This window comes from Pseudovibrio sp. JE062 (assembly GCF_000156235.1).
Lineage (GTDB): Bacteria > Pseudomonadota > Alphaproteobacteria > Rhizobiales > Stappiaceae > Pseudovibrio.
In genome coordinates this window covers 465,519-561,250 of sequence record NZ_DS996807.1, presented here as the reverse complement: position 1 = coordinate 561,250, position 95,732 = coordinate 465,519, and the positions used below count along the sequence as shown (strand labels likewise).

Below are 95,732 nucleotides of genomic sequence, written 5' to 3'. Positions count from 1 at the left end.
TTTCAACAAGCGCTGTTGCGGCTCTTCTTATTATGAGACGCTCCCCAGCCATCTCCATCGGTACGGTCGCTAAAGAAGTTCGTTTGAGCCATTCCGCTACCGTTCGCCTGATCGACCGCCTTGAAAAGGATTGGTTGGTCCGACGTCTGCGCCGCAGAGGTCGTGAAGTGATGGTAGAACTGACCGTTCGCGGTAAACGTAAAGCCGTAGAAGTGGCTGAAGCCCGTCGCAAAGCAGCTCATGCGCTGCTCGGTGACATTGATGAAAGCCAATTGGACAACCTCTCTTCCGTTCTCAAGTTCATCCTAAACGACGTGGAAAGCTCTGCTTGCACTCGCTTCTGCTATGATGACCCGATGGAAGATGAAAAGGTTGAAGAGAACGAACCAGCCTAAGACAACTATTTCACGTACTTAGCGATTTATATTTTTCATTTTATTTTCAACGCGGCAACACCGAAGCGTATGCTTTGGTGTTGTTTGCTTTTTTGCCCCCTCACCTACGCGCCATTAAGCTTCTCTTAAGCATAAATCTAATACAAATTACAACTAAGATTTGAATGGAATGATTTACGCAATTCATTCTGGAGAGCGTTTTCGTTTTTGAGGTGATTACTGGGCGATTTCGCTCTTTCCTGCGTGTTTCTCTTTTCATTCAGTCAAGCAGTTTCCAGGCGGATTACTCTTGGCCTGCTGCTTGCGGTTGTGCGTGTTCCTTTGTGATTCCAGAGACTTACAAAGTCAGAGCGCGTGATAGTAATTGGGTAGATGTATTTGGGTGCGCTTTGCATCAATACTATTAAGGGAAGACCTGAAATGAGTGCTGCAGTCGGATTTGAAGAAGAGGTAGGCCAATCTGACATGGGTTCAACCAGTTGGCCAATTGCTCTGGGCTGGGTTCTTGCTCTCCTGAGCTTTGGGATGAGCTGGGCCGGTGACACCGGCACCATGAGCATTCTTTCAGGAGTTGCTTTCCTGCTTGCGGCTATTCCAACCGCGCTATGGCTGAAAGATAAGTCCTCTGGCACTTCAGAACTCGCATCCGGCGTTTGCCTTGCTGTTCTGGCTGGCCTTGCAAGTTCTGCTGCTGCGGTTGGCGGATATGCTGAGGGCTGGCAAGTGGACTTCAACATTCTGTTCTTCGCACCGCTCGTCGTTCTGGGCTCTTCCCGCAATGGTGGAGCCCTTGGTGGTTTCCTTGCAGTTTCCGCGATTTATCTGCTCGGCAGCCTGTTCATTATGCCAGAGTTTCTGATGAGTGAGCAGAGCACTTTTTCCGGCAACATGATCATTCTGGTTCTGCTTGCTGGCGTGACCATGGCGTTTCTTGGCACGCAGGGTGAAGCGCCTGCTGAAAGCATGGGCGCGAGTGAAGCTGCTGCGACCGTCAGCACGCCAGCTGCCGAAATCGCAGAGAATGAGCAGAAGATTGCAGAGCAGTCCGAGCGTATTGCTTTCTTTGAGAAGCATGTTTCCGATCTGCGTGATGCAGTTGACGGGCAGCTGAAGAGCCTTTCTCAGAACACGCACAGCATTGTTTCCGCTTCCAAAGGCCTGGAGAACGCAACGCATAAATGCTCCAGCCATACAACTGAGGTGGTTACTTCCTCAGATGCGGCTTCCGGCAATGTGCAGACAGTTTCAGCTGCTTCTGAAGAGCTGTCCTCCTCCATTTCCGAGATCGCGCGCCAGATTGCACAGGCCAATGAGATGGTGGAAGCTGCGACACGTGGTGCGCAGGAAACCAATGACACCATTGGCAGCCTTGCAGAAGCTGCAAGCCGCATTGGTGAAGTTGTGACACTCATTCAGGCAATTGCGGAGCAAACCAACCTGCTGGCTCTGAACGCAACCATTGAAGCGGCACGTGCCGGTGAAGCTGGTAAAGGCTTTGCGGTTGTGGCGGCTGAAGTTAAGGAGCTGGCGAACCAGACCTCCAAAGCGACGGAAGAGATTGCCTCTCAGTTTCCGCTATTCAGGGCAGAACCCGTGAAGCGGTGGAAGCGATTGGCTCGATCTCCCACACCATGGATGAAGTGAACTCTCACACTGGTGCGATTGCAGAAGCGATCACCCAGCAAGGTGATGCGACCAACGAGATTTCAGCCAATATTCTGGCAGCCTCTGACGGCACCATGGCTGTTTCCCAAGGCATCGCGAGCCTTAGCGAAGCCATGAATGAGGCAACCGGTTCTGTTTTCGAAGTGACAGAGAAAGCAAGCAAGGTGGATGGTGATCTTAATGAAGTTCACGATACGCTGGAGCGTTTCTTCCACGACGTTGCTTAATTAGCACCTCAATTTTTGAGTTTGACGGGTCGCCAGTGGTGGCCCGTTTTGCATTTTGGGTGCTTATCTTGCTTCATCATTTTTGCCGCTTCCGGCTTCATTTTGCGGAATTTGAGAGAAAATCGATCACAATTTACGCAAAACTACTCAACAAACGGACTTGGAGACAATTTTATGATTGCCTTGGTCTGGCGGGCTGGTATTGAGCATTCTTAATAAGGGTAACCCAAATAAGAATGGACAGGCATGGCGCAGTTTGCGTTTGGAACGGTACTTCTTGTCGACAGGCTAAGTCATGAGCCTGCGCGTCTCTTCCAAGCCCCTCAGCGCGTGTTAACCTGCCAAACTCTTTCCGAAGTCCCTCAGTTTCTTCAGCAGCTGGAGCAAGAACGCAAAGCAGGTCACCATCTGGCAGGCTTCTTCTCCTATGAGTTCGGCTTTGCTTTTGAGGAGAAACTGAAGCAGCGCTTTTCCGGCTCTGGCAACATGCCACTTGCCTGGTTTGGCGTTTATGATGCACCGGAGCTTTTGTCTCGGGCGCAAGAAGCGCAGTGGCTGAAGGAAGCGGCGGGCAACGAGGCCTCCCCCTCCATTCACATCAACCAGTTTGACATGAGCAAAAGCGACTATGACGCTGCTTTTGCAAATACGCAACAGCATCTGGCACAGGGCGATATCTACCAAATCAACCTGACGATGCGCGCGATGCTTGAACAGACTGGAAGTGCGGCGGCACTCTTTGATAATTTGCTGTTTCAGCAGCCCGTCGGATATGCGGCGCTTCTGCATCTGGGAGATCAGAAAGTTCTCTCTATTTCGCCAGAGTTGTTCCTGGAGCGCAAAGGCAAGCAGCTGACAACACGCCCTATGAAAGGCACTGCTCAACGCGGACGGACAACGGATGAAGATGCGCGTGTTCAGGAATGGCTGCAAAGTGATGAGAAATCGCGCGCCGAGAACACGATGATCCTCGATCTGATGCGCAACGATCTGTCCCGCATCACAAAAGCAGGCAGTGTTTGTGTTCCCTCGCACTGCGAGGTTGAGCAATACCGCAGCTTATTCCAGATGACCTCCACCACGACGGGTGAGCTGGTGGATGGGGCTGAACTGCCTGAAATCATCGAGGAGCTGTTTCCGTGCGGGTCTATCACCGGAGCACCGAAGCTATGGGCCATGGAGATCATTGACGATCTGGAGAAGAGCCCACGTGGGATCTACACCGGCTCTATCGGCATGATTGAGCCGAACGGTGATTTCACCTTCAACGTGGCGATCCGCACCCTTGTGATTGATGAGGATGGTGCTGCAGAGATGGGAACGGGCTCCGGTGTGGTGTTCGATTCAGGCGCTTCTCCTGAGTATGACGAATGCTTGTTGAAGCTGAACTTCCTGAAGGCCTCTGACGAACGGTTCACCCTGTTTGAAACTATGGGCTGGACGTCTGAGGATGGCTATACACTGCTGGAACGGCATATGCAGCGGATGGCGGATAGCGCATCTTACTTCGGCTTCAACTGGAATCCAGAGCAAGCTTTGCGCGTGCTTGCGGACCATGCTGCAGGTTTTGAGCGCTCCATGCGGGTGCGGCTTGATCTGGCGGAAAATGGCGAGCTGTCGGTGACCGCGCAGGAGATGCCAGCTGCGAGCGGTGATGATTGGCGTGTTTGCATTGCAGAAGAACGCGTGCATTCGCAGGACCGCTTCCTGTTTCACAAAACCAGCCGTCGTGGGTTTTATGATAAGACACGGGCCCATTATGCCGCCCAATATGGGTGCTCTGAGGTCATCTTCCTCAACGAAGCTGGGTATCTGACGGAAGGCAGTTTCACCACTCTGTTCATTCGCAGGGACGGCAAGTTGCTGACACCAGCACTGAAGCACGGCTTGCTTCCCGGTGTGTTCCGCGCTGGTTTGCTGGAGCATGGGTATGCGGAAGAAGCTGATCTGACACTTTCAGATCTGCAGGGGGCTGATGCGGTTTACATCGGCAACTCTCTGCGCGGGTTGATGAGGGCCAGCCTTGTTTCCCTTGATGCTGACGTAAGTTAGGTCACTTTTTCCAATGTCTGCCAACGGGCATTCTCCTTTTATCTTCAAGCTCCTCAACGCAACTGGCCAATGCTATAGCAGAATCTGGCCCTAAGGCTCTTCTCCACCTCACGCTAGGTTTGATTGCATATCAGAATGTGCAGATCACAGCCGAGCCTGTGACGTGATGGGGAGGATTCGTGCGATGAAGATGACTACCGAAGAGGCCTTTGTAAAAGTGCTGCAAATGCACGGGATTGATAACGCCTTTGGCATTATCGGTTCAGCCATGATGCCGGTTTCGGATCTCTTTCCCGCCGCAGGTATCAAGTTCTGGGATTGTGCCCATGAATGTAACGCGGGCATGAGTGCGGACGGGTACTCCCGCGCCACTGGCAAGATGAGCATGGCGATTGCTCAGAACGGCCCGGGCATCACCAACTTCGTGACGCCTATCAAAACAGCTTACTGGAACCATACGCCTTTGCTGCTTGTTACCCCGCAGGCTGCCAACAAGACCATCGGACAAGGTGGCTTTCAGGAGATTGAGCAGATGGCTCTCTTCGAGGATATGGTTTGCTATCAGGAAGAGGTTCGTGATCCTTCCCGTATTGCGGAAGTGCTGAACCGCGTGATCGAGAAGGCTTGGCGCGGATGTGCACCAGCGCAGATCAACGTGCCACGCGATTTCTGGACACAGGTGATCGATATCGAGCTGCCGCAGATCGTGCGTATGGAAAAGCCGCGTGGTGGTGTGCAATCCATCAAGAAGGCGGCTGAGTTACTTTCGGATGCCAAGTTCCCCGTGATCCTGAACGGTGCGGGTGTGGTGTTGAGCGGCGCTATTCAGGCCTCTGCCTCTCTGGCGGAGAAGTTGAGCGCACCGGTGTGCTGTGGCTATCAGCATAATGATGCGTTCCCCGGCAATCATCCGCTCTCCGTTGGTCCGCTTGGGTACAATGGCTCGAAAGCGGCGATGGAGATGATTTCCAAGGCGGATGTGGTGCTGGCCCTTGGCACACGCCTCAATCCATTCTCCACTCTGCCCTGCTATGACATGGATTACTGGCCGAAGGAGGCCAAGGTCATTCAGGTGGACATCAACTCTGACCGGATTGGCCTGACCAAGAAAGTCACTGTCGGCATTCAGGGTGATGCCCGCGCGGTGGCAGAGCAGATCATGGAAGAGCTGGCTGATCATGCTGGCAATGATGGCCGTGAGGAGCGTGAGGCTCTCGTGCACCACGCAAAATCAGCCTGGTTGCAGGAGCTGTCCTCCATGGATCACGAGGATGATGATCCGGGTACCACTTGGAACGAGCGCGCTCGCACCCGTGAGCCTGAGAAGATGTCTCCTCGTATGGCATGGCGTGCTATTCAGGCCGCACTGCCGAAGGAAGCGATCATCTCTTCTGACATCGGCAACAACTGTGCGATTGGTAACGCTTATCCGAGCTTTGATGAGGGGCGTAAGTACCTTGCTCCGGGTCTGTTCGGCCCATGCGGTTATGGTCTTCCGGCTATTCTGGGCGCGAAGATTGGGTGCCCTGATACGCCGGTGGTCGGCTTTGCCGGGGATGGTGCCTTTGGTATCTCCATGAACGAGATGACGGCGTGTGGCCGTGATGACTGGCCTCCGATTACCATGGTGATCTTCCGCAACTATCAGTGGGGTGCGGAGAAGCGCAACACCACGCTATGGTACGACGATAACTTCGTTGGCACCGAGCTAAATCTGGAAGTGCAGTACGCCAAGATTGCGGAGGCCTGCGGCCTCAAGGGCGTTCAGGTGTTCAGCATGGATGAGCTGAGCAAGACTCTGGATGATGCCATTGAAGGCCAGATGGAGCGCAATGAGACCACATTCATTGAGGTGATCCTCAATCAGGAACTTGGAGAGCCTTTCCGCAGAGACGCCATGAAAGCACCTGTTGCTGTCGCAGGCATCAATGCGGAAGATATGCGCGAGCAAGAACTCGCGTAAGTCCCCCAGCAGTGCCCTTCTCGCCTCCTCTGAGAAGGGCATCAATCTTAAAGCCCGCGCAGTGTAAAGCTGCCCGGGCTTTTCTTTTTGCGCATCAGTTGAACAACAACACTTTGCGGCACGAACATCAGATTAAGACAACACCTCGCGCATGGTACGAGGTGTTGCTTTTAGATTATGCGTCTTCCAGTTCTTTCAGGCCGCGCATGCGTAGGCTTTTAGGGTCGTACATTGGCTTGAAGGATGCTTCGGCATCGCAAAGAGTGCCTTCCACGTCGATTTGGTAGGTGGACGCGAGCATGTCTTTGATTGTTTCACCCTTACACGGCACGTAGCCGAGGCCAACTGCGCCGCCGAGTGTGTGGCCGTAGTTTCCGGAGGTGAGATAACCGACGATTTCTCCATCCCGCAGAACAGGTTCGTTGTGATGCAGGAGCGGTTCTGCGTCTTTCAGCTTGAACTGCAGCATGCGGGATGAGAGGCCCTCTTCCTTCTTGCGTAGAACAGCATCTCTGCCGATGAAGGATGGCTTCTTGGTGCTGACCGCAAAACCAAGGCCTGCTTCAAGAACGTGATCTTCCTCAGTTATGTCATGACCGAAGTGACGGAAGCCTTTTTCGATGCGCAGGGAATCCATTGCATGGAGACCGCAGAGTTTCAGATCTAAGTCAGCGCCTGCTTCTATCAGCGTTTCATAGGCATGGGCGGCCATGTCCGTTGAGACGTATAGCTCCCAGCCCAGCTCCCCCACATAAGAGACACGGTGCGCACGCGCGAGGCCCATGCCGAGTTCAATCTCCTGCATGGTGCCGAAGGGGTGGTTTTCGTTGGACCAGTCGTGGTTAGAAACCTTGGAGAGTAGTTCTCTTGAGTTTGGACCCATCACCACCAGCGTTGCTTCGCCCGCTGTAATGTCAGTGATCACCACATTGGCACCCGCTTTGTGCTTGTTGAGCCAGCTGAGTTCGCGGACCACAGTAGCCGCTGGGGTTACGAGCAAATAAGCAGTTTCGGAGAGGCGCGTAACGGTGAGATCAGCTTCAATGCCTCCACGTTCATTGAGGAACTGCGTGTAGACAATCTTGCCGACTGGTACCGACATGTCACCACCGCACATATGATTGAGCAGACTTTCCGCATCCGGACCTTCAACACGGATTTTGCCGAAGGAGGACATGTCATAGAGGCCGACATTGTTGCGGATGGCGAGATGTTCTTGTTTAGAGTTCTCAAACCAGTTCTGGCGTTTCCAAGAGTATTCGTAGGTCGACTCCTGTCCCTGGTCTGCGAACCAGTTGGCTCGTTCCCACCCAGCCGTCTCACCAAATGCTGCACCTGCTTGCTTGAGATGCTCATGGAGCGGTGATCGGCGCACACCACGGGCGGTTGCCTTTTGGCGGAATGGGAAATGATCTGCGTAGAGCAGGCCAAGCGTTTCTTTGGAGCGCTCATAGAGGAAGGTTTTGTTGCCCATGAACGGCTGCATGCGGCGGATATCAACATCGGAGAGATCAAATGGCGGATAGCCGTGCTCCATCCAATGCGCCAGTGCCATGCCTGCGCCACCGGCGGACTGGATGCCGATGGAGTTGAAGCCTGCACAGACGAAGAAGTTTTTGAGCTCAGGTGCTTCTCCCAGATGATAGGCGTCATCGGGTGTGAAGCTTTCCGGGCCATTGAAGAACGTATGGATGCCTGTTACGGCCAGCTCGGGGAAGCGGTTGATGGCTTGCGCCAGGATTGGCTCGAAGTGCTCGATGTCTTCTGGCAACTGGTCGAAGCAGAAGTCCTCTGAAATGCCCTGCATACCCCAAGGCTTGGCGATTGGTTCAAAGGCACCCAGAAGGATTTTTCCAGCATCTTCTTTGTAATAGGCGCATTCGTCGGGAACGCGCAGGGTCGGGAGTTGCGGGAGCCCTGCGATGTTATCAGTGACCATGTAGAAGTGCTCACAAGCATGGAGCGGCACGTTGACTCCGGCCATGCGACCTAACTCATGCGCCCACATGCCAGCGCAGTTGACCACATAGTCAGCAGCGATATGGCCTTGCTCATCACTGCCATCACGCTGCCATGAGACACCAGCGACAGCGCCATTGCGCTTTTCAATGCTGGTGACTTTGACACCTTCAAAGACTTGGGCTCCCCGTTGGCGTGCACCCTTGGCAAGAGCAAGAGCGATATTGCCTGGGTCGCCCTGCCCGTCCTTTGGCAGATAGACAGCCGCAGTGACATCCTCAGCATTTACATAGGGGTAGCGGTCCAGCAGTTCTGATGTGGAGATTTCTTCGACTTCCACCCCAAAGGCGCGGGCCATGGCGGCGGAGCGCAGGATCTCGCTGCGACGCTCTTCGGTGAGAGCCACCGTGATTGAGCCATTGCGGCGGAAGCCTGTTGCGATTTCTGTTTCGGCTTCCAGGTCGCCGTAAAGCTCCTGCGAGTATTTCGCCAGGCGCGTCATGTTTTTGGATGCGCGCAGCTGCGCGATCAAGCCCGCAGCATGCCATGTCGTGCCGCATGTGAGCTGTTTGCGCTCCAGCAGCACGATATCTTTCCAACCCAATTTGGCCAGATGATACGCAACAGAACACCCGGCGATACCGCCACCGATGATAACCACACGAGCATTTTGTGGAATAGGCTTCGTCATTGATTGCCTCCCCTCAACCAACTAGGAAAACAAAAGAAGAGCACAAATGTGCTCTTCTCAAAACAATACTTTCTTCGATCTATTCGGCCATGAGCGTTTTTCTCATTGCATCCACGATCTCATCAACATGACTTCGCTCTGCAATGAACGCCGGGGCCAGAATGGCTGTGTCCCCCGTCCACTTGGCGTGGCACCCGTTCCAGAACAGCTTTTTCTGCATCTCGTTGCCGCGGATGCCGGGCTTACCGGGAAGTGGGTGAACCTCTACACCACCCATGAGGCCGTACCCTCGGATATCCTTCACGATCGGAATATCCTGCAGAGACCAGATCGCATCGAGGAAGTAGTCGCTCAATTCTGCAGCCCGCTCAAACAGGCCTTCATCCTCGTAGATCTTCAGCGTTGCCAGGCCAGCTGCACAGGCTGCCGGATGGGCTGAATAGGTGTAGCCGTGGAAGAACTCGATGGCGTTTTCCGGAGCAGCTTCGGTGATGGTCTCATAGACCTGATCGGACGCTGCAACAGCCCCCATTGGAATCGCGCCGTTGGTGAGTGCCTTTGCCAGGGTGATAATGTCTGGCATCACGTTGAACGCATCAACTGCGAATGGTTTGCCAAGGCGACCAAAGCCGGTGATCACTTCATCAAACACCAGCAGAATGCCGTGTTCATCACAGATTTGCCGGACGCGCTCCAGATAGCCCTTTGGCGGGACAAGCGTTCCGGTAGAACCCGCGACAGGTTCAATAAACACAGCTGCGATTGTGGAACCGCCGTAGGTTTCACAGAAACGCTGCAGGTCATTTGCCAGTTCGGCACCTGTTTCCGGCTGTCCTTTTGTGAAGGCGTTTTCCTCGTTCCAGGTATGACGCATCATAACAATGTTTGGCATGACAACCGGGAAGGTTTCGCGGTTTTTCACCATGCCGGACAATGAGACACCGCCCATGTTCACACCATGGTAGGCCCGCTCTCGGGAGACAAAGCGGGTGCGCTGTGCTTCACCATTGGCACGGTGGTAGGCCATGACCATTTTGAGCGCTGTATCGATGGCCTCTGAGCCAGAGTTCACGAAGAACACATGGTTGAATGGCTCTGACATGATCTGGGTAAGTTTGGCCGCAAACTCAAAGGATGTTGGCTGACCCAGCTGGAATGGCGCTGTGTATCCGTTCTGCATCATTTGAGCGTGGACAGCATCCGCAATGGATTTGCGGGCATGGCCTGCCGGAACGTTGAACAAACCGGAAGATCCATCAACCAGACGATCACCCTGCTGATTCCAAAGGTACATTCCCTCTGAACGGGTGATCAGGCGTGGAGCATTCTTGAAATCCCGGTTTGAGGAAAACGGCATCCAGTGTTGCTCAAGAGAATTAGTTTTGACTTGTTCAATCGGCTCTGCAAGGACACTCATCTCGATCTTTCTCCTAGAACACTGAGTTATTCACCAACAGTTCCCCAGAGGTACTGTGAGAAATATCTTGTCGTCGAAATATTAGGTCAGATAGGTCCAGTTGTTCTTGACCATAGAGCCAGATGAACTCATGCTGATACTTCGCTCGTGATTTGGAGGGAGGGGCCAGCCATGAGATACAGCTTGTTTTCCGTTGATCGGGATGACAGCACAACACTGCAAAGTCAGATCCGCGAGATGCTCGTCTCTGCCATTCTTTCCGGCCAACTTGCTGAAAACACACCAGTTCCTTCAACGCGCGCATTGGCGAAACGGCTGAGTGTTTCTCGCAACACTGTGATGCTGGCGTATCAGGCATTGGCCGCAGATGGCTATCTGATTACCCGAGAGCGATCAGGTTTTTACGTCTCACCGGAGGTTATTGAGAATCTCGGACAGCTGCCAGATCCGGTCAGGCCCAAAGAGCAAGTGCCCGGAGATCGGGTGGATTGGTCCTCAAAATTGCGGCTTACGCCCTCTACTCAGTTCAACATTCTGAAGACTGAAAACTGGCACAGCTACCCTTATCCGTTCATCTATGGACAGGTGGATCCGACACTGTTTCCGATCAGCGCCTGGCGGGATTGTGTGCGTCAGACCATGAGCATCAAATGGCTGGATGCGTGGACTGATGATCGCTTTACCGCTGACGATCCTATGCTGATTGAGCAGATTCAACGGCGTATTCTGATCCGCCGTGGAGTTATTGCCGAGTCTGACGAGATACTGGTAACGATGGGGGCTCAGAATGCGCTGTTTCTCATCGCACATCTGTTTGTAAGGCCGGATACGCCTGTTGCGTTGGAAGACCCGGGTTATCCTGATGTGCGCAACATCATGCAGCTGCGAAGCTCAGACATTCGGGCGATTCCCGTTGATGAGGAAGGCATTCGCGCGGATATGCTGGGGGATGCAAAGCTGGTCTATGTGACGCCCAGCCACCAGTTCCCCACCAACACCACGATGACCATGAAGCGCCGGCGCGAAGTACTGGAATGGGCGGCGCAATCTGATGCGCTGATCATTGAAGATGATTATGAGTATGAGACCAACTATCGTGGGCAGCCGACTGCCGCGCTTCGGTCTGTAGATGCATCAGGACGCGTGCTTTACGTGGGCAGTCTTTCCAAGTCGATCATGCCGGGGTTGCGGATTGGGTTTATTGTGGCGCCGAAGCCGGTGATCAAAGAAATCCGCGCCATGCGTCGCCTAATGTTGCGCCACCCACCCGGCAACAACCAGCGCAGCGTTGCTCTGTTTCTGGCGCAAGGCTCGCAGGATGCACTGATCAGCAAGCTGCACCACGCGTACTCCAACCGCTGGAATGCGCTGAGTGAAGCCATGGAGACGCACTTCCCCGGTTGGGCACAGGTCTCTGCGTTTGGAGGATCCTCTTTCTGGGTGAGCGGGCCGCCTGAACTGGATGCGACTGTGCTTGCGCAGGAGGCGTTGAAGAAAGGCGTTCTGATTGAACCGGGCAATGTGTTCTTTGCGGATCCAAGCCAAGGTAAAAACTATTTCCGCCTCGGCTTTTCTTCAATTCATGCTGACAAAATACCGAAGGGAATAGAAATACTCTCAGAGACAGCAGATAAATTGCTGCATCGCAGCACAAATAAACGAGAGAGCCCCCTCATAAGCGCATGAACACTGATCTCTTCGTTTATTTATACAATTCTAAAATAGAAGAACGTGAGACACAGGAGCATCTTCCGCAGAGATTTGGGAATTAATATTGCAATAGCGGATATTTATATCTGCATCTCTCTTTGGAAATACTCTCTGGTTCTATCGGGATTCACAAACTGGCACTACCGAGTGATACGGTTTCATAGTGTCCTGAATCCTGAACATAATTCAAATTAACAAGTTTCCAGCGACAAGGAACAGCAAAAAATAAAGAAGGAATAAGCACTTAGCAACGCACTGGAGGGGGAATTGATATGGCATTGAAGAAGCTTGCGGGTAAACTGGCTCTTGCAGCAGGCCTGGTGGCGAGCCTTGGAATGAGCACAGCTCATGCGCTTGATAAAATCACCGTCGCCTACTTTCTGGAATGGCCTACCGCGAACCAGGCAGCACAGATCGACAAGACCTATGACGAAGCACTTGGTCTGGAAGTTGAATGGCGCGCCTTCGGTAACGGGAACGAGATGGTTCAAGCCATGGTTTCCGGCGATGTGCAGATTGCTTACAGTAACGGCTTTGTTCCCTTCGTTGTTGGTGTTTCCTCTGGTGCTCCGATTAAACTTGTAGGTGTGGCAGTCACTTACGCTGAAAATGACCTCTGCATTGTGCGCAATGATTCCGGCATTACCAAAGCAAATGCGAAGGAGCTGGAAGGGAAGAAAGTTGCGACACCGATCGGCAACGTAACCCACTACAAGCTCATTCGTACGCTGGATCACCTCGGCGTAGACATCAACAAAGTGAACCTTGTGCAGATGAACCCTGCTGATGCGGCGGTTGCTGTTGTGCGCGGTGATGTTGTGATGGGCTGTGCTTTTGGCGGTGCGTTGGACCGTATGAAAACCGTTGGTACACCGTTGATGACTGGTGCTGAACAGGAAGCTGTCGGCATCAACACGTTTGATGTGGTGAATGTAACCAACGACTTTGCAGCTGAGCATCCTGATCTGGTGAAGAAGTTCATGGAGGTCACCAATCAGGCCAACACCACTTACAACAGTAATCCGGATGCGGTTTACGACAAGATCGCTCTTGCTGCGGGTATGGATCTTGAACCTGCCAAGAAGATGATCGCGAACTTCGGCTTCCCTACCAGCGAAGAGCAGCTTCAGGAAAACTGGCTTGGCGGTGGCATTCAGGCAGCAGCTAAAGGTGTGGCGGATGTGATGGTTTCAGCTGGCGGTCTAGATGAAGCACTGGATGACTACTCCCAGTTCGTCGACGCAAGCTACCTCAAATAAAAATAATCAGAAAATGGCGGGCTTTGTCCCGCCATTCTTCCAAGAACAAGACCGGGCGAACCAGGCATTTTCCAAAGAACCGGGAGAAGCGCTTTGAGTGGAATAGTTGCCGACAATATCTCTATGGTTTTCACCCTTCCCAATGGTGATCAAGTCCATGCTCTCAACAACGTCAATCTGAATGTAAAGGATGGTGAGATCATCTCCGTTCTTGGTCCATCCGGATGCGGTAAAACAACTCTTCTCAACATCATTGCAGGCTTTCTTCGTCCGACCTCCGGCAAAATTGTCCGCGAGAATGTGGATGTGACTGGCCCCGGCCCAGACCGCGGAATGGTGTTTCAACAAGGTGCGTTGTTTGAATGGATGACCGTTGAGAAGAACATCGCGTTTGGTCCAAAGATGGCTGGACGTCCCGCAGCTGAAACCAAGCGCAAGGTGGATGAGCTGCTGCAGATTGTTGGCCTGCAGGACTTTGGCAAAAAGCCGGTTTATCAGCTTTCCGGCGGTATGCAGCAACGCGTGGCTCTGGCCCGCTGTCTTGCCAACGATCCAGAAGTGATCCTGATGGATGAGCCACTTGGCGCACTGGATGCTCTGACCCGCGAGAAAATGCAGAGCCTTGTGCTGAAGCTTTGGAAAGAGACACGCAAAACCATCATTCTCATCACGCACTCCGTTGAAGAGGCGCTGTTCCTTGGCGAACGACTGATTGTGATGGCACCACGTCCTGGCCGAATCCTGCGTGAATACGAGCTTCCGTTTGCTGATCTCGGGTTGGTGGAAAGTCCTCGCCAGATCAAGGCTTCACCGGAGTTTGTGAAAACGCGCGAGGAAATCCTGTCTCTCATCTGGGGCATGGAAGAAGAGATTATGGGCAATGACCAAGAGCTGGAACCAGCATAGGAGGCCAATATGAGCAAGCATCACACGCCGCCCTCCGGCCTATCTGTTTGGCTTGGGCTTAAAGACAATGTTTTCACGCAGCAAAAGACCGTTCGTTTTGGCGACGCCAGCGCCGTCAACTCTGGCCGGTTCTACTCCATCCTGACCGTTGTTGTGCTGCTGGCCGCATGGGGCATCGCAAGCGCCTTGGGCATGCTGGAAAGCTTCTACTGGCCATCGGTGGATGCGACGATCACGAGAATGAGCAAGCTGCTTTCCGCTGGTTTCAGAAACGTGGCGTTCTGGGATCACATCGGCATTTCAGTATTCCGCGTTCTTGCAGGCGTTCTGCTGGGAGCTCTTGTCGGCATCCCTCTCGGCCTGGCCATGGGGCTTTCTTCCGTTGCTCGCGGTTTGTTTGATCCCATCGTGGAGTTTATGCGCCCGATCCCTCCGCTGGCTTTGATCCCGCTGATTATCCTATGGTTTGGCATTGATGAGACAGCCAAGATCTTCCTGCTGTTCCTTGCCTCTCTGTTCATCATGACGATTGCAGCACGCTCTGGCGTGAACAGCGTCAAGATCACCAAGGTGCACGCAGCTTACTCACTTGGTGCCTCGCGTACGCAGATCCTGTTTCATGTAATCCTACCAAATGCACTGCCAGAGATCTTCACTGGTCTGCGTACAGCCATGGGCGTTTGCTGGGGCACAGTTGTGGCGGCGGAACTGGTGGCGGCTGATAAGGGTGTCGGCTCCATGATCATGATTGCAAAGAACTTTTTGCAGACGGATACGGTGGTTATCGGCATCTTTGTGATCGGCCTTATCGGTTATACGATTGAGCTGGGCATGCGGTATCTGGAGCGCTGGCTTATTCCGTGGCAAGGCAAAGGCTAAGAGCCAACAAAGGGCCACTCATTTACGAGAGGGGAGAGCTGAAAGGCTCTTCCCTTTTTTCGTTGGGTCCCGTGCAATCACTTTCGTCTATGCACAATTACCGGTTGATTTTAGCTGCCAAAGCTCCCATTTTTTGAGAGTAGGATTGAGGGCATTAGAGGTGTATTTCTGCCTGATCTCATCCTTGCATAAAAAGCAAACCTTGCTTCGATCAAGCGTATGCCGTCCGGCCTCTGCTCCTTGGTTGAGTAAGCACCCAAAAGGTAATTGGCGCCTTTTCATTTTCCCCGGCTGCCGACCTTTTGCGGCACCTAATATTTGAGGGAATTGCCATGAAGAGTGTCGTTATTGCAGGCGCAACTGGTTATCTGGGCTCCTATCTTGTTTCCTACTACAGAAAACAGGGCTGGCATGTTCGTGCGCTTGTCCGCAATGAGCAGTCTGCTCGTGCAAAGGGCCTTGAAGCCAATGAGTTTTTTGAGGGAGAAGCGACTAAACCCAACAGTCTGCATGGGTTGATGGATAATGCTGATCTGGTCATTTCAGCGCTCGGCATCACGCGCCAGAAAGACGGCTTGAGTTACAACGACGTTGATTATCAGGCCAATAAGAACCTGTTGGATCTGGCGGTTGAGAACAGTGTCCCTCAGTTTGCTTACATTCATGTTCTGAACGCAACCAAACTGCTGGATGTTCAGCTGGTGCGTGCGAAGCAGCATTTTGTGGAGGTTCTTCAGGCTGCCCCAATCAAAAGCACCGTGATTTCACCCAGTGGCTACTTCTCTGATCTGGAGGAGTTTTTTGGAATGGCAAAGTCCGGACGGGTCTACATGTTTGGCTCGGGTGATTATCGGATCAACCCTATCCATGGCGCTGATCTGGCTGCAGCTTGCTTTGAGATTATCAAGGACGGTCAGGCCTATGCCGAAGTGGGTGGGCCTGTGAAGTATACCCACAACGAGCTAGCCGAGATTGCCTTCAAAAGTCTGCATAAGAAAGCTAAGATTACGCATCTGCCCAACTGGATTAGCGTTGCTTTGCAGCGGCTGCTAGAGACTTTTACCTCAGCGAAGACATACGGCCCAATCCAGTTTTTCCTGAGCGCGATGCGGATGGATATGATCGGCAAATGCTATGGCAAAATTCGGCTGGAAGATCACTTCGCTCAGTTGGTGCAAAAAGAGAAGCAGAAGACTAGCTGAAGATCGGCTCATCCGAGCTACGCGTTGCCATGTGGTAACGGCTGCCGGGGTGTACTAGCCGCACGTAAGTGATGCCCTGCCCTGAAATCCAAGTACGGCGCTCGATAGTGAACACGGGCTCGCAGTCTTCCAGCTGGAGCAGTCGTTGCTCTTCAGCTGTGGCTTTGTCCGCACGGAAGACGTGTTCAATGCTTGGATGAGGGACACGCTGCAGTAGCCACTCGTTGGGGCCAATATCTGCAAAGCTTTCCTCAGTAGCTTCTGGCAATGCAGAGAGGTTGATCCAGCGGACATCCAACTGCTGAGGGATGCCATCCCCATAATGCAGGCTTTTCAGGAAGAGAGCCTTTTCATTCTGGTTCAGTCCAAGCTGGATGCGGGCATCTTCCGGTGGCAAAGCTTCCAGACGCTCCAAAAGCAGATACTTGTAGGCTTGACCTTTGTTCTCGATCTCCTGCCGGATGACCGGAATGGTGATGGTTGCAGGGTGAGACTTGGGCTGGACAACACGGGTTCCGGCCTTGCGACGGCGTTCAACCAGCCCTGCATCAGCAAGCTCCCGCATAGCGCGGTTGACGGTTGCGCGGGTGCAGCCAAACTCCTCTGAGAGCGCTTGCTCGCTTGGCAGCAGATCACCCGGCTGCCATTGCTGGCTGGTGATCCTCTCCTGCAAGATACCTCTGATTTCCTTATAGGATCGCAAGCGCTCTTCCTGTCGTTTTCAAGAAAATGAATTTGGGCGTTGTTAGGCTGCTTCCAGCAAAACTGCAAGCTGTTCTCTGTATTTAGCGGTGATAGCTGCGCGGTGGATGTGCTGCCCATCCTTCACCATGTGTCGTCCGGCGGACCAGACATCAGTTACGACACGGTCATCACCTGCAAAAATCCAATAATCCAGATATTGGTCAGGCCTCAGGCCTGTAAACTCTACCCGTGCTGTATCAATCGCGACGACATCTGCAAGGCTGCCTTCTTTGAGCTCCCCAGTGTTGCGACCCAGAGCCTGAGCTCCGCCTTTGGCTGCGGCCTGATACATAGCCATACCGACAGATCCTTCGCCGTTTAACATAACGTTCCGGGACTGATCACGCAGGCGCTGGCTGTATTCCAGCACGCGCAGTTCCTCAGAAAGTGAGATGCGCAGGTTGCTGTCAGAACCAACACCATAGACACCACCTGCTTCGATGAAGGTCGGCCCGTTGAATATGCCATCGCCAAGGTTTGCTTCGGTGATTGGGCACAGGCCCGCTACGGCACCAGCTTTTGCCATAGCCACAGTTTCTTCGGTGGTCATGTGGGTGGCGTGTACGAAACACCAGTTGTTGCGGACATCAACGTTGTTCAGCAGCCATTCGATTGGGCGTGCCCCAAGCCATTCCTGAACAGCTTCGACTTCCTTCATCTGCTCTGAGATGTGGATGTGCACGGGCTTACCAGCAAAGGCGGATGCAATCTCGCGCAACTGTTCCGGATTGGTCGCGCGCAGAGAATGCGGTGCGATGCCGATCTGGCAGTCGGCCGGCAGAGATGTCGTCAAGGATTTCGACGCTTCTTCAATGAGTTGCAGGTGGCGTTCCAGATCATTGCCGAACCGTAGTTGCCCGCCGCTTAAGAGCTGCTCGCCAGCACCACCGTAGGAGTAAAGAACCGGCAAATGAGTGAGGCCGATGCCTGTTTGATTGGCAGCGGCAAATATGCGGAGGCTCATTTCTGCGAGGTTGTCGTAGGGCGTTCCATCTGGCTGGTGATGAAGGTAGTGGAACTCGCCAACACTGGCGTACCCAGCCTCTAACATCTCCATGTAAACCAGCGCAGCGATTGCCTCGACTTGCTCAGGCCGCAGTTGCCCCAGAAAGCGATACATCAGCTCGCGCCATGTCCAGAAACTATCCTTCCCCTTCTGGCGAACTTCGGTCATGCCTGCCATTGCCCGTTGGAAGGCGTGCGAGTGCAGATTGGCAGGGGCCGGACAGATCACCCTGTTTTTGCCAGAAACCTCTTCACCTTCAGGCGTCACGCCGATCTCAACGGTTTTTATGGTGCCGTCAGCGTTCAGGTGCAAACGCACATTCTCGGTAAGACCAGTGGGGAGTAAAGCCTGCCCTGCGAAGATGGTTTTCATTGCTCACTCAATAGTTTGATGTGAAACGTCGATCAATTCAGATCATTTTTGCAATAATAAGCATATACATAAATGCATCTCACACAACCATCCTCTTTTTCTAAGATATCACCAAGCAAAGGTTAAAATGGCTGAATTTAGCTATTTATTTAATTGATACTGCTGGGTTAGCCCGAAAATTACTCACACTGCATATTTTTTATGTATAGACATTAAGCGATTTCCATGTAGATTTTTACTGAAGTGAATTCACGTGGAATCTCGGGAGGGTCCATGACAAGCGGGAGAACCGTACTCACCAACCTGACAGCTGCAACTCTGTCTGCACAGGCAGATGGCTATGGTCTGATCCACGATGCTGCCATTGCAATTGAGGCAGATTCCATCAGCTGGATTGGCCCTGCAAAAGAGCTGCCAGAGGAATGGAAAGACGCACCTCAGACAGATCTGAACGGACGCCTTGCCACTCCATCTCTCATCGATTGCCACACGCATATCGTCTACGGCGGTTCCCGCGCTCGTGAGTTTGAGATGCGGTTGAATGGTGCGACCTATGAAGAGATCGCTCGTGCAGGTGGAGGCATCCGTTCTACCGTATCCGCAACACGTGCCGCCAGTGAAGAAGAGCTTCTGGCAGGTACGTTGCCACGCGTTGATGCGTTGCTGGCAGAAGGCGTGACACTGTTGGAGATCAAGTCCGGTTACGGGTTGGATCTTGATACAGAGCTGAAGATGCTGCGGGTTGCGCGGACGATTGGCGAGCTTCGCCCCGTTAAGGTGCTGACCACTTTCCTCGGTGCACATGCATTGCCACCGGAGTATGAAGGACGTAGTGACGACTACATCAGCTTTGTTTGCGATGAGGTACTTCCGGCTGTCAAAGCAGAAAATCTGGCTGATGCGGTTGATGCATTTTGTGAGGGCATTGCCTTTTCTCCTGAGCAAGTGAGCCGTGTATTTGATCGTGCTCAGGAGCTCGGCCTTCCGGTCAAGATCCACTCTGAGCAGCTTTCCAACCTTGGCGGCACCGCAATGGCTGCCAGTCACAAAGCACTTTCTGCAGACCATCTGGAGTATCTGGACGTCGCTGGCATTCAAGCCATGAAGGAAGCAGGCACTGTTGCCGTTCTGTTGCCGGGTGCGTTCTACTTTCTGCGCGAAACTCAGTATCCTCCACTTCACGAACTTCGTGATGCGGGCGTTTCAATTGCGTTGGCAACGGATGCCAATCCGGGGTCTTCTCCCCTCACCTCACTTCTGCTTTGCATGAACATGGCGTGCACCTTGTTCCGCATGACACCGCAGGAAGCGTTGGCCGGGATTACCCGCAATGCGGCGCAGGCACTGGGACAATCTGAGGTTTGCGGAACGCTGGAAGCGGGCAAGCAGGCCAACATTGCGATCTGGGATGTGAAAGAGCCAGCCGAACTGGCCTATCGCATCGGGTTCAACCCACTGAACCGCCTGTATTTCCTCGGCGAAGACATCACAAAAACACAAGTAAATTAAGCACTGAGGCATTCATGACGACTTCCCCTTCCACTTCTTCCAGACCTAAGCTGGTTATAAAGCCGGGAGAACTTACCCTCGCTCAGCTTCGCCAGATCTACCGCGAAGAGACGAATGTCGAGCTGGACCGCTCCTGCAAAGACGGTGTTGAGCGCGCCGCTGCAATTGTGCAGAGCGCGGCACAGGGTGATACGCCGGTGTATGGGGTAAACACGGGCTTCGGTAAGCTTGCCTCAGTAAAAATTCCGGCTGAAGATACTGCTACCCTGCAGAGAAACCTCATTCTTTCGCACTGTTGCGGTGTTGGTGAGGTTCTGCCGCAAAACATCGTGCGTTTGGTGATTGTGCTCAAACTTGCCTCATTGGGTCGTGGCGCTTCTGGTGTTCGGTGGGAGCTGATTGAGTGCCTTGAGCGGATGCTGGAGCATAACGTCGTGCCTGTGGTTCCGGGTCAGGGCAGTGTTGGCGCTTCTGGTGATCTGGCGCCTCTCTCTCACGTGGCTGCTGTGATGCTGGGCGAAGGCGAAGCATTCTTCGGTGGCGTGCGCGTTTCCGGCAAGGAAGCGATGCAACTGGCTGGCATTCCAACAATTCAGCTGGCAGCGAAGGAAGGCCTTGCGCTGATCAATGGGACGCAGGTGTCGACTGCACTGGCTTTGGCGGGTCTATTCCAAGCCCATCGTCTCGCAAAGACTGCGTTGATTACCGGTGCGATGTCCGTTGATGCGTTGATGGGTTCTGGTGCTCCATTCCGTCCTGAAATCCATGAGTTGCGTGGCCACAAAGGACAGATTTCTGCTGCAGCTACCATTCGCGAGCTGATGTCTGGTTCGGCAATTCGCGAAAGCCATCGTGAGGATGATGAGCGTGTGCAGGATCCATACTGCCTACGCTGTCAACCACAGGTGATGGGCGCGGTGTTAGGGCTGCTTGCTCAAGTGGGATATACGCTGGAGATTGAAGCGAACGCGGTGACAGATAACCCACTGGTGTTCAAAGACGGCTCTGTCGTTTCCGGCGGTAATTTCCATGCTGAGCCTGTTGCATTTGCGGCAGACCAGACCGCGCTTGCTATTGCTGAGATTGGGGCAATTGCACAGCGCCGGATTGCGACGCTGGTTGATCCTGCACTGAACTATGGTCTGCCTCCATTCCTGACGCCAAATCCGGGTCTCAACTCCGGCTTTATGATTGCGGATGTGACGTCTGCAGCGCTTTACAGTGAGAATAAGCAGCGGGCTGCGCCATGTTCCGTTGATTCCACGCCGACCAGTGCCAATCAGGAAGACCATGTTTCCATGGCAACCCATGCTGCACGGCGTTTGATCGACATGAACTCCAACCTTTCCAAGATCATCGGCATTGAGTTGCTGATGGCTGCACAGGGCATCGAGTTCCGTATTCCGCTCAAAACCAGCCCGATCCTACAGGATGTTGTGGCCGCGGTTCGCGAAGAGATCGAAGAGTTGGAAGACGATCGCTACATGGCGCCGGATCTCGAGAAGGCTGCAGAGCTTGTTGCTTCTGGCCGGATTTTTGATGCAGCTAGCAAAGCTCAGTTCTTTAAGTTAGAGGAGGCCTGATTGACTTACTCCTTCTCACCACTGGTCAAAAAAGGTGACAGCCCGATTGTGCTGGCTCAGCCGCATGGTGGTACTGATGTGCCGCTGTCGATCTGGGACAGGTTCAATTCTGTCGGGCAAGCACTGGCTGATACGGATTGGCACATCAACCGCCTGTACGATGGCTTGCTTGAGAATGCCAGTGTGATCCAGACGCCTGTGCACCGCTATGTGATTGATGCCAATCGTGATCCTGCGGGTGTTTCGCTCTATCCGGGTCAGAACACCACCACGCTCTGCCCGCTGACAGACTTTGATGGCCGTCCGATCTATCGCGATGGACAAGAACCATCAGAAGATGAAGTTGAAGAGCGTCGCGCAAAGTTCCACGCACCTTATCATGAGGCAATTGCGGACGAGCTGGAGCGTGTACGGCAGAAGTTTGGTGTGGCCGTTCTTTATGACTGCCATTCCATCCGCTCCAACATCCCGTTTCTGTTTGAAGGTGAGTTGCCTGTGTTCAACATTGGCACCAATGTTGGGCAGACCTGCGCTCCGATGATTGAGCAGATCACTGTTGATGCCTGCCGTGCAGATGCCAGCGTAGAAACGGTGGTGAATGCTCGCTTTAAAGGTGGCTGGACCACTCGCTACTATGGCAAGCCTGAGACTGGCATCCATGCAATTCAGATGGAAACAGCACAGCGGGCTTACATGTTTGAGCAGAGCCCATGGGCTTACGCCCCAGAGCGCGCAGACAAAACACGTGCCACTCTCAAATCTCTTCTTTCTCAGCTAGAAGCGCAGGCCCTTGCAGGGGCATTTTCAAGCGCCAGTACAAGTCGCTAACGGAGCCGACAATGACCGATACGCTCACTCAAGATCCTCGCAAGAACACCCGCGATATCTTTCCACCAACCGGACCAGAGCTGAACGCAAAGAGCTGGCTGACGGAAGCGCCAATGCGCATGCTCATGAACAACCTGCATCCTGATGTGGCTGAAAACCCGCATGAACTGGTGGTTTATGGCGGCATTGGCCGCGCTGCACGGACATGGAAAGACTTTGACACCATTGTCGACACGCTGAAAAAACTGGAAGCCGATGAAACTCTGTTGGTTCAATCCGGCAAGCCAGTTGGTGTGTTCCGTACGCATGAGAATGCACCGCGTGTGCTGATCGCTAACTCCAACCTCGTCCCACATTGGGCGAACTGGGATCACTTTAACGAGCTGGATAAAAAAGGTCTGGCGATGTACGGCCAGATGACCGCTGGCTCATGGATCTATATTGGTTCGCAAGGCATTGTTCAGGGTACTTATGAGACCTTCGTGGAGGCTGGTCGCCAACACTATGGCGGAGACCTGAAAGGTAAGTGGATCCTGACTGGTGGTCTTGGCGGTATGGGTGGTGCTCAGCCACTTGCTGCTGTGATGGCTGGTGCTTGCTGTCTGGCTGTTGAGTGTAACGAAGACAGCATCGACTTCCGCCTGCGCACCAAATACGTCGATGAAAAAGCCAAGACGCTTGATGAAGCGTTGGAGATGATTGAGCGCTGGACCGCAGCTGGTGAAGCTAAATCTGTCGGCCTGCTCGGCAATGCCGCAGACATCTTCGCTGAGCTTGTTGAGCGTGGTGTTCGTCCGGATATCGTGACTGATCAAACCTCCGCTCATGACCCAATCAATGGCTATCTGCCACAGGGCTGGACCATGGCCGAGTGGAAGGAAAAGCGCGAGAGCGATCCTAAAGCCGTTGAGAAAGCTGCACGGGCTTCCATGAAGGTGCATGTTAAAGCAATGCTGGACTTCCATGAGCGCGGTATTCCAACCGTAGATTATGGCAACAACATCCGCCAGATGGCGTTTGAGGAAGGCCTAGAGAATGCCTTCGACTTCCCAGGTTTCGTGCCTGCCTACATTCGTCCGCTGTTCTGTAAAGGTGTTGGTCCATTCCGTTGGGCAGCGCTTTCCGGTGATCCTGAGGACATTTACAAAACAGACCAGAAGGTGAAAGAACTCATCCCAGATGATCCGCACCTACACAACTGGCTGGATATGGCGCGCGAACGTATTTCCTTCCAAGGCCTGCCTGCACGTATTTGCTGGGTTGGTCTGGGGCAGCGTCACCGTCTCGGCCTTGCATTCAACGAAATGGTTCGTAACGGTGAGCTGAAGGCACCGGTCGTGATTGGTCGTGACCATCTGGATTCTGGCTCCGTTGCTTCTCCAAACCGTGAAACTGAGTCTATGATGGATGGCTCTGATGCCGTTTCTGACTGGCCTCTGCTCAACGCTCTGCTGAACACAGCATCCGGCGCAACCTGGGTGTCACTGCACCATGGCGGCGGTGTTGGAATGGGCTTTTCCCAACATTCCGGCATGGTGATTTGCTGTGACGGAACTTCGGGCGCAGACGAGCGCATTGGCCGCGTTCTTTGGAATGACCCTGCGACAGGTGTTATGCGCCATGCGGACGCAGGCTACCAATTGGCAATTGATTGCGCCAAGGAGAATGGTTTGAACTTACCTTCTCTAGGTAAGTAACTGATTCAGTAAGACAAACTCGCCCTAGGTAAGTTTTAGTTTCCGTTTCCGGGCAAACTGGTTCAGCCGCGTATTTTTGGCATTCCAGACTTTACACAAAAACCGATGAGGGACCGTGCTCTGCGGCCCCTTGTTATTCTAATTTTTGAGGGGAAAAATTATGAAGAGACGTGATTTTCTTAAGGGTGCAGGTGTTGCAGCAACTGGCGTCGCCGCTGCTTCTGCTCTGGCAGCTCCGGCTGTAGCTTCCGACAAGATCAAGTGGAAGATGGTCACCTCGTGGCCTAAGAACCTTCCGGGTCCTGGCGTTGCAGCACAGATGCTTGCAGACCGTATAACCATGCTTTCTGGTGGTCGCATTGAGGTGAAGCTCTATGCCGCTGGTGAACTGGTTCCGGGCCGTGGTGTGTTTGATGCAGTATCGGAGGGGACTGCAGAACTTTACCACTCAGTGCCTGCGTATTGGGGCTCCAAGTCCAAAGGCTTCCTGCTGTTTGGCTCTCAACCTTTCGGTTTGACCGCAGATGAGCAGTACGGCTGGATGGCACATGGTGGTGGTCAGGCGCTGTATGACGAAATGTATGCGCGCTTTAACCTGAAGCCGTTCCTATGTGGCAACTCTGGTCCTCAGGCTGCTGGCTGGTTCCGCACAGAGATCAACTCTGCGGAAGACCTGAAAGGTCTGCGTTTCCGTACAACTGGTCTTGCATCTGAGATGTGCACCAAGATGGGTATGGCAGTTCAGGCTATGGGTGGCCGTGACATGTTCCAGGCCCTGCAGACTGGCACACTGGATGCAGGTGAGTTTATCGGTCCTTGGACAGACTCTGCTCTGGGCTTCTATCAGGTTGCCAAGAACTACTACTTCCCGGGCGTAGGCGAGCCAAGCTCCGCAGAAGAATGCGCCGTCAACTCCGAGGCTTACAATGCGCTGCCAGATGACCTGAAGCAGGTTGTCGCATTCGCATGTTCTTCGCTCTACAACGATGTTTGGACAGAATACACCACCAACCACGCGAAGGCTTTGAAGAAGCTGGTTGCTGAAAAAGGTGTGATGGTGAAGAACCTGCCAGAAGACGTTCTGATGGCAATGGGCAACGCGGCTGGTGAAGTCATCGGCGAACTGCGTGAGAATGACGACGAGCTGGTGAAGCGCATCACAGAGAGCTTCCTCAACTACCGAGACTCCATGAAGGAATACAAACCTCTGGCAGATAACGGCCAGATGAATATGCGCCTTCTGGACATCAACTACGGTTAAGCAGCTGTCACCCGGCAAACACCAGTTTGCTGACATTTTCTGCACGACACAAAGTCGGGGCTTCTGGCCCCGGCTGTTCTCCTGCTTTCTTCAGTTCAGCCACGTCTCATCCGCCGATAACCGGTTCCCATAGCTTTGAGATGCGCTCTGGAAAGCCAAGAAAATACTCTGGCCTGATCGGATTTTACCGATGACCTCTTTTGTTTCTAAACTCGACGCAATCAACCGTTTGGTTGGCCATACCATCCGCTGGTTTGCGTTGCTCATGCTGCTGTTGCAGTTTGGGATCGTTTTGCTGCGCTATCTGTTTGGCGTCAGCTACATCTTCCTCGGCGAAGGCGTGCTTTATATGCATGCTTCCGTTTTCATGCTTGGCGCTGGCTATACGCTTTTGGCTGACAAGCATGTACGCGTCGATATTTTTTACGGGCAGGCTTCTCCCAAGGCCAAGGCTATCATCAATCTGATCGGTGCTCTGTTCTTTTTGTTGCCCACTGTTGGCCTGTTGCTCTGGATCAGCTGGCCCTTTGTATACAACAGCTGGAAGATCCTTGAGGGGCCGATTTCAGTAGGAGGCATTCCCGCAAGCTTTCTGCTTAAGAGCCTTATTCCTGCGTTTTGTGGTCTCCTGATCATTCAGGGCATCTCCAGCATTTTGCGGGATGGGCTGTTTTTATGCGGCATTGATGTTGAGGAGCCAAAGCTGTGACTGAGTTTCTCGACATCTTCATGTTCGCAGGCCTGTGCTTTGCAATATTGCTGGGCTATCCGGTTGCCTTCACAATTGCCGGTGTTGCTGTGCTTTTCGCCGTTCTCGGGGCGATGACAGGTGCGTTTGATACGGGTCTGCTGGGTGCTCTTTCGCAGCGCATCTTTGGCACCATGACCAACAACGTGCTGATTGCAATCCCGCTCTTCGTGTTCATGGGGCTAGTCCTTGAACGCAGCCGCATTGCGGAAGATCTGCTGGAAGAGATGGGCAAGCTGTTCGGCTCGCTGCGCGGTGGCCTAGGGATCTCTGTTGTGCTCGTTGGCGGGTTACTTGCAGCTTCCACTGGTATTGTGGGGGCTACAGTGGTCACAATGGCGCTGATTGCTCTGCCCACCATGCTGCGCAATGGATATGACCCAAAACTGGCAGCGGGTACTGTTTGTACCGCTGGCACGCTGGGACAGATCATTCCGCCTTCTACGCTGCTGATTATTTTGTCTGAGGTGATGTCCAACGCCTATCAGCAGGCTCAGTTTGCTGAAGGCAAGTTCACTGTTGAGACGATCAGTGTGGGGCAAACCTTTGCTGCGGCGCTGGTTCCGGGTCTGATGCTGGTGGGTGTTTATATCGTTTACCTGCTTGTCCGCGCTTATCTTCAACCAAGCTGTGCACCAGCTATGGACCAGCAAGTGCTTGGGAAGACTTCAGTGCGCAGGATTGCATCCGTGCTCATTCCACCAGTGGCGCTGATTATTGCCGTTCTGGGGTCCATTTTAGGCGGTGTTGCGACACCAACAGAAGCAGCGGCTGTTGGTGCTGTGGGGGCTTTGCTGTTGGCGGGGTTCCGGTTGAGTGAAGGGAAATCTAACGTACTGCTTGGAGCGAGTGTTGTGGCCCTGTTGGCGGTTATTGTGCTTGCTGGAATGACAACCATTCGCTTGCAACGCAGCGAGTTAACTGCCGCTGATTATGGCCTTGCTGGTGTTGCGGTTGTGCTGCTGCTGATTGGTATCAGCGGCTTGCTTCAGAGCGTGATGCGTATGTGGCGGTCTCAACTGCTCGCACCAGTGATGACCAACACGCTGTCCATCTCCGCAATGATCTTCGCGACCATCATTGGGGCGAGTGTGTTCTCTCTGATCTTCCGTGGTCTTGGTGGTGATGCTCGCATTGAGGAGCTGATTTCTGCAATGCCGGGCGGCGAGATGGGCGCGCTGCTGTTTGTGATGGCGTTGATCTTTGCACTGGGCTTCTTCATGGATTTCGTGGAGATCTCTGTGATCCTGTTGCCGATTGTCGGCCCTACCCTGCTGATGATGGGTTTTGATCCGATCTGGCTTTCTGTGATGATCGCTATCAACTTGCAGACCAGTTTCCTGACACCACCATTCGGGTTCTCGCTGTTTTATCTGCGCGGGGCGGCCCCGTCTGAGATCACAACAGGTATGATCTACAAGGGCGTGCTGCCTTATATCCTGCTGCAGATTGTCGGGATGGGGCTGGTCTGGTTCTTCCCTCAGATTGCGACCTGGTTGCCTTCGGTTCTGTTCTGACGAGAAAAACCACTTGAGTTTGAGAAAGGCTGGATGTCACGTCCAGCCTTTTTTCTATACGCGCTTCTGCATGAAGCTTTCTGGTGGGATCCACGTTTCAGGCATGTGCTTGTTGGCCCACTGACACATTTCCTGAAGCACGGGCAAGATGTCCTGGCCGCGATCTGACAGCAGATATTGATAGCGTTTGGGATTCGATTGGTAGAGCTCTTTGGTGACCATGCCAGCCGCTTCCAGCTGATTCAGGCGAACGGTCAGAACGCTTGTGGTGATCTTTTCCGGTGAGCTCAGGAACTCTGAGAAGATCTTTTTTCCGTTGAACATATCCCGCAGGATCAAAAGGCTCCAGCGGTCTCCAACGATATCTAGCGTATTCGCGATGGGGCAGCCGGAACGGTTTTCGGTTGACATACCGCCATTCTCTCCTATTGTGAATAGTAACTTGCAATTTACAAGTCACTAAAACATCTCTCAACTCAGACTAAGGATAGTATCATGGAAAGCGCATTTACAGGGTCTTGCCTTTGCGGGAATGTACAGCTGAAATCAAGAATGAAGCCGCAGATGGCCGCGCATTGCCACTGTGAAGACTGTCGTAAGTCATCGGGAACAGGGCATTGCACCCATGCGGCCCTGCCTAAAGAAGCGGTGGAAGTGACTGGAGAGCTCACCTTTTTCGACAAACCTGCCGATAGCGGGAATGTGGTCACACGGGGCTTTTGCCCAACCTGCGGCAGTGCGATGTACTCTCTGAACTCATCTATGACAGATCTGATCTTCGTGCGTGCATCTGCTGTTGATCAGCCGGAGGTTATTGAGCCTCAGGTGAATGTGTATGCCAGTCGAGCACCATCCTGGGATGAGATTGATCCAAAGCTTCCAGCTTTCCCGGAAATGCCTCCGCAAGGCTCCCGAGAAGTTATCGAAGAAGGCGTTCACGAGTAACGCTTCTTTCCTGTGAAACAGAGACGCGTACACCCCCAACGTAGCGCAGTCTGTTTTTCTGATACAAATAGAAACGGGGAGAGCAAAGCTCCCCCCGTCACAGGCAATTCAGAGATTAAGGAAGAAAACTCTCTTACATTGCCAATGAGATAAAGATACCCGCGATTGCTGCGCTCATGAGGTTTGAGCAGGTTGCAGCCAGCAGTGTGCGAGGACCATACTTCGCAATGAAGTTCATGCGGTTTGGAGCCAGAACACCCAGACCACCGATGAGAATACCCATGGAAGAGATGTTCGCGAAGCCGCAGAGTGCAAAGGAAACGATTGCTTTGGTCTTTTCCTGAATGACCGGCAGACCCATTTCCACTGCGGTGGCGTCTACGAGGTAGTTCTTCAGGTCGAGGTAAGCGACGAACTCGTTCACAACCAGCTTTTTACCGATCAGGGAACCTGCAACACCAATGTCAGCCATTGGAACACCCAGAAGGTAAGCGATTGGAGCGAAGATCCAGCCGAGGATCATTTCCAGAGACAGAGCGAAGCCAGCGAAATCACCAACACCACCGAGGATCAGGTTCACCAGAGTGATCAGACCGATCATTGCAACCAGGTTTGCACCGATCGCGCCAGCAAGCTGGAGACCGTTCATTGCACCCTGACCAGCAGCTGCAAGCACGTTCTCTGGCTTTTCGTCGCCAAAGCTCATGTCTTTTTCAACGGTGTAGTTGGTTTCTTCAGTTTCTGGCAGGATCAGTTTTGCGAAGAGAAGACCACCTGGAGCAGCCATGAAGGATGCTGCGAGGAGGAACTCGATCTTAACGCCCATCAGCGCATAACCGCCGAGAACAGTACCTGCAACAGAAGCCATACCACCACACATGATGGCGAAGAACTCACTGTCGGACATCTTTGGCATGTAAGGCTTCACAACGAGTGGAGCTTCAGTCTGGCCCACGAACACGTTGGAAACTGCAGACATGGATTCTGCCTGGGATGTACCCAGCAGTTTCGCCATGCCACCACCGATGACGCGAATAACAATCTGCATAACACCGAGGTGGTACAGAACAGCAATCAGTGCAGAGAAGAAGATAACGAGGCAAAGCACGTTGAAGGCAAACACGAAGCCAACGGTGTCGGAAAGTGAACCGTTGGTGAGGTTGCCGAAGAGGAAGTTAACACCGGAACGACCACTGTCGATCACACCGGCAATGCCCGTTGACATTGCATGAAGAATGGCACGGCCAGCTGGAACGTAAAGAACGAAAGCGCCGATACCGATCTGGAGAGCCAGCGCACCACCTACGGTGCGGAGGTTGATCGCCTTGCGATTGGTTGAAACCAATACAGCAATAACGATCAGTGTAGCGATGCCAAGAAAACCTGTTGCGAACATTATGAGCTCCTCCCAGAGGCTCTGAGGTAAGTTGTTGATTATGGTTGGGGAGAATTTTGAGGTGCCGAAAGGCGACTAACCGTACCCACCTTCACGTGGACAGTTGAGATGGCCACCCGCATCCAACAAACGCTTTCCTATTGAAAAACAATGTAAAACGCCTGCGGTTGTAGAACCTTCCAATACCTCAAAGGGAATTACCGCTGCTGACAGAGTACGTACGGTGGGAGTTCGTGCGTAAGAGCCGTCGGTCTCCATGGAAGCGAGGCATACGACAGGCGCAGCACACTCACCTTGCGTAGGTGCGAATGTGGACTGACCCAATTGCATAATTTGCCTCACCTTTTAACTAATTCCCTTCGGTGAGGGCAAACTAGTTGCCTGAGAGGCAATTATTAAGTTTTTTAAATATATCAATCGTTTCGAACTTCGAAACAAACTATAAAATATTACGTAGAAAACCACGCCAGATAAGGATTATTTCGTAGATTATAGTTCTTGCAGAACATATAGAATAAAAATAGTAGAACTTTAAGAGCTACAACCTAGACAAAAATAAAAACAACAAAACAAGTTCATGCACGATCTCATTACATCCGGGCGCATTACTTTGCGTATGCTGCGTTACTTTCATCAAGTTGCAGTAAGCGGGCACTTTGGCCGCGCAGCGGAAGAGCTGCATATTTCTAAGTCACCGATGTCCATACAAATCAAAGAGTTGGAAGTTGCCCTTGGACTATCACTCTTTCATCGAGACTCCCGAAATGTTTCTCTCACAGCAGCAGGGCGCGTGCTGAAGCGTGAGTGTGAACAGATTTTCAATACACTGGATTACGCCATAACCAACACGCAGCGGCAGGGTCGTGCCGAAAACTCGACCCTGAGCATTGGCATGGTGAGCAGTGCCTTCCTCGATGGATTTGCGAACTTACTTTCAGATTTCAAGGGCAAGCACCCAGATTGTTCTCTAAATTTTACAGAGCTGGCTCCTAATCAGCAGAAGGAAGCACTCGACGGAGGCACTATCGATCTGGGCATTTGTCGCTATGGCGATACGCTCAATGAACCGGCTTTGAACTCCAAAGTATTGGTGCGAGAAAATCTTATTCTGGCTGTTCCCAACACCCACCCATTGAAGGACCGGAGAGTGGTCGCACTGGAAGAGCTAAAAGATGAGGAAATGGCGGTCTTAGATCGCAGTATGTCCAATTCAACGCCATTTTTGATCGCCCGGTGCAAAGATCAAGGGTTCTATCCTAAGGCTGCTTTTGAGGTTCAGGAGCCAAGCACGCTATTGGCACTGGTCGCTTCGGGACAGGCGGTTGCGTTGGTCAGTGATTGCTTCCGCAGCCAGAAATCCAAGAACGTCCGTTTCATTCGACTGAAGGAAGACATTCCTGCAGACCTTTGTGCAATCTATAAAAAGAACTATGAGACTGAAATTCTGCGCAAGTTTCTGCAGTTCATCGAGTTCGACTACAAACCGCAGATTGACGAAAACTGAGGGATCAAAACTACCCCTCAGTTCAGTAGTTAAGCTGTTTCCTGCTCAACGATGTTCACTTCCATTCGTTTGCCCGTATCTGCGTTAAACAGGTGAACGCCTGATATGCCCAACTCCACATAGACCTCATCACCTGTCTGACGCTGTATTTCCGGGTTCTCCCGAACCACCATTTGCTCACCGGTTTCCAGCTCAACATGCACATAGGTGGTGTCACCCAAGTACTCCTCAAGCAGGACTTCAGCTTTCAAATAGCCTTCCCCAACTTCATCATGCAAAGCGCAGTGAGATGGGCGGATGCCGAGCGTGACATTCGATGGAATGACCGAGGCCTTGTTGGAAATAGGAAGCTGTGTGCCGTCCTTCAGTTGAGCGCTGTTTTCCGTCAGCCTCTCCAGTTGCAGGAAGTTCATGGTGGGTGAACCTATAAAGCTGGCGACGAACAGATTGGCTGGTCGCTCATACAGATCTCGCGGAGTCCCGACCTGCTGGATTTCACCATCATTCATCACCACAATCCGATCTGCCAATGTCATGGCCTCCACCTGATCGTGGGTTACGTAGACCATTGTGGCCGATAAGCGTTGGTGAAGACGGGCAATTTCCAAACGAACCTGACCGCGTAAAGCAGCATCCAGATTGGAAAGAGGCTCATCAAAGAGAAAAACCTTAGGGTCTCGGACAATTGCACGACCGATCGCAACACGTTGGCGCTGACCGCCTGACAACTGGGATGGCTTTCTGTCCATCAATGCATCCAGCTCTAATGCCCTTGCGCTTTCAGCTACCCGTTCTTTGACTTCTGCCTTCGAATATCCGGCCTGTTTGAGCACCAGCTGCATATTCCCACGCACGCTAAGATGCGGGTAGAGAGCGTAGGTTTGGAAGACCATCGCAATTTCACGCTTTGAGGGTGGCAGGTGCGCGATGGACTTATCGTCAATTGCGATGTCGCCTGCGCTTTCATCTTCTAACCCCGCTATGATGCGCAGAAGTGTAGATTTTCCGCAGCCAGATGGACCGAGCAAGACAAGGAACTCGCCGGACTTGATGTTCAGATCAATTCCATCCAGCACGTTTTCGGCACCAAAGGACTTGTAGAGAGATGAGATTTTTAGATTAGCCATATTACAAGTCCAGTTTCTGCGCTTTACCAGTTCGCACTGCCTGATCTGCAGCCAGAACAACAGCCAGCGAGTTCACTGCTGCATTCATGTGGTCTTCCAGATCCAGATCTTCGCGGATAGCTTTGAGTACAAAGGCTTGCTCCCGGTCGCATAGCGCCTGATGCCCCGGTTCGCCTTCCATGCTGAGCACATCATCCTGTCGCGTAAACTCGCCCTTGGCATCTGTGTCGCCGTAATGGACACGAATGGTGGAGGTTTTGGTATGCATATCGATATCGTCAGAGCGCGCTTCGCCTTCCATGACGATGGAGACGCTTCCGTTCTTTGACACGACATCTTTCACAAAGAAGGCCGTTTCTGACATCATTGGGCCCCATCCTGCTTCGTACCAGCCGACGGAACCATCCTCAAACAACACCTGCAGGTGGCCGTAGTTGTACATGTCGTCGGGCAGTTCATCACTTAACCTCACACCCATGCCTCGCACTTCAACTGGCTTTGCATCAGTGATCTGGCACATGACGTCGATGTAGTGAACGCCGCAGTCTACGATCGGTGATGTGGTTTGCATTAGCTGCTTATGCGTTTGCCAGGTGGCTCCGCTGGACTGCTGGTTCAGGTTCATGCGGAACACATAAGGTCCGCCCAGCTTCCGCGATTGCTCAATGAGTGTTGTCCAGGATGGGTGATGACGCAGGATGTAACCGACGACAAGCTTACGCCCCAGCTTGCGGGCTGTCTCAACAACGCTTTGGGCATCTTCTAGCGTGGTTGCCAATGGCTTTTCGACAAAGATGTCTGCACCTGCTTCCATTGCCATGACGGCAAACTCTGCGTGGCTGTCAGAGTAGGTGCAGATGGAGACGAGGTCTGGTTTGGCTTCGACTAGCGCCTGTGCGAAGTCATGCTGGATTGTGTAGTGAGCCAGCTCTTCTGGTAACTCGATAGGAGAGCGGTTTATTAAGCCAACGATCTCAAACCCCGGATTGGCTTCATACGCCAGAGCGTGAGATTTGCCCATGTTTCCAAGACCTGCCACGAGGACGCGAATAGGTTTGTCACTCATTTGACTGCTCCTGAGGTTAGGCCCCGAATGAGCTGGCGTGAGAAGATCGTGTAAAGAACAAGCACCGGGATGATCGCCAATGCCATAGCCGCCAGAATTGCATTCCAGTTGTTGGTGAACTGCCCCACAAACACCTGTGCACCGAGTGTGAGTGTTTTGGTATGCTCAGCAGGCGCCAGAATGAGTGGGAACCAGAGATCATTCCAGACCGGGATCATCGAGAACACTGCTACCGTCGCCATTGCGGGTCTCACAAGCGGCAAAACGAGTCGGAAGAAGATGGAATATTCCGAAAGACCATCAATACGACCGGCAGATTTGAGATCTGACGAGACCGTGGACATGAACTCTGAGAGGATGAAGATCGCCAGCGGCAGGCCTTGGGCGGAGTAGACCAGAATGAGCGCCCAATGGGTGTTCACCAGATCCGTCGTGACCATGAGGCGGAGAATACCGACTGTACCCAGCCGGATTGGGATCATAATGCCCAGAGCCATATAGAGCCCTAGCAAGCGATTGCCGCGGAACTTGTACTCACTGAGCGCAAAAGCAGCCATGGCCCCAAACAGCAGGATGAAGAACAGGCTGGCACCGGTCACGAACAATGAGTTCCAGAAATACAGCGGGAAATTGCCCTGCTGCAGCACTGTTGAGTAACCGACCAGATCCAGAGTTTCAGAAGTTGGGAACTCCAGCGGTTGGCGGAAGATCGCCTTTTTTGTTTTGAGCGAGTTGATCAGAATGAGGAGTACCGGGAACAGCGCGATCACTGCAAATGCAAGCAGGATTACGTGCGCGCCCAGTTCTGCCATTCGGTTTCGTCTTGCACGAGAAATAGCCATTTGCGCCTCACATCTCGTAGCGTGTCAGCTTACGCTGAATGAAGAAGAGATAGATGGCAACGCCCGTCAGGATGATGAAGAACATCACCGTTGCGATGGCAGCCCCCATGTTGGGATCACCCGGCTGGAGCTGTTGCCCGTAGAACGTTCGGTAAAGAATCGTACCCAGCAGATCGGTCGAGAAGTTTGGCCCCGCCAGTGGACCTTGCGTAGTGTAGATCAGATCGAACGCATTGAAGTTGCCGACGAATGTGAGGATCGAGATGATGCCGATGGTTGGCAGAATGAGGACCAGTTTGATCTTGAAGAACTGAGAAATGCCGGTCACGCCATCACATTCGGCAGCTTCAATCACCTCATCTGGAATAGAAAGCAGTGCGGCATAGATCAGCATCATTGGAATGCCGATGAACTGCCAGACGGAAATGAGAGAGAGTGTGGTTAGCGCGGTTTCTTCCTTACCGAGAAACGGCAGATACCAGCTGCCAAGCCCGACTGACTTCATCAGGCCTTTCGACACGCCCCAGAGCGGAGACAACATCAGCTTCCAGACAAAACCGACCACCACAAAGGACAGCAGCGTCGGCATGAAGATGGCGGTGCGGTAGAGTTTTTTGCCCGGCAGGTGGACCATGGAGAGCAAAGCGGCAATCAGAATGCCGATCGGGTTCTGCACCAGCATATGGATCAGGAAGAAATAGCAGTTGTTCCAAAGCGAGTTCAGGAATGGTTCGACCCAGTACGGATCAAAGAACAACTTGATGTAGTTCTCCAGCCCAACAAATGAGATCACCTGTGTGGTTGTGTCTCTTTGGAAGAACGAAAAGCGCAGGGTTTCAGCCAGCGGCAGGATCATGATCATCGTATAGACGATGACTGCCGGTGTCAGAAAGACGAGTACGTGCCAGCGAAACGGCTTCTTTTTCCGTTCACTGACCATAAGGTCTTGTTCCACTTCTATCATCTCTCATTGCGAGGCAGATGCGCAGGCGAGCTGCACATCTGCTGTTTTGTGTTCAGGTAGGAGAGATGCCTTAGTCCATCTGAGGCTCATACCAGGAGCTCAGCCCCTTCTGCAGCTGGTTTGCTGCATCTTGCGGTGACTGCTTACCGTTGATAACGTTTGCAGAAACCACCCACATTTCGTTCCAGAGGTTTGGCGTACCGCGAGAAACGATCTGTGCAGCTGAGCGGTTGGTGGACTGGCAGTCCTTACGCCATGAGATGAACTCATCAGCGAGTGGATCAGACAGGGAGATCTCATGCTTGGACAAGGAGAAGAAGCCCGGAACAGCGTTGGAATAGAGTTCCGCAAACTCTTTGGTACCCATCCACTCCAAGAACTTCATCGCAGCTTCTGCATTTGGAGATGCTGCATTCAGGCCGATGCCGATATCGGTGTGGTCTGAGATGTAGCAGCTGTCGCCTTCCGCTGGCAGAGGTGGACGGAATGCGCCCAGTTTAAAGTCTGCATCACGGTTGAAGCCTGCGATTTCCCATGAACCTGATGGATAGATTGCAGCACGGCCCAGCGTGAAGAGTGTCTGGCTGTCCGGATAGGATTGAGCCTCATAACCGTCACCAAGGTACGGTCCCCAGCTGGCCAGAACCTCAAACGGCTTTACCCAGCCTTCATTTGTCAGTTTGCCTGTACCGGCGACGATGGCTTTACGGCCCTCTTCACCCTTCCAGTACATTGGACCGATGTTCTGATAGCCCATGGCAGCAGATTCCCACTGATCCAGTGTGCCCATGGCCATTGGAATGTAGTTGCCGTCTTCCTTGATCTTCTCGAGCACCGCCATGAACTCAGCTTGAGTTTTTGGTGGCTCGACACCAATCTCAGCAAAGGCATCCTTATTGTAGATGAAGCCGTGGATCACAGCAGCCATTGGCACGCAGAAGGTCGCGCTGCCATCATCCGTACTCCAGGCACCTTTGGCTGAATCCGGGAAGTTGTCGAGGGTTGCCATGCCCTGAAGGTTCTTCAGGTAGCCTTTGCTGTAAAGGTCCAGCGATCCATCGAACGGACGACAGGTGATCAGGTCACCAGCGGTGCCACCTTCCAGCTTTGCGTTGAGCGCTGCGTTGTACTGTACCGGAGCGGTTGGTGTGAACTTGATTTTGATATCGGGATGCGCCTTCATAAAGGCAGGCAGAATGGTTTCCTGCCAGATGCTCAAATCATCATTGCGCCAGCTTTCAATTGTCAGTTCTGAAGCCGCAAATGCGAAAGATGCGGAGCTCAGCAGCAAAGACGCAGCAATGCCCGATGACAAATAGTGTTTCATAAATTCCTCCCATAACAAATGATCGAATACCGCCTTGAAAAACTGCCGGTATCGCAATTCGCCTGCCCCCCAGCGGGCGAATATTCTTTTAGGCATCAGGTGATTGAAATAGCTCACCTGGTGCAAAAGCTATTCGGGTTGATGCAACCCAAGAACCTGAAGAGATTCTCCCAAATCTCCCTGAGTTTCTGCCAGTACATTGGTGGCTTGTTGTTTGGTTGCACCAAGCACCAACAACACAGCCAGCTTAATCTGATTACCGCTTTCATGCAGGGATGCTGCTGCTTTTTCCTGTGAGCAGCCCGTGAGTGAGACCACCATGTCTTTCGCGCGCTGGTCCAGCTTATCGTTGGTCAGCTGCATATCGACCATGTAGCCACGATATACCTTGTTCAGCCTCACCATCAACGCAGTCGAAAACAGGTTGAGAGCTGCCTTTTGGCTGGTCCCAGCCGATAGTCGCGTAGAGCCAGCCAGCACTTCCGCGCCGGTTCTTAAAAGAATTTCGTGCTCCGCATCTGCCAGCAATGGGCTCTGCAGATTGTTGGCTAATGATATGGTCAGTGCGCCTGAGGCACGAGCTGTCTGGATTGCAGCACGGGTGAATGGCGTGGTGCCACTGGCAGCCAGCCCCAATACAACATCCTGAACGCCAACCTTGTGTTCTATGATAAAGTTTCGGCCTGCTTCTACGCTGTCTTCGGCTCCTTCTTGAGGGCGCAAAAGACCTGCTTCGCCGCCTGCCAAACCGTAGATCAGACGCTCTTCTGGCCAGCCGAATGTGGGAATGAGTTCAATACCATCCAGAACGCCAAGGCGACCTGAGGTTCCTGCACCAACATAGACAAGTCGTCCCTCACCTGCCTGCAGTCGCCGAGCTGCCGCATCTACAGCAGTCTCCAGTTCGCCCAGCGCGGCCCAGACTGCATTGAGGGCCTGCATCTGGCCGCCCAGCAATGCTTTGAGAACCTCATCGGTCCCCCATGTTTCCAAGCCTGCGTAACGTGAAGATCTTTGCTCGGTTTCTCGCCATTCTCGTGGATTGGAATGTTCTGGAAACCCGACTTTTCTGGACATGCTGGACACGAGACTCTCCCTGATACCAATAGCATACCAACAACTCGCGATATGGCAATGATATATTAGAGAGAGCCCTTAATTTGGGTAATTCTAATAAATTCCCAGCATTTACCTGAGACAGTTGCAGATCACAGGTATTATTTTGGCTCTAGATTTTTTGGAGTTAATCCCAGCGAGCTTCTTCTTCCCGGCGTACGAACACAACCTGACGACCATCTGGCAGCAGTTGGCTGATTTGATCGGGCCCGCCATGTTCGTCAAACTCAACTAATCCAATGCCACTTGCATTCAGTAGGCGACGACCGTGTTGCGTGCCGACTGGCTTGCGCGGGATCACTTTCATTCCACGCCGTCTCGTGAGCCAGTTTAGCGGTGAGCGGGGCGCATAGAGCCAGCGGTTCAGATGATCGAGTTTGTCCAGCAGCTTTGCGGGGAACTCGTTCTTGATGCCGCTGCTGCAGATTTGCCAGATGTCCGGCCCTCTGGAATGGCCGCGCAGTTCTACGTCATACACAAACGAGTAATGCACATCTCCGGAGAGGATCGTGAAACGGTCTGGCGTTTTGCGGTGACGGAACACATTCAAAATGCCATCTGCCGTTCCCGGATGCGCCATCCAGTATTCAGCATCCACCATGAGCGGCTTGCCCATGAAGGTGAGGAGCTTCTGAAGGGTCTCGATCAATTTGACGCCGAAGATTGGTGCAGCAGATACAAGCAGAACGGCATCCTTGCCGCGAAGGGATCGCTGAAGGTCAGTGACAGCTTCCCAGTCCAACAAGCCTGAAGGCAAATATCCTGCCCGTTCTGATCTCCATCTGCGTGTGCGGGTGTCCAGAACCAACAGTGGCGGGTCCAGCTCCCAGTGGTAGTCCCAATTCTCAAAGCCAAAGAGATGATCCAGAAACTCATCGTAGGCGCTTGTGCCAGGGATCTTGAAGACCTCAGTCATCTCATCCAGCAGTCCACCTGCGAAGGCTTCCGGTTTGTTGCCCCAGCCCTGATTGAGCATGTAGGCGCACAGTGCATTACCGATGATGCGGCGGGAGAACGGGTGACCGTAGGCGGTCTCTTCCCAATCACGATTGAGGTTCCAGTCGTCCGTGACATCGTGATCATCAAAGATCATCGCGACAGGCAAATGCGCAAAGAGCCTTCGGACCTGACTGAGGCCTAAGACAAAGTCCTTCAGGATTTCCTGCTCAGTCTCATAAAGCTCTGTTTCTTCAGGTGTTAGACCCTCAGGTTTATCTGTCTCAACCAAATCCCATGCAGCAGGAGACCAGACGAGCAAATACATTGCCAGAAATTCAGCTAGTGTAATCAGGTGGTTGTGAGCATGGTCAGCTGTAAAAATCGGCTTTTCGACGCCGCCAAACAAGACAACCCAGAGCTTCCGGTTCTTTTCCAGATTGGGCAGAAACTTCTCACGCCGATAGTAGGTATCACCATGGCTATACAGATCTGACGCAGCATCAGGGATCTTGCTTTCCAAGCCGCTCAACTGCTCTTCTGTAATGCCAAGCTTTTCGATGAGCGAATGGATTGCTCGCAGCATTGGACCAGCTACATCATCTGAGTAAATCTGGTCACCGCTCATCACCAGTGCAGCAGGCCATTTCTCCTGATCAACCTTGGTCCCACCATTCGTGGCAATATGCTTAGCCAGGAACTGATCTGCAGCGACCAAGCCGTCACCTGATTCGTGGTGAGGTTTACGGCAGGAGCCATGCAGAAGCGAAGACACTTTGGAGCTGAGAAGGAAGCCGGGAAGCGATTGACCTTCATAACAGAGATCAGGTGCCCAAGCCGCGTGATCTTGCCAGCCTGCCGCCTCATCATCTGCCATACGCAAAGATAGGCGATAGTTGACCCAGACATCCTGTGGCAGTGGCTGATGAAGCGGAAGGTCAATCAACAGGTAATGAAGGTGCGTGCCTGCTGAAATCAGGTTCACCTCTGCCTGCTTTTTGGAAAGCTCATAGGTTTGCGGATCACCGCCTTGGGGCAGTAGCTCCAGCTTTACATCTGCCGGTGCGCGAACAGCGAGCCAGAAGGTTAAACGGGTGGTTTCTAATCGCCGCAGAATAGGGCCGGCAAGAACAGACGGGAGAGAAGAGGTTTCAGGCATTCGTTGATATTATTAGTTGCGATATCCAGAAGTGAAATTCTTAGGTGAGAGATAGGTGCGCAAACCTCAAAATCCAATAAGGGCCAACAACTCCCCCTCTCACCCAAGCCAAATTACAGAAGATTTCTGAACCTCACCTGAACCGAACCTGCCTTGACAGGCCCTTCTAATAGGTCTAGCAAAAACACGTATGCAGGGGAGTCTCACCTAGGAGACTGAGAGGCTGACAGAGCGCAAGCTCGGCGACGCGACCCTTTGAACCTGACCCAGTTGATACTGGCGTAGGAAGCACGGGTCGCGCGTCCTGTTATCAGGAGTATTGTATCCACCGCGCCCCACTCAGCAGGAGATCTTCCTGCGGTTTCCCAGCCAAAACTCATCTGGTGTCTTTCGAGTTATGAACTTGAGGAGCACCATTATGACTAGCCCAAAGCCATCCATCACCACAGGCTCCTTGCCTGCATCACGCAAGATCTACGTGAATGGCAATCTGCATGAAGACGTGCGCGTCCCAATGCGCGAAATCAGCGTCCATCCAACAGCAGGCGAACCACCGTTGCCAGTCTATGACAGCTCCGGCCCCTACACTGATCCTGCTGTTACAACCAGTATTTCCGAAGGTCTGCCAACAGTACGGCGCAAGTGGATCAAGGCTCGCGGAGATGTGGAAACCTATGAAGGCCGGGAGATTAAGCCGGAAGACAATGGCTTTGCACAGGGCGAGCGATTGGTTGCCGAGTTTCCGGTGAAGCCGCAGCCGCTGCGTGGCAAGGACGGGAAGTCTGTGACGCAGTTGGCTTATGCCCGCGCAGGCATCATAACGCCGGAGATGGAGTTCGTTGCTATCCGCGAGAACCAGATGCGTGAGGCCGTTGCCGAGGAACGTTCCGGCAATGACTGGGGAGCGAGCATTCCTGATTATGTGACGCCGGAGTTTGTTCGGGACGAAGTAGCGGCAGGTCGTGCAATTATCCCCTCCAACATCAATCACCCAGAGAGCGAGCCAATGATTATTGGCCGGAACTTTCTGGTGAAGATCAACGCCAATATGGGTACGTCCGCAGTCACCTCTTCCATGGAGGAGGAAGTGGACAAGATGGTCTGGGCAATCCGTTGGGGCGCGGATACGGTGATGGACCTCTCAACAGGTCGGAACATTCACAACACCCGCGAGTGGATCATCCGCAACAGTCCGGTGCCGATTGGGACGGTTCCGCTTTATCAGGCGCTAGAGAAGGTGAATGGCATTGCTGAAGATCTGACTTGGGAGATCTTCCGTGACACGCTGATTGAGCAGGCTGAGCAAGGGGTTGATTATTTCACCATCCACGCTGGCGTGCGTCTGCACATGGTGCCGATGACCGTTAATCGTGTGACAGGCATTGTTTCTCGTGGCGGCTCCATCATGGCCAAGTGGTGTCTGCATCATCACAAGGAAAGCTTCCTTTATGAGCACTTTGCTGAGATCTGCGATATCTGTCGCCAGTATGATGTGGCTTTCTCCCTTGGTGATGGTTTGCGTCCAGGTTCCATTGCGGATGCGAATGATGAGGCTCAGTTTGCTGAGCTGGAAACGCTTGGTGAGCTGACCAAGATTGCTTGGGCCAAGGATTGTCAGGTGATGATCGAAGGTCCGGGCCATGTAGCCATGCATAAGATCAAGGAGAACATGGATAAGCAGCTGGAATGCTGCCATGAGGCTCCATTCTACACACTTGGCCCTCTCACCACAGATATCGCTCCCGGTTACGATCACATCACCTCTGGCATTGGCGCGGCGATGATTGGGTGGTTTGGCTGTGCCATGCTTTGTTATGTGACGCCGAAGGAGCATCTGGGGCTGCCCGACCGAGATGACGTGAAGACTGGCGTGATCACCTACAAGATTGCCGCTCATGCTGCTGATCTTGCCAAGGGATTGCCGGGTGCTCAGCGACGAGATGATGCACTATCCCGTGCGCGCTTTGAGTTCCGTTGGGAGGATCAGTTCAACCTGTCCCTCGACCCAGAAACAGCCCGCAACTTCCATGATGAGACCTTGCCGAAGGATGCGCACAAAGTGGCGCATTTCTGCTCTATGTGTGGGCCAAAGTTCTGTTCTATGCGGATTTCTCATGACATTCGGGCTGATGCTCAGAAAGAAGGCATGGAAGCGATGGCGGCCAAGTTCCGTGAAGGTGGTGAGCTTTATCTTCCATTAGCGGAGGCGGAGCAGTGATTACGATTGCAGGAGCTGGCCTTGCAGGGCTGGCTTCCGCCTATGAACTGGCAAAGCGTGGTGCATCTGTCACCATCTTCGAGAGGGCAGAAAAGCCCGGAGAAAACAGCGTTGCCCGGTTCGCAGGCGGTATGCTGGCCCCTTATTGCGAGCGGGAAAGTGCGGAAGAGAATGTCATCACGCTCGGATGCAAAGCAGCTGATTGGTGGGCTGAGGTCACACCCGTTACACGGCATGGAACACTTGTGGTCGCACCACCGCGAGATCAGGCAGAACTGACACGGTTTGCACGACGGACGTCCCATTTCGATGAAGTTGATGGGCAGGTAATCCCTCAGATTGAACCGGCTTTAGAAGGCCGGTTTGAGCGAGGGCTTTTCTTCAAAGAAGAGGCTCATCTTGATCCACGGCAGGCGCTTGTTGATCTGACAAAGGCTGTCGAGAAGCTTGGCGTGGAGATCCGCTATGGCACTGACGCACCCTCGCAGGTTGACCTCAACTGCACGGCTATGGCAGCTGGTCTGCCTGACTTGCGGGCTGTGCGTGGTGAGATGGCGGTTTTGCAATGCCCGGAGGTTGAGCTGTCTCGTGTCATCCGCCTTATACATCCGCGTATGCCGCTTTATCTGGTACCGCGTACCGATGGTCTGTTCATGATTGGAGGCACAATGGTGGAGAGCAACTCAGACCGGCCGCCTACACTCAGATCTCTAACTGAGATGATGAGTGCGGCCTTTGCTATTCACCCGGCCTTTGCAGAGGCAAGTGTGGTGGAAATCGGCGCAGGCTTGCGACCTGCTTTCCCTGACAACCTTCCTCGTCTTGTTGAACGCAATGGAGTGCTTCACCTCAACGGGCTTTATCGCCATGGCTTTTTGCTGGCTCCGGCAATGGCACAGCAAGCAGCAGACCAGCTTTTATCGGAGACATGCAAATGAAGATTATCGTTAATGCAGAACCGCGCGAGGTTGCAGGCAAAACTCTGGCTGATGCTCTTACCGAGCTGGAATTTACCAGTCCAGCAATCGCAGCAGCCCTGAACGGCAACTTCGTACCTCGTGAGGACTATACAGAAACGCCACTTTCAGAAGGCGACAAGCTGGAAGTTCTAGCCCCAATGCAGGGAGGTTGAAATGCAGGTTTACGGTACAGAAATCGGCTCCCGCCTGCTTCTTGGCACAGCACAATACCCTTCACCTACCGTGCTGAAGAAGGCAATTGAGACCAGTCAGGCAGAGATCATTACGGTCTCCTTGCGGCGAGAAACTGCGGATGGATCTGGTGCAGGGTTCTGGGAGTTGCTGAAGGATTGTGACTGCAAAATACTGCCGAACACCGCCGGATGCCATAGCGTGCGAGAGGCTGTAACGACTGCACAGATGGCGCGCGAGTTGTTTGGTACTGACTGGATCAAGCTGGAAGTCATCGGCAACACAGATAGTTTGCAGCCGGATGTGTTTGGCCTTGTCGAGGCAGCGAAAATCCTGAGTGCAGATGGTTTCAAAGTGTTCCCGTACACCACGGATGATCTGGTGGTTGGAGAGAAGTTGCTGGAAGCTGGTTGTGAGCTGCTGATGCCGTGGGGCGCACCGATTGGATCTGGTCAGGGACTGCGGAACCCAGATGCGTTGCGGACGATGCGGGCGCATTTTCCTGGTGTTCCGTTGATCGTCGACGCCGGGATTGGTCGCCCTTCTCATGCAACTCGTGCGATGGAGTTGGGTATGGATGCTGTCTTACTCAACACAGCTGTCGCAAAAGCGGGAGATCCAGCATTGATGGCCAAAGCGATGGCGCAAGCGATTGAAGCAGGTCGGCTTGGTTACACCGCCGATCCAATGGAACCTCGGGATATGGCGGTTCCCTCTACCCCTATTCTTGGTATGGCGGAGTTGATCTGATGGAACGGTTTTACCTGATAACCGGGGATGTGGACTGGATCGAGAAACTCGTGCCTCATGGTGTGAAGCTTGTGCAACTGAGGATCAAAGATCAGCCCGAAGCTGAGGTTCGTCGGCAAGTCATCAAAGCCCAAGATTTCTGTAAGGCTCACGGCACCCAGTTGATCATTAATGACTACTGGGAGCTGGCATTGGAACTGGGCTGTGACTTCATTCACCTCGGCCAGGAAGACATGGATACCGCAGACTTTGCCGCTCTTCGAAGGGCAAGCGTTCGCTTTGGTCTTTCTACCCATGATGAAGCAGAACTAGATCGAGCTCTCTCTCATGAACCTGAGTATGTGGCACTGGGGCCTGTCTATCCAACCAAGCTGAAGAAGATGAAATGGGCGCCACAAGGATTGGATCGCGTCCATCGTTGGAAGCAGATGGTTGGCGGGACACCTCTTGTGGCCATTGGTGGCCTGACACCGGAGCGGCTTGCTGGCGTGTTCGAAGCTGGGGCAGATAGTGCTGCCGTGGTGACTGACATCCTGCAAGCACCAGATCCAGTTTCCAGAGCACAGGAGTGGGTGGAGGCCTGTAGGCTATGACACGCTATAATCGTCAGAGGATTTTGCCGGAGGTCGGTACAGAAGGTCAGGACCGGCTACGCGCTTCGCATGTGCTGGTGGTTGGAGCCGGAGGGTTGGGGTGTCCAGTCCTGCAGTATCTTGCTGGTGCTGGGGTTGGCATCATCACGATTGTTGATCCTGATGTGGTTGAGGAGAGCAACCTTCATCGCCAGCCGCTGTATTCTCTAGCCAATGTCGGAGAGAGCAAAGCGTATGCGGCAGCCGCTCGTTTGCATGGCTACAATCCAGAAGTAGAGTTACGCGCACGCAACATTGCTTTGGAGCCCGCAAATGTTTCTGAGTTGGTTGGTCAGGCAGATATCATCGTAGATGCGGCTGACACTTTCGCAGCCTCTTACACGCTCTCTGACGAATGCTATCAGCAAAGCAAACCGCTTATCTCGGCGTCGGCATTGGGAACGACCGGGTACCTTGGCGGATTTTGTGGCGGCGTGCCTTCGCTAAGGGCGGTCTTTCCAACGCCACCGACTAACGCTGCAAACTGCTCAAGTATAGGTGTTCTCGGTCCAGCTGTTGGAAGCATCGGGGCTATGCAGGCACAGATGGTTTTGGCTGTACTGTTGGGTTTCTCTCAGAACCCAATGGGCGGCCTCATTACGATCGATCTTAAGAGCTTTAAGTTCGGTGGCTTCTCTTTCCTCAACGCGAAGGAACCAGAGTGGCATGCGCCGTTTATCTCAACAGAAGGCTTAAGCTCTGATGATCTGGTGATTGAGCTGAGAGACAGCAAAGAAGCACCCGAGCCCGTTTGTCCGAGTGCTCAGCGTGTTCTTCCAGAAGAGCTCATCAACTACGACTTCGACGGCACTCAGCGCATTGTGCTTTGTTGCCGGACTGGTTTACGGGCATGGCGAGGGGCTCAAGTGCTTTCAGAGCGAGGGTTTAAGAACATCGCTCTGATTGCTGATAGCAGGAGCTAACTTTGTGCCTGCTGCTTCTCGAGATTGCACGTGTCAGCACCACGTTCGATCAAGTCAGGCACAAACAGCTTCTGGAGATTTTTAGGATCCTCACCGCCAATTAAGTCCAGCATGAACTGGCCCAGCGTTTCGCTTGGCTTCGATATCGGGAGATAACAAGTTGTAATTGGCGGTGAGAAATACTGCGATACGTTCAGGTCATCCGTTGCAATCACGACTGCATCGCGGCCATGTTCCATACCCCGCACCTGGAATCCTGAAAGAACACCCATTGCCGTCGCCTCATTGGCACAAATGTAGGCGGTTGGAGGCTCTTCAAACATGGACATCTCAAAGAGTTGCTCACGGCCAAACGCTGGCGTTAGGCGTCCATAAGCGATCAGAGATGGATCGAAACTCAATCCTGCACGAGACAAGGATGCCGTGTAAGCTTCCACCCGGTTTTGCGTGTAATTCAGCTCTTCTCTGGCGTTGATCATTGCGATCCGACGATGGCCTTTGGAGAGCAGGCGATCTACACAGATCGTGACAATGCGGCGGTTGTCCGTGTCCACATAGGCATGGGGTGCGCTGGCATCACTGGTACCATAGGTGACAAACGGGAACTCCTGCTCCTGCATGAAGCTGATGCGGGGATCGTTTACTCGTGTTCCAGAGATGATAATGCCATCGGCCTTCTTATTCTGGACGATACGCTTTATGACTTCGAAGCTCTCATCAAAACTGGCTACCTGATACTGCACCACGCGATAGGGCGTGTGGGCGATTGCTCGGGAGATGCCGCTGATTAATTGCGTGTAGCCCACCCCTGCCCACTCGTCATCATCAGGTGATGCAATGACCGTCACCATCGCAATCTGATAGGTTTTGCCAGTGCGCAGTTGAACACCGCTTATATTCAGCTCATAGCCCAGCTCTTTTGCAGCCTGCAGAACCTTGTCACGGGTGCGCGGGCGCACCTGAGGGGAAGCATTGAGCGCTTTAGAAACGGTGGCAGTTGAGAGCCCTGTTTCTCTCGCAATTGTTTTGATCGTTGGTCTTTGCGCCATTGGATACTCAAGCTGGGGTCGGTTGTGCCTTTGACAGCACATCCTGAAAACGAAGATAGACAGCGGATGTCCAAGCGAATGCTTTGTCGCGTAGACCGTCTCCAGTCAAGGCATCAAAGTTTTCTGCCATTCCTGAAGCCTCGCAAGTTCTCATAAACCGCTTTGCCAGTTCATGCGCGAGTCGGATCTCACCTTGCTGACATAAACCATCAAAGATCAGCAGTGTGGTTGGTGCCCATATGGGGCCACGCCAATATCCATCTGCTTCATAGTAAGTGCTCTGTGGGTGTTCTGTAGCAGGTCCCCATTCAGTGAGGAAGCCTAGGGAATTGAACCTTTCGAGCAGTTTCTCGGCAATCTCTCTTGGCAGATCACTGCCGAGCAACAGCGGCATAAACTGGGCAAGGCTGGTATCTGGAAGGGTCAGCTCTGGTTGCGCTGACTTGCGGAACTCAAAGGTTTTGCCATTCCAGAGCTGCCTGATCATCAGATCCCTGAGGTCCGTGCTTATCTGATCAAACTTACTGGCAACCTCTGGTGCTTCCGCCTTTCGATAGAGCTGAGCAATGCACTTTGCAGTCAGGCAGAGGAAAGTGGGCAGGTCTGGCCCAATCACAGGTCCACCATGATCGAAGAAGCTGGCATTGTCCCAGCCGCTATCATTGCCGTGAAAGTAACTTGGAAGCTCCTGCGGGTTTGCGCGTGTGTGCGTGAGCCAGTAGCTAAGTTGACGCTCCATTTTCTCGCGCAGATAGACGAGTTGATCGGGCGTGAAACTGCCCCGATATGTTTCAAGTATGTGGGAGATAGCCCAGCCATGAACAGGGGGTTTTGTGAATGCGAACGAAGCTCCAGCATCATGCACAAAGTCTGGCAGCAAACCGCTCTCGTCTTGCCACTCATAAATGGCAGCAAACTGACTAAACGCCAGCTCAGGATCGATACCAGCAAGGCCAATTGCAGAAAAGGCGTTGTCCCAGCTCCAGATGTTGATCATGTGGTTCTTAGACATGTAAGTGGCCGGATGTGTCAGGGTACCCTCCGCCGGGACTGTGTTTGCCCATAGAAGGTACGTGGCTAACTTCTCCGCTTCACTCTGATGTTGCTTTCCATGCCATTCGGCGAAGGCTTGCTGAGACGCTGCCTGGACATCCTCAAAAGAGGTCTTCGTAACTTCCGGACAAAGGCGACGGTGAAGGATTATACCGCCTTCAAACTGTTCTCCTGAAAAGGTCAAGGCAACGTTGTCTGCATGGTCACGCCGCCAGTTGCCTTCAACTGTGGCGTTGCCTTTCGAGGTGAAGGGAGTCAAGCGCAGGTTTTCTCCTGCAGCGACAATGCATTGCTCCCCACCTGGGTGTTGGAAAGCATAGTCATACCGGGAGCCTTCAAGAGCAAATCGAACCGAGGCTCCATGCCCTTTTAAGTGGAGCACTTCTCCATTCCCGATACAGAAGCTGATGTCTCCTCTTTTCTGCTCATCAACGAACAGTTCAACATCCAGCCGGTGTGGAAATAGAGAGAACCGAGGTGCCAGTTCTGAACCATCCTCGCTTAAGAACTCCAGCTTGCACAAACGACCAAGGCTGGGTCGCTCATCTCCGCCTGCCATGTAGCGAAGGTAGCATTGTTGTTCACCACCCTGCCCACGCACCATGGAGAGCGTTGTGAAGCGTTGGTGGCGAGAGAAGGGTACTCGGGTAAAGTCAAATAGCGTCATGCATTACCCTTTCACCGAGGAGCCAATTGAACCATCCATGATGTAGCGCTGTGCAAAGAAGAACAGGATCAACGGCGGAATGCAGAGGACGACCGTAATAGCCGCAATTGAAGTGATGTCTGTTTCATGCAGGCCCTTGAACATGGAAAGGCCCAGCGTCAGCGTGTACTTGGACTGGTCGTTTAGATAGATCAGTGGCCCCAGATAGTCGTTCCATGCGTTCATGAAATGGAAGGTACCAACAAGCACGAGCGCTGGCATCATCAATGGCAGGTGGATGCGCCAGTAGATCTGCCAGGAGTTCGCGCCATCCATGCGCGCGGCTTCATCAATCTCGATGGGCACAGTCATGATGTATTGGCGCAGCAGGAACACGAAGAATGCATCTGCAAAGTAAGCTGGCACGATCAATGGTTTGAGCGTGTTGATCCAGCCAAGCATGTTGAACTCCATGTAGAGCGGGATCATTTTCACATCCCACGGGATCATCATGGTTGAGAGCAACAGGACGAAGATGGCATCGCGGCCTTTGAACTGAAAACGTGCAAAGCCGAAAGCTACCAGTGAGCAGGAAAACAGCTGTCCGATGGTGGAGAGAACCACCACGATTACTGAGTTTTTGAGATAAACATCAAATGGTTGTTTGAACCATGCAGTGACAAAGTTCTCCCACATAACCTCGTTTGGCCAGAAGACAGGCGGGAACTGGTAGAGTTCTCCGATGCTTTTTACGGCGGTGATAAAGGTCCAATAAAACGGGATGATGAACATCGCAGAGAGAAACAGCAGCGCGCCATATGTGAGGGCTCTAGTCATCACTCGCCTCCGTCTTTTTCATCTCGCCCTCGTAATAGACCCATGCAGAAGATGACTTTAGAACCATCATGGACAGAGCGAGGATGATCAGGAACATGACCCAGGAGTTGGCGGCAGCAAATCCCATCTCGAAGTACTTGAATGCGTTGTCATAAATGTACATGGCGAAGAAGTAGGTGCTCTCCAAAGGACCACCGCCGGTCAGCAGCAACGCGATTGTCAGCTGTTGGAAGGCTGAGATGATCGATGTAATCACCGTAAAGAGCAGCATGGGTGAGAGCATGGGGATGGTGATGTAAACTAGCCTCGCCCACGCAGGCACGCCGGAAATCTTTGCAGCTTCATACAGCTCTTTCGGGATGGATTGCAGGCCCGTCAGCAAGATGAGCATGGTTCCGCCAAGCCCCCAGAGGGAAGCAATCACGATTGCCAGCAAAGACCAATTTGGGTCACCCAGCCAGTTTGGCCCTTCAATGCCCGCAAGGCCGAGCAGGAAATTCAGGATTCCGTACTCGTGGCTGTAGATCCACGCCCAGATGGTGACGAGCGCGACACCGGAGATCACTGAAGGCAGATAGAAGATTGTTCTGAAAAAGCCTGTCCCGATGACTTTCTGATTAAGCAGAACGGCAAGGAGCAAGCCGAGGATCACGTTGAATGGCACAAAGAACAGGCCAAACTTCACCGTGATCCAGAGACTGTCCCAGAACAGTGGATCTTCAGTCAGCATGACCTGATAGTTTTGCAACCCAACGAACGTCCGCTCCCCCACCACAGGCCAGTCATAAAAGCTCATAATGAATGAAAAGATGAGCGGCCCAAAGGTGAAGAACAGGAAACCCAAGATCCAGGGAGAGATGAATAGATATGGTGTTAGCTTTTCGATGAAGCGATGCCGCTCCTCAGCAACTTCATCCTGCACGACCAGTGTAGTCATCTCTCCCTCCCCCAACATTCTTATTTCAGGTGACGCTTGGAACGCGCAACCGCACTATCCAAATGCTTCTTAGCGTTACCTTTTTCGATCATTGTCGCTTCAATCGCGCGCTCGAGATTGGTTTGGATCTTGCCCCAGTTCTTATGCTTGAGGAACGCGTTGGACTCGCGATCTGAAAGCGCCAGCATTTCGAAGAATGGCTGGAAAATTGGGTCAGATGTGAGTTCCATCTCTTCAGCAACACTCGTGCGGATCGGCAGATCGTTCTCACGCAGTTTGACAGCCTCTGGAGAGGCAAAGAACTTCACGAACTTCCAAGCGAGTTCCGGGTTCTTGGTCGCTTTGGCAATCGACATAGCGGATGCGCCGATGGACGAATGAACTGGCTTGTCTCCGAACGCGGGCAGCATTGCCACGCCATAGTTGATGCCTGCTTTATCGATACCGCCTTTGGACCACATTGCACTCTGGAACATTGCCAGTTTGCTGCCTTTGAACAGCGCTGAGCCGGAGGTGCTATCGCCAATACCGAGAACGGTGGCTTCCTCGTTCTTTGCCATATCCGCAAACATAGTCAGCACTTCAACAGCTTCAGGACTGTTCATGTATCCATCAACAGCGCTTCCGTCTTCGGCGATGAACCGTGTGCCGTTGGACCAAAAGAACTGCTCGTAATCGTATGGATCTGGCTTGGCTTCCACAGCAAAGCCGTAGGTTTTGCTGGCTTTATCGCGGAACTTGGCGGCTTTTGCGCGAAGGTCCGCCCATGTCCAGCCTGCTTCCGGCTCTGCAACACCGGCTGCTGCAAACATATCCTTGTTGTAGTAGACCACATGAGTGGTGAAGCCTGCCGGAATACCGTAGGCCTTGCCTTCCACACGGGTGATATTGATCAGGCCTGCCGGGATGTCTTCAAGGTCCATTTCCTCAGCATCGCGCGCCATCAACTCATCGAGAGGCATCAGGGACGAGTAGTATTTGGGGTAGTTCCACATGTACATGACATCGGGCGGGTTTCCGGCACCGAATGCAGCAATCAGCTTTTTGTCATAGCCGTCACCATAGGATTCCACCTGCACCTTTACACCGGGGTTCGCTGCCTCAAACCGCTTAGAAATTTCCTGCAGAATGCCAAGGTTCTCGCTGCTGTTCCACGTTGCGAAACGGAGCACCTCTTCTGCAGATGCAGCACTGGCTCCTCCCAAAGCCATCGAGGCAACTGTCGTCACCATCGCCAGTTGTTTCAGATGCTTTTTCATTCCTCTCCTCCTTCTATGCAATGCAAAGTGCTGCTGTTTGCTGACGCTCAATCAATGAACGTGTTTCCCCATCCAACTGACGTGGATAGGCCTCCCCCTCAGGATTGAAAAGATGGCAGTGCTCTGCTGGAAATTTGAGATGGACTCTGTCGCCCATGTTGACCGGATGCGTTCCCCTTGTGACAACCGTAAGCCCCTGCCCCGTATCCAAACGAACGTGAACCTGGCTTTCTGTTCCCAATCGTTCAACCAGTTCCACATTGCCACTCATATGGGCTTCTGCTTCCTCAACCAGCTCCACATTTTCCGGACGAATGCCGAATGTGTGGAGCTGGCCGGGAATGTGTTGCACGGGAGCACTTAGCTGAAACGGAATAGATCCAGACATGCTTTCAGAGGTGAGCGCAATGCTCATCTCATTGATCGCACTGGCGTTTACTTTCATCATGTTCATCTTGGGCGAACCGATGAAACCGGCAACAAACAGGTTTTGTGGGGCATAAAACAGCTCAAGCGGAGTGCCAAACTGTGCGACAACGCCTTTGCTCAGAACAACGACGCGGCTGGAGAGCGTCATCGCCTCGACTTGGTCATGCGTGACATAGATCATTGTCGCACCCAATCGGCGGTGCAGGTTGGCAAGCTCCACGCGCATGCTGACACGCAGGCCAGCATCGAGATTGGAGAGTGGTTCATCCAGCAAGAACAGCTTGGGATCACGTACGATTGCACGCCCAATAGCAACACGCTGACGCTGGCCGCCCGAAAGCTGCTTGGGACGGCGCTTCAGTAAGTCCGAGATTTGCAGGATGCGAGCAGCAGTTTGAACGCGTTCTTCAATCTCCGCTTTGGGTACGCCGTTCAAAGACAGGCCGAAAGAGAGGTTTTTGTAGACGTTCATATGCGGATAGAGCGCATAGTTTTGAAAAACCATCGCAATATCCCGCTTGGCAGGAGCCAGCTGCGTGATGTTTCGCTCTCCCAACCACACTGATCCGCCGGACACGTCCTCCAGACCTGCGATGGACCGCAGCAGTGTGGTCTTACCGCAGCCAGACGGGCCGAGGAAACTCACGAACTCGCCATCACGGATGTCCAGATCAATCCCGGTCAACACCTGCGTTGTGCCGAAGCTCTTAAAAAGCTGTTTGATATTCACCCCTGCCATGGATCTCCCCCCGAAGCTGAGCAAGGCCACTCAAAATATAAACGTTTAATTTTATATGTAAAGCTACTTAAGTTTTAATCGCCTTACTCACCCATCTGGTTCATCCGACCAGATCACCACGCCAAACGGCGGGATCTGCTCTCCTCCCACAAACGTCTTAACTGAGCTTCCAAGCTCGATCTTTATGACTTCACTGGTGAAATTGAACGCGAACTTAAGATGCCCGCGCTGTGTGATGCGTAAGCCCTCCTGCGTCCCGGCGTGAGGCTCCACAGCAGCCCATTTCACCAGATACTCAGCGAGCTTTTTCTGAAATGCTCCATCAAAATGCGCGGCGGCGTAGATGCACATCGTGTTACCAACTAAAGCCGGTTGGCCGTCACGATAGTCAGACTGGAAGCTAGCCAGAACAGTCTCTGAACTCTTCAGGCATTCACGCCAGTTGGTGACTTCACCCAAATAGTCCTCAAAGAAGATCTGATCCTGATTGTAAGGTGGAAGGGACTCCACACGAACCACATCCAGATCAATGAGAGCTTTGAAACTGCCCGGCGGCAGTGGTTCAGCCACGTGCATATGTTTTGCTTTACTGCCCGTTCTTGGCCCCAGATAAACTCTGGCTTCAGCATCCTTCAGGCGTGACGCAAACTCGGGATCATCAATGATCACGTCAGGCAGGATGATCAGTTTATATCCCGCAAGGCCAGAGTGCGGGCCAATGATATCAACATCAACGCCGATCTGAGAAAACGTTGCGTACCAGTCCATTGCCACTTTCGCGCTGGAGTAATCACCTCCCTGAGGCAAAGTATGAGCAGCCCAACGAGACGGATAATCAAGCACAAGGGCAACCTGTGCCTTTTGTCTGGCTCCTGTTTCAGGCAGTGATGCGCATTCTTTCGCAACCTGAGCCACTTCCCAAAACGCTTGATCGGGTTCATTGTTGGGCAACAGCAGGCCTGTATGGAACTGCTCCTGCGCAAATTTGGATTGGCGCCAGCGGAAGTAACAGACAACATCAATTCCATGAGCATAAGCCAGCCAAGTCCAGAGGCGGATCATACCATCCTGCGGCGATTGATTGTGTTTTGCCCAGTTCACCGGCCCTGGCTGTTGCTCCATCACCCAGGCTTTTCCTTTGCCCACATGGCGATAAAGATCATGATTGAAAGCCGGTTGATCTGGTAGCCCTACCCTTAAAAGGCGTGCTTTTTCAGTGTCATCTTTGAGAGCATTGACCAGCGCACCCATGGGGTAACTGTCCCAGGATGCAAAGTCGATGTCATTGCCGACAGCGTAGTGATCGTAGTCCGTGTTATGACCCATGAAGTTATGGGTAATAGGCGCATTGCCGACATGCTTTCGCAGCACATCCACCTGAGTGCGATTGAACTTCACCACCTGATCAGATGAGAAGCGATAGAAGTCCAGCAGATGGGTTGGACTCGGCTCTTCAACGAGATTATTGGGTAACTCCACCTGCTCAAATGAGGTGTAACGCATACCCCAGAAGCACGTTCCCCAAGCTTCATTCAGGGCTTCGATCGAGCCATACTGTTGTCTGAGCCAGTGACTGAAAGCCTGTTTTGCTGCGGGTGAGTAGCTGTAGATCGTGTCGTGGTCGCCGTACTCGTTATCAATCTGCCAGGCTTTGACGTGTTGGTTCTTGCCATATCTCTTTGCAAAGGCTTCTGCAATTTTTGCTGCGTACTCAAGATAGATTGGGCTGGAGAAGCAGTAGTGGCGCCGCGCACCAAACTTGCGTGTCACTCCGTTTTCGTCAACCGGCAGAATTTCAGGATGCTTATCAATCAACCATCTGGGAGGCGCTGCTGTTGGTGTGCACATAACAACCTGCAAACCCGCTTCGCCGAGGATGTTGACGGCTTTATCCAACCACGCCCAGTCAAACACGCCCTCTTCCCGCTCGACAAGAGCCCATGAGAACTCCGCAACGCGCACCCATGTGAGCCCCAATTCAACCATCCTACGCGCATCATCCGCCCATAGCTCCTCTGGCCATTGCTCCGGATAATAGCAAGTCCCCAACTCCAACATCCTACACGCCCCAACTCATTCACCTGGAAATCACTGAGTGCCCCTGCGAGAATCACTCAACACCTGAGATATATCAGAGAGTCAGATGAAATATAAACGTTTAATTTTTGAATTGGGGAAAGTGTAGACTTAGAGATGCAACACCGCATGGGTGTTTTTACGGACAGAGACCATCTCCGCCCGTAAATCTCCAATTTTAAAATGTCTTAGAGTACTGCAAGAAGAAGCGGCGGCCTTCTGCTAGGACATTGCGGTTGCGGCCGGAGCTTGCGGTGACGTTGTTTTGCTTGGTATCGAATACGTTTTCTACTCCAAGTTTTATGGTTCCAAAGTCAGCGTCGTACTTTGCGCCAGCGTTGACGGTGAAGGTTTGTTTGAGTTTCAAATCTTCCGAATTTGGGTTGCCATCATCAACATCTCGGCCTGAGCCGTAGATTGCCTCACCATGAAGGCTTAAACCGATATCGAAGCGGTAATCGGAGTACAGTGTTGCCTGGAAGGGAGAGCCAATACGGTTGTTTGGTAAGGCATCATCAAGATCACCGTCCTCATCATAGTCATAGATACCTTCCTTATAAGAAAGGATCATTCCGAGGCTCCAATAGCTGTTAATCTCAGCTGTTGTGTTTAACTCAGCGCCCCAAATACGTTCTTTTCTCTGTCTAAGCGCGCTCGCGTCAGGATTGAAGGTCAGACCTTTGTCAGTTGTTGAAAGAAATACTGAGGTTGCAACAGACACTTTACCGTTATTGAAACGACCACCAATTTCATAATTGTTCACAATCGCTGCTTCTGGTTTCAGATCAGAAAAATCAAACTCTGTTCGAGCTGGATTTGTATCATCAAAAGAACGACGGGTGAAACCACCGACATCAGGAACAGAGAAACCTTGAGAAAAGCCAGCAAAAAGATCGAAATCATCGGTGAGATGCATTACACCTCCCAGATTAAACACTGTTGCATCATAAACGGTATCACCGCCTTTGACATATGCTTCAGCCACGTTAATCAGAGCACCCCGATGATAATATGTTCCAGAAGGACGCGTATAATCACCGACGCTCAGATCATAACGCTGATAGCGCAGACCACCTCGTAACTCAAACATTTCGCCGACAGGTACTTTCAACTGGCCGAAAACAGCAAATGAGTTCTGTTCCATCGGGCCCATAATGTCCCGACCGTCCGGCAGCTTCTGCGTTACGTCTTCATATGTAAAGTCACCGCCGTAGCTGAACTCCAAGCCCTCGTAGAAGTCACTAAGATCGCGATCAAATGTAGTGCGAACTCCGACCTGCTTCATGAACACGGAATTTTGTGAACGATCAGGATCCGGGCTATATGTGAACGGATTAGCAGCACTCAAGGGTACCAATGCGGAACGGCGTTCTGTGTCATTATAGAAGAGTTCGACATTTGCATCGCCGAGGAAACCTACATCATAGATATTCACCGTCGCTGTAATGTTCTTTGCATCTTCCATCGGGCTTAGGCCCTTATATGGCGCGCTAGTATCTTGAGACACAGGATCTGTTGTGAAGTCAGAATAAAACTCAATGTCTTGTTCCATCTTCAACACGTTGGCATAGATGGAAACATCGAAACGATCTGCCTCAAAACCGACACGGCCAGAGATGTTGTACTGCTCAATCCCAGAGCCACCGCCCTGCCCTGTTGCAGGGTCTTCAGGAATACGCGTTCCATTTCCAGCAAACAGGTCGCCCGTATTTTTGAACTGGCCGTTCAGTTGAATGCTTTTGCCATCTTTCCGATATCCAGCCTCAGCACTTGTAAGCACATGTGCACTGTCTTTGATGTCACGCTCACTTGCTGAGATCGTTGTCGAGAAGGAGCCGCTGAAGCCTTCCTTGTCTGCATCTTTGGTGATCACATTGATGACACCACCAGTCCCCCCATCACCATAGACGGCGCTCGCACCATTAATGATCTCGATACGCTCAATGCTGTCTGCATCAATCAGACTGAGAACACGGTTTACTTTGCGAAGAGAAGAGGTGCGCGGACTGCCATTCACCAACACCTGCAATGATCGCCCTCGGAAGGTCTCTCCTAACCCGCTTAGTGTATCATTGCTGACATTCAAGCCTGGAATATAGCGCCCCAAAGCCGTGGTGATATCACCATTCGCCGCAACCATTTGCTGTAGCTCCTCACCGGAGATCACCTGCACAGTACCCGGAATAGAAGAAATGGACTCCTCGGTGCGGCTGGCGGTTACAACGACGGTGAGGTCGGTGTCGTTTTCGATGGCATCTTGTGCGGTTGCGGTGGATGCTGTTTGAAACATTGCGAAAGGCGCGACGGTGCATAGCAGCACCCGCGCGAGGGAACCTCTGTTCCCCATTGCGACGCTTTTCATTTTGCCCCCTAAGTATTTACAGTAGATGTGGTTGAGAGTTCAGCACCTTCGGCAGTTTGTTGCCCCTTGCCGATGGATGCTTTTTTGAAGAAGTGCATGCTAGCCAGAATGCCTGCGACGGAGCAGGCGGTGGCGAGCGAGAAGAGAATGCCGTAGCCGGAATGCTGAGCGATCATGCCCGCGGCAACACTGCCCAACATGTAAACCAGCAGGTTTGCGCAGCTGAGGATGGTGAAGTCCGTTCCAGCTTGTTTGAGTGAGCTGACCCGCATGAAGGCGCTGTAGAGGCCTACGATTTCCATGTAACGAATGAAGGTGTTGGCGGCAGACAGGCCAACCAGAACAGCAACACCGCGATAATCCAGCAATGCAACTGTTGCGTAGCCGAGGAAACACAAGGTTCGCAGGCCACCGATGAGCCATAGGAACTGCATCAGTCCTGCACGTTTGATCAACACCACCGCGATGGCTGAACCACCCAGGCCGACACAAGCTGCAGCTCCACCGCTGACCATGCCGATTTGAGAGAGTGTGAAACCGAAATCGACGAGGAACGCTTGCTCGACGCCTTTCACCAGACCTTCTGGCAGGCGGAACAGCAAGGCGAAGAACAGCAACATCAAGGTACTGTGGCGTTTTACGAACTTGATGATGGATGGCCGTGACTTGCCCTCGCCTTCCGCCGTTTTGTCTTTGCGTGGGTTTTCTCTGAAAAAGAGCAGCGGCAGCAAAGTCAGGAAGGAGAGAGCGGCGGCTGTCTTGAGTGCTGCGCTCCAACCCCACAGATCATGCAGGAATAGGGAGAGAGAGCCGCCGATCAGGACGCCAGCGGCGACACTACCACCTTGAACCGCATTGCCCAGTGGCTGGTCCTTTGGTGCCAGATGCTCCACTGCAAAGCCGTCTGTCGCGATGTCCTGTGTAGAGGAAGACAGCGCCAGAACCATCAGCAGCGGGAACAGGATGTGTAAATGCTCTGCAACGTTGAGCGTGGAGAGATAGGTGATGATGCCAACGGAGACGAACTGCATCGGGATAATCCAGCTGCGGCGCTTTCCCAAAGCTGCAATGTAGTATCTGTCAACCACCGGTGCCCAGAGGAACTTGATGACCCATGGCAGCATTAAAAGTGCCATGGAACCAATGCTGACCAGGCTGATGCCCTTAGCTCTGAAGATGGCAGGCATGGCTGCAGCAACCAGATAGACCGGAATGGCCTGCGCTACATAAAGTCCCGCAAGAACAACAATAACTGAACGTGCGGTGCGCTCGCCTTGCTCAAATTGGGAAGATGTACGCCCCTGCCCTGCAATAAGGGTGTTGCTGTCGTTAGCCATTTTCTACCTAGCGCTCAACGGCCTGGCTCGAACGAGTCGCTCTGGCTAACCAATTAATGATTTTTAACTAGTGTATTACACTCATATTATCAATCTGCACATGCAACTTAATCGCAGGTAGATCCTAGGGTTTAAACAGATATCAGGCTTGCCTTTAGGGCATATCCCTAGGTTAGGCAGTCCGTGAGAACATTGCTTCAAGTTGGACCTGCTCATGCAAGAAACCCATAACCACATTTCTGGGATCGGCTTGTGTATTCATGAGTTTAAACCTCAACTTCATTTCAACACCTCACAAGCAGATCATGAGCAACGCATCCCAAACACGCAGTCTCGATCAACTTCTCAAGGGTGAACGAGCTGTTGTGCGCGCAATCGAGAGTGAAGAGACAGCTGATGGCCGCGCACTGGTGGTTCGCCTGAATGCTCTCGGCATCAATATCGGCAAAGAGGTGAGTGTTATTCGACTGGCCTGGTTGGGTGGCCCCATGTTGCTGCGGGTTAATCAGGCAACACAGGTGGCCATCCGCCGTTCTGAAGCGCGGAGCGTTGTTGTGGAGGAGATCAAAGGCGATGAATCCCCGGCCTGAGACAGGAGCCCAAAGCACGCCTAGGATTGCTCTTATCGGGCAGCCCAACACGGGCAAATCCATGCTGTTCAATCGCATCACCAACGCACGGGCATCGGTCGGCAATTGGCCGGGCATCACCGTGAACGTAATGCGCGCACGTGTTCCTTTGGATGGGCGAAAAGTGGAATATGTCGATCTGCCAGGGATTTACAATCTGGAAGGTGGCTCTGAGGACGAAGCGGTGGTGAACCGCTTCCTGACCAAGTTTCCCGTCGATCTGGTGATCATCGTTATCAATGCCGCGCAGATCGAGCGTCAAATCCTGATGCCGTTGCAGGTTAAAGCTTTGGGCCTGCCTGCTGTTGTCATGCTCAACATGTGCGATGAGGCACACAAGCTTGGCATCACGTTTGACCTGGAGAAACTTCAGGACTCTCTCAAGATGCCAGTGGCCCTTATCAGCGCCAAGTATGGCACCGGCTTTGAAGGTGCTATGAAGCAGGTTTCAGAAAGCCTCAGCTCTGAGTTTGCGAGCAAGCCGGTTCTGGCTGACTACGACTCTCTTTTCAAAACGCTGATGACCGAGGAAACGCTTGATGATGCGCTGAAAGGGTGTGTCACTCTTCCCAAAATATGGCCGAAGACACTCACGGAGAAGCTGGATCAGCTGTTCCTGCATCCTCTGCTTGGTTTGCCTATGTTCTTCCTCAGCATGCTGGTCATATTCTCGGTTATCTGGGAGATTGGCTTGCCCTCGCAAGACCTCGTGAGCAGCGGCGCTGATTGGGTGCAGGCAACTTTGCTGGAACCGGGGTTGGCATGGGCACCTGGCTGGCTAAACAGCTTCCTGATCAACGGCATTTGGCTTGGTCTGTCTACAGTCGCCTCTTTTGTGCCTTTGCTTGTGCTGTTCTTCTTTTGCATGGCAGCCGTGGAAGACAGCGGTTATCTGGCCCGAGCTGCCTTTTTGATGGATGCTCTGATGCGACGCGTTGGACTGGATGGCAGGGCGTTCGTTATGCAGATGATGGGGTTCGGATGCAATGTTCCCGCGTTGATGGGGACACGCGTGATGCGGACGCGCTCACTGCGGTTGCTGGCTATGCTCGTTATTCCGTTTTCGCTGTGCTCAGCACGGCTTGCAGTGTTCGTCTTCATCATCAGTGCCACTTTCCCCAGCTCCAAGGGCGCACTCGTTCTCTTTTCCTTTTATGTGATCAGCTTTCTCGCAGCTTTTTCGACTGCAGCGATCTTCAGTTTTTCGCGCCAGTTCAAAAGCAAGGAGCCGTTTTTGCTGGAGATACCGCCCTACCGAGTACCAACGGTGAAGCAGGTGCTTTTACGCGGCTGGGGTGAGGTGCGCGAGTTTATCAGAAGAGCGTCGCGCTTCATCATCATCGGCTGCATTCTTGTGTGGCTGCTGACAAACCTTCCTGTTGGTGCGGAAGGGCTCAACACCTACGGCGGCCAGCTTGGGGTTCTGCTTCAGCCGATTATGGAGCCCATTGGCATCAACCCTTATCTCACCCTGGCTCTGATCTTCGGATTCATCGCCAAGGAGATCGTGATCGGGTCACTTTCCACCATCTACGCTCTTTCTACCAGCGGTGTTTCTCAAGCGATTACAATGAGCGTTACACCGCTGGAAGCCTATAGTTTTTGCCTGTTCTGCCTGCTTTACACGCCTTGCCTGACAACCATCGCTACAGTTCATGCAGAAGGGAAAAGCTGGCGCTTCACAAGCTTTTCCCTGATCCTGTCACTTACCTATGCCTGGGCGGTGTCTTTCATCTTCTATCAAGGTGCAAAACTGCTAGGGTTTTAGCAGGAGTTACTCCTCTTCCCAGAATCCCGCGATGTAACAGTTGTCCGCCTTGAAGCCGACTTCATTGCGGAAGTGTTTGCGGGCTTTCTTGGCCGTTTTCTTTTCAGCTGCAAACCAGCAGAACGCCTCTTGTACGTTCGGAATTTCGATCTGCTTTGCAGCTTCAAACAAACCATCATGCCCAACAGCATCACGATAAACCCACTCAAGGCTCATGCCGTCTGGCAGCGGGATGGATGTTTCCATTCCCTTTTTGGAAACGCTGATCACTACAGCTCCTTTTGTGCCTTCAGGAGAGCTTTCCAGAATTCGGGAGATCGCCGGGATAGCCGTTTCATCCCCTGCCAGCAGCATGTAATTTGCTTCCGGAATCCGGCCTCCACCCGGGCCAAGCAAGCCCACTGTGTCTCCCTCAATAACTCGAGCTGCCCAATCCGCAGTTGGGCCACCTTCATGGAGGAAGACATCAAAGTCGATGCTCTGTGCTGCTTTGTTGAACTGGCGCACCGTATAAACCGGGCGCATCAGCTCATAGTCACCTTCAGGCCAGACTGTGCGGCCTTTGTCATCCCAGTATGGCCAGCGTGCCTCAAAGCTTGGGTTCTTGGGAAATAACAGACGGAAGTGCAAACCACCTTCAAAAAAGCGCTCAATACCCTTTGCTGAGACAGTCACGCGGATGAAATTGGAGCTGAACGCAGCTGTGCGACCAACACGAACTTCCAAAAAGTTTGGCGGGTGTACACCAGCGGTGAAATCACCACTCCAAACCATCTGAGGCGGAATGTTGATGTCGATGTGCCCGATCAGATGTTCAATGCTTTCCTTCACCAGATGCAGCGCATCCTGAGATGGAGCGGAGATCATCAGCTTTGCCTGCGCATCCACCTTTACAAACTCAACCCTCCCAAGTGGAGAGTTCACGCGGTAATGCTCGCCGGTGATTTCTTCCAGCGTCAGATTGTGAAGCTTGGCTTCCGCACTAAAAAGCTCAATGGCTTTATCAAACTCGATGCCGGGAATGAGGCTTTCAATTTTATGGAGTTCTGCTGCAGTGGTTGTCATCAAATTACTCATCTAACTTATTGAAATTGTTGTTAGCATCAAACTGGAACAACCAGCGGCGTACCCTTCACAGGATCTGGCATCACATAACAATCCAGTCCGAAGGTAGATTTCATGATGTCTTTGGTGATGGTCTTGCTTGCACTGCCCTGCGCTTCAATCCGACCGTCCTTCATGACCACCAGATTGTGCGCGTAACGTGCGGCAAGGTTGATATCGTGCAGAACAGCGACAATCGTCATTTGCTGCTCTTCATTGCATTGCTTGAGAAGCTCCAGCAGCTCGATTTGGTGAGCGAGATCTAAAAAGGTGGTCGGCTCATCCAACAGCAGCAAATCGGTTTCTTGCGCCAACGCCATTGCAATCCAGACACGCTGGCGCTGTCCTCCCGAAAGAGAGCTGAAAGGCTTGTCGCGCAGCTCTGTGACTTTGGTCATCTCCATGGCATTCTGGATTGCCACTTCATCCTGACGGGACCATTGCCGCCAGACAGACTGGTGAGGCGTACGACCACGGCTGACCAGATCTCCCACCGTGATCCCTTCTGGCGCAACAGGCATCTGAGGCAGGATACCAAGGCGCTTGGCAACACCGCGTGTGGGCTGTTTATGGATAGATTTTCCATCCAACAAAACAGTGCCTGCCGTTGGTTTTTCCAACCGTGCCAGCGAGCGAAGCAACGTGGACTTTCCGCAGGCATTGGGGCCGATCACCACAGAGATCTTTCCCTTTGGAATTGCCAGATTGAAGTCCTTCAGGACAACGTGAGAGCCAAACGAAAGCCCGAGATCTTTGGCTTCCAGCGGCGCATTTTCTTGAGTCTGAAGCATTAGATAAGATTCCGTTTCGCCTGCCGTGCAAGCAACCAAATGAGATAAGGAGCACCAATCAAAGCGGTAAACACACCGGTTGGCATCTGGAATGAAGCAACCAGAGTTCGGGCGGCTGTGTCCGACAGCAGCGTGACCAGAATGCCAATACCCGCCGCCAGGATAAGTGCTGAAGACGGTGTTTTGGACAATTGCCGTGCAATTGGTCCAGAAACGAATGCTACAAATGGGATTGGCCCAGCAACGGCCACTGCGGTGGCTGTCATCACCACGGCGACGGCAACCAACAGCAATCGAAGGCTGTTCACCTTCAAACCGAGGCCAGTTGCCAGGTCTTCATCAAAAGCGAGCCTGTCCAGTGAGTATTGCAGCACAACGCCCAGAGCACCCAGCACCAAAAACGCAACAGCAACCGGCGCGATATCCTCCCGTTGGATTTGCCCAAGACTGCCAACAAGCCACTTAGCCATATCGGATGCGCGCTGAATATCCAGCTGCGACATGAGAAAATCTGCACAAGCCAGCAATGTAAAACCAATACCAATGCCCACCATGATCAGGCGGAAGAGATCAAGCCCACGTTGCCAGGACAAGGCCACAACCAGCACTGCTGTCAGCACACCTCCGACAACGGCTCCCCAGAACACATAGGCAGCAGAGCCAAACAGGAAGATTGTCAGAAGCGCACCAAAGGCGGCGCCAGCGTTGAACCCAAGCACATCCGGTGAGGCCAACGGATTGCGCATCAACGCCTGGAAAATCGCGCCGGACATGCCCATGAGACCGCCAACAAAAACGCCCACAAGAATACGCGGCATACGCACATCCAGCAGGATGAGTTGATCAACGCTGTTCTCACCACTGAACATAAGCGGCAAGATTCGGTCCGCAGCGATTGGATGAACACCGAGCCAATGGGCCACGAACATTGCGATCAATGTGGATGCCAACAACACGCAGCCAACAGCAGCGCTGCGCTTGCGCATAAGAAGCGCTCCGCCCGGTAGCGGAACGACGAGATGATGGCCAAGCAACTTCATGGAGACATCATCCTTGTTTTTCTGAGGAGGTAGACAAAGAACGGACCACCCACCAATGCCACGGTGACACCGATTTGCAGCTCGCGACCTTCCAAGAGAACGCGGCCAAGAATATCGCCGGCCAGCACAAACAAGGCTCCCAGCAAGGCGGAGAACAGCAGCAGCCAGGCACTGTCTGCCCCACTGAACCGGCGTGCTACATGAGGCACGACGAGCCCCACAAATGCGACGGGCCCAGCCAGAGCAACAGAACCACCTGACAGGCAGACCACAGCAAACAGGCTGAGGCCTTTGACAAGACCCATTTTGGTTCCGAGTGACTTCGCCAGATCTTCACCAAGAGAAAGAGCATTCAGCCAACGCCCGAGGATGAGGCAAGCCACAAAGCCAGCAGCAAAGAACGGCCAGAGCTGCAGCAGCACTTCGGGCTTTACGCCTTGCAGCGAGCCAACCACCCAGAAGCGGTAGGTTTCCAATGTTTGCTGACTTACCAGCAAAACACCACGGACAAGTGCAAGAAGAAACGAGCTGACAGCAGCCCCTGCCAAAGCCATCCGCAAAGGACTGGCACCGCCTTGCCCCAGATTGGCCAAAGCATATACAGCAAGGCTCACCACGAAAGCACCGGCCATTGCAGGCCAGATGAACAGGCCTGCTGCAGAAATGCCTGCACCCCAAATGGATAGCACCACGGCCATGGATGCACCGGCATTCACGCCAAACAATCCCGGATCCGCCAGCGGATTGCGTGTCACGATCTGCATGATCGCGCCGGCCATGGCCAATGACGCCCCAATCAGCAACGCGCCAATCAAGCGCGGCACCCGCATTTCCATGATCACAATGTGGTCTGGGTTGCTTAGGTCTGTCGCCAACAAAGCATCGCTGATTGCAGATAGCGGAATGGACCGCACACCAGCACCGAGCGAAACAACGGAGAGAACGACCAAAAAGACCACAAGCGCGAGTGACCAGCCACCACGAGATTTTCCCGATACACTGAGATTGTCAGCTGTACCCACGCGCTGAGCAACATCAACAAACATCACTGCCCCTCCATTTGCTGTGCTTGGGTGATGCCAGCCTCAACAGAGGTGGTCACTGGTGTCGCCGGATCTCCATCGATAGCTGCTGCGATCAGCGGTTCCAGCTGGTCCAGAGCAAAGTTCAGGCTGAGCGGAGAGGAATGTGAAAGCGCAGCAGCAATCATCGGTGTCGCAACAACCTCACGCCCTTCTCTATAAGCCCGCATGGTCGGGCGAAGACGTAGCGTATTGATCTGCGACGCGCCTGAGCCAAAATCGAGCCAGATCAGAACATCTGTATCGATAGGATCCAGATCTTCCGGCGAAACACGCACATAAAACAGATCACTGCGCACAAGCGCTTCGACCTTTTCGGATACGATGAAACCAAGATCGCTCAAAAAACGCCCACGAAGGTCTGACGATGGATAAGCGCCAATATCTCCCGGCCAAACCACCACTGCGGATTTGTCCAACCAGTCTGGATGGTTCTGTTTGATAGCAGCAAAGCGGGCTTCCAGATCCCGCACCACTTGCTCCCCTTTTTCAGCGCGCCCAATTGCTTTCGCGATCGTACGCGTCATCTGCTGCCAGGGTGTACCGTAATCACCATAACGCTCTTCAGGCACAAGAACCGGTGCAATCTGTGAGAGGACCTTGTATTGAGCGCGCGTCATACCGGACCACAGGCCCAGGATCAGATCAGGCTTCAACGCAGCGATCTGCTCCACATTGATCTCTCCCCACATGACCGTTGGTTTGGCATCCCCCAAAGCAGGCTGGGCCCACGGCCAAACTCCATTGGGATAGTTGCCATACCAACGCCGTAACGCCACAGGCTTCACGCCTAGAGCCAGTAAAAAGTCATGCCCGATGAAACTGACAGATACGACCCGCTTGGGTCGCGAAGTCACTGTCGTTTTCCCGTACTGGTGCTCGAACACCGCGGGAAAGTCAGCGGCTTCTGACTGCTGAGCACTCACGAAAAGCATCGCCAGACACAGTGCGCTGCCTAACAAAAACCGTTCTAACTGTTTGATGCATGCGTGGATGGAATGCATGTCTCTCTCACAAAACCAGCCACGGACCGCAAAGCCCGTGGCATCAACTCATTTTCTGATTAGGAAAGTCTAGAAAGTACTCGTCAACTGAAGCCGCAGCTCTCGGCCTTTGCCGTAGGTGCAGTTGTGTGAATCTACATTCAAAGCAGCTGGTACAAGTGAAGCGAGCGAGGCTTTACCGCAATGACTTATGAAGGATTTGTCGGCAAGGTTACGCCCTGTAAAGGAGAGCTTCAGATTACGATACTCATAACTTAAGGCAGCATCGAACAGAGTTACCGCGTCAAGCTTGATGGCATTTTCATTATCGCCAAATCTTTCACCCAAATAGCGAGCACCGGCTGCGACGCTTAGACCTTTAAGCCAAGTATCTTCTGCAAAGTTATACTTGAGCCAAAGAGAACCAGCATGCTCAGGGATACGTTCAAGTTGATTGCCAACAAGCGAGGCAGTCGTATCCTTAGTCACTTCAGTATCTAGATATGTGTAATTGCCGAGAGCAGAAAGGCCGCTATACAACTCAATTGCGCCTTCGAACTCGATACCACGCACTCTAACTTCACCAGCTTGAAGCGACGCTGGCAAAGGCCCCGTGTTGTTTGGGTCATTCGTTAAGACATTGTCTTTTGTGATCTGAAAACCCGCGACACTGAAGAAACCATCAAAGTTTGTAGGTGCGTACTTTACTCCAACTTCAAACTGTTCTGCATGAGTTGGCTTGAAGGCCTTCCCTTCTTTTGTCATCCCAGCAGGAGGGGCATCAAAAGAGGTTCCGAAACTGGCAAAAGGCGTGATACCGTAATCACTTACATAAGAAACCCCAATGCGACCGGTAAGTGCCCGATCAAATGTTTGCTCTCTTGCAGGTGAACTGCCCGGTTCAGGTCGTTCTCCTTTGACATCTCGATCCAACCAATCGTGCCGGATATTCAGGTCTAACCTAAACTTATCAAAGATCTTGGAGTTGGCAGCAGCATACAATCCGGTCTGTGTAACTGATTGATCTGAGAAACCAGTATAGTCCTTCAGCAATGCAGGATTGACCCCTGGCAGGGTGGGAAGCAAATTAGTAATTTCGCCAGTAAATAGGTTCTTTTCTCCGGCGTAACCACTTCCCAAGTCTGCTTCGGAGTACCCTTTGTAATAATCCAGACCAGCAATAAACTGAGTCTCTACGCTCCCGAAAGTTGCGTCATATTTGAGGGCCGTATCAATGGATCCCTGATAACCTGTTTCTTCAACTTCGTTTTTGACAAGGATTGCAGTATCGACACCTGATACCTGAGGTGCGCCCCCGGCTAATAAAGTATCAAAGTCTACTGCTCCGCCATTGTATGCGCCATCATAAGTGATCTTATTGTAAGCTATGCGGGCACGTTGATACAGCTCAAGACCATTATCGAACTGGTGGTCAAGCTCGTAGCCAACATAATGCTGATCACGTTCCAAACCATTGCGGTCTGGATCACCTGCAAATGTATCGTAATCAAAACTTCCCTGGCTGTTGGACAGCAACGTTCCGTGCTGAGGTAGTATTTGCCAGCTCTCGCCTTGGAAGTCCTTTTGATACTGGGCCAACAGAGTAAGTTTGGTTTTATCGCCAAGTTTTGCAGTAACTGATGGGGCGATGTAGAGACGATCATCATGAACATCGTCAACCTGCGTATCAGACAGACGTCCAACGCCAACAATGCGATAACTAATTGGAGAATCTTCTGAAAGCGAACCCGTGACATCTGCGGCTAGTTGCTTACGATTGTTATTACCATAAGTCGCCTGCAAAACTGCCGAGAACTCTTCCTGAGGACGTTTCGTAACTGTGTTTACCAGTCCACCTGGCTGGTTCGCACCAAACAGATCAGAGGATGGTCCTCGTAACACCTCAACTCGCTCAACTCCAAATGGCTCAATGTTCCAGCCCCCCCAAGCAAAGATCCGAAGAGGTAAGCCATCACGATAGTTGAGGCCTCCGACTGCACTTTCAAAACCTCGGATCGCATAGTTATCATAGCGCAGGTCGAAACCATAAATCGCTGGAACAACACCCGCACTATAGGAAATCGCATCCACAATGGACTCTGCGCCCTGATCTTCCATCTGCTGGGAGGATACAACTGAAACAGAACGTGGCGTTTCTTCAATAGGCAAGCCAATGCGGCCTGCGCTTGCTGTTTCTGTCGGAACATAGCCGAGCGTTGGCGCTAATGCGTCTTCGGCAACTGTCGAGCCGTATACAACAACTTCATCAAGATCCTGATTGGAAGAACTGGCCTCTTGCGCAGCTGCAATTCCGGTAAGCAGCAGCAGGCTGATGGAGGAGCCAGACAGAAGCGCAGACTTGTAGTGGATGCCCATGTTTCAAACACCTATTCCACTGATAACCGCCCCAATGGTGTCTGGCTTCTGGCTTGACGCTTAAATTGGTTGGAGCTTAATCATTTGATTTTTCAAAATTTTCAGCGATTGCAATAACTTCAGATTTTCAAATCAAAAAGTTGAGCAATAACTCGATTTTTACTCCAATAGATAATATGACTTTATAAGTCAAGATATTCAGTGAGTATATCTGCTAATTCTTTTCCAAGGGGCTTGCCACTGGAAATCTTGTTGGGCAGAACACGGTAAAGCGAGATTTACAAAGGACAGCCATTTCCATGCCATCCCTGAACGAGCAATCCCTCGCTTTGCGAAAGAAGGCCAAGCAACAGCGCTCTCGTGAAAAGATTGAACTGATCCTGCAAACCACTCTGGACATGTTGAGCGAAGGTCAGGTCGATAAGATCAACACCAATGAAATAGCACGTCGTGCCGACATCAGTGTTGGCTCGCTTTATAACTTCTTTCCCAACAAGCAATCGATCTTCTACGAGCTGTTCCGCCGCTGGCTGGAGAATGCTCTGAACGGATTGGATGAGTTGGATGCGCGTTATGATGGCAGCGAACCAATCCGTGATTACATCGATGACATGTTTGAGCAAATGGCGATCAGCTATGACGCCAACTCTGCAGGTCACTGGCAACTACGCCGCTCCATGAATTCCTCAAAAGAGCTATCAGAGCTGGAAGAAGCCCACGTCAACCAGATCCTCTCCCGCTTCATCCGCATTCAGGAAAAGTTCGGTCGCTCTTTGCCAGAAAACCCGCAGCGCCTCGCCTACCTGCAAAACCTCATCAGCGTCTCCTGCCTCAACATCATCGCCCTCACCACCGACCCAAAAGAACGCCAAACCGTCATGCACTGGTGCAAAAACCTGCTTTATCTGGTGTTCGATCTGCAGAGGTTGGAGGAATAGAGGGCTGATTAATTCTGAGTCCCTCACTCGGCTTTAGAATCAGTTAGCAGCTAGCTGAGTCCACACGTTCAGTCGGTCACCGCATTATATATATTGCGTATATTCAATAGGTTACCCCAACATCTCAACTCCTCCCCTCACACGCCTACCTACGCCTAGTCTCTTTTAGCTTTTCAAAATATGTGCATGAAACTCCAGATTGAGACGTTCTGTCGCAATGTCGCTGGAATGGGGAGTTTTCTGCGGTTTTGGGAGGTGTGATGTTTCAGAAAGGGGCTCTAAGTTTTCTTGCTTAACATTAGTCAAGGAGCGTGACGGCTGATCAATTCACTGTGACATTGTCTCACCAGCATTGGAGTTTGAGAATGTTACAAAAAAAGAGACGTGGGTCAGGTTACGCGTTAGCGGCCGGCTTTGCGATGCTGCTCGGTAGTGCAGCTGCGCCCGCCTTTGCAGAAGGTCCGACACTGAGCGAAGAAGCTTTTGAGCGCTCTAAGCAGCTCTATTTTGAGCAGTGCGCAGGTTGTCACGGCGTTCTCCGTAAGGGTGCAACAGGTAAAAACCTGGAACCTCATTGGAAGAAAACGGGCAAAGACGGCACCGTGACTGAAGGTGGTACCCTTCAGCTGGGTCAGGAACGCCTTGAGAAGATCATTGCCTGGGGCACCGAAGGGGGCATGAACAACTTCTCGGAAATTCTGACCGAGCAAGAAATCAAGGACATGGCGACCTACATCATGTTGGATCCGCCAAAGCCGCCTGAAATGTCGCTCACCCAGATGAAGCAGACCCGCAAGGTTTATGTAGAGGAAAAAGACTACCCTACAAAGCCTATGCATGGCCGCAATTGGGAAAACTTCTTCGTCGTCATCGAGCGTGACGCTGGTAAAGTGGCTGTCATCGACGGCGACACCAAAGAAGTTCTGGTCCACATTCCAACCGGTTATGCGGTGCACGTGATCAAAGCATCTGAGCACCATAAACTGGAAGAACCAGAGCAGCCAGGTCGCTTCTGGTACACCATGGGCCGTGACGGTAAGATGACCAAGATCGACCTCTGGCAGACCCCAGACAAGATGCTTGTTTCTGAAGTTACTGTTGCGTACGACGCTCGCGACGTTGCGATTTCCGGCGACGGTAAATACGTAATTGGTGGTGCTTACTGGCCTCCACACTTCGCTATTGTTGACGCTGTAACCATGGAACCTCTGAAAGTGGTTTCCACCCGCGGTTACAACACTGACGGTGACTATGTAGAAGAAAGCCGCGTTGCTGCTATCTACACCACACCTAATGAGCCAACATGGCTGGTTGCGGTTAAAGAACTTGGCCAGATGTGGCAGGTTGATTACACCGATATCGATAACCTTCGTATCGAAAAAATCGACTCCGCTAAGTTCCTGCACGATGGCTTCTTCGATCCAACAGGTCGTTACTTCCAGATCGCTGCAAACGCATCGAACAAAATGGTTGTAGTAGACACCAAAGATCGCAAGCTTGAAGCTATGATCGACGTTGCTGCTCTTCCACACCCAGGTCCAGGTGCTAACTGGAACGATCCTAAGTGTGGTCCTGTTGCAGGTACAACCCACCTCGGCGTAGGTACTGTATCTGTATGGGGTAACGATCCAGCAGGCCGTCCTGACGAAGCTTGGAAGAAGTGTTACGAAGTTGAAACAGATGGCCCAGGCCTCTTCATCCGTACACACCCTAACTCCAAGTACGTATGGGCTGACCAGACCAAACATCCAGATCCTGAAATCCAGCAGGCTGTTCAGGTGATCTCGAAAGAAACCGGTGAGATTGTGAAAACAATCACCATCACCGAAACAGAAGGCAATGCCGCTGTTCACTTCGAGTTCAACGCAGATGGTACTGAAGTTTGGGTATCCAACTGGAACATGGGCGACTCTCTGGAGCCAAACGGTGAAATCGTTGTCTTCGATGCTGAAACACTCGAAGAAAAAACCCGGATTAAGGGCCTTTACGCTCCAACCGGTAAGTTCAACGTTTACATCCGTTCGAACCACGTCACCTAATGTGATCTGACGATCTTTAGGAGGGGCGGGCGCCACGCCCGCCCTTCTTTTTTATCAGCGGTATCGCGACTGAACGGCTGCGCACCAGCCGGAGATGACGGATTTGCTCCCCGTATCTTGAAAGCCGACCGCATACGACCCGGCAAGGATGGGTCGACAGAAAATCCAAAATGGAGCCTGGAAATGACCCAGTCCAACGATACGGAAAAGAAAAAGCCGATCTGGCGCAGGTATTTCCTATGGGGAATGCCGGTAGGTGGCCTTCTGGCGGCCTTTGTCGTCGGCATTATCTTCTGGGGTGGTTTCAACACCGCCATGGAAGCGACAAACACAAAAGAATTTTGCGTCTCATGCCATGAGATGAATGACTTCGTCTATCAGGAATACCAGGGCACGATCCACGACGTAAACCGGTCCGGCGTCGGTGCAGTTTGTTCTGACTGTCACGTGCCTAAAGACTGGACACATAAGATCATCCGCAAGATCAAAGCCTCCAAAGAAGTTTGGGGCAAGCTCGTGGGAACGATCAACACGCGTGAGAAGTTCGAGAACAAACGTCTGCACCTTGCCAAGAACGAATGGGAGCGGATGAAAGCGACGGATTCCCGTGAATGCCGTAACTGTCATGACTTTGAGTCCATGATGCCGGAATTCCAGAAGCCGCGCGCTCGTCAGCAGCACCTGAATGCAATGAAGACAGGCCAGACCTGTATTGATTGCCACAAGGGTATTGCGCACTCCAACGTTCGTGATCGTGCATCTGACGAATATCTCGAAATGATCGAGGCACCGAACCACAACTTCGTTCGCGAGATTCCTAAAGAATACATGGAAAGCCTCGCTCGTATCGAAGCGAAGGAAGCTGCTGAAGCAGAAGCTGCAAGTGCTGCGAAAAAAGCACAGCAGGAAGCTATGCAGGCGCAGATCGCTGCTGCAGTCGACGCGGCTGTTGCTGAAGAACGCGCAAAAGCTTCCGGTGAAGCAAGTGCGGCTGATGCTGGCGATACAGTTGGTGCAAACATCGACTGGAGCGGCGTCGACAGCGTGGATATGACCCTGTTCTATCCTGGTCAGGCTTCCTTCGAGTTCGTGCAGAACGGTAAGCAGCACGGTGGTGCTCGTCCGCTGACAAAGGGTGGTGACCAGTGCACGACCTGTCACGCGAAAGAGCTGGAAAACATCGGCAACAAGATCGTCAAAGGTACTGAAAACACTGAGCCTACGCCAATCCCTGGCAAGCGCGGTGTGATCAACGCGACGATGCAGGCTGCTCATGATGGCGAGAACGTCTACTTCCGTCTGCAATGGCCAGATGCACCTCACGCACCTGCACCATTCGTTGATGGCGGCAAGATGGATCCGGATAACCAGATCAAGGTTGCCATGATGATCACCGGTACTGGCATCAAGATGGGTGAACAGGTTGGTTGCTGGGCAACATGCCACGCAGACAACACCTATATGCCATTTGATCCGGGCCCAGAAGCAATCGCTGCTTCCGGTGATGTTGCTGAACTGCTGAAGGCGAAAGAGTCCATCCAGAAGTACCTGAGTGAAACCCGCACCAAGATCGAAGTTAAAGGTCGCCGCGGTAAAGCACAGGGTGGTTGGAACAAGCTGAAGTCTGCTGAAGAAATCGACCAGCTGCTGGCTGACGGTACCTTCATGGATCTGATGCGCGTCTATGCTGATGGTTCCGCGACCAATGGTTACCTGCTTGAGCGTCGTGTTCAGAACGACGGTGATATCGCAGCGTCTGCCAAGCTTTCCGCTGGCATGTGGACCGTGGTCTTCTCCCGTCCGCTGACAAGCGACAAGCCTGGCGATGTGCCACTGGAAGCAGGCAAGACCTACACAGTTGGCTTCGCGATCCACGATGACTTCTCATCCGCACGTTTCCACCACGTGACGCTGAACACCAGTTTGGCGCTGGATGACGAAACTGCCCAAATCAATGTGGTAGGACGCTAAAACACACAAAGGGTGGCCGAGCAATTGGTCACCTTTTTTCTTGGAGGCTCGCGCCTCCGTCAGGATTTCGTTTTTACGTATCTTTATCCGAAAACCGTCTTCCACTTTCGGAGATACGCTAAGCTGCAGAGCTTGCTCTAAGTTTTTCCAAGTATATCCTTGTCGATAATACCTAGATTATTTTGGATATGCATTTGAGAGGGGCGCCTCATGTACTCAAGACTTCTTCAAGGTTCCGCTGTCGCACTGGGTTTGCTGATGATGACACCAGCGATGGCCAAGGACGACAAGGCTGCTGAGCTCTGCGCGAAAGCAGAAGCGCGCTATGTCGATATGTTCGGGCATCCATCTGCTGAAGCTGAGGGCGTGACTGTCGTGACCATGTACAAGTACCGCTTCTGCCCTGAAAAGCTGACAGTGCCAGTTGGAACGACCGTGCGCTGGGTGAACGTGGACAAGCGCACCAGCCATACTGTTCATTTGAACGAGGCGGGCGAGAAAGAGTCTGACCGGCTGTTCCCAGAAGAAAACTTCGAGTTCACGTTTCTAAGTGCTGGCTCTCAGCAATATCTGTGTGGCCCTCACTGGGAAACACAGAAGATGATCGGCATGGTGACCGTCACTCCCTAGTGTAGACTGCACTCCAAATTTCTGAGTTAATTCAATGATCAGGCTCTTTGTTTCACTTGGGTCGGCTGTTCTTACAGCATCTGCTTGCCTTGCGGACCCGGCTGCTCTTTATCAAAAGCATTGCGTTGAATGCCATGGTGAGAACCGTTTGGGCCTGATTGGTCCGGCTCTGCTTCCCGAAACTCTGGGCAGTCTGCGTGGCACAGCGCTTCAAGATACGATCAGGAGCGGGCGGGAAGCGACTGAGATGCCGTCTTTCCGCGATGTGTTGAATGACCAGCAGATTGACGAGCTCAGCGCCTATTTGAAAACTCCACTGGACCCGGCACCTGTCTGGGGGATGGAGCAGATATCAGCGAGCCTGCTTAAAAACGACGACTATGAACCGGTCAAAAAGCCGCTCTGGTCGGCAGATCCCCTGAATGTGACGCTGGTGGTTGAGACTTCAGACCACTCTGTCAGCGTTCTGGATGGTGACAGCTTTGAGGTTCTGACACGCTTCAAGACGCCGTTTGGTACGCGCGGACAGCCCAAGTTCTCACCGGATGGGCGGTACGTCTACATCATGTCCCGTGATGGCTGGATTCAGAAGTTTGATCTCTACGCGTTGCAGGAGGTCAGCCGTGTTCGTGCTGGCCTGAACAGCCGGAACATTATGCTGAGCCATGACGGCAAGTGGATTGCAGTAGCCAACTACCTGCCCAACACATTTGCGATCCTCTCTGCTGATGACCTGAGCCCACAAAAGGTGGAGCAGGTGAAGGGCAAGGATGGCTCACCGAGCCGCGTGTCCGCCGTTTACCTCGCCGCCAAGCGCAAGAGTTTTGTGTTGGCCCTGAAAGACACGCCCTCCATCTGGGAAGTGTTTTACGGCCCCAACCCGCCGCATTATGGTTTTGCTCATGATTGGCGCGTGGAAGGGCCTGCCCCCAATAAAGATCCGTTTCCTCTCCGCACCATTACAGTCAAAAGCCTGGTTGAAGATTTCTATCTCGACCCGACTGATGAGTACGTGATGGGGGCTTCCCCAAGCGGTAAAGGTGGACAGGTGGTTGATCTGGTGATCGGCCATAAGATTGCAGATCTGGATCTGACAGGCATGCCGCATCTGGGTTCTGGCTCCACATGGAAGATGGGCGAGCGCACGGTCATGGCGACGCCTCACCTGAGAGAGCCTCTCGTTTCCATCGTTGATATGAAAACGTGGGAGACCCTCAAGCAAATCGAGATGCTCGGGTCAGGCTTCTTTACCCGCACACATGAGAACTCCCCTTATCTCTGGGTGGATGTTTTCTTTGGCCCGCACAAAGACGCTATTCAGATCATCGACAAACAGACCCTTGAGATTGTGAAAACCCTGCGCCCTCAAAAAGGCGCCCGCGCTGCCCATGTTGAGTTCACACAGGATGGCAAGCACGCGCTGGTTTCCATCTGGGAAGAGGATGGCGCTGTTGTCATCTATGACGCCAAGACACTGGAAGAAATCGACCGCCTGCCAATGAAAAAACCACGCGGGAAATACAACGTCGGCAACAGGATTATGGATTGAGCCGGATACTGTGGGCGGATTGCATGTATCAATCGATACAGCAGAAGTTGTGCGCATACTTTATTCAAGTGGAACGTTCATCCTTGGAAAGACATTCCCTTGCCCAGTACCAGCATCATAAACCAGCCAGTTTCTCCTGTTTTTCATGTCGTGGTTGAGACGGAATCGGCCACACAGAATGGACAGGTAAAGCTTTACGGATCTGAAAAAAACACAGAGACACAAAAGCAGTTTCTGAGCTTCACAGGCAAAAGAGAGCAACAACTGGATAAGCTTCGTGGAGAACTGCCTCAGGAAACGCTAAGGTCTCCTTTATTGGCCAGTACCGCTGCGCAAAAAGCTCTCTCAGAAACGGCCCCTCAGAAATATGATTGGGTTGGAAGACCTGTCGTAAATGATGCACCAGATCTTTCGACATTGAAGCCGAACATTACCGAGAAATTTGCTGAGGGTGAGAGCCATATCTCCACTTACACAACGGCAGATGGACACAATCTGGTCGGCAAAATTGAGAGGACTGTCGCAGCTGGACATCTGGCTGCTGAACTGGATGCCTACCGGACAATCTATGAAAATGCAGGGGAGCACCCAAATCTAGGGAAGGTCTATGGAATGGCCAAGGTGCCCTATGGTAGTTTGGTCAAAGAAGCTCTTGTAATGGATGAAGTCGTTGGTGAGCGCGGTAGTGTTGCTCTCCGCAAGCTGGATCAGGCATGGAAAGCGGGAGACATTTCCAGCGCGCAGTATTGGGGCAGCGTTCAATACATCGGCCAGAAACTTCTGGATGTTACGTCTCACATCAGCAAGGCTGGACTGGTTCATAATGACATTAAGCCAGATAACTATGTGGTCAGCATAGAAACTGGCGAACCCGTAATTATTGACCTTGGCTTACACTCCAAAGCAGGAGAGATGGCTAAAGGATTCACTGAAGAATACAAAGCGCCCGAGGTGCATCCGCAGCATCCTCAAACTTCTGAAAAAAGTGATGTATTCTCAGTTGGTGCGACTCTGCTCTCAGGAGTTGAACAAGGGCTTCGCGATCAAAATCATATGCCAAATTCCGGACTATGGCATTCAACCAGATTCACTAAGGATGATGCAGGGAACGCAGTAAAAATCCCCGGGCTTTCAGCCGTGGAAACTGATTACTCCCGCTTTATGGGTGCGCTTCAGGCGAACATCAGCCAACGGCCTGATGCTGCCGAAGCGGGCTCGCTTTCATTCATTCAAGACAGTCTTATCGGAGAGGCCGAAGCGCGTTCTGTACTGAAAAATGTAGTATCTAATCCGAAATATGACGGTCATGGCGTGCGCTCAGAGCGGCAAGTGACGGAAAAGGATGTTCGCAACACCTTTAGCGAGACTCGCAACATTCTGGTACAGCGCTCTAAAAATGAGACCGACGGTGATGCGGCATTTGCAATTATCGAGCTCTCTAAGCATGGCAAAACAACCATAAGAGCGGAGAAGCAAGGAAATACGGAGCGCTCAACTCTGGGCAGGCTGCGTGAACTTATTTCAAAAACCTATCAAACACTCTCCAGATCATCTGCTCATCACAATGCAAGCGCACGAAAGCTGGAAGCTCACGAGGTTTCGAAGATACTGTCCCATGAAGTTGCTGAATTTAAGCAGTTTGACCCTCGGTTGATGGCTGAACCCAAACTAAAAAATCTTCATGAGCTTGAACTGTTAGAGACCCGCCTTTCAGCGGTGCTGGACTTAACTATCCCTGCTGGTAAGCAATCTAAGGTGCCGTCGAATGATGTGCTGGCAGACCTCTATTATCTGACCGGCAAACAGATTGAAGTGCGGAACGCCCTTTCTCAACTCAAAGAAGGGCAAGCGAAAATAGAAGCTTATCAGCAAAGCCACAGTGAACAGGATCTCTCGTGGTTGTCCTTGGCAGAAGACGCATTACAAACCTTCGAGGCAACTCATCCACGTGTTGTAAGCAGCTGGGGTCGTGAAGCTGATTTGCATGCTCAGGTGAACTCAACGAATGCTCGAGCGGCCTGGGAAAAAGTTGAGCATTTGCAGCCTGAGCTGGAGCGGCTCTCTAAAGATTTGTCTTCCGTACTCTCCTTGTTTGGTCCTGCTCCTTATCCGACAGATCAACTGGCTGCTTTGAGAGATGACTTTTCCCAGAAACTGACAACGGTTGATAGGTTGCTTCGTTTGGAACGGGAATGGTGCATTTAGACGAAGTTGCCTTGAGCCGCTCTTAATGACAGCAATATTCATAGGGCATGATGAAACGCCGAGACCAATTCTCTGAGAGCAGGAAAAAACTTATCCCCTTTGCTGGGAAGTGCGCTCATACTCAATGCATGCCCACGTGACGGGCAGCTGGCGGGCCGTCCGTCGGTGTGTCGTGGGCTGGGTGGGGCTTTTGTGAGGGGTAACGCATCTTGCAAAGGTCCGGTGGCACCGATTTTCAGACGTGACTGCATGGTCTGAGAGGAAGGGCCCAAGCCTGAAGGGCATCACGCAGTGATATGGACCGGCCAGACTGGCCATATCATAGGCAGTGGACCTGTTTGGATACGGAAACTTATCTGAGCAAAGCTGTTGTCTTTCCGGGAAACCGGCTATCATGTCTTTCAGGATAAGAGGCGATGTTGGCCATACCAAAATGCCCGGGCAAGGCGCGTAGCCAATGCCGAAGACTCATATCTAACAAGTAGCGCAGGTGTTGCCTGCCGCCTTGCTCCTCCCGATCTTTGGGAGATTTAAGTTCCAACACTGCATGGGAGGCCATGTGGTGCTTTTGGTGCATCTAAGTTTCTTGCCGTAAAAATCGCAGAGCTCTGGGGCGTGTGACGCCACGAAACCTTCATCCCCCGTAAATGCAGAGTGCACTTAATAATAGTCAAGGACATGCTAGTTTGGATTGGTGAAGCTGATGGCAACGCTAACCGTAGATCACTGAATGTGCATAAAGCACATCACCAAAAGCCAAAAGAGCGCCTCATGTCGACTACAATGGAACAAGTCAGATCCTGGCAGGGCCCTGCGCTTTTCAGTTACGGGTTCAGACCATTTTTCCTCGCCAGTGCCATCTGGGCAGTTGTGATTATGCTGCTCTGGATTCCACTGATATCGGGTCATATTGAACTTCCGGTCGCGTTTGGTCCGGTCTCATGGCATGCCCATGAGTTCTTGTTTGGCTATCTGAACGCCGTGGTGGCCGGGTTCTTGCTAACCGCAATTCCCAACTGGACCGGGCGGATGCCAATTGTCGGCAAGCCGTTGATTTTGCTCTTTAGCTTATGGGTGATTGGTCGTGTGGCGATCTTGTTTGGGGCCTATCTGCCAGCTGGCCTGATCGTCGTGCTGGATATCTCCATGCCCTTGATGCTCGCAGCGGCTTGTTTGCGCGAGATTATGGCAGGTAAGAACTGGCGCAATCTGATCGTGCTTGCTTTGATGGCCCTGCTCATCATCGCAAACCTACTGTTCCACTGGGAAGCCTGGAGCGGTGGGTACGCTGCAAACGGCTATGGTATGCGCCTTGGCATTTCCACCATGGTGCTGATGGTTGGTCTGATCGGCGGACGTATCATCCCGTCCTTCACCCGCAACTGGCTTGTGAAGCAAGGTAGCAAAGATCTCCCAGTTGGCCCTATGCAGAAGTTCGACAAGCTCTCCCTACTGTTCCTCTTGGCAGGGCTGTTGATCTGGACCGCACTGGAAGATCATTGGCTGGCAGGTGTGGCGCTTGTGATTGCAGGCGGTCTGCACTTTGCGCGTCTGGCTCGCTGGAAAGGGCAATACACCTTCAAAGAGCCTCTCGTTCTGGTGCTCCATGTGGCGTATCTGTTCGTGCCTACCGGGCTGCTGCTTCTGGGCTTTGCAATCCTCCTCCCAGACCTGTTTGATGTCACCGGCTCCCAACACCTGCTCATGGCTGGTGTCATGGGTATGATGACCCTTGCGGTCATGACCCGTGCCACCCTCGGGCACACCGGGCAGGACCTCAAAGCGAGCAAAGGCACCACCTTCCTCTACTGCGCCATGACCCTCTCCATCCTCCTCCGCTTCACCGCAGGACAGATGCCAGAGATATCTGCAAGACTCTACGATGTTTCGGCCCTGGCATGGATACTGGCGTTTGTGGTGTACCTAGTGACGTTCGGGCCGTTGTTGGTAAGAAAGCGGTGAGGAAATCATAGGCTTTAAATAAGCCCCCTGCCCTTTATTGGTTTTCCTTCGAACCAAATAAAATGCAGCACTCGCCGGGCGGGGAGTGCTGCTTTTGGTGGCGGTGCCTCTGAAGGTTCGGGAGGAGGGTAAACCTCCAAAGGCACCTTATGTCTCTGTCAGTTAAATCTGAGCAGAGAGATCCTTGGCGAGGGTGGTGTACTTGTCGCCAACGATGAGATGGAGCGCTTTGTCTCCGGCTTTCATGACCTGAATGCCTGCCTGTGACAGCTCTGGCATGGACACACCAGCGATGTCGCGCAGTTCAACGCGCACACGGGTATTTGCAATAGCTTCAACAGCTACCACGTTATCCTTGCCGCCAAGCTGACTAAAGATCGCGGCTGCATCGAGAGCTTGTTCCGCTGCTGGTTTTGCGGAAGCACCGCCGCCTTGCAGGTAGATCTCCATGTCGGTCTTCAGGTTCTCTGAAGCTGTGCCGAAGATCGCCTGTGCACCGTTGCCAACGCGGATCACACCGCGGGCGCCGAGGGCTTTCAGAGCCGCATCGTCAACCTTGGAAACATCAGCTGTGCTGACGCGCAGGCGGGTGATGCAAGCGTCCAAATTGGTGATGTTATCTGCACCACCGAAGGCTTTCACAAGCGCTGCGGACATTGCGTCTTCATCACCGGAGGCAACAGCAGCAGATGCTTCAGTTGCAGCTTCGCGGCCAGGTGTTTTCAGGTTCAGAGCCACAATGAGAACACGGAACACAGCGTAGTACAGAGCCGCATACCCCAGACCAAACACGACCAGCATCCAGCCGTTGGAGGAGAGTGGGTAAAGCAGGACGTAATCAATGAAGCCATGTGAGAAGGTCATGCCGTGCTTGATGCCGAGCATGATCATCAGGGAGTAGCCAACACCTGCCAGAATTGCGTGTGCGATGTAAAGAACTGGCGCAACGAACAGGAATGCGAATTCGATTGGCTCAGTGATACCTGTCAGGAAGGAGGTCAGCGCTGCGGAGATCATGATACCGCCAACCATGGTGCGGTTTTCAGGCTTCGCGCAGTGCCAGATTGCCAGTGCAGCAGCAGGCAGACCCCACATTTTGAAGAGGTAACCACCAGCCATATTACCAGCAGTCGGATCACCAGCAAGGTAACGCTGGATTTCACCGGTGACAGCCTGACCGGTTGCCGGATCGATGTAGGAACCAGCTTCGAAGAAGAACGGAACGTTCCAGATGTGGTGCAGGCCGAATGGGATCAGCGCACGCTCAATCACACCGTAGATGAAGAACGCAACTTCTGGGTTTTCTTCAGCTGCCCAACGGGAGAACGCGTTGATGGCGCCACCGATTGGAGGCCAGACGAAGGACAGGATAACGCCGAGGAAAATACAGGCGAATGCTGTGATGATCGGAACAAAGCGCTTACCAGCGAAGAAGCCCAGATAATCCGGCAACTTGATACGGAAGAACTTGTTGAACATGAACGCAGCCAGCGCGCCCACAAGGATGCCGCCGAACACGCCGGTGTCGATGGAGGTGATGCCGAGGATCGGCTTGGTTTCGATGGCAAGTGTTTCTGCAACAACGCCCATTGTCGCCAGAAGAACACCGTAGCCAACCACAGCAGCAAGGCCGGCTACACCATCGTTTTTCGCAAAGCCGAGTGCAACAGCAACCGCAAAGATGATTGGCAGGTTGCCGAAGATCGAACCACCAGCCTGCGCCATCAGATGGTTGATGAATTCCGGAATGAACGGCAGGTCAGCAGCGCCGACGCCGAGAAGGATACCAGCAGCTGGAAGAACCGACACTGGCAGCATCAGGGACTTACCAACCTTTTGTAAGGCACCAAATGCGTTTGAGAATGTACTCATTGTTTTTCCCCCAGAGTTGCATGGTGTGCGAACACGCCATGCCCCCTGATTTTGTTAGGCATTCCCGTCTGGAACGCCAACTCCCACATTTACTCCTGCATCACTGGTGTGACTTGAGGAGATCTTTCACATCACTGGTATCCGCGCAGTCCAAAGCCGCTTGTGCGAGCTTGCGGGACTCCTCCATGGATACAGTGCGAACTGTGTGTTTCACTTCCGGCAGAGCAGGTACGCTGACGGATAGTTCTTTGACGCCGAGGCCGATGAGGATCGGCACGGCTTCGATCTGACTGGCGAGGCCACCACATACGCCGACCCATTTGCCTGCATCTTCCGCTGCTCTGACGGTGAGCTCGATCATGCGCAGAACAGCTGGGTGCAGGGCATCTGCACGGGCTGCGAGGCCTGGGTGGCCGCGGTCGATGGCCATGACGTATTGGGTGAGGTCGTTGGTGCCGATGGAGAAGAAGTCGACTTCCTGTGCCAGCTTGTCTGCCATGAGGGCGGCGGATGGCACTTCGATCATGATGCCGACTTCAACGTGTTCAACACCAAGGTTTTTCTGCTCTTCACGCACCAGCGCGTTGACGGCACGCAGCTCGTCCAGGGCGCTGATCATTGGGTACATGATGCGAGCGTGGCCCTTGTGTGCCTGAGAGAGGATCGCGCGGACCTGACGGCGCAGGATGCTTGGGCGCTCGATGCCGATGCGCACGCCGCGCACACCGAGGAACGGGTTTTCTTCATGCGGCATTGGCAGGTATGGCAGTGGTTTGTCGCCGCCCACATCCAGTGTGCGGATGATGACAGGACGCTCTTTGCCCATAACCTCAAGAATTGCGCCAACTTTTTCGGCTTGCTCTTCTTCGGTTGGCTCGTTGAGACGCTCCATGTAGAGGAACTCGGAGCGCAGCAGGCCAACAGCTTCCGCACCGGCTGCAACTGCCTTTTCGGCGTCTTCTACGCTGCCGATGTTGGCTGCGATCTCGACCTGAAAACCGTCTTTAGTGATGGCTGGTTTCTGCGCGTCGCGTTGGTATTCTTCAGCCTGTTTCGCAGCATTTTCGATCTTCTTGGTGAAGGCCGCTTGCTCTGCGTCTGTCGGGGCAACTTTGATCTTGCCGTATTTGGCATCCAGAAGCAGGACGGTGCCGTCTGCCAGATCCTTCATGGCGTCTTCAACGTTGACAAGATAAGGCAGGTCGTTGGAGCGCGCGATGATAGCTGCGTGAGAGGAAGAACCGCCGTGGGTGGTGCACAGGCCTACGATCTTGGTCAGGTCCAGTGCAACGATTTCGGATGGTGTGATGTCTTCCTGAAGGAGGATCGTGCCTTCTTCGAGGATTTCGCCGCCATCATCAACACCGAGCAACTTCTTCAGAACGCGCAGACCAATGTCGCGCACGTCTGCAGCGCGGCCTGCCAGCAGAGGGTCGTCCATCTTGGCAAGGGTTTCTGCCTGTGCCTCATACGCCAACTTCCAGCTCCACGCTGCGCCTTGACCCTTGGCGATGTCGGCCAGTGGCTTTTCGGAGAGTTCCGGATCGGAGAGTAACTCGATGTGAGCGTTGAAAACTTCTGCCAGTTCTTCCTGACCATTCTTAGTCAGGCGATCGATGATGCTTTGCAGGTCTGCGATGGAAGATTTGACGGAAGCTTTGAAGGCTGCACGCTCTTCAGCTGCGCCGATGCTTTCGCGAGTGACTTCCGGTAGGGCTTTGTTGTGCTTGACCAATTTGCCGATAGCGCGGCCCGGAGATGCGGTGAAGCCAATGAGAACGCCTTCTTCGCCGGACTTAACCTGAAGCAGCGGCGCTTCTTCCTCAACCTCTTGCTGTGGGGCTTCAGAGAAGCTGGTGATCTCTTCGCCAAGACCGGCCTTCACAGCGGCGATAACATCAGCCACCACCTGCTGTGCATCTGGACCAACAGCTTCAATCTCCAGCGTGTCACCTAGTTTTGTCTTCAGGGACATGATGCCGGTGACAGAGGAACCGCTACAGGTTTTGCCGTTGACGGTGAAGGTCACTTTTGCATCGGCTTTGCGCACTTCAACAGCCAGACGGGCGGCTGGACGGGCATGGAGGCCAGTGGCATTTGGGATCTTGATGGAACCGGTGATCGCAGGGCCAGTAGGCTCAGTAGCAGTTTCCTGCACAGGGGCGGATGTGCCTTGAGGGTCGTTGCTGCTTGGGACGGTGAAGACGACCTGATTGAGGTCTGTCTGGACGTTGCCAAGGGGAGTAACTGTGGTGATCTCCTGACCGCTGGTGATGACAACTGCGGACTGGACGGAAACACATTCGCGGGCGATGACGTCGGCGTCGAAGGTGATAAGTGGCTGACCTTGCTCGACCTGATCTCCCTCAGCGACGTGCAGTTCGAAGCCACGGCCTTTCAGAGCGACAGTGTCGAGGCCGATGTGCATCAGCAGTTCAACGTCGCCTTGCTGCAACGTAACTGCATGATGTGAATTATGAATTTGAGTTATCTGACCAGCAAATGGGGCGTAAAGAACATTGTCGATCGGGTCGATGGCAACGCCATCTCCCATCATCTTTTCGGCAAACACCGGATCGGGCAGGTCGGTGACAGCCTGAACAATGCCCTTCAAAGGCAAATTGATGGAAAATTTGTTTTTTGGATCCTTCACCGTTTTATCTCCCGATTATATTAGGTGAATGCGCGCCTTCTTAAGCTTCCACTAAGTCTTGATGGGACAAGAGGCGATTTTTACGCGAGGATCATTTGCGTAAGGCCGCACAACAATACGTAAAAAGACTAGTGTTACGGGGTGTTACGAATTGTTACAAAGGGAAATATTTCTCATTACATAGAGAATGACTTACTTATAAAACTCAGGGCTAATCTATTAGATCTGTAAGAAAGATTAGTTTGAGTTCTATACTAATATATATCTTGGAATTACATGCGATGCAGAGGGTGCCCTTACGCATTTGCAACAGGTTTGTAACAACAGCTTGATACATTACAGGGCAAGTTTTTCACGCTACTTTGCCCGCAAACTGCCCAAAATCAGATTGTAACAGGCAGAATCCGACTGCATCCGCACCTGAAGACGTCTTCAGAGCACCGGATTTGGGTCACCGTTTTTTAGTACGTTGCTATGTGAAATGTGCGTTCAAAGCGCGTTTTTTGCGCGCTTATGTGCTGAACGCTGAGGGAAGGAACCGGCGGCAGCGCGTGCCTGCCACAAGCCGAGTTTCGGTCTTCAGAGCAAGACTGTTCTGACTTCTTTGTCGCTCAGGTAAGCGGCCTCAATGATGCGGATGGTCTGCATGGCATCGTGAGTGGAGACGGGTACAGCGGTACCGCGGCGGATCGCATCCCGCATACCAGCGTAGAAGCGCTCATAGCCACCTTTCTGGCTTGGTACAGGTGTACCTTCACCTGCCTCGTCATAAAGGGTGCCCCAATCGCCTTCTGCTTCAACACCCCAGTCAGAACGGGCTGGTCCGCCACCGGCCTTCAGCATGTCCTCTTGCGGGTCCATGCCATAGGTGATGTAGGTGGCTTTATCCCCGCTCACCTGAAAGCGCGGGCCTTGCTCGGTGCTGAGGCAGTTGCCGTGCAGGATGACGTCACAGTCGTCATAGCCGAGCACAAGGTGGAAGTGATCCACGGCTGCTGCATCCTTGCGCTGAACACGCAATTTCGCCTGAACCGACTTTGGTGTGCCAAACAGGCAGAGCGCCTGATCTATGCCATGGGCGCCCAGATCATACAGAATGCCTGCGCCGGGGATATCTTGCTCGCGCCAGCGGCCCTTGATGTCCGGGCGGTAGCGATTGTAGTTGCACAGGTAAGAGTGCACTTTGCCGAGACGACCTGTTTCCATCAGGTCCTGAACCGACAGGAAGTCACAGTCGAAGCGGCGATTGTGATAGACGGAGAGCTTCAGGTCTTTCTGCTCCGCTATGTCAATCAGCTCTTTTGCTTCTGCGCTGGTGATGGTGAATGGCTTTTCAACCACCACATGCTTGCCAGCGAGCAGCGCCTTCTTGGCATGATCGTAGTGCAGCGTGTTGGGCAGGCTGAGAACGACTAGCTCGATCTCCGGCAGCTCCAGCACCTCTTCAAAAGAGGTGTAGGGCGTGCAGTCCGGCAGTTTGCTCTTAACCAGATCCGGCTTGCTGGACACAACGGCCGCAAGCTCGATGCCCTCAACAAAGGTCAGCAGCGGCGCGTGGAAGCTTTGGCCGGAAACGCCAAAGCCCACCAGAGCTGTTTTTACAGGTTGATCAACGCTCATATTACTCATCGCCTGCAGGAAAGTTCTTCTGCACGTTGTCCAGATCCAGAACGGTTGGCAAAGATGCTTCGTTGCCCAGGAACTGAATGGCGTGCGCAGAAGCTGCACGGGCGGTTTTGAAGTGATCTTCCCAGCTGCCTTTTGGATCAGCCAGATACGCGTAAACATAGGCGCCGTGGAAGGTATCACCGGCACCGTTGGTGTCGATGACGCGGTCTTTAGGCACCTTCAGCGCTGGCTGGCGTTTGATCGGGCATTTGTCTTCGTACCACAGCAGACCTTGCTCGCCCTGTGTCACACCACCCACCTTAACGCCTTTGGCGCGCAGGTATTCAAGCGTGTCTTCAGGTGACTTGCCAAGCTGCTCGCAGAACAGTTCAGAAACAATCGCCACATCAATGTAATCGAGCAGTTCCTCGGTGTTCTCGCGAACCGCACCGCCGTCCAGAGAGGTCAGAATGCCGTGCTTGCGGCACAGTTTGGCGTAGTGCAGAGCAGCGTGTGGGATGTGGCCGTCAACATGTAGAGCCTGACAGCCAGCAAGGTTGAGATCCGGGAACGGGTGCAGGAAGTCGTTGTCACGACAACGAACGATCGCACGCTTGCCATCCTTTGGCATGATGAAGGAGAGTGAGCTTTCCTTCACCTTACAACTATGGATCGGAATAGAGTATTTCGCGGCCATATCGCGGAACATGCGGGAGAGCCAGTCGTCTGCCATGGAGCACAGCAGGTCTGGCGCGATGCCCAGCTTTGCGCAAACAAAAGCTGCGGTAACGGCGTTGCCGCCGAAGCTGACTGCGTAATCCTGCGCGATCGCCTTTTCGTCACCTTCCGGCATGGTCTCTGACAAAAAGGTTACGTCGATGTAGGACTGGCCAATGAATAGCGCTTTCATCCTGTACTCCATTATAGTCCGGCCCCACTGCCCAAATGCAGTGAGAGCACCCTCCGCTTTTAAAGGCGGATTTCTAAATGATGTCCTAGGGAAATCATGAAACTGGTCACTCGGCAAACCTGATGTTTCAACTTGTTACATTACAGGTTGTTTTTGCAGATCTTTCCCCAAAATGAAGGGTGAGATGAGGAAAACTACGCAGGCCGTGATTCTTTAAAGTTCGCGGGGCAGTTTTACGAAGATGCAGAACTTGCCTTCTGCTGTTTCGCCAAGGCTGATCTCGCCGCCATGGGCGTTGATGATCTGTTTGACGATGGACAGGCCAAGGCCCACGCTGGAGGAACGGGTGCGTTCCACACTGTCATTGCGGAAGAACGGTTCAAACACCTTTTCATGCAGATGGGGCGGAATGCCGGGGCCGGGGTCGCTGATGGAAACAAGCAGCTGATCATTCTCAAGGTTCTGCATCTCAACGGTGGCCGCACCGCCATATTTGAGTGCATTATCAATGAGATTGCTGAAGGCACGGCGCAACGCGGTGGGCTGACCATTCATGACGGCGCGGCCTTCCACTTCCAGCTCAACCTCTCCGCCGCCACCGAAAATGTTGCGGCTCTGGTCCGTCATTTTGTGGCGTTGCGGCACGAAGACAACATCGTTGCCCGTGTCCATGTAATCATCACAAAGCGACTGAAGCAGCGCGGCGAGAGAGAGTTGCTGAGGCTCTTCTAGCAGAGCGTTGAACCGCAGAAAATCAAGGGAAGCTGCGATAAGACGGGTCATCTCCTCCACATCATGCAGCATGCGATTGCGTAGGGACGTGGACTCGATCTGCTCCAGCCGAAGGCGCAAACGGGTAGCTGGTGTGCGCAGGTCATGGCTGATGGAGGCCAGCATGCGCTTTTGCTCTTCCAGTAATTGCGCCCGAGCTTCCTGCTCTCGCACCAGCGTGTCCTGCAGGGCGACGGCTTCCTCCGTATCCCATGGCTTCAGCTCTGCGCGCTCATACTTGGCAAGGGATCGGAAAGGCGCAGCTGTGTAATGCACGAGACTGCGGGCCAGCACAAACACCAGCGTGATGCAAAGGGCCGCGAGGATGAAGAGCACCGGCTCTGTCATCCGGTCCTGCCACAGTTTCGGGAAGGTGATCAGGCGACTGCCTTGTCCTTCTGGCAGGGTCAGATAGAGCTGAACAGCCTTGTCCTGCCGTGTGACGGCTTGCGCAAAAGCGCCCAGATTATCAAGCTGATAAGTTGGATTGGGATGGTCGCGCGTGATCAGGTCCGCTCGAGGCAATGTGCCTGTAAACACCAGCTCTGCGGTCAGCTCTATGCCATCATCATCAATGGTCAATGGAAGAGAAGAGGCGTCGCCGGAAAGCGCCGGTTTGCCAGCTTCAACCACCTGCAGATAGGTGCCTGCAAAGGGTGCTGGCGCGGTGCTTCCTAGCGAAGACGTGCGAATGTATTGGCTCAGTTCAGCACCAGCCTCAAAGGAGTTGGCGAGCGCCAGCTCTCTGTTGTTGTAGGCATTAAGCGTGAGCCCCAGAACCACAAAGATCGACAGTACGGCGGTGATGAGAACCACAACCATACGGCGTTCAAGTGATCTGGGAAGGATGCTCAGGATCAGTCCTGACACGGCCACGCTCTTTCCGGTGCTCTCACATTACACTCGCGTTACGCTTTGAGAAAACAGATAGCCCTGATGGCGCACTGTGGTGATGAAGTCAGTATTTGGATCGGTCTGAGCCAGCTTTTTGCGCAGGCGGCTGATCAGAATATCGATGCTGCGATCGTGAGAATCCACCTTGGCACCGCGCAGCACGCGGCCTAGTGTATCGCGGGAAATCGGCTTTTGCGGTGACTTCACAAAGGTCAGCAGGGCATCGAATTCAGAGGAGCTGAGATGCACCAGCACACCGTCCGGCGCGGTCAAGTGGCGGGTTGCTTCATCCAGCTTCCAGCCACTGAACTCAAAGCGCTGCGCTTTGGGCGCTGCTGCTGTTTCAACGTCTTCGGTGCGGCGGAAAATGGCAAAGATACGGGCTTGCAACTCTCTGGGGTTAAACGGCTTTTCCAGATAATCATCCGCTCCCAGTTCCAGCCCGACAATGCGTTCTGTATCACCGGTAATGGCGGAGATGATGATGATTGGCATCTTGGAGGTCTGGCGCACGCGCTGGCACAAGGTCAGCCCGTTTTCTCCCGGCAGCATGATGTCCAGAACCATCAGATCTATGTGGTTGGTGTCCAGAAGCTCCATGGCTTCTTCCGCCGAGTTTGCGGTGAACACGGTGTACCCACGATCTTTCAGGAAGTCTGCCGTCAGGCTGGCGATTTCCTCATCATCGTCAACAATCAGCAGTGTTTTGTTCGAGAGCATCATACCTCGGTGTACCCATTTCAATCCCAACCAGCTCACTCTGGCCCAGTGCTGTATAACAAAACATTTGGCCGCGGCGAGAGGAATGTGTATGCGTCAGGTTGTCTTGCACGTGCAAGTTCATTGGATTGTGTGTTTATACGAGATAAATTGAAGAAAGAGTTTGCTAGAAGCGTCCTCTGACCATCCATCGGGAGAATGTAATGGGCAGCCAGCGTCTCAGCTTGGTCGCACTTGCTGTTTTACTCAGTAGCATAACCGCGCAGGCCGCACCGACAGCTGAAGTTCTGCATTTCTGGACGTCTGGCGGGGAGGCGCGCGCCGCGTTGTCGCTGAAACACGCCTTTGAAGCCCGCGGCGGCGTATGGGATGATGCGCCCGTGGCTGGCGGTGGTGGTGATGCCATGGCCGCCGTTCTGCGCGCCCGCGTGCTGGCCGGTGTGCCGCCCTCCGTGGCGCAGGTCAAAGGCCAGAACATCAAGGAGTGGGCCGCTGTTGGCGCGCTGGAAGGCCTCAACGCAGTGGCAGACGAGCAAAACTGGGACGCACTACTGCCAGACCTTCTGAAAGAGACCGTGCAGTATCAGGGCGAGTATGTGGCTGTGCCGCTGAACATTCACCGCGTGGACTGGATCTGGGCCAATCCCAAGGTGCTCGACAAGGTAGGCGTCACACCTCCGCAAACATGGGATGAGTTCAACAAGACCGCTGAAAAGATCAAAGCCGCTGGCTTCATTCCGCTGGCCCATGGTGGCCAACCCTGGCAAGACGTAACCTTGTTTGAGGTGGTGCTGCTGGGTATCGGCGGGGCGGATTTTTACAAGCAGGTCTATCTGGATCTGGATCAGGAGGCCTTGCACTCTGACACCATGATCAAGGTGTTCGACCAGATGCGCAAGCTCAGCACTTATGTGGACCCGGGCGCTCCGGGCCGCGAATGGAACCTTGCCACCGCTATGGTGATGCGCGGTGAAGCGGCTATGCAGATCATGGGCGACTGGGCCAAGGCGGAGTTTCTGACCGCAGGCCTCAAGTACGGTGAGGACTTCATCTGCGTTTCAGCTCCGTCCAGTGGCGGCTACATCATCAACTCCGACAGCTTCGCCATGTTCCAGGTCTCTGACGAAGAACAACAGAAAGGCCAGCAGTTGATGGCCTCCATGTTGCTGTATGAAGACGTGCAGAAGGAGTTCAACCTGCTGAAAGGCTCCATCCCCGCCAGACTGGGCGTCAGTTTGGAGGGCTTTGACGAGTGCGCCATGAAATCCAGTGAGGATCTGGTGCTCAATGAAGCCCGCAACACCGTTGTTGGCTCCATCGCCCACGAGCTGGTGCAATCCGGCGCGGTGCGTGGTGCCTTTCTGGATGTGGTGACAGAGCACTTCAACACCAACATGTCTTCACAGGAAGCTGTCGAAAAGCTTGCCGAGACCGTAATCCTAGCAGATTGATTTCCCAAGGGCAGTCAGAGTAAAGCGTAGGCACTGACACCCAAACCAGCACTGAGCAAAGAGAGCCCCATGTCCAACCCCCAGCAGCGCAAGCAGATGTCTGTTCTTGACAGACTGCAGCGATATTTGCCGCAGCTGGTCGTTGGTCCGCCGTTCCTGCTCATCGTGTTCTTCGTGTATGGGTTCATCGCATGGACGGGCTTCATCTCGCTCACCAACTCCCGCATGCTGCCCACCTTCGATTTTCAGGGCATCCAGCAATATGTGCGCTTGCTGGCTATGGACCGCTGGAACGTGGCTTTCCATAACCTGTTGATTTTCGGCAGTCTTTACATCCTGTTCGCCATCACCATCGGCTGCGTGCTGGCCGTGCTGCTGGACCAGCGCATCCGCGCAGAAGGGGCGCTGCGCACCATCTATCTCTACCCCATGGCGATCAGCTTCATCGTCACCGGCACGGCGTGGAAATGGATCCTGAACCCATCCCTCGGCATCGAAAGCTACATGCAACAGTTGGGGTGGGAGAGCTTTCAGTTCGACTGGATCGTCAACCGCGATATGGCCATCTATGTGGTGGTCCTCGCCGCCGTCTGGCAGGCTTCGGGCTTTGTGATGGCCCTGTTCCTCTCCGCTCTGCGCACCGTGGATGAGGACATCATCCGCGCTGCTCATCTGGACGGCGCCAGCACCACCCGCATCTACTTCGGCATCATCCTGCCATCTCTGCGGCCCGTGTTCCTCTCCGCCTTTGTCATCCTTGCGCACCTGTCCATCAAGAGCTTTGATCTCGTGGTGGCGCTGACAAATGGTGGTCCGGGCTATTCTTCCACGCTTCCCGCCAACTTCATGTATGAGATGGCCTTCCGCCGCAATCAGATTGGCCTCGGCGCAGCCTCTGCCATGATGATGCTGGCCACTGTGGCCGCGATCATCGTGCCCTATCTTTATTCCGAGTTGAGGGCAAAGCGCCATGGCTGACCCCAAAACACTCCCCGGTGCCAGTGGCAAACGTTATCTGCTTGGCCGTCTCTTCATCTGGACTCTGCTGCTCGCCGCCGCCGTGCTCTATCTGGGCCCAATCTATGTGGTGCTCTCCACCTCCCTGAAGGATCTGGCTGAAATCCGGGCAGGTGCTCTGCTGGACTTGCCCCACGAGCTCAACTTCACCGCCTGGCGCGAGGCCTGGTCCAGCGCCTGCATCGGCGTGCGCTGTGAGGGTCTGCGCCCGTACTTCCTCAACTCGGTGATCATGTCCGTGCCATCGGTGGTGATCTCCACCCTGATCGGCGCCTTGAGCGGATATGCTCTGTCGCTCTTCCGCTTCCGCGGTGCCAACATCATTTTCGCTCTGATGCTGTTCGGCTGCTTCATCCCGTTCCAGATCGTTATTCTGCCCATGGCCCAGACCCTTGGCTTTCTGGGCATTGCCAACTCTATCACCGGCCTGATTGTGGTGCATACCATCTACGGCATCAGCTTCACCACGCTGTTCTTCCGAAACTACTATGTCTCTGTGCCCCAAGAGCTGGTGCGCGCTGCCACCATGGATGGAGCAGGGTTCTTTCGCATCTTCTGGCACATCATGCTGCCGCTTTCCGTGCCCATCACCGTTGTCTCGGTGATCTGGCAGTTCACGCAGGTGTGGAACGAGTTCCTCTTCGGCGCCAGCTTCACCTCCGGGGGAGCGCAGCCGGTGACAGTCGCACTCAACAATCTCATCAACTCCACCACCAGCGTAAAGCAGTACAACGTGGACATGGCCGCCGCCCTCATCGCCGCAGCGCCGACCCTTGTTGTCTACATCATCGCTGGCAGGTTCTTCGTGCGCGGGCTCACCGCTGGCGCAGTCAAAGGCTAGAGGCTCATTTATGGCGACCATATCCATCGAACATGCGTCCAAGTCCTTTGGCTCCACTGAGGTTTTGAAAGACATCTCCCTTGATGTGAAAGACGGCGAGTTCCTCGTCCTGCTCGGATCCTCCGGCTGCGGCAAGTCCACACTGCTCAACATCATCGCAGGGCTGGAACCCATCGCGGACGGTGAAATCCGGTTGGATGGAGAGGTGGTCAACGACGTCCATCCCAAGAACCGCGACATCGCCATGGTGTTCCAAAGCTATGCGCTCTACCCAAACATGACCGTGGAGCGCAACATCGCGTTTGGCTTGGAAATGCGCAGGATCAGCAAAGCTGAACGCAAAGCCGCCGTGCACGAAGTGGCCAGCATGTTGCAAATCGAGCATCTGCTTGCCCGCAAACCAGCTCAGCTCTCAGGCGGTCAGCGTCAACGCGTCGCCATGGGCCGCGCCCTTGTGCGCCGCCCCAAGATCTTCCTGTTTGACGAACCACTTTCCAATCTGGACGCCAAACTGCGCGGCGAAATGCGCACGGAGATCAAGAAGCTCCATCAGACTCTTAAGGCCACCATGGTCTATGTGACCCATGACCAGATCGAGGCCATGACGCTGGCCGATCGCATCGCCATCATGAAAGACGGCATTATCCAGCAGATCGGCACGCCGCAAGAGATCTACAGCAAACCCGCCAACATGTACGTCGCCGGCTTCGTCGGTGCACCGCCCATGAACTTCGTCAAGGTGGATCTGGTGAAGCAAGACGACCAACTCGGCGTCATCCTTCCAGCTGTTCTGAAAGGCGAGCCCAAGGACTACTTCCTCCCGCTGCCAGCTTCAAAACAACTGGAGCCGCGCGAAAACACAAAGGTCATCCTCGGCCTGCGCCCCGAAATGATCACCCACAACGCCTTCGCAGCCCCCAGCACCCCACAGATCGAGTGCGACGTCGAACTCCTCGAACCCACCGGCGCCGACACCCTCTGCCTCCTCCGCCTAGCCGGCCACCCCGCCAAAGCAAGAGTATCCCCCTTGTTCGCATGTAACCCAGGGGAGAGCATGGTGTTCTCCGTTGATATGGAACGGGTATGTCTGTTTGACGGGGAGAGTGAGGCGTTGATTGGGTAGGCCGTCTTCCCCATCATATGATCGCTCAGGAGCTTTCTGAGGGCGTTCTGAAGACCCTGCCAACTCTTGGCGAGATCAGCCTGCCAATCTGCCTTGCCAAGCGCGGCAACCACCATTCGGGTCCGGTGGCCTCACATATCTGGAAGTACTTTGATGGAGAGCAGAATTTCCCGGCCTAGGCGGGTTAGTTGCTAGTTTCTGTTTCAAAATCCGGACAACAAAAAACCCGCCATCTTTGCGATAGCGGGTTTGATATTTTGGTTGCGGGGGCAGGATTTGAACCTGCGACCTTCAGGTTATGAGCCTGACGAGCTACCGGGCTGCTCCACCCCGCGGTAATAAGGTATGTTCTGTGTATTTTGTCGAGATTTTTGTGTGTCTTATTCATGCCCGGCGGCGCCCTACTCTCCCGCGTCTTAAGACGAAGTACCATTGGCGCAGGGGCGTTTCACTTCCGAGTTCGGGATGGGATCGGGTGGGGGCGCCCCGCCATAGCCACCGGGCAGGAATAAGTCACATTATGAACTGGTCTGTTTTGTTTAGTTGAAGCTTTGTTTTTGGATTTAAGCTTTATGATTATAGCTTAATGGGAGTGATCAAGATCGATCGAGCTATTAGTAAGGCTCAGCTTCGGATGTTACCACCCTTCCACATGCCTCCTATCGACGTGGTGGTCTTCCACGGCTCTCAAGGGATATCTTGTTTTGAGGTTGGTTTCCCGCTTAGATGCCTTCAGCGGTTATCCATTCCGTACATAGCTACCCTGCAATGCGGCTGGCGCCACAACAGGTCCACCAGAGGTACGTCCATCCCGGTCCTCTCGTACTAGGGACAGATCCTCTCAAATTTCCTACACCCACGGCAGATAGGGACCGAACTGTCTCGCGACGTTCTGAACCCAGCTCACGTACCGCTTTAATTGGCGAACAGCCAAACCCTTGGGACCTGCTCCAGCCCCAGGATGCGATGAGCCGACATCGAGGTGCCAAACAATGCCGTCGATATGGACTCTTGGGCATCATCAGCCTGTTATCCCCGGCGTACCTTTTATCCGTTGAGCGATGGCCCTTCCACGAGGGACCACCGGATCACTATGACCGACTTTCGTCTCTGCTCGACTTGTCAGTCTCGCAGTCAGGCAGGCTTATGCCATTGCACTCAACGAGCGATTTCCGACCGCTCTGAGCCTACCTTCGCGCGCCTCCGTTACCATTTGGGAGGCGACCGCCCCAGTCAAACTACCCGCCACACACGGTCCCGGATATTGTAGTACCGCGGTTAGATATCCATGAGGACAAGGGTGGTATTTCAAGGATGGCTCCACCCGAGCTGGCGCCCGGGGTTCAACGCCTACCACCTATCCTACACATGTCATCACGAATACCAGTGTGAAGCTGTAGTAAAGGTGCACGGGGTCTTTCCGTCTGACCGCAGGAACCCCGCATCTTCACGGGGAATTCAATTTCACTGAGTCTGTGCTGGAGACAGCGGGGAAGTCGTTACGCCATTCGTGCAGGTCGGAACTTACCCGACAAGGAATTTCGCTACCTTAGGACCGTTATAGTTACGGCCGCCGTTTACTGGGGCTTCAATTCGGTGCTTGCACACCTCCTCTTAACCTTCCAGCACCGGGCAGGCGTCAGACCCTATACGTCGCCTTGCGGCTTCGCAGAGCCCTGTGTTTTTGATAAACAGTCGCAACCCCCTATTCTGTGCCCCCGATACAAAGTTGCCTTCGTACCGGGCTCCCTTCTCGCGAACTTACGGGAGCAATTTGCCGAGTTCCTTCAGCACAGTTCTCTCAAGCGCCTTGGTATACTCTACCTGTCCACCTGTGTCGGTTTCGGGTACGGTCTTAGCGTGGGAGCTATTTCCAGGAACACCTTCACCGCATCTCCAATCCAATAAGGAGATACGATACACGGCATCCGTCACTACCCACTGGCCGGGGAATATTAACCCCGTTCCCATCGACTACGCCTTTCGGCCTCGCCTTAGGGGCCGGCTAACCCTGCGCCGATTAGCGTTGCGCAGGAACCCTTGGACTTTCGGCGAGAGGGTCTCTCACCCTCTTTATCGTTACTCATGTCAGCATTCGCACTTCTGATACCTCCAGCAGCCCTCACGGGTCCACCTTCATCAGCTTACAGAACGCTCCGCTACCGCGCGTCATAAGACGCACCCGCAGTTTCGGTGTATGGCTTTAGCCCCGGTACATTTTCGGCGCGGAGACCCTTATTTAGACCAGTGAGCTGTTACGCTTTCTTTAAATGATGGCTGCTTCTAAGCCAACATCCTGGTTGTTTTGGGATCTCTACATCCTTTCCCACTTAGCCATAACTTAGGGACCTTAACTGGCGGTCAGGGTTGTTTCCCTCTCCACAATGGACGTTAGCACCCACTGTGTGTCTGCCCTGCAGTACTTCCTGGTATTC

The 95,732-nt window shown here is 53.1% G+C and carries 73 protein-coding genes, 1 tRNA gene, 2 rRNA genes, 1 pseudogene and 1 riboswitch (1 of these 78 only partly in view); of the genes and pseudogenes, 40 read left to right on the top strand and 37 right to left on the bottom strand.

Features of this window, described 5'->3' with window-relative positions; genetic code table 11:
- From PJE062_RS10105 to xsc, 5 genes are all read left to right on the top strand, one after another.
- The coding region (locus PJE062_RS10105) for a MarR family winged helix-turn-helix transcriptional regulator (protein ID WP_008548213.1) at positions 1-395 on the top strand (395 nt) is incomplete at its 5' end.
- A gap of 420 nt (positions 396-815) precedes the next feature.
- A complete protein-coding gene (locus tag PJE062_RS27020; protein ID WP_050773882.1) occupies positions 816-2,039 on the top strand; it encodes a methyl-accepting chemotaxis protein in 1,224 nt (407 codons plus the stop codon).
- Positions 1,997-2,287, top strand: a complete 291-nt coding sequence (locus PJE062_RS26345; protein WP_157039113.1) for a hypothetical protein — start codon at positions 1,997-1,999, stop codon at positions 2,285-2,287. Before PJE062_RS27020 ends, PJE062_RS26345 begins: the two co-directional genes overlap by 43 nt.
- Positions 2,288-2,533: 246 nt before the next feature.
- A complete protein-coding gene (gene pabB, locus PJE062_RS10095; protein WP_008548352.1) occupies positions 2,534-4,339 on the top strand; it encodes an aminodeoxychorismate synthase component I in 1,806 nt (601 codons plus the stop codon).
- Positions 4,340-4,523: 184 nt separating this feature from the next.
- Complete coding sequence (gene xsc / locus PJE062_RS10090) at positions 4,524-6,302, top strand: sulfoacetaldehyde acetyltransferase (protein ID WP_008548353.1); 1,779 nt, start codon at positions 4,524-4,526, stop codon at positions 6,300-6,302.
- 175 nt (positions 6,303-6,477) lie between these two features.
- Here the strand turns inward: xsc and PJE062_RS10085 are convergent, their stop codons facing one another.
- Positions 6,478-8,952 (bottom strand): FAD-dependent oxidoreductase, encoded by a 2,475-nt coding sequence (locus PJE062_RS10085; protein ID WP_008548536.1) that lies wholly within the window; start codon positions 8,950-8,952, stop codon positions 6,478-6,480.
- 79 nt (positions 8,953-9,031) lie between these two features.
- Positions 9,032-10,369 (bottom strand): aminotransferase class III-fold pyridoxal phosphate-dependent enzyme, encoded by a 1,338-nt coding sequence (locus tag PJE062_RS10080; protein ID WP_008548221.1) that lies wholly within the window; start codon positions 10,367-10,369, stop codon positions 9,032-9,034.
- Between the two features lie 171 nt (positions 10,370-10,540).
- On the opposite strand from PJE062_RS10080, the gene PJE062_RS10075 reads away from it, so the two are divergent.
- The 5 genes from PJE062_RS10075 to PJE062_RS10055 all read left to right on the top strand — a co-directional run bounded on the left by PJE062_RS10075 (position 10,541) and on the right by PJE062_RS10055 (position 16,325).
- Complete coding sequence (locus tag PJE062_RS10075; protein ID WP_008548459.1) at positions 10,541-12,055, top strand: PLP-dependent aminotransferase family protein; 1,515 nt, start codon at positions 10,541-10,543, stop codon at positions 12,053-12,055.
- Positions 12,056-12,351: 296 nt separating this feature from the next.
- Positions 12,352-13,338 carry an ABC transporter substrate-binding protein gene (locus PJE062_RS10070; protein ID WP_008548410.1) on the top strand — a complete coding sequence of 329 codons (987 nt, stop codon included), beginning with the start codon at positions 12,352-12,354 and terminating at the stop codon, positions 13,336-13,338.
- Between the two features lie 123 nt (positions 13,339-13,461).
- Complete coding sequence (locus PJE062_RS10065; protein ID WP_008548668.1) at positions 13,462-14,244, top strand: ABC transporter ATP-binding protein; 783 nt, start codon at positions 13,462-13,464, stop codon at positions 14,242-14,244.
- 9 nt (positions 14,245-14,253) lie between these two features.
- Entirely contained in the window at positions 14,254-15,123 is an 870-nt protein-coding gene (locus tag PJE062_RS10060) for an ABC transporter permease (RefSeq protein ID WP_008548612.1), read from the top strand.
- Between the two features lie 332 nt (positions 15,124-15,455).
- Complete coding sequence (locus tag PJE062_RS10055) at positions 15,456-16,325, top strand: SDR family oxidoreductase (RefSeq protein WP_008548458.1); 870 nt, start codon at positions 15,456-15,458, stop codon at positions 16,323-16,325.
- Here the strand turns inward: PJE062_RS10055 and PJE062_RS10050 are convergent.
- Both PJE062_RS10050 and PJE062_RS10045 read right to left on the bottom strand, forming a co-directional pair.
- Positions 16,318-17,028 carry a UTRA domain-containing protein gene (locus PJE062_RS10050; protein ID WP_037036458.1) on the bottom strand — a complete coding sequence of 237 codons (711 nt, stop codon included), beginning with the start codon at positions 17,026-17,028 and terminating at the stop codon, positions 16,318-16,320. The two genes, PJE062_RS10055 and PJE062_RS10050, sit on opposite strands and share 8 nt — an antisense overlap.
- 42 nt (positions 17,029-17,070) lie before the next feature.
- Positions 17,071-18,447 (bottom strand): formimidoylglutamate deiminase, encoded by a 1,377-nt coding sequence (locus PJE062_RS10045; RefSeq protein ID WP_008548783.1) that lies wholly within the window; start codon positions 18,445-18,447, stop codon positions 17,071-17,073.
- Between the two features lie 273 nt (positions 18,448-18,720).
- Here PJE062_RS10045 and hutI point away from each other — a divergent pair, with 273 nt between their 5' ends.
- The 7 genes from hutI to PJE062_RS10010 all read left to right on the top strand — a co-directional run bounded on the left by hutI (position 18,721) and on the right by PJE062_RS10010 (position 27,590).
- Positions 18,721-19,956: an imidazolonepropionase gene (gene hutI / locus PJE062_RS10040; RefSeq protein ID WP_008548290.1), complete on the top strand. Its 1,236-nt coding sequence runs from the start codon at positions 18,721-18,723 to the stop codon at positions 19,954-19,956.
- Positions 19,957-19,970: 14 nt separating this feature from the next.
- Positions 19,971-21,539, top strand: coding sequence for a histidine ammonia-lyase (hutH, locus tag PJE062_RS10035; RefSeq protein ID WP_008548671.1), 1,569 nt, complete (start codon positions 19,971-19,973; stop codon positions 21,537-21,539).
- Positions 21,540-22,367, top strand: coding sequence for an N-formylglutamate deformylase (gene hutG / locus PJE062_RS10030; protein ID WP_083793231.1), 828 nt, complete (start codon positions 21,540-21,542; stop codon positions 22,365-22,367).
- 11 nt (positions 22,368-22,378) lie between these two features.
- Positions 22,379-24,064 (top strand): urocanate hydratase, encoded by a 1,686-nt coding sequence (gene hutU / locus PJE062_RS10025; RefSeq protein ID WP_008548325.1) that lies wholly within the window; start codon positions 22,379-22,381, stop codon positions 24,062-24,064.
- Between the two features lie 160 nt (positions 24,065-24,224).
- A complete protein-coding gene (locus PJE062_RS10020) occupies positions 24,225-25,325 on the top strand; it encodes a TRAP transporter substrate-binding protein (RefSeq protein ID WP_008548308.1) in 1,101 nt (366 codons plus the stop codon).
- Positions 25,326-25,515: 190 nt separating this feature from the next.
- Positions 25,516-26,034, top strand: coding sequence for a TRAP transporter small permease subunit (locus PJE062_RS10015; protein ID WP_008548188.1), 519 nt, complete (start codon positions 25,516-25,518; stop codon positions 26,032-26,034).
- Complete coding sequence (locus PJE062_RS10010) at positions 26,031-27,590, top strand: TRAP transporter large permease subunit (protein ID WP_008548658.1); 1,560 nt, start codon at positions 26,031-26,033, stop codon at positions 27,588-27,590. Before PJE062_RS10015 ends, PJE062_RS10010 begins: the two co-directional genes overlap by 4 nt.
- A gap of 54 nt (positions 27,591-27,644) precedes the next feature.
- Here PJE062_RS10010 and PJE062_RS10005 read toward each other — a convergent pair whose 3' ends face one another.
- A complete protein-coding gene (locus PJE062_RS10005) occupies positions 27,645-28,001 on the bottom strand; it encodes a helix-turn-helix domain-containing protein (RefSeq protein ID WP_008548764.1) in 357 nt (118 codons plus the stop codon).
- Between the two features lie 84 nt (positions 28,002-28,085).
- On the opposite strand from PJE062_RS10005, the gene PJE062_RS10000 reads away from it, so the two are divergent.
- Positions 28,086-28,535 carry a GFA family protein gene (locus PJE062_RS10000; RefSeq protein ID WP_008548370.1) on the top strand — a complete coding sequence of 150 codons (450 nt, stop codon included), beginning with the start codon at positions 28,086-28,088 and terminating at the stop codon, positions 28,533-28,535.
- 133 nt (positions 28,536-28,668) lie between these two features.
- On the opposite strand, the gene PJE062_RS09995 is transcribed toward PJE062_RS10000, so the two are convergent.
- The gene (locus PJE062_RS09995; RefSeq protein WP_008548566.1) at positions 28,669-29,931 is read right to left on the bottom strand and encodes a NupC/NupG family nucleoside CNT transporter; all 1,263 of its coding nucleotides are present in this window, start codon (positions 29,929-29,931) and stop codon (positions 28,669-28,671) included.
- A gap of 577 nt (positions 29,932-30,508) precedes the next feature.
- On the opposite strand from PJE062_RS09995, the gene PJE062_RS09990 reads away from it, so the two are divergent.
- Positions 30,509-31,435: a LysR substrate-binding domain-containing protein gene (locus PJE062_RS09990; RefSeq protein WP_037036456.1), complete on the top strand. Its 927-nt coding sequence runs from the start codon at positions 30,509-30,511 to the stop codon at positions 31,433-31,435.
- Between the two features lie 29 nt (positions 31,436-31,464).
- Here the strand turns inward: PJE062_RS09990 and PJE062_RS09985 are convergent, their stop codons facing one another.
- The 7 genes from PJE062_RS09985 to PJE062_RS09955 form a co-directional block, all read right to left on the bottom strand.
- Positions 31,465-32,562, bottom strand: coding sequence for an ABC transporter ATP-binding protein (locus PJE062_RS09985; protein ID WP_008548240.1), 1,098 nt, complete (start codon positions 32,560-32,562; stop codon positions 31,465-31,467).
- A 1-nt stretch (position 32,563) separates the two neighbouring features.
- Positions 32,564-33,628 carry a Gfo/Idh/MocA family protein gene (locus PJE062_RS09980; protein WP_008548257.1) on the bottom strand — a complete coding sequence of 355 codons (1,065 nt, stop codon included), beginning with the start codon at positions 33,626-33,628 and terminating at the stop codon, positions 32,564-32,566.
- Positions 33,625-34,470: a carbohydrate ABC transporter permease gene (locus PJE062_RS09975; RefSeq protein ID WP_008548375.1), complete on the bottom strand. Its 846-nt coding sequence runs from the start codon at positions 34,468-34,470 to the stop codon at positions 33,625-33,627. The genes PJE062_RS09980 and PJE062_RS09975 overlap by 4 nt, the downstream gene beginning before the upstream one ends.
- A gap of 7 nt (positions 34,471-34,477) precedes the next feature.
- Positions 34,478-35,434, bottom strand: coding sequence for a carbohydrate ABC transporter permease (locus PJE062_RS09970; RefSeq protein WP_157039112.1), 957 nt, complete (start codon positions 35,432-35,434; stop codon positions 34,478-34,480).
- A 70-nt stretch (positions 35,435-35,504) separates the two neighbouring features.
- A complete protein-coding gene (locus PJE062_RS09965) occupies positions 35,505-36,761 on the bottom strand; it encodes an ABC transporter substrate-binding protein (RefSeq protein WP_008548645.1) in 1,257 nt (418 codons plus the stop codon).
- Between the two features lie 129 nt (positions 36,762-36,890).
- Complete coding sequence (locus PJE062_RS09960; RefSeq protein WP_008548759.1) at positions 36,891-37,838, bottom strand: N-acetylmuramic acid 6-phosphate etherase; 948 nt, start codon at positions 37,836-37,838, stop codon at positions 36,891-36,893.
- A 166-nt stretch (positions 37,839-38,004) separates the two neighbouring features.
- The gene (locus PJE062_RS09955; protein ID WP_008548562.1) at positions 38,005-39,972 is read right to left on the bottom strand and encodes a peptide methionine sulfoxide reductase; all 1,968 of its coding nucleotides are present in this window, start codon (positions 39,970-39,972) and stop codon (positions 38,005-38,007) included.
- A gap of 184 nt (positions 39,973-40,156) precedes the next feature.
- Positions 40,157-40,277: riboswitch (TPP riboswitch) on the top strand.
- 113 nt (positions 40,278-40,390) lie between these two features.
- Here PJE062_RS09955 and thiC point away from each other — a divergent pair.
- From thiC to PJE062_RS09925, 6 genes are read left to right on the top strand one after another with little or no spacing between them, the layout of a single operon-like run.
- A complete protein-coding gene (gene thiC, locus PJE062_RS09950) occupies positions 40,391-42,190 on the top strand; it encodes a phosphomethylpyrimidine synthase ThiC (RefSeq protein WP_008548689.1) in 1,800 nt (599 codons plus the stop codon).
- Positions 42,187-43,128, top strand: coding sequence for an FAD-dependent oxidoreductase (locus tag PJE062_RS09945; RefSeq protein ID WP_008548752.1), 942 nt, complete (start codon positions 42,187-42,189; stop codon positions 43,126-43,128). The genes thiC and PJE062_RS09945 overlap by 4 nt, the downstream gene beginning before the upstream one ends.
- Complete coding sequence (thiS, locus tag PJE062_RS09940; protein ID WP_008548649.1) at positions 43,125-43,322, top strand: sulfur carrier protein ThiS; 198 nt, start codon at positions 43,125-43,127, stop codon at positions 43,320-43,322. The genes PJE062_RS09945 and thiS overlap by 4 nt, the downstream gene beginning before the upstream one ends.
- 1 nt (position 43,323) lies before the next feature.
- A complete protein-coding gene (locus PJE062_RS09935) occupies positions 43,324-44,091 on the top strand; it encodes a thiazole synthase (RefSeq protein ID WP_008548623.1) in 768 nt (255 codons plus the stop codon).
- Positions 44,091-44,684, top strand: coding sequence for a thiamine phosphate synthase (locus tag PJE062_RS09930; protein WP_008548472.1), 594 nt, complete (start codon positions 44,091-44,093; stop codon positions 44,682-44,684). The genes PJE062_RS09935 and PJE062_RS09930 overlap by 1 nt, the downstream gene beginning before the upstream one ends.
- On the top strand, positions 44,681-45,646 hold the full coding sequence (locus PJE062_RS09925) for a HesA/MoeB/ThiF family protein (protein WP_008548729.1): 966 nt from the start codon (positions 44,681-44,683) through the stop codon (positions 45,644-45,646). The genes PJE062_RS09930 and PJE062_RS09925 overlap by 4 nt, the downstream gene beginning before the upstream one ends.
- Here the strand turns inward: PJE062_RS09925 and PJE062_RS09920 are convergent.
- The 9 genes from PJE062_RS09920 to PJE062_RS09880 all read right to left on the bottom strand — a co-directional run bounded on the left by PJE062_RS09920 (position 45,643) and on the right by PJE062_RS09880 (position 58,370).
- Positions 45,643-46,695, bottom strand: a complete 1,053-nt coding sequence (locus tag PJE062_RS09920; protein WP_008548517.1) for a substrate-binding domain-containing protein — start codon at positions 46,693-46,695, stop codon at positions 45,643-45,645. The two genes, PJE062_RS09925 and PJE062_RS09920, sit on opposite strands and share 4 nt — an antisense overlap.
- A 7-nt stretch (positions 46,696-46,702) precedes the next feature.
- The gene (locus tag PJE062_RS09915) at positions 46,703-48,415 is read right to left on the bottom strand and encodes an amylo-alpha-1,6-glucosidase (protein WP_008548496.1); all 1,713 of its coding nucleotides are present in this window, start codon (positions 48,413-48,415) and stop codon (positions 46,703-46,705) included.
- A 3-nt stretch (positions 48,416-48,418) separates the two neighbouring features.
- Complete coding sequence (locus PJE062_RS09910; protein WP_008548439.1) at positions 48,419-49,231, bottom strand: carbohydrate ABC transporter permease; 813 nt, start codon at positions 49,229-49,231, stop codon at positions 48,419-48,421.
- Entirely contained in the window at positions 49,224-50,168 is a 945-nt protein-coding gene (locus tag PJE062_RS09905; protein WP_008548258.1) for a carbohydrate ABC transporter permease, read from the bottom strand. The genes PJE062_RS09910 and PJE062_RS09905 overlap by 8 nt, the downstream gene beginning before the upstream one ends.
- 20 nt (positions 50,169-50,188) lie before the next feature.
- Positions 50,189-51,427: a sugar ABC transporter substrate-binding protein gene (locus PJE062_RS09900; protein WP_008548299.1), complete on the bottom strand. Its 1,239-nt coding sequence runs from the start codon at positions 51,425-51,427 to the stop codon at positions 50,189-50,191.
- A 13-nt stretch (positions 51,428-51,440) separates the two neighbouring features.
- Positions 51,441-52,595, bottom strand: a complete 1,155-nt coding sequence (locus tag PJE062_RS09895) for an ABC transporter ATP-binding protein (RefSeq protein ID WP_008548685.1) — start codon at positions 52,593-52,595, stop codon at positions 51,441-51,443.
- A gap of 87 nt (positions 52,596-52,682) precedes the next feature.
- The gene (locus PJE062_RS09890; RefSeq protein ID WP_050773881.1) at positions 52,683-54,653 is read right to left on the bottom strand and encodes a beta-galactosidase; all 1,971 of its coding nucleotides are present in this window, start codon (positions 54,651-54,653) and stop codon (positions 52,683-52,685) included.
- A 196-nt stretch (positions 54,654-54,849) separates the two neighbouring features.
- On the bottom strand, positions 54,850-57,033 hold the full coding sequence (locus tag PJE062_RS09885) for a TonB-dependent receptor (RefSeq protein ID WP_208982238.1): 2,184 nt from the start codon (positions 57,031-57,033) through the stop codon (positions 54,850-54,852).
- Positions 57,034-57,041: 8 nt separating this feature from the next.
- Positions 57,042-58,370, bottom strand: a complete 1,329-nt coding sequence (locus PJE062_RS09880) for an MFS transporter (protein WP_008548724.1) — start codon at positions 58,368-58,370, stop codon at positions 57,042-57,044.
- A 260-nt stretch (positions 58,371-58,630) separates the two neighbouring features.
- Between PJE062_RS09880 and PJE062_RS09875 the strand changes: the two genes are divergently transcribed.
- Both PJE062_RS09875 and feoB read left to right on the top strand, forming a co-directional pair.
- Entirely contained in the window at positions 58,631-58,960 is a 330-nt protein-coding gene (locus PJE062_RS09875) for a FeoA family protein (protein ID WP_008548742.1), read from the top strand.
- Positions 58,944-60,767, top strand: coding sequence for a ferrous iron transport protein B (gene feoB / locus PJE062_RS09870; protein ID WP_008548693.1), 1,824 nt, complete (start codon positions 58,944-58,946; stop codon positions 60,765-60,767). The genes PJE062_RS09875 and feoB overlap by 17 nt, the downstream gene beginning before the upstream one ends.
- Positions 60,768-60,773: 6 nt before the next feature.
- Here the strand turns inward: feoB and PJE062_RS09865 are convergent, their stop codons facing one another.
- The 6 genes from PJE062_RS09865 to PJE062_RS09840 all read right to left on the bottom strand — a co-directional run bounded on the left by PJE062_RS09865 (position 60,774) and on the right by PJE062_RS09840 (position 68,143).
- Positions 60,774-61,832, bottom strand: coding sequence for a siderophore-interacting protein (locus tag PJE062_RS09865; protein WP_008548405.1), 1,059 nt, complete (start codon positions 61,830-61,832; stop codon positions 60,774-60,776).
- Positions 61,833-61,870: 38 nt separating this feature from the next.
- The gene (locus PJE062_RS09860) at positions 61,871-62,662 is read right to left on the bottom strand and encodes an ABC transporter ATP-binding protein (protein ID WP_008548621.1); all 792 of its coding nucleotides are present in this window, start codon (positions 62,660-62,662) and stop codon (positions 61,871-61,873) included.
- Entirely contained in the window at positions 62,662-63,702 is a 1,041-nt protein-coding gene (locus PJE062_RS09855) for an iron chelate uptake ABC transporter family permease subunit (RefSeq protein WP_008548821.1), read from the bottom strand. The genes PJE062_RS09860 and PJE062_RS09855 overlap by 1 nt, the downstream gene beginning before the upstream one ends.
- Positions 63,699-64,748, bottom strand: coding sequence for an iron ABC transporter permease (locus PJE062_RS09850; protein WP_008548627.1), 1,050 nt, complete (start codon positions 64,746-64,748; stop codon positions 63,699-63,701). Before PJE062_RS09850 ends, PJE062_RS09855 begins: the two co-directional genes overlap by 4 nt.
- Complete coding sequence (locus PJE062_RS09845) at positions 64,748-65,641, bottom strand: iron-siderophore ABC transporter substrate-binding protein (RefSeq protein WP_208982237.1); 894 nt, start codon at positions 65,639-65,641, stop codon at positions 64,748-64,750. Before PJE062_RS09845 ends, PJE062_RS09850 begins: the two co-directional genes overlap by 1 nt.
- Before the next feature lie 216 nt (positions 65,642-65,857).
- Complete coding sequence (locus PJE062_RS09840) at positions 65,858-68,143, bottom strand: TonB-dependent siderophore receptor (RefSeq protein WP_008548468.1); 2,286 nt, start codon at positions 68,141-68,143, stop codon at positions 65,858-65,860.
- 299 nt (positions 68,144-68,442) lie between these two features.
- Between PJE062_RS09840 and PJE062_RS09835 the strand changes: the two genes are divergently transcribed.
- The 8 genes and pseudogenes from PJE062_RS09835 to PJE062_RS09800 all read left to right on the top strand — a co-directional run bounded on the left by PJE062_RS09835 (position 68,443) and on the right by PJE062_RS09800 (position 79,437).
- Complete coding sequence (locus PJE062_RS09835) at positions 68,443-69,081, top strand: TetR/AcrR family transcriptional regulator (RefSeq protein WP_008548560.1); 639 nt, start codon at positions 68,443-68,445, stop codon at positions 69,079-69,081.
- Between the two features lie 365 nt (positions 69,082-69,446).
- Positions 69,447-71,120, top strand: a complete 1,674-nt coding sequence (locus PJE062_RS09830) for a cytochrome D1 domain-containing protein (protein ID WP_037036452.1) — start codon at positions 69,447-69,449, stop codon at positions 71,118-71,120.
- A gap of 246 nt (positions 71,121-71,366) precedes the next feature.
- A pseudogene (locus PJE062_RS26890) lies at positions 71,367-71,858 on the top strand (NapC/NirT family cytochrome c); the annotation flags it as partial.
- Between the two features lie 39 nt (positions 71,859-71,897).
- Entirely contained in the window at positions 71,898-73,091 is a 1,194-nt protein-coding gene (locus PJE062_RS26885; protein ID WP_371256265.1) for an ethylbenzene dehydrogenase-related protein, read from the top strand.
- A gap of 210 nt (positions 73,092-73,301) precedes the next feature.
- Positions 73,302-73,721 carry a plastocyanin/azurin family copper-binding protein gene (locus PJE062_RS09820; RefSeq protein WP_008548712.1) on the top strand — a complete coding sequence of 140 codons (420 nt, stop codon included), beginning with the start codon at positions 73,302-73,304 and terminating at the stop codon, positions 73,719-73,721.
- 34 nt (positions 73,722-73,755) lie between these two features.
- Complete coding sequence (locus PJE062_RS09815; RefSeq protein WP_008548200.1) at positions 73,756-75,270, top strand: nitrite reductase; 1,515 nt, start codon at positions 73,756-73,758, stop codon at positions 75,268-75,270.
- 99 nt (positions 75,271-75,369) lie between these two features.
- A complete protein-coding gene (locus PJE062_RS09810) occupies positions 75,370-77,475 on the top strand; it encodes a hypothetical protein (protein ID WP_037036450.1) in 2,106 nt (701 codons plus the stop codon).
- A 771-nt stretch (positions 77,476-78,246) separates the two neighbouring features.
- The gene (locus tag PJE062_RS09800; protein WP_037036530.1) at positions 78,247-79,437 is read left to right on the top strand and encodes an NnrS family protein; all 1,191 of its coding nucleotides are present in this window, start codon (positions 78,247-78,249) and stop codon (positions 79,435-79,437) included.
- A 162-nt stretch (positions 79,438-79,599) separates the two neighbouring features.
- Here the strand turns inward: PJE062_RS09800 and ptsG are convergent, their stop codons facing one another.
- The 6 genes from ptsG to PJE062_RS09770 form a co-directional block, all read right to left on the bottom strand.
- On the bottom strand, positions 79,600-81,309 hold the full coding sequence (gene ptsG, locus PJE062_RS09795; protein ID WP_008548806.1) for a PTS glucose transporter subunit IIBC: 1,710 nt from the start codon (positions 81,307-81,309) through the stop codon (positions 79,600-79,602).
- A 100-nt stretch (positions 81,310-81,409) separates the two neighbouring features.
- Entirely contained in the window at positions 81,410-83,962 is a 2,553-nt protein-coding gene (gene ptsP, locus PJE062_RS09790; RefSeq protein WP_008548473.1) for a phosphoenolpyruvate--protein phosphotransferase, read from the bottom strand.
- Positions 83,963-84,541: 579 nt separating this feature from the next.
- On the bottom strand, positions 84,542-85,582 hold the full coding sequence (locus PJE062_RS09785) for an oxidoreductase (protein ID WP_008548324.1): 1,041 nt from the start codon (positions 85,580-85,582) through the stop codon (positions 84,542-84,544).
- A 1-nt stretch (position 85,583) separates the two neighbouring features.
- The gene (locus PJE062_RS09780; protein WP_008548456.1) at positions 85,584-86,480 is read right to left on the bottom strand and encodes a sugar kinase; all 897 of its coding nucleotides are present in this window, start codon (positions 86,478-86,480) and stop codon (positions 85,584-85,586) included.
- Between the two features lie 213 nt (positions 86,481-86,693).
- Positions 86,694-88,121: a HAMP domain-containing sensor histidine kinase gene (locus tag PJE062_RS09775; RefSeq protein ID WP_008548421.1), complete on the bottom strand. Its 1,428-nt coding sequence runs from the start codon at positions 88,119-88,121 to the stop codon at positions 86,694-86,696.
- 27 nt (positions 88,122-88,148) lie between these two features.
- Positions 88,149-88,868, bottom strand: a complete 720-nt coding sequence (locus PJE062_RS09770) for a response regulator (protein ID WP_008548659.1) — start codon at positions 88,866-88,868, stop codon at positions 88,149-88,151.
- A gap of 200 nt (positions 88,869-89,068) precedes the next feature.
- On the opposite strand from PJE062_RS09770, the gene PJE062_RS09765 reads away from it, so the two are divergent.
- The 5 genes from PJE062_RS09765 to PJE062_RS26000 all read left to right on the top strand — a co-directional run bounded on the left by PJE062_RS09765 (position 89,069) and on the right by PJE062_RS26000 (position 93,476).
- The gene (locus PJE062_RS09765) at positions 89,069-90,316 is read left to right on the top strand and encodes an ABC transporter substrate-binding protein (RefSeq protein ID WP_008548598.1); all 1,248 of its coding nucleotides are present in this window, start codon (positions 89,069-89,071) and stop codon (positions 90,314-90,316) included.
- Positions 90,317-90,385: 69 nt separating this feature from the next.
- Positions 90,386-91,294 carry a carbohydrate ABC transporter permease gene (locus tag PJE062_RS09760; RefSeq protein WP_008548294.1) on the top strand — a complete coding sequence of 303 codons (909 nt, stop codon included), beginning with the start codon at positions 90,386-90,388 and terminating at the stop codon, positions 91,292-91,294.
- Positions 91,287-92,174: a carbohydrate ABC transporter permease gene (locus PJE062_RS09755; protein WP_008548793.1), complete on the top strand. Its 888-nt coding sequence runs from the start codon at positions 91,287-91,289 to the stop codon at positions 92,172-92,174. Before PJE062_RS09760 ends, PJE062_RS09755 begins: the two co-directional genes overlap by 8 nt.
- Before the next feature lie 10 nt (positions 92,175-92,184).
- Positions 92,185-93,297 (top strand): ABC transporter ATP-binding protein, encoded by a 1,113-nt coding sequence (locus PJE062_RS09750; RefSeq protein WP_008548286.1) that lies wholly within the window; start codon positions 92,185-92,187, stop codon positions 93,295-93,297.
- 17 nt (positions 93,298-93,314) lie between these two features.
- Entirely contained in the window at positions 93,315-93,476 is a 162-nt protein-coding gene (locus PJE062_RS26000) for a hypothetical protein (protein ID WP_008548723.1), read from the top strand.
- Positions 93,477-93,555: 79 nt separating this feature from the next.
- Here PJE062_RS26000 and PJE062_RS09745 read toward each other — a convergent pair.
- From PJE062_RS09745 to PJE062_RS09735, 3 genes are all read right to left on the bottom strand, one after another.
- Positions 93,556-93,632, bottom strand: a tRNA-Met gene (locus PJE062_RS09745).
- Positions 93,633-93,685: 53 nt separating this feature from the next.
- Positions 93,686-93,800, bottom strand: a 5S ribosomal RNA gene (rrf, locus tag PJE062_RS09740).
- Between the two features lie 89 nt (positions 93,801-93,889).
- A 23S ribosomal RNA gene (locus PJE062_RS09735) occupies positions 93,890-95,732 on the bottom strand; it runs 882 nt beyond the window's last position.

Bases quoted from the DNA above. Each gene is read 5' to 3' on its own strand.
- PJE062_RS27020 (WP_050773882.1), top strand. From the start codon at position 816: ATGAGTGCTGCAGTCGGATTTGAAGAAGAGGTAGGCCAATCTGACATG.
- pabB (WP_008548352.1), top strand. From the start codon at position 2,534: ATGGCGCAGTTTGCGTTTGGAACGGTACTTCTTGTCGACAGGCTAAGT.
- xsc (WP_008548353.1), top strand. From the start codon at position 4,524: ATGAAGATGACTACCGAAGAGGCCTTTGTAAAAGTGCTGCAAATGCAC.
- PJE062_RS10085 (WP_008548536.1), bottom strand. From the start codon at position 8,952: ATGACGAAGCCTATTCCACAAAATGCTCGTGTGGTTATCATCGGTGGC.
- PJE062_RS10080 (WP_008548221.1), bottom strand. From the start codon at position 10,369: ATGAGTGTCCTTGCAGAGCCGATTGAACAAGTCAAAACTAATTCTCTT.
- PJE062_RS10075 (WP_008548459.1), top strand. From the start codon at position 10,541: ATGAGATACAGCTTGTTTTCCGTTGATCGGGATGACAGCACAACACTG.
- PJE062_RS10070 (WP_008548410.1), top strand. From the start codon at position 12,352: ATGGCATTGAAGAAGCTTGCGGGTAAACTGGCTCTTGCAGCAGGCCTG.
- PJE062_RS10065 (WP_008548668.1), top strand. From the start codon at position 13,462: ATGGTTTTCACCCTTCCCAATGGTGATCAAGTCCATGCTCTCAACAAC.
- PJE062_RS10060 (WP_008548612.1), top strand. From the start codon at position 14,254: ATGAGCAAGCATCACACGCCGCCCTCCGGCCTATCTGTTTGGCTTGGG.
- PJE062_RS10055 (WP_008548458.1), top strand. From the start codon at position 15,456: ATGAAGAGTGTCGTTATTGCAGGCGCAACTGGTTATCTGGGCTCCTAT.
- PJE062_RS10045 (WP_008548783.1), bottom strand. From the start codon at position 18,447: ATGAAAACCATCTTCGCAGGGCAGGCTTTACTCCCCACTGGTCTTACC.
- hutI (WP_008548290.1), top strand. From the start codon at position 18,721: ATGACAAGCGGGAGAACCGTACTCACCAACCTGACAGCTGCAACTCTG.
- hutH (WP_008548671.1), top strand. From the start codon at position 19,971: ATGACGACTTCCCCTTCCACTTCTTCCAGACCTAAGCTGGTTATAAAG.
- hutU (WP_008548325.1), top strand. From the start codon at position 22,379: ATGACCGATACGCTCACTCAAGATCCTCGCAAGAACACCCGCGATATC.
- PJE062_RS10020 (WP_008548308.1), top strand. From the start codon at position 24,225: ATGAAGAGACGTGATTTTCTTAAGGGTGCAGGTGTTGCAGCAACTGGC.
- PJE062_RS10015 (WP_008548188.1), top strand. From the start codon at position 25,516: ATGACCTCTTTTGTTTCTAAACTCGACGCAATCAACCGTTTGGTTGGC.
- PJE062_RS10005 (WP_008548764.1), bottom strand. From the start codon at position 28,001: ATGTCAACCGAAAACCGTTCCGGCTGCCCCATCGCGAATACGCTAGAT.
- PJE062_RS10000 (WP_008548370.1), top strand. From the start codon at position 28,086: ATGGAAAGCGCATTTACAGGGTCTTGCCTTTGCGGGAATGTACAGCTG.
- PJE062_RS09995 (WP_008548566.1), bottom strand. From the start codon at position 29,931: ATGTTCGCAACAGGTTTTCTTGGCATCGCTACACTGATCGTTATTGCT.
- PJE062_RS09990 (WP_037036456.1), top strand. From the start codon at position 30,509: ATGCACGATCTCATTACATCCGGGCGCATTACTTTGCGTATGCTGCGT.
- PJE062_RS09985 (WP_008548240.1), bottom strand. From the start codon at position 32,562: ATGGCTAATCTAAAAATCTCATCTCTCTACAAGTCCTTTGGTGCCGAA.
- PJE062_RS09980 (WP_008548257.1), bottom strand. From the start codon at position 33,628: ATGAGTGACAAACCTATTCGCGTCCTCGTGGCAGGTCTTGGAAACATG.
- PJE062_RS09975 (WP_008548375.1), bottom strand. From the start codon at position 34,470: ATGGCTATTTCTCGTGCAAGACGAAACCGAATGGCAGAACTGGGCGCG.
- PJE062_RS09970 (WP_157039112.1), bottom strand. From the start codon at position 35,434: ATGATAGAAGTGGAACAAGACCTTATGGTCAGTGAACGGAAAAAGAAG.
- PJE062_RS09965 (WP_008548645.1), bottom strand. From the start codon at position 36,761: ATGAAACACTATTTGTCATCGGGCATTGCTGCGTCTTTGCTGCTGAGC.
- PJE062_RS09960 (WP_008548759.1), bottom strand. From the start codon at position 37,838: ATGTCCAGAAAAGTCGGGTTTCCAGAACATTCCAATCCACGAGAATGG.
- PJE062_RS09955 (WP_008548562.1), bottom strand. From the start codon at position 39,972: ATGCCTGAAACCTCTTCTCTCCCGTCTGTTCTTGCCGGCCCTATTCTG.
- thiC (WP_008548689.1), top strand. From the start codon at position 40,391: ATGACTAGCCCAAAGCCATCCATCACCACAGGCTCCTTGCCTGCATCA.
- thiS (WP_008548649.1), top strand. From the start codon at position 43,125: ATGAAGATTATCGTTAATGCAGAACCGCGCGAGGTTGCAGGCAAAACT.
- PJE062_RS09935 (WP_008548623.1), top strand. From the start codon at position 43,324: ATGCAGGTTTACGGTACAGAAATCGGCTCCCGCCTGCTTCTTGGCACA.
- PJE062_RS09930 (WP_008548472.1), top strand. From the start codon at position 44,091: ATGGAACGGTTTTACCTGATAACCGGGGATGTGGACTGGATCGAGAAA.
- PJE062_RS09925 (WP_008548729.1), top strand. From the start codon at position 44,681: ATGACACGCTATAATCGTCAGAGGATTTTGCCGGAGGTCGGTACAGAA.
- PJE062_RS09920 (WP_008548517.1), bottom strand. From the start codon at position 46,695: ATGGCGCAAAGACCAACGATCAAAACAATTGCGAGAGAAACAGGGCTC.
- PJE062_RS09915 (WP_008548496.1), bottom strand. From the start codon at position 48,415: ATGACGCTATTTGACTTTACCCGAGTACCCTTCTCTCGCCACCAACGC.
- PJE062_RS09910 (WP_008548439.1), bottom strand. From the start codon at position 49,231: ATGACTAGAGCCCTCACATATGGCGCGCTGCTGTTTCTCTCTGCGATG.
- PJE062_RS09905 (WP_008548258.1), bottom strand. From the start codon at position 50,168: ATGACTACACTGGTCGTGCAGGATGAAGTTGCTGAGGAGCGGCATCGC.
- PJE062_RS09900 (WP_008548299.1), bottom strand. From the start codon at position 51,427: ATGAAAAAGCATCTGAAACAACTGGCGATGGTGACGACAGTTGCCTCG.
- PJE062_RS09895 (WP_008548685.1), bottom strand. From the start codon at position 52,595: ATGGCAGGGGTGAATATCAAACAGCTTTTTAAGAGCTTCGGCACAACG.
- PJE062_RS09890 (WP_050773881.1), bottom strand. From the start codon at position 54,653: ATGTTGGAGTTGGGGACTTGCTATTATCCGGAGCAATGGCCAGAGGAG.
- PJE062_RS09885 (WP_208982238.1), bottom strand. From the start codon at position 57,033: ATGAAAAGCGTCGCAATGGGGAACAGAGGTTCCCTCGCGCGGGTGCTG.
- PJE062_RS09880 (WP_008548724.1), bottom strand. From the start codon at position 58,370: ATGGCTAACGACAGCAACACCCTTATTGCAGGGCAGGGGCGTACATCT.
- PJE062_RS09875 (WP_008548742.1), top strand. From the start codon at position 58,631: ATGAGTTTAAACCTCAACTTCATTTCAACACCTCACAAGCAGATCATG.
- feoB (WP_008548693.1), top strand. From the start codon at position 58,944: ATGAATCCCCGGCCTGAGACAGGAGCCCAAAGCACGCCTAGGATTGCT.
- PJE062_RS09865 (WP_008548405.1), bottom strand. From the start codon at position 61,832: ATGACAACCACTGCAGCAGAACTCCATAAAATTGAAAGCCTCATTCCC.
- PJE062_RS09860 (WP_008548621.1), bottom strand. From the start codon at position 62,662: ATGCTTCAGACTCAAGAAAATGCGCCGCTGGAAGCCAAAGATCTCGGG.
- PJE062_RS09855 (WP_008548821.1), bottom strand. From the start codon at position 63,702: ATGAAGTTGCTTGGCCATCATCTCGTCGTTCCGCTACCGGGCGGAGCG.
- PJE062_RS09850 (WP_008548627.1), bottom strand. From the start codon at position 64,748: ATGTTTGTTGATGTTGCTCAGCGCGTGGGTACAGCTGACAATCTCAGT.
- PJE062_RS09840 (WP_008548468.1), bottom strand. From the start codon at position 68,143: ATGGGCATCCACTACAAGTCTGCGCTTCTGTCTGGCTCCTCCATCAGC.
- PJE062_RS09835 (WP_008548560.1), top strand. From the start codon at position 68,443: ATGCCATCCCTGAACGAGCAATCCCTCGCTTTGCGAAAGAAGGCCAAG.
- PJE062_RS09830 (WP_037036452.1), top strand. From the start codon at position 69,447: ATGTTACAAAAAAAGAGACGTGGGTCAGGTTACGCGTTAGCGGCCGGC.
- PJE062_RS26885 (WP_371256265.1), top strand. From the start codon at position 71,898: ATGATCGAGGCACCGAACCACAACTTCGTTCGCGAGATTCCTAAAGAA.
- PJE062_RS09820 (WP_008548712.1), top strand. From the start codon at position 73,302: ATGTACTCAAGACTTCTTCAAGGTTCCGCTGTCGCACTGGGTTTGCTG.
- PJE062_RS09815 (WP_008548200.1), top strand. From the start codon at position 73,756: ATGATCAGGCTCTTTGTTTCACTTGGGTCGGCTGTTCTTACAGCATCT.
- PJE062_RS09800 (WP_037036530.1), top strand. From the start codon at position 78,247: ATGTCGACTACAATGGAACAAGTCAGATCCTGGCAGGGCCCTGCGCTT.
- ptsG (WP_008548806.1), bottom strand. From the start codon at position 81,309: ATGAGTACATTCTCAAACGCATTTGGTGCCTTACAAAAGGTTGGTAAG.
- PJE062_RS09785 (WP_008548324.1), bottom strand. From the start codon at position 85,582: ATGAGCGTTGATCAACCTGTAAAAACAGCTCTGGTGGGCTTTGGCGTT.
- PJE062_RS09780 (WP_008548456.1), bottom strand. From the start codon at position 86,480: ATGAAAGCGCTATTCATTGGCCAGTCCTACATCGACGTAACCTTTTTG.
- PJE062_RS09770 (WP_008548659.1), bottom strand. From the start codon at position 88,868: ATGATGCTCTCGAACAAAACACTGCTGATTGTTGACGATGATGAGGAA.
- PJE062_RS09765 (WP_008548598.1), top strand. From the start codon at position 89,069: ATGGGCAGCCAGCGTCTCAGCTTGGTCGCACTTGCTGTTTTACTCAGT.
- PJE062_RS09760 (WP_008548294.1), top strand. From the start codon at position 90,386: ATGTCCAACCCCCAGCAGCGCAAGCAGATGTCTGTTCTTGACAGACTG.
- PJE062_RS09755 (WP_008548793.1), top strand. From the start codon at position 91,287: ATGGCTGACCCCAAAACACTCCCCGGTGCCAGTGGCAAACGTTATCTG.
- PJE062_RS09750 (WP_008548286.1), top strand. From the start codon at position 92,185: ATGGCGACCATATCCATCGAACATGCGTCCAAGTCCTTTGGCTCCACT.
- PJE062_RS26000 (WP_008548723.1), top strand. From the start codon at position 93,315: ATGATCGCTCAGGAGCTTTCTGAGGGCGTTCTGAAGACCCTGCCAACT.